Genomic DNA, 115343 nt, shown 5'->3' with positions numbered 1-115343 from the left:
TGATTGATCTGAGGTCAGTGGTCGCCAGTTGATCCACGGTAATTGTCTTATCCATTGCGCTGTACCTTACCAATGATTGGTTACAGGTAGACTTACAGGCACAGCGGGTGTTCCCAACGTCGGCGGTTCAACCGCGCCAAGCCAAGGAGTGGCGAACCTCATAAAAAAGTGGACAGTATTTCCAGTAAATAAATCTACCCCCTTCATTGCCGCCCCCTTTCATTGCCAACAGACCGCTATGGTCGAAAGCGGTCAGCGGCGAACGGCAGCTAACGACCCAGAGTGTGTAAAAAGCGCGTCAGCAAATTCTCAAAGCGTGAAGAAATTCGATGGGTTTATTTTCCGAGTTTCGAACATCTGCTTTGGGTCAATTGCTACCAGCTATGACAGGCAGGAATCGGCCAGAAGCAGCCGCCTGAAGGTGTCGACGAAAATTCGGGCGACTCAGCTTTCTATTGGTTGACGCGCTTTCTTGATAAGGTCGCATTCAATGAGCCCTGTCGTTCGCCAAGGCTTTTGCGCTTTTCGTGAGTAAGGTCAGGACACTACCTTGGAGCAGGCATACCAGTCCCGTCCCGCACCTGCATCAGCGCAAATCCCAGCAGATTCAAGCCTTTCCACAGATTCGGATTGTTCGCATCCGCGCTGTCCTGTGCGAGCCCTATACCCCAGATATTATCAACCGGGCTGGCTTCGACAATAACCCGCGAACCGGTTTGTAGAAGATAATCGTTCAACTGCGGATTCTGGGAGAACTTGGCCTGGTTCGCTCGAACGACGATTTCGTATCGGTGTTGCAGCCAAACCTTATCATTGAATCCGCGCACGTTGCGGCCAAGCGCTTTGGCGGCATTTGGAGTAGGCGTGTGGAGCACCTGCGCACGAATATCCTGATCGTCGAACAAGGCCGCTTTCTCGGCCATCATGTAGTGTTCGGCTGTCGGGTAATGTTGCCCGTCGACAATGAACCCGGCCTCGAACCATTGGCTGAAGCACGAAGCCGTGACGCCAGTTTTACTACGCTGGTGCCCCCAGAAAAACGTGAAGCTCAGACATTCTCCAGAGTTGAAACGAGCGCACAGTTGTTTCAGATGTTCAGAGTCGTCCAATGACATATCCTCGCTGATTGAAGATCAAAGCTACAGCTATTGTGCTGACCGAGGCAACTACGAAGCTTGGGAGATCGAACGTCCATAGATTGAGGCATAATTGCACCTCTCCAACCTGATCAAGATCAACCGATGCCAAACACTTTGCGAACTTTGGCTTGCTTACCGATGCTTTGGGCCACATTAGCCAGTGCAACTTCGCCATGTACGGGTGATGGGTGCATTGGCGAAGCATCGGCTTCCTTTATTGCACCACTTGATTTTATGGAGGCCAAGTGCTCTTCAGTGAACCCTGGTATGCGGGAGCGATACTCTGCGGTGACCGCTCACTTCCTACAAGATGCGGATGCAAATCTCCTTAAAAAGCTGCGAGCTTCGGAATCCTACGCTCGCGTGTTCGCCGAGATTGAATCGAAGGCAAACTCCTTAAGCTCAGATGAACTTGGCAACGCTTGTGAGCAGTTTTCGAAAGGCCCGCTAGCTTCAAGCCATGATCGGTAATTCGATGAGGTTGGGACGGCCTGAGCGAATGCCATCCTCGACCGCTTCAGCGATATCGCCGGCGCGCTCGACCCTGCGCGAAGCAACCCCCAGGGAGGAGGCGAGGGCCAGGAAGTCGATGGCCGGGTCCCGGATGTCCATGCCGATGAACTGGTTCGTACCGGCACTTCGGTAGTGCGCCTGGCTACGCGCGTAATTTTTCAGAATGTTGTATTCGCCATTGTTCATGACCACAAAGGTGACGGGCAAACGCTCGTGTGCCGCTGTCCAAAGCGCTTGGGGTGAATACATCGCCGAGCCATCGCCGACCAGGCAGACCACCGGGGTGCGGTCCAGGCCAAGGGATGTACCGACAGCCGCCGGCATGCCCCAGCCGAGGATGGCGCTCCGCGTAAACAGGTACTGGCGGGCCGAATGCGAATCCAGGCAAGCACGCACATGAGCGATGGTGACCGGCGCTTCGTCGACGATCCACACGTCAGGGCCGATTGCGCGGACAGCTTCATGGGCTGCAACGAAAGGCGTTGTCACGGGCGTATGGAATTCGCGCTTCGCGCGCTCGGCCACTTCGATTCGGCGGGTACTGCGCTCGTGCGTAGCGACATTTCGCAGCGTCGCGATGGCCTGGCTGTGTGGGGCCAGTATCCGATCCAGTAACGGCAGCAACAACTGCAAGGACAGCTTGATGTCGCCTATCAATCCCAGTGCCGTTCCATGCACTCTGCCCAGTTGGTGGCCATCGCCGGTCAATTGAATGAGACGGCAATGGGGGGGAATCGCCGGGCCTTGCGAGTATTGGTAACTGATCAGCGAATGGCCGCCGAGAAGCAAGACCGCATCGAAATCAGCGAACGTTTCGCGGATATCGGTAGCCTTGGGCGACAAGGCTCCTCGCCATTGAGGATGAGCGGTGGGGAAGGGGATATGCCCGGGCCAGGATGGCCCGAAGACCGGCGCGCCGAGTGCTTCGGCGAGTCTCACCGCTTCCACTTGCGCATTCGACTGGAAGACCTCCTCCCCGACGATAATCGCCAGACGGCCGGGGGTAACCGTCGCTAAGGCGTCAGCCAACGGGGCAATCGCCGCAGTCGCCGCACCTCGTTCGATTCGCGACGGCTGGCCAGCATCGGCATCGGTGTGCTGCTCCATCACGTTGATCGGTAGCGAAAGGAAAACCGGGCCGGTCGGCCCTGTGCGGCAGTCCTGAAGCGCGCGACGCAGCAGCATCGGGATATGTTCGGGGTGCTGGATTTCCTCCGCCCATTTGACGCTCGGTCGGGCCAGGCTGACCAGATCACCATGAAGCAGCGGGTCGGTCACGCCATGGCGGGTATCCTGTTGGCCCGCGGTGATCACCAGCGGCGTGTTCGCCATCTTCGCGTTCAGGATAGCGCCCATCGCATTGCCAAGGCCTCCTGCAGTATGGAGGTTGACCAAACCGGGGCGGCCGGATGCCTGGGCATAACCGTCGGCCATCGCCACGACGGAGGCCTCCTGAAGGCCGAGCACGTAGTGAATGTCGCAGACGCCCGAGAGCGCATCGAGCAACGGCAGCTCCGTTGTTCCCGGGTTGCCGAAGACATGGCGAACGCCTTCGCTGCGCAGTACGTCTACGAGCAGGTCCGCGCCGCGTTGCCCACGGATGCTGGACGGGACACAGGGAGTTGAAGGCATGGCGCGAAACCTCACTTATTTGGAAGAGATAATTTACCCTGCTTTCGTGGCTATCGGATTGCCAAATGGCAGTGCATCACCCGTGCGGCGGCGACGCTGAAAGCCCTGGCGCCGGGTTTGATTTGAAGCCTGTCAGTGACTTAACGTCCGCCCATTCTTTCGAGCGACTGGCTTTTGCGCGGCAAATCGCTGGTACGCTTGTCCGAGGCTTTGCGAATCGCATTGCACAAGGCCCGGACGATGGGTACGTAGCTCAGCTGGCTGGGCTGGCAGGCCTGGAGCGCACCCGTTGGGTTGATCAAATGTACCGCGATGTGCCCTGGCAGCCATGAGACGAGTGGCCAGCGGGGCCGTTGGGCGATCGTCGGGCACAGATCCGCCGCCGTCACACCAAATTCAGCAGATGCCACGAATGCGACCCCCATCAGGCATGCGCCTTCAAGCTGGGCGCGTAGGCGACCGGGGTTTTCTACCGCGCCCAGGTCAGCGACAAATACCGTGTCGTGCACAATCAAGCGCCCCTCGTCGCTCAGCTCGACATCGAGTACCGCGGCCATGCAAGTCTGCGCATCGCAGTGTGCGGCGATGCCCTGGGTTCGGCGACCGGCTGAAGGCTTGCCCCAATGGCTTCTCGTGGCCGCTTCGGTGATGACGCTACGCATTCGCCGGGCATCGAAACCTGAGCGTTGCGCGGCGCTCTCGGCCCGTGTTGATACCGAGTCGATCAGGGAGAGCAGGTAGTCTTGTTGATCGAGCCTGCATGCAGGGTCCTGTGCGGCCATGAATCGCTGTTCGGCGCGCAGGCGAAGCAACAGGTCCTTACGGTCCAGGATACCGTCTGGCGATGGCCAGATGAATTGATCAAGCGCGCTGTCGTGCCCGTCAGGGTGGTTCATTTGCGTTCTCCTTCCGCCTGATGACAAGCTCCAGCAAAAAGCAACCAAGGGTGCGGAATCTCTGGTCAAGCCAGGTTCCTGCGGGAGCGGGCAGGCTCGCTCCCGCAGGTTCACGCTGGCGCCGCAGGAGCAATCCTGGTGTTACTTTAGGCGGAACGATCTGACGTCAGGGTGACAGGAGGCTGACAGGAACATGTCAGGCGATAAAGGGGGCCGGGCAGGTGATGCATACAGTTGAATCTGACCTTCTTCTTGTCGTCGGCTTGCATCACCCACCCACGTTCAAGCCACGATCTGCGCTGCTGCGCGAGCCCAAGGGGTCGCTGTTCTTGCTGGCATCGAAGGAGACAGGCTGCTGACGGTGTCGAGCCGATGAATCTGCTCGGCTGACAGTTCAACCGACAGGGCTGCGAGGTTGTCGGCCAACTGCTCGACCGAGCGCGGGCCGATGATGGGCAACGACCCGTGCGTGCCGGACCAGGCGATGGCGATTTGACCGGGGCTGACGCCCAGTTCGTTGGCGATGGCGATCACCGTGTCGAGGACCTGTGTACGCTGCTCGCTATTCTCCGCCTGGAACACCTTGCCACCGAGGCCCTCGGCGCGTCCTTTCTCGCCCTTGCGGTACTTACCGGTCAGCATGCCTCCACCGAGTGGCGACCAAGTGACGATACCCAATCCCAACGCATGTGAAGCCGGGAACAGATCAACCTCGGGCTCGCGGTGGACCAGGCTATGCTCGAATTGAGCCGCGGCGATCGGCACCGAGTGGGTGAGTTCGGCGAGGGTGACGGCGCGCGATAGCCGCCAGGCAGGAAAGTTGGAGAGGCCGGCATAAAGAATCTTGCCCGCGCGGGCGAGATCCTCGAACCCACGGACAATTTCTTCGATGGGCGTGACATTATCCGGCCAATGCACCCAGTAGAGATCGATGCGATCGGTTCCGAGTCGCTTCAGGCTCGCCTCTACCGAGGCCACCATGGCTTTACGACTATTGCCGGTGACGAGGCGATCGGCATTGGGCTGCGCGCCTTGGGTGTACTTGGTCGCCAGGACGAAACGCTCGCGTCGGCCCTTCAGCAGGGTCCCGAGCAGTTCCTCGGATTGTCCGAACTGGTAGATATCGGCCCCATCGATGAAGTTGCCGCCGGCCTCCGCGTAGGCGTTAAAGATTGCCGTACTGACATCGGGATCCGCGCCGTAGCCCCAGCCTGTGCCAAAGTTGCCTGTCCCGAGCACGACTTGGGACACATTCAGTCCTGTTTTGCCGAAAGATGCATATTTCATGTTTTCACCATTGATCAAGTCGGAACGATATTGTCAGACAGTGTCGGCGCAAAGGCCTGGGCGTCGCAGTGTTTCGCGGGTAACGGGTGTGCCAGGATCGGTCTCAGCCTTGGCCATGAGAGGTCCCCTGTTTGGCTGCGGGATGATCGAAGATCAGGCAGGTGGTCGTCGCGTGCGCATACAGTTTGCCGTCGGGGCCAATGATCCGGCCCTCGGCCGTCGCCACTGTACGCCCCGCATGAATGACCTTGCCCTCGGCACGCACCAACGGGACCTGGTCATTCAGAGGGCGTACCATGTTGACCTTCAGTTCCAGCGTGGTGTAGCCCTTGCCTGCGGGCAAGGTCGAGTGCACGGCACAACCTACTGCCGAGTCGAGCAGCGTAGCGAACCATCCGCCATGGACGGTGCCCAGTGGGTTGTAGTGCCTGCGCTGTGGGCGACCTTGGAAAACGGCAATGCCGGGCTCCATGTGGATCGGCACGAAATCGAGCGTGTCGCCGATGGGGGGGGGAGGCAGTTCTCCAGCAAAGATTGCTTCGAACACTTGCATGCCTGTTCGACCGGCGATCTGATCCTGCAGCGCGGTGTCGGCGACCAGCAAGCGCGCACGAACCGATTTTTCCTCCGCCTCCCAGTGAGCAACGACCTGATCGACTTCCATCGGCGTTTCCTTCTCTCCAGATAATTGCATATGCAAATATTGCAGGTACAATATACCCCATGAAAAATACTATCAAGCCACAGGGCTGTACCAATCTGAAACTCCGCCAGCTCAATCGCATGGTGACGCGTCACTACGACCGCTACGTCGCCGAGTCCGGCCTGAAGAACACGCAGTACGCATTGTTGTCGCATGTGGTCAGGCTGGGGCCTATTCGGCCGAGTGATCTGGCCAGGCAAATGCAGATGGATAATTCGACCTTGACTCGAAACATGCAGTCCCTGACCGCTCAGGGGTGGCTGGAGATTGGTGCAGGAGGCGATGCCCGCAGTCGCCTTGTCGAAGCGACCGAGGCTGGATGCGTAAAGCAAGCCGAAGGCCAGCGGGCCTGGAAGGAGGCACAGCGCGCACTCAATGGTCTACTCGGCGTGGAGCGCGTGGCGGTATTGCACGAATTGCTCGACGCATGCATTGCGAGCCTTGATGACGATCTTGATGAGGCCCCATCAGAATGACTCGCCAGCCGCTTCGCAACGCATGACGTGGGTGGGAAACCAGCGTGCTTGACGGATATCCCATCTCGAGTGTCGGGAGCAAATCACACCGAGTTCAAACCCTCATGAATTTTCTGATTCTCTCGCCGCACTGATCGGCTCGGATCATCCCAGGCGCCGCATCCAGTTTGACCAGGCCGTCCTCCATGAAAACTACCCTGTCGGAAATTGACATGGCGAAGTCCATTTCATGGGTCACGATCAACATGGTCATGCCTTCTTTTGCCAGGTCGCTGATCACCTTGAGTACATCGCCGACCAGTTCCGGGTCAAGGGCTGAAGTAGGCTCATCGAACAGCATGATGTGGGGATCCATCGCCAATGCGCGGGCGATTGCCACGCGTTGTTGCTGGCCGCCCGACAACTGATGCGGATACTTTTGCGCGTGGGCCAGCAGCCCGACCTTGTCCAGCAGGGCGTAGGCGCGCTGCTCGCTGATGGACTTGTCACGGCTGTGATAGCGCGGCGCGAGGGTGACGTTGTCGAGGATGGTGCGATGGGGAAACAGGTTGAAGCTCTGAAACACCATGCCGATGCGCTGCACCCCGTGGCGTACCTGTTGCGTGTTGGTGTTGTCACCGGCGTGGATATAACTTTCGCCGAATAGAATGATCTCGCCCTGGTCGATGCTTTCCAAGGCGTTGACGGTCCGAATCAGCGAGGTTTTTCCCGATCCCGACGGACCGATAATGGAAATCACCTGGCCCACGTTGACCTCAAGGTTGATGCCCTTGAGCACGGCGTGCTGGCCGTAGCGCTTGTGAATGTTCACCAGTCGCAGGGCGGGTGCCGAGCCAGGCCCCGGCGCTGTACGAGCGTCTGCCGGAGAAGGCGCCGCCCGTGACGCGCGTAGACGCCGCAGGCTGATATCATCCAGCGTTTGTGGTTTGCGGTTGTTGAGCTCCAGGTGTTGCTCCAGCCAATGAAACAGCCAGCCGAGCACGGTCACGATCAGCACGTAATACACCGCCACAGCCGACAGGGTTTCCATGACCAGGAAGTTTTGCGCGTAAAGGCGCTGGCCCACGGTCAGCAGTTCGGTCAAGGAAATCACCGAGACCAGCGAGGTCAGTTTCACCACAGTGATGTATTCGTTGATCAGTGTCGGCAGGGAAATGCGGAATGCCTGTGGGATCACGATCAGGCGCTGCAGGCCGATCAGGCCGATGCCCAGTGCGCGGCCGGCTTCTTTCTGGCCTTTGGCAACGGATATCAAGCCGCCCCGATGAATTTCCGCCATGTACGCCGCCTCGGTGACCACCAGTGCCAACAGGCCGGAATAGAAGGGGTTGGACAGTACGCCACGGGTGACCGGGAACATCTGCGGCAGGTTATAGACGAACACCACCAGCACGAGCAGCGGCACGCTGCGAAAGAACCAGATATAAACCGACGCCGGCATGCTGACCCAACGCGTGGCCGAAAGCTTGGCCGACGCCAGCAGGAAGCCCAGCAGCATGCCGATGAACCAGGCCAGCGTGCTGAGTTCCACCACCGTAATGCAGGCTTTCCAGAAGTCCGAGACCGAAAACAGAGAAAAGAAGTAGGGCCATTCAAATTGCATGTGTACCTCCAACTGCTGGCGTCGACGGAGGCTTCACCTATGCCGGGCAGTCAAGCGAACGCCGCCGACTGTGGGAGCGGCCTCGCTCCCACAGGGCTGCACTGAGTCAGTTAGTCGGTTCTTCCAGGTTGTACTTCTTCAACAGGGCGGCGTATTCACCCGACGCTTTCGTCGCATCAAAGGCCTTGAGCAGCGCCTGGTAGAGCGCGTCGTTGTCCTTTTTGACGTAGATACCCAGCGTCTGTTGATAGATCGAGTGCTCGGTGCTGATCACGACCCGGCCTTTGGTGCGTTCTGCGATCATGCCGGCGGCGCCGTCGATCTCCACCTGAGCCTGCACGTTGCCGGAGAGCAGCGCTTGGGTCACTTCAGGGGCGGACGGAAATTCGCTGACCATGATCGCGCCCTTGTTGTTCGGGACGCAGTAATCGGTCGAGAGTTTGTTGAATTGCGTCACCCAAGTGGTGCCTTTTTCCAGGCCGATTTTCAGGCCGCAGAGGTCTTCCGGTACTTTCGGTTTCAGCGGGCTGTCCTTCAGCACCATGATCGCTGCGCCGGTCTTGGCGTATGCGATGGTTTGCGCTTGGGTCTGCCGTTCGGGCGTGATGTACATGCCCGAGATGATCGCGTCATAGTGACCGGCGTTCAGGCTCAGCAGCAGGTTGGAAAATTTGGTGTCAACGAAGTCGGCCTTGAGGTCCAGATGTTTGGCAAGCAATCGCGCCAGTTCGGGGTCGGAGCCGACGACATTCTTTTGTTCGTCGTATGACTCGAAGGGCGGATAGGTGATTTCCATGCCGACCTTGAGGACGCCGGGTGTCACCGTCGTGGCTGCGTGGGCACCTGCCGCACCGAGGATCGCGAAGGCCAGCAGGGACAAGCGGACAGCGATATTCATTGGATTGCGCATCATCGGTGACTCCACGTCGAAAAAGTAGGATTGGACTGGTTTTGAAGCAGGGTTGTTTTGGAACGGGTCGGGGGTTGCATCAGGACGCTTCCTGCGTCTGGTTCTTCAAGTGACCGAAGCTCGATGGCTTGCGCGCGCGCTCGTACAGTTTGAGTTCGCCGCGTTCGACCTTGCGGCGCAGGTATTGATAGGTTTGCAACGCTTGGCCAAACATGTGCTCACCGATGGTGATTTCCTCGTAATCCTTACCACCTTCAAGAAACTGCGGCAGTGGCTTGATTTGCGTATGGAAATCGCACGCATAGAAGAGTGGGAACGAGTAGCGCTCTTCGCTGACGGTTCGCACTCGGTGAGCCGTCGCGACGAATGTGCCTGCGGTCATGACCTCCAGCATGTCGCCGATGTTGACCACAAAAGTACCGTCCATGGGCGGCGCATCAATCCATTGCCCCTGATCGTTCATCACCTCGAGGCCTGGCTTGTCGGCAAGCAAAATGGTGAAGCATTCGTAGTCGGTATGCGCACCAATGCCGGGCGCGTCTTGAGCCGCCAGGTCAAATGGGTAGTGGATCAGGCGCAGCTTCGACGGTGGGCGAGTCACCATTGCCTCGAAATAGTCCTCCTCCAGGCCCAAAGCGAGGGCGAAGCCCTTGAACAAGCGCCGACCTAATGCAAACACCGCGGCGTAGTAGGCTTCGACGGCGGGACGGAAACCCGGCAGGTCCGGCCATTCGTTGGCCCCGATCAGTGGTGTGCCGGCAATCACCAGCGGATCGTCTTCGCTCACTTCGAAACCGATATCGAAAGCTTCCTTGTGATCCGGTTTGCCTTTGGCATAGACCTCTTCACCTTCAGGCACAAAACCCTTGTGGCTGCGCGAGGTACCGATGTAATGCTGCATTTTGTACTCAAGCGATTGTGCGAACAGGTCCTTCGCCGCTTGACGCAATCCGTCGATCAGTGACGACTCGATGCCGTGGTTCTTGATGTACAGGAAACCGACCGCGCGGGCGGCGTTACCCAGTTCTGCGGCCACTGCCTGGCGCTGGGTGAGGTCGTCGCTGTACAGCCCGGCGATATCCACCACCGGAATGCGATTGAAGTTGGCGGCCGTGGGCGTTTTGTCAGGCATGAGGGAGCACTCCTTATCGGGTTGAGGTGCAGGCGAAACGCCGAAAATGCTCGCGCTCGGTGTTTGCCATCCACACGTTCAGCGACCACAGATCAGCCACCGGCACGTTGGTGAAGGGCAGGTGATGCAGATAGCCGTCGGCGCCGAACTCCGGTGTCAGCGTGCTGACCTGATACCCGCGTTTTTCCTGGGAGCGCCAGATGGCCTCCCAATGTTGTTGATGGAAGGCAAGTGCCTGGCTGTACTCGGGGGCGGCGGGGTGGGGAACCTGCGGTCCCTGGTCATAACCGACTCGGGCCTGGATATGGTGAACACGCTCGACGAAAGCGCTGAGGTCGTCTTCCGGATCGTTGAGCAGGCGCTCGCAGGTGACGATCCAATGACTGATGTCGCTGGTGAAGCGCAGGTCGGGCAGTTGACGAATCAACTCGAGGGTGACCCAGGGGTTGAATAACGAGCGAGCGCGATGGGTCTCGAAGGCGCACACCTGGCCATGCTTGCGCGCGAGGTCCATCGCTCGGCCAAAGAAGTCGACTTGCTGTGCCAGTGGCCAGCGGTCGTTGCCAGCTAGCAGATTGATGAAGCGCGGCGCCAACTCAGCCGCCCAGCCGAGTTTCTTGTCGAGGTCCAGAAGGTGTTCGTCGACGGTTGCCGACTGTTCCGGCAGAACGTCGTAGGCGCTGAAGACGGTGCTGATATAGCTGACTTTGTTGATGCGTAGAAAGGCTGCGAACTCGGCACGTTCACTGGCGGTCATGGGCAGGCGGGCTTCCATGCCATCGAACCCGGCTTCAAGCAGCTCGTCGAGCGCTTGTGCCTTGCTCGCGGTGTAGCCCCACAACGTTCGGAATATTTCCAACTTCATCGATCTGCTCCAAAGGTTCCTTCGCATGATTGACACGGCGACGTTGCGGCGCGAACCGAAACGCACAACGAACGGCAGTGACAATCAGAAAAAGCAATCTTCGGGCCGCATCTCTATGGAAAGGCTCCTTTGTTGCCGTCAATAGTAGGGAGGGGCGGTTGGCGGGAAGAATAGGGAAGCGCAAAAAGATAGTTCAGAGATTTCTAAACTATTGATCACTGGTTGCGGCCGTGATCGACAGTTATCGATCCGGTGCTTTGGAACCTGGCGCGTTGACCACGCCGCCGAGGCATCTTGCAGCAAGGATGCCGTTCCATGAATTACTTCCGCACCACCGCCACCCGACGCCCGCTCATGAAACACAGCAGCCCACCCATCGCAGTCAAGGCGCTCAAGGCATAGAACATCGTCGGTGCCGGGGTTTGTATCAGCAGGTACCCGCAGATCACCGGGCTCAGGGCGCCGCCGAGGGCGGCCAGGTTTTGGGCGCCGTAGTAGCTGCCGCGCAGTTCTTCCGGGGCCAGGGTATCGACGAAGAGAAATTCGGCCGGGTAGATGATCATTTCACCGAGCGTGAAAATGAACATCGCCACGCACCAACTCAGCATGTCGTCCGCCAGGCTGAATCCGATCAGGCCAAGAATGAACAGGCTGGTGCCCGCAGCGATCCAGTAGCGCAGCTTCTCGCGATCGAGGAACCGGCCGATCTGGTATTGCAGCAGGATGACAGTGATGGCGTTGCAGGCGAGCAGGGCGGCCATGATCTCCAGTGCACGCTTGGGGTCGTGGGTGACCAGCAGGTATTGCGACAGATACAGCGTGAAACGCCCGTGCACCACGGTGCTGAGCAGGCAGCCGCAGGTGAACATGATCAGGGTACGGTCGTTTTTCAGGGTCTTCAGGGTCTTGAGAAAACTGGGCGGTGGGCCCATGGCCGCTGTCGGCGTTCCATCGCCGGGGATTCCCGTCATCAGAAAGATGCTGGAGAACGCGATGCCTGCGGCGATCAGGAATGGCGCGATCGGGTAGACCCCCGCAATCACCACGCCGAGCATGGGGCCGGTGGCGTAGCCGATGTTGGTCAGGGTGTAGCGCAGGGAAAACGCTTTGGCGCGCTGGCCGATGGGCAGGTTTTCGCTGAGGATCGCTTTGGAACCGATCAGAAACAGGGCCGACGCGGTCTCGGTGATCACCACGGTCAGGGTGGTCAGGTAGAGGTTTTCGGCAAAGGTCAGCAGGACGAAACCCACGGCGCTGGAGAGCATCGCCAGGATCAGCAGCCGGCGCTTTTCCAGGCGATCGATGATGTAGCCGCCGTACAAGGCCAGCAGGGTGGCGATGAACACCGCGATGCCCAGCAGCAAGCCGACATCTTGTTGATTGAGGCCCAGCTTGTTGCTCAGGAACAGCGTGAGCAATGGGCTGGTAATGGCGCGGCTGACCACGATGGTCAGCGAAACGATCATCAAACGTCGAATAACGAGAGAGTAAGTGGCCACGGGGGGCAAATGTCCTTATTCAGATTGTTGGCGTACACCGCGATGACGCCCGAGCCGTCAATACCTGATCAACCCAGCCACCGTTCCAGCGTACGTATCGATTCCAGGTCTTCCATGCGTCGCAGTTGCTTCAGCAGTTCCGCAGCCCGTTCCTGCGGCATGACCCGCGTCGTCAAACTGAAGAACTTCTCATCCAGGGCCTCATCGGCAAGTGGATTGCCCGGCGCTCCCAAGGGCACTTCCACACACAGGCTTGCCTGCCGGCCGTCCAAGGTCCGCAGGGTCACCACAGGCTCGCCATCCTCATCCAGTCGCGGGTCCACTTCAAGCTGGATGCGCGACATGCACTGAATCAGCAGCGGATCGTTGCGTTGCCGGTCATCATAAGCGTGCAGTCGGCAATGCCCATGCACCAACCGCGCGGCGAGGGCATACGGCAGGCTCATTTGCGCGGCTGCGAGGCGGGTGATATCCCGGCCGCCACACATGCCGTGAAGAAAACCGCTCAGCCGAACGTGCACGTTTTCGACCTGGTCGACGGGTACCTTCAACTGCTCCAACAGCTGGCCGAGGGCATCGATGGCCGAATGGGTGCCACGACAGGAGGCGTGGGGTTTGATCGAGCAGCGAGCGAGCTTCCAGTTCACGCCGAGCTCCGCATCCAGCGCTTCGGGCCTCGAAGTCGCTGGGGCGAGGGTGTTCAGGAAGCCACCCCAGACGTCATCGAATAATTGCATCGGCCCGCTGATGCCCTGTTGGGAGAACCGCGCAGCCAACAGCCCCCCTTCTGCGGCGCGCCCGCTGTGCAGTTTCTTGCTGTGCGAGCCGTCGTGAATGAAGGCCCACAGGCCACCGCTGAAGCTGCCGGCAATGCCCAGTGTCGCCAGGGTTTGCCGGGTATCCAGGCCCAGGATGCGCGCGCTGGCGGCGGCTGCGCCGAACACCCCACAGGTCGCGGTGGAGTGCCAACCGGCACCATTGTGGGCGCTATAGCCGCCGCAGGCTTCGAGCACTCGGCGACCAACCTCATAGCCGATCACGACGGCGCTGATGAATTCACGACCACTCACGGGCCGTGCGCGCAGCGAAACCGCCGCCATCGCCGCTGGCAGCACGACGGCCCCGGAGTGATCGCAACCGCCGGTGTCGTCCAGCTCCAGCGCATGGGCGGCGATACCGTTCAGCATCGCTGCCGGGCCCGCGCCGACCTGCAGATCGGTTCCCCACACCGGTACCTCGCCCGCTTCAGCGGCGAACACCTTGTGTGCCTGCTTGGCGATATCGCTCTCGGCGCCGGCCAACGTTGCGCCGAACGTATCGAGAATGTGTCGCTTGGCTTGGGCTACCAACGCAGGCGATAGATCTTCAAACCGCAGATCGACACAGAATTGCGCCAACCGTTGCAAACGTTCGCTCATGAGACGTAATCCCGGTAATGGCGCTCGTACACCGATGCGGGATGATCCTCGGCCACCGGCGCCGCGCTGTCTGCCCACCATTGCGCGACCTCGGCGCCGGTGGCGATCCACACGTCATCGTGCTGTTGAATGCCCTCGATCAGCTCGCGCAACACGCCTATCCGTCCCGGCGTGGCGATGATTTCCGGGTGCAGGCGAAGCACGTAGCACAGGCCGAATCGGTGAAACCCGGCGAAATCCATTTGCAGGTTGCCCAGGGTGTGGCTGTAGGAGGCGATCCGTGATTGTGCCGGTGGCACCGCCGGGCTCAAGTTGAAGGCGAAGTAAGGCTCGTCTTCCAGCTCATAATGCAGCGGCACTTCAATGACAGCGGGCGCCGTCGGGTGAGCGAATGGCAAGTCATCGCCACGCCATGACGAGGACCAGCGGATGCCTTGGTCCTTCAATGCGCCGATGAATCCCGGCGCGCCATTGCCCGCCGGGATTCGAAAGCCGAGCGGGCGCTTGCCGGTCAGCCTGCCCAGGGTCTCGCAGCCTTTGGCGACATCATCGATCTGGGCGACCAGGTCTAGCGCGTCGTAATCTTGATGACGGTAGCCGGCGCAGGCGATCTCATGACCGTCGTCCTGGATCGCCTGGATGAGCGCTGGGTTTTCCTCGGCAACGATGCCGGGGACGAACCAACTGCTGCAGACCCCGAGTTCCTTGAACAGGCCGAGCAAGCGTGCCACGCCGCGTTGGGTACCGTAGCGCCATACCGACAAGGTTTTGTCACGCCCGGCAACTTCCGGGGCTTGCGTGAGGATGCCATGGATGTCGTTGTAATCGATGGTCAGTACCACAGCGCAGCGATAGCCTTCCGGCCAGATGGAGGAATCAGCCATGGTGGTGCTCCTTCAACCAGAAGTGGGCGACGTCGCGGCAGGTGGCGAACCACACGTCATCGCGCCGACGCATGTGTTCGAAAAGCTGTTCCAGCAGCAGGATGCGTCCCGGCTTACCAATGATCTTTGGGTGGAAGAGGGTGGTCAGGCACAACCCTTCGTCCATCGCGCCGTCATATTCGCGGCACCAGTTGTCCAGGGTCAGCGCGTAACTGGCCGTACGGTCCAACCCGGAAGGAAAGTTCGGCGCGCGGGTGTAGGCGAGGGAGGCGTAATCGTCCATTTCCCATCGGCCTGGGATTTCCACCAGCGGCGTATCGAAACCCGCTACGTCCACCAGGTACGGTCGGTCATCGCCGCGCATGCTGCTGGAATAGGTCACGCCGGCTTCCACCAGCATGGCCGGGGTTTCGGCGCGCCAGTCGCCGGACGGCGTGCGAAAGCCTTCGGCGCGGATGTGCAGGTGATTCCAGAACACCTCGCGGGAGATCTGCATCACCTCCTTTTGCCGATCCAGTGTCAGGGCATAAAAGGATTCGTGTTTGTAGCCGTGATACGCCACTTCATGCCCACGCTCGACAATCGCCTGGCATTGTCTCGGCCAGTTCTCCACGACCCAGGCGGGAACGAAGAATGTCGTCGGGATCCGGAACTCTTCGAGCAGATCGAGCAGGCGCGGCAGGGCCCGGTAAGGGCCATAGCCGCCGAACCCGAAGTATTCGGGTTTGCGCCAGATCGAGCCGTTGAGCATGGCGTCACCGGTCGGGCCATCGAGATCGAAGGCGAGGGCCAGGCAAGCCTTGTGCGGCGCGGGCCAGGTAGGTGAGGAGGGCATCGGTAGTGCTCCATCTTTATTCGTGGACACCAGACCTTTTGTGGACGCGGGCTTGCTCGCGATGGCATCGAGTCAGGCAACATTGACGTTGAACCACTCGCGAGCAAGCCCGTTGCCACATCGGAATCAAATGGCCTGTGGGATCACTTTCCGGCGTTGATGGTCGCGGTCTTGAGTGCCCCCAGTTCCAGATCCCATTTCTTCAGGATCGCCTGGTAGCTGCCGTCATCGATCATGCTTTGCAGCGCGACCTTCACCGCTTCACTGAGCTCAGGCTTCTTCTTGCTCACGCCCATGCCGGTGTACTGCTCGGAGATCGGCAGGCCCACGGTCTTGTACATGTCCTTTTCCTGGGTCTTGAGGTAAGGCAGGGTTTCGCTGCCCTGCATGGCTGCATCGATGCGGCTCTGGCGCAGTTGCGCCCGGGCATCGGCCGAGCCTTCGGTGCCGACCACGTTGATCCCCGGCTTGCCGGCGGCTTCACAGTTGGCCTTGCTCCACTCGGCGATTTCCGTTGGAAAGTTGGTGCGGCGGCTGGTGCCGACTTTCTTGCCGCAAAGGTCGAGAGTCTCGTTGATGTCCTTGTTTTTCTGCAGGGTGTAGAACTGCGGACCACTGGTGAAGTAGTCGATGAAGGTCACGCTGGCCTGGCGTTCGACAGTGTCGGTCATGCCCGACAGCACCATGTCCACGCGGTCGGTGGTCAGGGCGTTGATCATTTGTTCGAAGCCGGTTTCCTGCCATTTGATCTTCACACCCAGGCGCTCGGCCAGGGCATTGCCCAGGTCATAGTCAAAGCCGGTGAGGGTGTTGGTGGCCGGGTCCTTGAAGTCCATCGGCGGGTAGTTCGGCATGATCGCCACGACGATTTCGCCCTTGGCCTTGATGCTTGCCGGCAGTTCGGCCGCGAAGGTGAGGCTGGATGCCATGACGCTTGCGAGTACTGCGGGAATAAAAAAGTTCTTCATGGTCGTTCTCTTATGAGTGTTGTGAGCGTCAACGGACGCTTAGGTTCGAACGGCAGAAATGAAGCTTTGGGTGCGAGGGTTTTGCGGACTTATTAGTATTTCTTCGGGGCTTCCAGCCTCCACGATCTGCCCGCCGTCCATGAACACCATGCGATTGGAAACTTCGCGAGCGAAGCCCAGTTCATGGGTGACGACGATCATGGTCATGCCGGTCTGCGCAAGATCGCGCATCACCGACAGCACCTCACCGACCAGTTCCGGGTCGAGTGCCGAAGTGGGTTCATCGAACAGCATCAGCTTGGGGCGCATGGCCAATGCACGAGCGATGGCCACGCGTTGCTGCTGGCCGCCCGAAAGCTCGATCGGGTAGCTGTTGCACTTGTCCGCCAGGCCAACACGGGCGAGCAGTTCCAGGGCCTCCTCATTCGCCTCTTTGGGGGAGCGCTTGAGCACCTGGCACGGTCCTTCGATGATGTTCTGCAACACGGTCATGTGGGGGAACAGGTTGAACCGTTGAAACACCATGCCGGTGGACAGCCGCTGGCGGGCGATCTGGGTTTCGTTGAGTTCGTGCAGCTTGTTGCCGACGATCCGGTAACCCACCAGTTCGCCGTCGACCCACAGGCCGCCCTTGTCGATTTTTTCCAACTGGTTGACGCAGCGCAGCAAGGTGCTTTTTCCCGAGCCGGACGGGCCGATGATGCACAGCACTTCGCCTTGCTCGACTTCGATGTTGATGTCCTTGAGCGCGTGGAACTGGTCGTAATATTTATTCAGGCTCACGGCCTTGACGATGCTTCTCATGGGGAACTCCTCAGGAACGCTTGCCGGCGCCGCGGGCGAAACGACGCTCCAGGCGACTCTGACCAAAGGACAGGACGGTGACGGTGGCCAGGTACCAGATGCCGGCGACGATCAGCAGCTCCATCACGCGGGCGTTGGCGTAGTAGATGTTCTGGGCGTTGTAGAGCAATTCCGAGTATTGGATGACGCTCGCCAGCGAGGTCATCTTCACCATGCCGATGAACTCGTTGCCGACCGGCGGAATAATGATCCGCATGGCCTGGGGCAGGATGATCCGGCGCAGCGCTTGCAGGCGTGGCATGCCGATGGATTTGGCAGCCTCGTATTGCCCGGTGTCCACCGAGAGCAGGCCGGCGCGCACCACTTCGGCGGTGTAGGCGCCCTGGTTGATGCTCAAGCCCAGCAAGGCCGCCGCGAACGGGGTCATCAGGCTCACGGTGTCCATTTCGAACAGGCCGGGAATGCCGATGGTGGGGAAGATCAGCGCCAGGTTGAACCACAGGAGCAGTTGCAGAATCAGCGGCGTGCCGCGAAACAGCCAAGTATAGGTCACGGCCACATAGCGCAGGATCGGGTTGGCCGACATGCGCATGATCGCGGTGATCACGCCGAACACGATGCCCAGCGCCATGGCCAATACGGCCATGACGATGGTGTTGAGCAAGCCCCACATGATCGCCTCGGAGGTCAGGAACTGGCCGATGTACGACCATTCGATCTTGCCTTCGGCGAAGGCGCGCACCAGGCCAACAAGGGCGATGACGATCAGCGTGGCGAAGAAGATCCGCCCGTAGTAGCGCCGAGGCACATGATCGTACTGGGTAATGTCAAACTGGTTTTCCGCCAGCTTGCGCTCCGCCTGGAGTCGTTCTGCCTGTGTCTGGCTCATGTTGTTTCTCCGTACTCGGTTTCGGCGCTATCGCTGTGGGAGCAAGCTCGCTCCCGCAGTTCGGTGTGTTGCTCAGAGGCGAAAGCCCTGATAGTCCTCGGTCCATTGCTGCTGGGCGGCGAGGGCGGTTTTCAAGCGTCCGATCTGTTCGCGTACCTGTTGTGGCGCCGTCCCGCCCCAGCCATTGCGTGCAGCGATGGCGGCTTCGAGGGTCAGGCTTTCGCGTACTTCTGGGATGAGGCGCGGGTCGATTTCCGCCAGCAGAGCGGGGGAGGCCTCCCACAGTTCGAGGTCGTGTTTCTCGCACGCCTGGACCAACGCACCGGTGATTTCGTGAGCTTCCTTGAACGGCACGCCGCGCATCGCCAGCCAATCGGCAACTTCGGTGGCGAGGGTGAAGCCCAGCGGTGCCTGGCGGCGCAATTCCTCGACGTTGACTTTCATGGTTGCCACCATGCCCGCCATGGCGGGCAGCACCAGTAGCAGCGTGTCGACGCTGTCGAGCACACCGTGCTTGTCTTCGCTCAAGTCACGGTTGTAGGACAGTGGCAAGGATTTAAGCGTGGAGAGCAGGCCGGTCAGGTTGCCGATCAGGCGACCGGCCTTGCCTCGCGCCAGTTCGGCGATGTCCGGATTCTTCTTCTGCGGCATGATCGAGCTGCCGGTGGCGTAGGCATCGTCCAGTTCGACCCAGCGAAATTGCCGCGACGACCACAGGCAGAACTCTTCGGCAAGGCGCGAGATATTGATGCCGAGCATGCTGGCGATGAACAGAAACTCGGCGACGTGATCGCGGCTGGCCACGGCGTCGATGGAGTTTTCGCAGACGCCGCTGTAGCCCATTTCCTTTGCCGACTGCTGAGGTAGGCGAGCGATCGCCGAGCCCGCCATGGCCGCCGCACCGAGTGGTGACAGCGACGTGCGTGCGTCCCAGTCCACCAACCGCTGTACGTCGCGCAGCATCGACTGGGCGTGGGCCAGCAGGTGGTGAGCGAACACGATCGGTTGCGCCTGCTGCAGATGGGTGAAGCCGGGGCAGATGCTGTCGATGTGTTGCTCGGCCTGTTCCACCAGCGCCTGCTGCAGGCCCAACACTTCAACGGCCACGGTGCGTACGTGGTCACGCAGGAACAGCCGCAGATCGTTGGCGGTCTGGTCGTTGCGCGAACGGCCGGCCCGCAGCTTGCCACCCAGAGCGCCAAGCCGTTCGGTCAGCAGGCGCTCGATGAACGTGTGGACGTCTTCATCATCCAGGGTCGGGGCGATGCTGCCGGCACGATAGTCCGCGCCGATGCGTTCCAGGGCGTCGAGCATGGTCTGGGCTTCTTGTTCGGTCAGCAGTCCGGCGCGCTGCAATTCCCGGGCATGGGCCTTGGAGCCGGCGAGGTCGTACGGGGTGAGCCGGAAGTAGCGCTCAGGGCAACGGGACAGGGCCGCCAAGGCTTCGGAAGGGCCGCATTTGAAGCGAGCACCCCAGAGTCGGTCGGTGGTTTGAGACATTGTTTTTTCCTCGTCGGTTACGCGAACTGAAACGGGCACTCGAGGCCACGGCGTCGCTACGAAATCAGCGAGCGCAGTCAGGCCAGAGCAGTTTTCAAGAGGGCAGTTGCATCGGTGCGAGTGCTGATCGAACTGTCAGCTTTTGATGTTTCGCGACCAGCGTTTTGGCGCTGATGTTCGGAATTTATTGTCGGTTGCCAAGCTTGGTTTTCTGTGTTCATTATTATTGGGCCAGCTTGTTTTTGTTGTTGGACACAGGTTGTTGAATAGAGCGCCAGAGGTAAATAAGCATTATGGAAACCCCACTTTCCAATTCCGGAAACCCGCCGCCGAGAACCCCGCAAAGGGCACCGTTGGCCCTCAGCGGGCTGGACTTCAAATTGCTCAAAGTGTTCAAGGCCGTGGTCGAGGCGGGAGGCTTTAGTGCCGCACAGAATGAACTGAATGTGGGGCTGGCGGCCATCAGCAAACAGATTTCCGACTTGGAAATCCGTATCGGGATGCGCCTTTGCACGCGCGGGCGCGAGGGCTTTCATCTGACGGAAGAAGGGCGCCTGGTGTATCAGGCGTCGATAGACTTATTTGCCTCGGTCGATAACTTTCGTGATCGCCTTAGTTCAGCGCAGAACGAACTTGTAGGTGATCTTGGTGTGGGGGTTATTGATAATACTATTTCGGATGATAATTCCCCGTTAGTTGCTGCGCTCAGGCAAATTAATGAACAGTCGCCCAAGGTCAGGTTTCAACTTCAGGCTTCGCAACTCGATGAAGTCGAAAGAGGTGTCGTCGAAGGGCGGTTGGTGGCGGGGATCGTACCGATTTATCAAAAACGCGAAGAGTTCGATTACTACGAACTCTATGAAGAACGTTCGCAGGTCTATTGCGGACTCGGTCATCCGCTGTTCTCCATGGCGGACGCGGACATGGGGGAACATGTGCTCAAGGAGTATGAGTGCGTCAACCATCGCTACGCGATTCATCGCGACAAACTGAAATTTGCGCACTACGACCGCTTCTCCGCCTCAGCCACCCAGGTGGAAGCTGTGGCGTTGCTGATCAAGACGGGGCGTTTCCTCGGGTTCCTGCCTCAGCATTACGCCGCATCGATGGTGGCGCGGGGAGAGTTTCGCGCAGTGTGTCCGGACCTGATCAATATCGTCACGCCATTCAGTCTGATACTGCGTCACAACACTGTGCGCAGCCCCTTGGTCAAGGCCTTTGCCCAGGCGTTGGGGGTGGATCTGAAGGCTCCGCTTTGATGTTTATGGGGTCGTCACTCACGAACCTTGGCGGTAACCGGAGTGATAGGTAAGTTGCACCATCAAACCGTTGGCGCTGTTTTCGTTCAAACACCGCGACCTGTTCCGGCGTGTTCCGTTGGAAAGGCACTCAGTTGAACTATCCGAGGGTTCAATCACCCCGTCCAGTATGCGCAGTCCCACCCTCTAAGTGACGGCGGTAATAATTGGATTTGTGCAAGGGAAACGGTGGCTGTTCATGGGATCAATCTGCTAAAGGGTTCGTATTGACGAGCGAATCGCCCGTGCACATTCGATCACCGCAGGCGCCAGCTTGCGCTCGGCTTCCTCCATGCTCCAGCGACTCGTGGGCACCACCACATGGACGGCTGCGACCGGCAGGCCCTGGCTGCCAATGATCGGCGCGGCAATGGACATGTCGCCCAGGAACAACTCTTCCTTGTTCGTGGCGTAGCCCCTGTGCCGAGTGGTCTCGATCTGCTCGATGATGTCGTCGACCGCGGTCAGGGTGTACTGGGTATGGCGTGTGCGCTCGCTGGCTTGCAGTGCGGCAACGAGTTCGTCGTCGGGCAGGGCGCTCAGGAACGCCCGCCCGGAACCGGTGCAGTACATCGGGATCCGGCTGCCGATGGGCATGTGGATAGGGATGAATTTCGGCGCCACGAAGCGTGCCACGTACACCATGTCCAGCCCGTCGGGTTCGGTCAGGTTGGTCGTCTCCCCGGTAGCCTGTGCCAACTCGGCAAGGAACGGGTTGGCCACGTCCACCAGTGTGTCGGCGGCCAGGTAGTTGTAGCCGATCTCCATGACCTTCGGGGTCAACTGGAAGCGCTTGGTCTGTGGATGCTTGCGCACATAACCCAGCTCTTCGAGGGTATGGATCATACGTTGCGCCGAGCTTTTATTGATCTCTGCGGCTTGCGCGATATCCGCCAGGTTCATGGTGCGCCGGGCTGCGTTGAACGCCCGCAGCACCGCCAGGCCTTTTTCCAATGACTGATTGAACAGCGGATGAGGGGTATCGCTCATGGAAAATCCTTATATTCCGTGCTTTAAATATCGATATCCGATACTTATAAATCTCTTTACGATTTTTGTAAATCGCTTTACAGTCATTTTGAGCCTCCTGCCATCCATATGGGGCAACCCTTACCGGACTTAAGACAATAAAAGCGTCCAATGGGAGATACGCCATGCTTACTCGCTTTCGTGCACTCACGTTCGTTGTTGCCCTGGCTGCTGGCATCGCTTCAGCCAACGCCGTCGCCGAGCCTGTCTACAAGGTCGGTGCAACCGCAACGGGGATTCCCTTCACCTTTCTCGACGTCAAGAGCCAGAGTATCCAGGGCATGATGATCGACGCCGCGCAGGCGGTGGCCAAGGCGGGTGGCTTCGAGGTGGAGATCCAGCAGACCACCTTCGCTTCGCTGATCCCGTCACTGACGTCAAACAAGATCGACCTGATTTCTGCCGCCATGCTCCGGACGCCGGCGCGGGAAAAGGTGGTGCAGTATTCCGATCCGGTCTTCACCTATGGCGAGGGGCTGATCGTCAAGTCCGATGACCCGACCGCGTACACCCGCATGGAGGATTTTGCCGGCGAAGTTGTCGGCGCCCAGGTCGGCACCGTGTTCATCGATGAGTTGAACAAGCGTGGTGTCTTCAAGGAAGTCCGTGGCTATGACTCGATCCCCGATCTGATGCGCGACCTGGCCCTCGGCCGTATCAAGGCGGGTTTCGCCGATCGCCCGATCGTCGCCTATCAATTGGCCCAGGGCACCCAGAACAAGGTGCACCTGGTACAGAGCTATCAGCCGGTGGTGATGGGGGACGTTTGCCTGATCGTGCGCAAGGGCGACAACGCAACACTGGAGCAGGTCAACAAAGGCATCGCTGCGATCAAGGCTGATGGTTCCCTCGAACGGATCATCGAGAAGTGGAAGCTCAACTGATGGTTTTGTCGACCGCCTGCGGTGGCGGGCGGGTCCACTCATTGTTCCGTGGGTAGATTTTTATGATTCTCCAGAATGCTTTGGACTTCCTCCCTATCTTGCTCAAAGGGGCGGTGGTCACTCTCCAAGTGACGGCCGGGTCGTTTGTACTCAGCTCGCTGATCGGCCTGCTCCTGGCCCTGATGATGGTCTCGAAAATACGTGCGGTTGCGTTGTTCGCCATCAGTGTGGTGAACATCATCCGGGGGCTGCCGATCATTGTGCAGCTGTTTTATATCTATTTCGTCCTGCCGGAATTCGGCATTCAACTGACGGCCATGCAGGCTGGTGTCATTGGCCTGGGAATCGCTTATTCGGCCTATCAGGCGGAGAACTTCCGGGCCGGTATCCAGGCGATCCAGCAAGGGCAGATCGAGGCGGCGGAATCCTTGGGTATGCGCGGTGCGATGGTGATGCGGCGCGTGGTGCTGCCCCAGGCATTCCGCATCGCCTTGCCGCCTTACGGCAACACCCTGGTCATGATGCTCAAGGACTCGTCGCTGGTCTCCACCATCACCGTGGCCGAGATGACTCGCGCGGGGCAACTGATCGCCTCTTCGACCTTCGAGAACATGACGGTCTACACCCTGGTGGCATTGCTCTACCTGGCGATGAGCCTGCCGCTGTCCTTTGCGCTGCGTCGTCTGGAAGCACGCTTCAGCACCCGGAGAACGTCATGATCGAGATCAAGGGCATTCACAAGCGTTACGGCAGCGTGCCGGTCCTCGAAGGCATCGATTTGCAGGTCAAGAGCGGTGAAGTGGTGTGCCTGATTGGCCCTTCGGGGTCGGGGAAGTCCACGTTGCTGCGCTGTATCAATGGCTTGGAAAGTTATGACCAGGGCGAGGTCCTGGTCGGCGATGAACGTGTCGACCGTAATGCCAGGAACATCCACGACATTCGCACTCGGGTGGCGATGGTCTTTCAGCGCTTCAATCTGTTCCCGCACCGCACGGCCCTGGAAAATGTCATGGAAGGGCCGATCTACGTAAAGAAGGAGAACCCTCAGGCGGCGCGCAGGAATGCCGAGGCGCTGATGGAAAAGGTCGGCTTGTCCCATCGGATGAATGCCTACCCGGACGAACTGTCAGGGGGGCAGCAGCAACGTGTCGCCATTGCCCGGGCGTTGGCGATGAACCCCCAGGCGATCCTCTTCGACGAACCGACCTCGGCGCTCGATCCGGAGTTGGTCGGCGAAGTGTTGGCGGTGATGCGCAATCTGGCCAACGAGGGCATGACCATGATCGTGGTGACCCACGAAATGGCCTTCGCTCGAGACGTCGCCGACAAGGTCTGTTTTCTTCACAGCGGCAAGATCGTCGAGTCAGGACCCGCCGGGGAAGTACTGAGTACGCCGACGCATCCTCGCACACAGGACTTTCTTCGCCGGTTGCTCAACCACAGCGGGGAGGTGCCGGCATGAATGCACCTTTCGCCCCGCAACTGCCGGCCTCACTCTGGGCCGCGACGGCTACACCGGCGGTGCAAACGCCGGCCTTGGCCGAAGACAAGCAAGTGGAGGTGGCCATCGTGGGGGCTGGCTATACCGGTTTGGTGACGGCTTTACGCTTGGCCGAAGCGGGTGTCAGCGTCTGTGTGCTGGATACGGGGGAGCCAGGCTGGGGGGCCTCGGGGCGCAACGGCGGGCAGGTGATTCCCGGGCTGAAGTTCGACCCGGATCAATTGCTCGCCAAGTTCGGCCCGGCCCGTGCCGAAGCGATGATCGAGGCGGCCGGGTCAGCCGCTGACGAAGTGTTCGCGCTGATTCGCCAGTACGGGATCGAGTGTGATGCCACCCGCAAAGGCTGGATTCAACCGGCCTGTTCGACGACTGCGATGAAGACCATCGAGCAGCGCGCCGCGCAATGGCAACGCCGGGGCGTCAAGGTGGAGCTGTTGGACCGGGCGGCGGTCAGCCAACGTATCGGTACCGAGAATTACCTGGGGGGGTGGGTCGATCCTCGGGCCGGCAGCTTGCATCCATTGAGTTACGCCCGTGGCCTGGCGAAGGCCGCCGTGGGGCAGGGCGCAATGATCCACGGCCACAGCCGCGTCACGGGGCTGCAGCGGCATCGATCAGGCTGGCTGTTATCCACCGCGCAAGGCTTCAAGGTCAGTGCGCAACGGGTGTTATTGGCCACCGATGGCTATACCGACGACCTGTGGCCCGGGTTGCGCCAGACCGTCGTCGCGGCCAACAGCTTCATCATCGCGACCCGTCCGCTCCCGCCGGCGATCCGCAAGACCATCCTGCCCGGTGGTGAGGTCTGTTCGGACTCACGCCGTTTGCTGCTCTACTTCAAGCAGGATGCCCAGGGGCGTTTGCTTCTGGGAGGGCGGGGGCCGTTCTCGGAGCCTTCCCGGCAGCGGGACTGGGCGCACCTGGAGCGTTCGCTGGGGGCGCTGTTTCCGCAAGTGGCGGATGTGCCTGTCGAGTACCGCTGGAGTGGTCGGGTCGCCCTGACGCAAAGCTTTCTTCCCCATGTGCATGATCCGGCACCGGGGCTGTCAGTCTTGCTCGGCTACAACGGCCGCGGCATCGCCCTGTCCACGGCGTTGGGCAAGCATCTGGCCGCGAAGCTCTCAGGGGCGACGCAGGACTTCCCGTTCCCGGCCATGCCACTGCGGCGAATTCCGTTTCATGCGTTGCAGCGGCTTTATCTCGCTGCCGGGATCAGCTATTACCGGGTATTGGATGCCTTGTTTTGAGCGCTCATTGAAAAAACTGCGGGCACCGGTCGGGCGTTGTCGGTGGCGTCTTATCGGCCCAAGGCGAGCGCCCGCCAAGCCAAATTTCCATTCAACCTGAATGGCTCCGAAGTGGAAATGGCGTTAGCATCCCCTCCATTGGGCTTAAACAGCCTGTTTTTTCAGATCAGGGTCGCATTGTGGAAAAGCTAAAACGCCTTCAAAGCGGAATCGAAGGACTCGACGCGCTGCTCCAGGGAGGGCTGGTCGCGGGTGCTTCATACATAATCCAAGGACGCCCAGGTTCAGGCAAGACTATCCTCGCGAACCAACTTGGATTCCATCATGCCCGCAGTGGCGGTCGTGTTTTAGTCGCCACGCTGCTGGCCGAATCACATGATCGACTTTTCCAGTTTCTTTCTACGCTGAGCTTTTTCGACTCAGCCAAAGTCGGTGCCGAAATCCAATTTGTCAGCGCATTCGACACATTGGAAAACGAAGGCCTGGATGAAGTCGTGAAACTGCTTCGACGCGAGATCAGTCGGCAAAAGGCTACCGTGATGGTTGTCGATGGTCTGCTCAATGCGCGCTCCAAGGCCGACTCGCCCATCGACACCAAGAAATTCATCTCGGAGCTGCAGGGACACGCCGCTTTCGCCGGTTGCACCGTGTTGTTCCTCACCAGTTCGCGGCTCGACGACGGTAGCCCTGAGCACACGATGGTGGACGGTGTCATCGAAATGGGTGAAGAACTGTTCGGGACGCGTTCGGTTCGGCGCATTCAACTGCGCAAGACACGCGGCAGCGGTGCGTTGACCGGTCTTCACGAATGTGAAATCAACGACGACGGTTTGGTTGTCTATCCGCGCCTGGAAAGCCTCTACAGCCGTCCTTCCGCCCCCGACAGTGCCGACATGACGCGTATAGCCAGCGGGATTGAATCCCTGGATGACATATTGGGCGGAGGCTTGCACAGCTCCAGCGTGTCACTGGTCATCGGTCCTTCCGGGATTGGTAAAACGACGCTGGGTCTCAAATTCCTCGCCAAGTCGACGGCAGATGCCCCTGGCTTGCATTTCGGATTCTATGAAAGCCCGCAGCGACTGCGCCTCAAAGGTCTCTCCCTGGGCATCGATATCGAAGGCATGGAAAAAAGCGGTGCGTTGAGCATTGCCTGGCAGCCCACCACCGAAGGCTTGCTGGATGGACTCGGCGCACGGCTGCTGGACATCGTCAGGGAAAAGGGTATCAAGCGCCTGTTCATCGATAGCCTGAGCGGCATGACACGGACTTCGACGAATCCCGCGCGGATTACCGATTTCTACAGTGCGCTGATGAACGAGCTGCGATCCCGGGGCGTTACGGTGTTCGCCTCCTGGGAGATGCGAGATCTATTCGGTTCCGAGGTCAGTTCACCGAACTCGGACCTGTCCAGCATCGTCGATAACCTGATGCTCATGCGTTTCCTTGAAGATCGCTCTGAACTAAGAAGGACGCTCTCCATTCTTAAGGTACGAGACAGCGCTTATGACCCCTCGCGATTCGAGGTGGTCATCCGGGATCAAGATGTTTTCCTTGAAAAGGCTTTGAAAAATGAACCTTCAGCCGCAGCTGAGTCATTGCCTGGTTCAATTTCATAAGTCTTTGAGCGGGTTGAATTAACATGACCACCATCCTGGTCGTCGACGACGAGTATTTGATCGCTGACATCCTCGGTTTTGCGCTAGAGGACGAGGGCTTCATGGTCGTAAAAGCCAGCAATGGTCAAAAAGGACTCGAAGTGCTGGAAAGAGAGCGTCCAGCCTTGATCATCACTGACTTCATGATGCCGGTCATGGATGGTCTTGAATTCGCCACGGCCGTGCGAGCCTTACCGTCCGTCAAGGGGTTGCCGATCATCTTGATGAGCGGTGCCCAGGCTCACGTGGGGATGAAGCGATCGGATTTGTTTGATGCCGTGCTGCCCAAGCCATTCGACATAGATTCGATTGTCGCCGAGGTGAAGAGGCTCTTGGTTGCAGAGTGATACGGCGTCGAGAGCCGCCGAGCCACAAGACGGCCGACATGCGGATCGTGAAATCGCTTGCGCGGTGATAAGAAGGTTGCAGTGGCGTCCACGGTCCTCGGGAGCACCTCCTCGAACGTTCAGTCCACCAAGTCCGCAGCGAGTTCGTCCTCTCCGCGGATTGTCTCCATAAGAGACTTCCACAGACCGGTGGACGATGACGGGTCAACGATCCCCAATTTGTTGCTGATGGCTTCGAAGGTTTCCATGGTCATGTCGTCGCCCGAGTAATGCTTCTTGAGTCCACGGTTCAACTGACGCCGCATATCCGTCGAGACTTCGGTGTACTCATTGAAGTCTGGCTTGGTGGCCCGTCTTGCGTCCATGGTTCGTGAGTAGATGGTGTCGCCGTTCAGCATGACCCTGAACCAGATGGATTCTGCCAGGTGTTTCCAGCCGTATGCCAGCTTGGCTTCGACTTTCAACATCATTTTCTCCATTCGGTAGTCATGCAGGACGGTTTCGAGAATCAGCTGTTCCGAGTTCTGGAACGTGGTTGCAGCTACGATGTTGCCCGCAATGTCTTTGCCAAGCAGCCCATGGCCTACCAGATGGCACCAGTCGTACCGAATCGCTGAATGTCCCTTGTTGAAGGTGAACACCCCGCCCTTGCGGGCGTACTGCGTCGCGGATAGTTCCTCGCCCACTTCTTCCAATGTCGCAGCTTTCATTTTTTTAGTGTGTATGCGTTTGCCGACGAAGCCATGCATCAGATCGTGCATCTGCGGTTGTTTCTTGCCCTCGTAGGGCACAAGCCAGGCCCAGGAACCTTGCAGCAGCACGAAGTTCATCAGCCCGTGATTGACGGCTCGAAACCTGCGTTTGGTGATTTTTTCGGGTGAGGCATTCTTGTAGTTGGAAAAGCGTCCGTAGGTCGGGGCGCGGCCCGTCTTGGGGATGACACGCACGATCGACCGGTCATTTTCCAGCAAGATTTCTTCGTACGGATCGATGGGCGAGCCATCGCTAAGCTCCCGGGTTCCGTACCTTGCTTGCACGGTCCAGCGATTACCTTTCAAGTCGCGAATGTAGTAGGTACCGTCTCGGCAATAGACTGAGTACTCGTTGGACATGGGAACCTCTTCCATCTGCCGTGGTGCTATAGCCAGGACTCGACGCCACCATGACGTGAACACGTCCCGCTGTGCCGACTGGAAACCACGAAAGCACCGCCCTTGCTTACCCTGTAACCAGGTTTCGGTGATTCACGGTCACAATGAGGCTAGCAGAATTTTTCGCGTTGAAATGCCCAAGTTTCCTATCAGTCATCCGTCTCGCCCGGTGACACCAGCGCTTACATCCGGTGATGTTCCAGCAGGAAATCCACGAACACCCGCACCCGTGCCGGCATTGCCGAGCCCCCTACGAACACCGCATGAATCGGTTCCCGGTCGCCTGGGTTCCAGGCTTCCAATAGCGGTATCAGGTCACCGCGCTGCAGGTCCTCGCTCACGCTGAACTCGCCGATACGGGCAATGCCGGCACCCACTCGTGCGAGTTGTGCCAGTGCTTCACCGCTGCTGCATTCGATATTGCCGCTGACTTTCAGGGAAAACTCCCTTGCGTCACGGATGAACGGCCAGTTGGGTTCGGCACGCCGGAAGTTGAAGCGTAGGCAGTTGTGTCGTAGCAGGTCTTCCGGCTCCTGGGGGATGCCGTGGCGCTGCAGGTACTCGGGCGATGCCACCACGACCTGGCCAGTGTCGCCGATCCTGCGCGCGGTCAGCGGGCTGTCCGGCAGATGGCCGAAGCGTATCGCCACGTCGGCCTGGCCGCCGAGAATGTCGACGACTTCATCGCCCAGGGTGAGGTCGACGACGATGTTCGGGTAGCGGGCGCTGAATGCCGCCACCAAAGGAACGATGGCCAGCCGTCCATGGCCAAGGGCGGCACTGACCCGCAATCGGCCCCTGGGCACGCCCTGGTCGGCGATGGCTTCTTCGACTTCGTCCATGTCGGCCAGGATACGCCGGGCACCGCGCAGGAAAGCTTCGCCCTCGGCGGTGAAGGTGATAGCCCGGGTGGTGCGTAACAGCAGGCGGGTACCCAGGCGTTGTTCGGTACGCGCGATGATCCGACTGACCGCCGAGGGTGTCAGCCCCAATGCACGCGCGGCGGCTGACAGGCTGCCTTCCTGCGCAACGGTGGCGAACACGCTCATTTCACCTGACCTGCCGTTGAAGTCCATTTGTGCCTCTTGCGCAAAGGTGATTGCCAAAAATGCTATCTACCGCCTGAAAAGACTGAATCGTAGCATTGGCGGCATAGATAAGGAGCCTACCATGCGTATCAATCCACCACTTGTCGCACTCGCCATAGGTGCCTTTGGCATCGGCGTTACCGAGTTCGCCCCCATGGGCATGTTGCCGGGCATCGCTGCGGATCTCGGCGTTTCCATTCCCGCCGCCGGTCTGTTGGTCAGTGCCTACGCCCTGGGCGTACTGCTCGGCGCGCCGCTGATGACCCTGACCACCGGCAGGATCCCCCGGCGCTATCTGCTGATCGGGCTCATGGCGATTTTTACCCTGGGTAATCTGATGTCGGCCCTGGCGACTGATTACTACAGCCTCATGGTCGCCAGGGTGGTGACCTCACTGAACCACGGTGCGTTCTTTGGCGTTGGCTCCATCGTCGCCGCCAGCGTGGTCGCCCCGGACAAACGTGCCGGGGCGGTTGCGGCCATGTTCATGGGCCTGACCCTGGCGACCATCGGCGGTGTGCCGCTGGCCGCCTGGTTCGGCGAACTGTTCGGCTGGCGCACGGCATTCTGGGGCATCACCGGCCTCGGCGGGGTGACCATGGCCGCGCTGTGGTTCGCCTTGCCCAACCTGAAAATGTCGCAAGGCGTCGGTGTGCTGGCTGAAATTCGGGTGCTGGGCCGTGGCCCGGTGCTGGGGGCGTTGGCCCTGACCGTCGTCGGCTCGGGTGCAATGTTTACCGTCTTCACTTACATCGCGCCGATCCTCAGCAACGAGACCCACGGGTCCACCGCTTACATCACCGCCATGCTGGTGTTGTTCGGTGTGGGGTTGACGCTGGGCAACATGTGGGGCGGCAAGGCCGCCGACCGCTCGATAGACCGCACCCTGATCGTTTCGCTGAGCGTGCTGATTCTCGTCTTGCTGGCGTTCACCGTCCTGATGCGTTGGCCACTGCCGGCCGCCGTGGCCATCCTGATATGGGGCATCGCCAGCTTCGCCCTGGTGCCGCCGCTACAGATGCGCGTCATGGAAGCCGCCAAGGACGCGCCCAATCTGGCCTCGGCGGTGAACATCGGTGCCTTCAATCTCGGCAACGCGATAGGGGCGGCGCTGGGCGGAGCGGTGATCAATGCCGGGCTGGGTTATCCGGCGATTTCCCTGGCCGGAGCGGCCATGGCGGGTCTGGGGCTGCTGATGGTGCTGGCTTTTGCCTGGCGTTCCAGAGCGGCTGCAACGGCGGTTGCGTGACGATGATGTGGATATCACTTGCCCCCGGCTCATTGCCGTAGCGTGGTATTGCGCAGATAACGTGCCGGTGAGGTGCCCAAGGTCTTGCGAAACATCGTGATGAACGAGCTGACTGACTCGTAGCCGAGCGCTTCAGCGGTTCTCTGCACCGACTGCCCCTCGGCCAGGTTTTGCAACGCGACGATGATCTGCCATTGCTTGCGCCATTGACCGAAGGTAAGCCCGGTTTCGCTTTTTATCAGGCGGGCCAGCGAGCGTTCGCTCATGGCCACATGCCGTGCCCAACTGGCCATGGTGGCGCGGTTGGACGGCTCTTGCGCCAGCGCCCGGGCGATTGTGCGAAGCTGGTTCGAGGCGGGCAAAGGCAGGTAAAGCTGTTCCGTGGGCGCCAGTTCGAGTTCTTCGAGCAGCACGTTGGCCAGCCGTGCCAGGCGCGAATCGGTGGGGTAATCCTGGACCTGGCCACTCAGGTGAAGGATGAGTTCCAGGATCAGTGGCGATAGCGCCAGCGTACAGCAGCGATCGGGAAGCGACGCGGCGCCGGGTTCCACGAATAAAAAACAGACCTGCCCGTTGGCCGTGACGCGGTTGCTATGGGCGACCCCTCCCGGAATCCAGACGCCGAACCCTGACGGGACCATCCACACGCCATCTTCCACCGTACACACAATGCCGCCGCAATAAGCCACGACCAGTTGCCCCTTGCGATGTTTGTGTTCGGCGGACTCACTGTCGTTGCGCTGGGTTTCCAGCATCAGTGCTACGGCAGGTTGCGACAGGTTGTCGTACTCGAATCGATCGACGTGGAAACGGTGGATTTCGGCCATGGCGTGTCGTCGGCGTTTGTCTGAATTTGATTATATTTTGGCAGTGTACTCAATATCGGCAGCGGTGGTCGTCCCTTAGCATCATCACCAGGCCCCCTTCAGTACGTGGGCGAATCCTAGACCCCCTCCGAATCCTGGTGCTTGCCATGCTTAGCGAAATCTCCATTGCCAACCTCTACGTCCCCCCCTTGTTGATCTACCTGGGGGCATCGGTCTTGGCCTACAAGCTCATCGAGCGCCTGGCCCGGCGTTGGCTGGACGAGGCGTGGCACCCGACGCTGGCGCGTTTTTTTGTCTCGCTTATCGTCGTGTCGGCGATGGTCGTCAATTGCTGAGTGAGGCCGGCCATGTCTATCGTCAAAATCCTCAAACCTGCCGCCACCCTGGGACTTGGCGTGCTGGCCCTGGTGTTCTGCCTGCAACTTTGGCGGGCTTATGTCTTGGCGCCCTGGACGCGGGACGGACGGGTGAGCGCGCAGGTCATCCGTATCGCACCAGAGGTCTCCGGCCAAATCGATCAGTTGCTGGTCAGCGACAACCAATGGGTCGCCAAGGGCGATCTGCTGTATCGCATCGATGCGCGTGCTTATCGATTCGAACTGCAACAGCGTGCGGCGGAGTTCGCTGAAGCGCGCAGTGTGTTCGAGCAGCGCAGTGCACAATTGAAGCGGCGATCCCAATTGGCCGACGCCATCGCCCGGGAAGAGATCGACAATGCGGCGCGTGACTTGGCTGTGGCCCAGGCACGCCTGGACGCGGCACGCAGCCAGTTAGCCCATGCGCAGCTCGACCTGGACCGCACGACGATACGTTCGCCGGTGGACGGCTACGTCACTCAACTGCGGCTGCAGCCCGGTGACTACGCGGAGGCTGGCCATACCAACCTGTTCGTGGTCGATGGCCATAGTTTCTGGATCACGGGTTATTTTGAAGAGACCAAACTGCCCGGTGTGCGCATCGGCGCGCCGGTGTCGATCAAGCTGATGGGGTTTGCCCCGCTGCTGGAAGGGCATGTGGCAAGCATGGGCAGAGGCATCGCCGATGCCAATGAATTGCGCAACGACAGCGGTTTGCCTCAGGTGAGCCCGACCTTCAGTTGGATTCGGTTGGCACAGCGCGTACCCGTGCGCATCGAGTTGGACAGGGTCCCGGACGGGGTGGAGTTGGCGGCGGGCATGACCGCCAGTGTCGAAGTGACGCCGCCGAACGCCGCGCCACGCTGGCGACTCACCCAATGGCTGCAGGCATTCCTGTGATGACTCGCCTGGCGACACGCCTGTTCGCGGCCATCCCCTTGCCCTGGACACCTGCCAGTTTCTTCTACGTGGTGCGCAGTATCTTGGCGGCGGGGCTGGCGCTGTGGCTCGGCTTCCAACTGCATCTGGAATCGCCGTTCTCAGGGGCGTCCACTGTGTTGCTGCTGGTGCAGCCCATCCAAGGGGCAGTGCTGGGAAAAGGCTTCTACCGGATGTTGGGAACCCTGGTAGGCCTGGTCGCGGCTTTCGTGCTGACAGGGTTGTTCGCTCAACAGATGCTGCTGTTCATACTCGGCATCGGTATATGGCTGGGGCTGTGCGTCAGTGCAATGAGCGTCTTGCGCCATTACCAAGCTACGGCGGCAGTGGTGGCGGGTTATACGGTCTGCCTGGCACTGGGGCCTGCCATCGTCGCGCCTGAACAGGGCTTCGATCACATCATCACACGCGGCACGGCGGTGGTGCTCGGGGTGCTGAGCTTGAGTCTGGTGGCAACGCTGTTCAGTTCCAAGACGATGGAGAAGAAGCTCCGAAGCTCGCTGGTCGATGTCTGTGTTCGCAGTGCTCGGCTGCTCGCAGCGAGGCTCTCGGGCGAGCAGTCCGCGGAGCTGGCGACGCAACACCACCCGCTCGCCATGGATATCGGTAAGGTGGACGACCAATTGGGAATAGGGCGGGGCGAATCGTCGCGGATTCGCTCCCGGCAGCTGGCGATTCAGGCCGGGCTGGCGCATTTGCAATTCGCTGTTCTCGATGTGCACAGCGACGATCCATACCCCGGGATCGACCCCACGTTGCTCGCGCGGATAAGCACGGCGTTGCGGCAACTGGGTGAACGGATGAGCGATAGCCGCTGCGACTTTCTCGCCGCCGCCGATACGGTGGGGCAACTGCGTAGCCTTGCGAATGATTTCGCTGACTCAAACCACCCCTCGCGGTTGCTCAGCGAACGCTTGGACGAACAACTGACGGATCTGGGCGAGGCCTTGCTGAACTTCGCCAGCCTCGATCACGCTCGCCGCGAGCAGGTACGTGCCGTGGTGTATCCGCGCAATTACGCTGATGCGGCGCGAAACGGCATCAGGGCACTGCTCGCCACGTTGGCCGCGGGTGCGGTCTGGTATCTCAGCGGTTGGGACCAAGGGCCCGCGCTACTGGCGGTACTGGGCCCTTGCTGCACACTGCTGGCGCCGGCCCCCGCGCCTGCCCAAGGCCTCGCCAGCTTTATTCGGGGCACGTTCTACGCCATTCTGGCGGCAGCACTGTGCAAATTCCTGCTGATGCCACAGATCAACGGCTTCCCATTGTTATTCCTGTTACTGGCTGCGTTCTGGTCGTTCGGGATTCATGCGACGAGCCAACCGCGCTACGCCCTGCAAGGGATTGCCTACCTGATCGGGTTCAATACCTTGGTGAGCACCGGCGATACCGCCTTCTACAATTTCGTCGATTTCGCGAACCAAGCGCTGGCCTGGATCGTTGCAATGCTTGTCTGTCTATTAGCGTTCCAGGTTTTGCCGAAGGATCCCGCTAAACATGTCCGGGCATTGAAACACTCGCTCCACAAGGACACACGCCGACTACTTCGCCGTGGAAGCCATATCAATCACCCAAAATGGCAAGCGAAACAACAATCCAGGCTAGTCGCGTTGAAAAGTTTGCCAGGCGCTGATAGCCCGCAGGATTACCAGGCGGGTTATTTGTCGCTGCAACTGAGTAAACAATTGAACCGGCTACAGCGTAACGCCAGCGGTATCGATCCTGAATCGCCCGTCGCCCAATGCGCACAAACCGGAGCCCGGCGGATCGCTCGATATGCTCACCATCCGGCAATCGGTGCCGCCCATGCCCTGCGCACATCAAGGTCGATGAGCAGACTCGGGGCACATCATCTAGCGATCTGTTACCGGGACTTGGCTGGGCTGTTGGAGCAATACGCTAGCGTTGCGCGTTCCCCTTTATTGAGTCAGAACCGCAATCGGAAGGCGGAACGCGCGAAGTAAATGAAAAAAAGAGGCCTTGGCCTCTTTTTTCATTTCGCGATTTCAGTGCATTGATCCAATGCTGGATGAATTCTTACCACCTGAAGTTAACGGAAGTCACCAACTCGCGCTCGTCACCGTAGCGGCAGATGGCAAATTCACAATAGGTGTACTTTTTGTTGGTCACGTTGTTTGCGTTGAGGGCAACGTCCCAGTTCTTGTCGATCTGGTAGCTGGCCATGGCATCGAACAGGGTATAGGCCGGCATCTGCGAATCGATACCCGAAGCCTGGGTCGTTCCCTTATAGCGAGCACCACCACCGACCTTCAACTGCGGCAAACCGAGCAGGGCGAAGTTGTAGTCTGCCCATAGGGCGGCTTGATGGTAGGGCGTGTCTTCGCTGCGCTGGCCTACTTCGCTCTGGATCACGCTTTTGGTAATGCGCGCATCGGTGTAGGCATAGGTCGCAATGACAGTCAGTTGAGGCGTGACGTCCGTCTTGGCTTCCAGTTCCAGGCCGCGGGAGCGTTGTTCGCCAATCTGCTGGGGATTTTGGCCCGCCAGGTCGCGCCTCACTACGTTCTCTTGCGTAAGCTCATAAACCGCTGCGCTCAACAGGGTGTTGCTGCCAGGGGGCTGGTAGCGGATACCGATTTCGTACTGCTTGCCTTCGGTGGGGTCGAAGGTCTGGCCAGGTGCTTCGGACACCGCGACGGGGAAGAACGACTCGCTGTAGCTGATGTACGGCGCCAGGCCGTTATCCGCTTGGTACACAAGGCCCGCACGCCAGGTGGTGGCTTCGTTGCTTTGATGAATCGGGTCCTGACCAGGAGCAAAGGCTTTTTGATCCTGGTTGGCCCAGTCATGTCGGCCACCGAGCAACAGCAACCAGTGGTCGTCGAACTTGATCTGGTCTTGCAGATAAATGCCTGTCTGCAGGGTGTCGATCTGCGAACCGCGATCACGGTTTGGGCTCTTGTCCACCACTACGGGTTGTCCGTAGTTGTAATCACCGATATTGATAGAAGACGTGTTGGCCCGGAAGTTATGCGAATCGTACGAGGCATCGTACGTATCGGCGCCCACCAGGAAAGTGTTCTCCACACCCCCGATGTTCCAGCGCGTTTCGACATTGGTGTCGCTGGCCAGGGCCCTGGAGCGTTCACGCCGATCGCTGTATTGCCGGCGCAGGATACCGGTAGTGGCGGCGGCATTGATGGCCGCGGTGCTGGTCTGGGCCTGCAGGTATTTCCATTTCACATCCGCTTCGTAATAACGCAGTTTGTTGCTGATGCGGGTGTGCTCGTCGAAACGGTGTTCGAACTCGTAGCCGATGGCGGACATCTCGCCATTCATATCGTCGTAGTCAGGCTCGCCGATGAAGTCGTGGCGACCGATGGTGAACGGCCCGTTGCCGACACCCTTGACCAGTTGGTAGGGCAGAGGGGCGGAGAAGCGGGTGTCACTTTTTTGATAGAAGGACAGCAAGGTCAGCGACGTATCCTCGTCGGGGCGCCAGGTCAGGGCCGGGGCGATGTAGGTCTTGTCGTCGTTGATGTAGTCCTGTTGGGTGTCGCTGTCACGCTGGAGCAGGGTCAGGCGATAGCTGAGGGTCTCGCTGTCGCCCAGGGGGCCGCTGAAGTCCGCAGTCAGTTGCTTGCGATCGTGATTGCCATATTGCAGGCCCAACTCGTGCAGCGGTGTTTCGGTCGGGCGCTTGCTGACGCCGTTGACGAAGCCACCCGGTGAAAGCTGCCCGTACAGGACCGAGGCCGCGCCGCGAATCACTTCTACGCGCTCCATGCCGTAGGGTTCCTGGACGCCGTCGTAGGAGTTGTTTTGCAGGCGCAGGCCGTCGCGCAGCGAGCCGCCGGTTGCCGATTCCACGTCGAAACCACGAATGCGGAACCGGTCGGACGTGCGGTTGAAGCTGCTTGGCTGGCTGGTGAAACCCGGTGTGTAGCTCAGGGCGTCAGCCATGGTGTCCGATTTGCGATCGCGCATTTCATCGGCGGTCACCACGGACAACGACTGTGGTGTTTCAGTAATGGCCGCGTTGGTTTTGGTCGCACTGGTATTGCGCAAGGCGACTTTGCCGGTGAGTGGGCCTGTCGGGTTTTCAACGGCGGCGGCATTGATGTTGATTTCGCCCAGTTGAACCGCTGTGCCCTTGTCGGAGTTCTCATCCTGTGCGGCAATCGACTGCGCGGAAAAAATGCTCCCCAAAGCCAGCGCGAGGGTGCTCAAGTGAAAGGCTGGATGACGTGCGCCGTAACGTTTTTCGCTGCCAACTGTTGTTTTTTTTCCGAGCATCGAGGAAGTCCTTGAGTTTACATTGTGCTCTTGGGGAGCTGTATGCCCTGATTCTGTTCTACCAGGCAGACCTTCAGGGTAGGTGTCTACTGGCCACATGTTAGCTGTAAATGATAAGGGTTTGCATTAGTATTGTCAGGCTTGTAGGCAATTATTTTAGTTTCGACATATCCTGTCGCCCACTTAATGGCCCCCTGGCTGAGGTCCTGTCGCGTCACAGGACGAAAAATGCCGCGGGGGCATCCTCGATAACCCATTCGGTCAGGCCTTTTTGGGCATGGAGGGACAATCATGCTGAAAGCCACCGATGTGCGGCTGAGCTATGGCGAACAGCAGATTCTCAATGGTGTCAGCCTGGATATTCCTGAAGGTTGTTTCACCGCGTTGATCGGAGCCAATGGCTGCGGCAAGACCACGTTATTGAACGTGCTGGCACACATGCTGCGACCGAGCGCTGGCAGTGTGCAGCTGTCGGGAAAACCCTTGGGGCAATATTCGCGTCGAGCGCTGGCACAACAAATGGCGTTGTTACCCCAGCGCACCACATCGCCTGCCGGCATGAGTGTGCGAGAGCTGGTGATGCAGGGCCGCTTTCCCTGGCAGAGCTGGTGGCGCCAATGGTCGGAGCAGGATCAACAGGCCATTGACCGCGCCATTGACCTGGCGGGTATCGGTCCTTTGCTGGATCGTTCGTTGGCCACCTTGTCGGGTGGACAGTTGCAGCGCTGCTGGATCGCCATGACCCTGGCCCAGGATACCCCGGTGATCCTACTGGATGAGCCAACGACGTTTCTCGACATTGCCCACCAGATCACACTGCTTGAATTGCTGGTGGATCTGCGTGACCAAGGCAAAACCATCGTGGCGGTCCTTCACGATCTGAACCAGGCCGCGCGTTACGCCGACCATCTGGTGATGATGCGCGAAGGGCGTTTGCTCGCCCAGGGTGCGCCGGCCGCAGTCTTCACGCGGGAAAACCTCAAGGCAGTGTTCGACCTGGATGCGCATATCATCACCGACCCTTATTCCGGTGATCCGTTGTGCGTGCCCCAGACGAATCGAAGCCAGCCGCTGGCCGTACGGGAGGCGATGTGAATCACGGTTTGCGATTGCCGGTCTGGTTGGGTTTGTTGGTGGCGATTGCCCTGACGTCGCTGCTTCATCTGGCCGTCGGCGCAAAGGACATACCCTGGCAGGAGGCTTGGCAGGCCTTGGTCGCCTATGCGCCAGGCAATCCCGACCAGAGTGTCATTCGTGGCAGCCGCTTGCCACGCCTGCTGGTCGCGATGCTGGTAGGCGCCAGCCTGGGGCTCGCCGGGGTGATCATGCAGGCGGTGGGCGATAACCCGCTGGCCGATCCGGGCATTCTCGGTATCAACAGCGGTGCGGCGTTGTTCGTCGTGTTCGGCTTGCTGGTAGTGCCGGGCAACGATATGTCGATGATTCCCTTGTTCGCGTTCGCGGGCGCATTGGTGGCCTCCATCGGTGTCCTGATGTTGGCGGGGAGGGGGCACAACCCGATTCGACTGACATTGTCCGGGGCGATGATCGCGGCGCTGTTCAGCGCGATCACCTCGATCCTGCTGCTGCTCGATCAGCAGGGGCTCGACAGTCTGCGTCGCTGGCTGACCGGCTCCATCGGCGTGACCGGGGGCTCGATGCAGGCCTGGGTCTGGCCCTACGTCCTGCTGGGCATGTGCCTGTGCCTGGTGAACGTCCGCGCTTTGAATGCCCATCGCCTGGGGCCTCAGGCGGCGGCCGGCATGGGTGTCAACCTGTTGAAGATGCGTGTGCTCGGCCTGGCCTCGGTGGTGCTGCTGTCCGGGGGCGCAGTGGCCTTGGCCGGGCCCATTGGGTTCGTCGGCCTGGTGGTGCCGCATGCGGCGCGGTTGTTGTTTGGCGATGACTACCGCCGCCTGTTATTGGCCGCCCCTCTGCTGGGGGCGTTGCTGCTGATTCTGGCGGATATCGCGGCAAGGACCGTGGTGCGCCCATTCGAGCTCAACACCGGCATCGTGACCGCTCTGATCGGCGGCCCCATTTTTGTCGTGCTGGTCTTGAGGAAGGTCCGATGATGCGAGCTGGATTGACCTTGCCCCGGACCTATCCGTTGCTGCCCTGGGTGGCTCGACCAATCGACTTGATCTCGGTGCTGGTGCTGATGGCTGCCGTTATTGCATTAGCGTCGTATGCATTGACCGTCGGCAGTTATTCATTGGACGTTGCCCAGGCATGGCAAGCGTTGCTGGCGCCTGAACAGGTCAGTTCGACGACGCGCAATCTGCTCTGGGAGCTGCGGTTGCCCCGTGTCTTGCTGGCGATCCTGGCTGGCGCCGCCATGTCCCTGGCCGGTCTGTTGATGCAGTCGTTGACTCGTAACCCCCTGGCAGCGCCGGGCCTGGTGGGCGTGGAGTCGGGCGCGAGTGTCACCATGTTGCTGATCATCGTGCTCTGGCCGACGCTTCTTCCCCTGGAGTTCTACCCATTGGCGGCGCTCGCCGGCGGGTTGGCGGTGGCTTTCTTCGTCGCGCTGCTGTCCTGGCGCCAGGGTATCTCGCCGTTGCGCCTGATCCTGGTGGGCGTGGGGCTCACCGCCATGCTCAGCGCGGTGGCCGATCTGCTGATCACGTACGGCAACATCGATCAGGTAGAGTCGGCCCTGATGTGGCTTGGCGGCAGTCTGCACCGGGCCGGCTGGGCCCAGGTCCATAGCCTGGGCGTTTGGCTGGTGCTGGCGGGAGGGCCGTTGCTGTTTTGTCATCGCCAGTTGAACCTGTTGCAGTTGGGCGAAAAAGTCGCCCTCAGCCGTGGTCTGAATGTCACAGGGGTCATGATTTCCTTGCTGCTGTGCAGTGTCATGTTGACGGCGGCCGCGGTGGCCAATGTGGGCACCATGACCTTTGTCGGGCTGGTGGCGCCCCACCTGGCGCGACAAATGGCCGGTGACCGCCACGGCGCGCTGATCCCCTTGTCGGCGTTGGTGGGCGCATTGTTGGTGCTGGCCGGCGACACCCTGGGGAGGGGGCTTTTCCCGCCTTTGCAGTTGCCTGCGGGGCTGGTTGTCGCAATCATCGGCGCGCCTTATCTGATTGTTTTGTTGGCGCGTCAGCGTAGTCGCTGAAAACACGGCGACGTTCATTGAATTGTCTGGAGGTAAACGCGTGCGGGAACGGGTGAAGGGTTTTTTTCGAGGTGTGGCCGGCATGCTGTGCGTGCCGTTGGCATTGCTGGCTGCGCAGGCCAGCGCCGCTGAAACCAAGGTGTTCGAGAACAGTTTTGGTCGAGTCGAGGTTCCCGTAGCCCCGCACTGCATCGTGTCTTTGCATGACTTCAGTCTGACGGCCCAATTGCTCGAGCTGGGGGTCAAGCCTTGTGGTTCGACGGGGAGAAAGAAGCTGTTCTCGGATGTGCTGTTTCGTGGAACGCAGGAGCGATTCAATGTGGCGGGTATCCAGTACATCGGTTCGCACCAGTCACCCGACCTGGAGGCTATCGCGGCCTTGAAGCCTGACTTGATCGTGGGGTTGTCGTATCACGCCGACATCAAGGAAAAGCTCAGCAAGATCGCCCCGGTCGTGCTGCTGCCTGCCCGGGAAAGCGACATCAAGACCTACGCCAAGGAGCTCGCCGAGCTGGTTGGCAAGCAGCAGCGCTATGAAGAGATGCTCAACGAGTATCAATGGGTCGTCAGTGAGTTCAAGAAGCGTGTGAAAGATCCTTCGCGCATTACCGTCACGACGTTGGAAGTCTACAGCGATGGCTTTCAGCTGATCGGCCGCGGCGGCATGGACGACGTCATTGCCGATTTTGGCCTGGGGCGTGTCGCCGCGTATCGCGAGGCGCGGCAGAACGTGCCTTACAGCCTGGAACGAATCGGCGACTTCGACAGTGATTTCATTATCGATACCTATGAAGAGCTGCTCGACTCAGAAGCCAGCACAGCGGCGTTTCGCCAGTCTCCCCAGTGGCAGAATCTGTTTGCAGTGAAGAACCGCCAGTTCCTGTACCTCAACCGCAGCCGCTATGCCGATACGATGCAGGGTCTGCTGGGTTCTGCCTATTTGCTGATGTCCCATGTCGCTGAGCGGGAGAGCGTGCTGCAAGGCAAATGAACGTACCATTTGCGATACAATCGATACTAATGACAATGATTCTCTATTGCAGTTGTTAGTCGTTTGTATTAGTTTGTGCTCTCGAAAAATACGCTGATTGGAATGGCGGGAGGGCTTTTATGGAAAGCGGTTTGGTGCGTGCACAGGTTCAATCCATGGATGATGTACCGGGTAACGAGCAGAACCTGCCGTTCATATTCCAGGCTCCGCTTGTCGGCGATGCCTGGCAAGCCAGCCGAGCGCAGATCCTGCAGGCAGTGGAATCCGAGTTGCCTCGTGCCGGTGGTATCTTGTTTCGCGGTTTCGCATTCAAGGATGAAGCGGACTTCGAAGCGTTTGCCCGCAGCTTCGGTCACGAGCTGCTGACCTACGACTATGCCTCCACCCCGCGTACCAAGCTCAACAACCGGGTATACACCTCCACCGAGTACCCGGCCCATCAGGTCATCCCGCTGCACAACGAGCAGTCCTATTCGCTGAATTGGCCGATGAAGATCTGGTTTCATTGTGTGCAGGCCTCACCGGTCGGCGGTGAGACACCCATCGCCGATAGCCGCCTTGTTTACCGACAAATCGACCCCGCTATCCGTCAGCGCTTTGCCGAGAAGCGCCTGATGTATGTGCGCAATTATGGCAATGGCCTGGACTTGCCTTGGCAGCAGGCTTTCAGCACCGAGGACCGTTCGCAGGTCGAGCGCTTCTGCCGCGCCAGCAATATCGAATTCCAGTGGAAGGACGACGGTGAGCTTTCCACTCGCCAGGTCTGCCAGGCCGTGGCCCAGCACCCGGTGACCGGGGAGTGGGTGTGGTTCAATCAAGCGCATCTGTTCCATATCTCCAATCTTGCAGCGCCGGTACGCGAGACCTTGATCTCCATCGTCGGGGAGCAGGGCGTGCCGCGTAACGTGTTTTATGGCGACGGCTCGCCGATTGAACTGCAAGCGCTGGAGCACATCCGCGAAGTGCTCCAGCGCTGTCAGGTGACCTTTCCCTGGCAGGCGGGTGATGTGTTGATGCTCGACAACATGCTGGTCGCTCACGGTCGGTCCACCTTCCAGGGGACGCGCAAGGTCGTGGTCGCCATGGCGGAGCCTGCCTCGGCAAGCTGATCGCCTCCGCCTTTCAGAAGGCCGCCGCAATGGGCGGCCTGTTTCGAACAAGCACAATGAAGGACATTAAATGCTCGATCGCCTGATGCATCGCTGCTGGTTGCGTGGAGTTCGCCTATCGATAGCCGAAGGTGGCGTAATCGTTACCCACGGATCGCCAGGCGCGCTGGATGAGGAACTCAGTGCCCAGCTCCACGCACGCAACGCCGAAGTGCTGCAATGGCTGCAACGGCACCCCGACTATTTCGACGCCCGGCCACTGACGGATAACGAACAGGCCCTCTGGTTTCTTCAGCGCCTGGAGCCTGACAGCTGCGCCTACAACATTGCCTATGCCGGACGGATCAAGCCACGCTTGGTTACCCAAGACCTGCCCCAGCGCCTGCAAGACGCCTGGACGACGGTGCAACAGCGCTATCCGTTGTTGTGCACGCCCTACGCCGAGCGCAACGGTGAGTTGCTGCAGTGGAGTCATCGCGAGCGTGTCCAACCGTTGCAGTGTGTGGCATTGCAAGACGCGGATGCGCAGACGTTGCAGCAACGTATCACTGAGTCGGCCGATCGTCCCTTCAGATTGGAAGACGGCGACGTCAGCCGGGTCGTCCTGTTGAGCAACGCACGTGACGGCCATGTCGAGCACACCGTGCTGCTGGTGATCCATCACATCGCGGCGGATCTGGCCACGTTCTACATCGTGCTCAATGAGCTGTTCGCGCTGATCCACGATCAGCCGCTGCCCGCCGTGAATCCCGACGCCTATCGCGACTATTGCAGTGACTTGCATATGCGTAGCGAAGCGGCCGAGCCGGTGGAGCTGGCATGGTGGCAGGCACAGTTGGCCGACGCGCCGGCCTTGGAGCTACCTACGGATTTCCCCTATGGCAGCACCCAGGCATTCAAGGGTGGGGAGTTGTCGGTGCGCTTCGATCCGTCCACAACGGCACGGTTTCGTGCCGTTGCCCGAGAGTGGGGGGTGACGCCGTATGTGCTGTGGTTCTCGCTGTTCCAGCAATTTCTCGGGGTGCTCTCGGGCCAGGACGACTTCGTCCTGGGAACGCCCAGTGGTTGGCGCTTGCGGCGCGAACACGTCAACCTGCCGGGGTACCTGGTCAACCCGCTGCCCATCCGCTGCCGGCTGCGTCGGGATCTGTCCAGCGGCGAATGGGCAAGGCAGGTAGACGTTACCGTCAAGCAGGCCCTGCAACACCGCCATTATCCGTTCTCGCGCCTGGTCAAGCAGTTGGACCTACCGCGGCAAGCGGGCAGGGCGCCGCTGTTCCAGCACATGTTTACGCTGAACAAGGAACGCATCGCGCCGTTCGAGCAGTACGTCGACCGCTTGCTCTCGGAGCAGCGAGGCGCGGCCCACGAGTTGAACATGGTGATCATCGACGAAGAAGAAGGATTTCTTTGCCGGTGGCGTTACAGCAAGGCGTTGTATCGCCATGAAACGATCGAACGCTATCGGGACCAGTTCGTCGCCTTGGCCCTTGCGGCGATCGAACAGCCCCAGGTGCCGTTTGCCGAACTCGATTGGTTGGCGCCCGAGCAGCAGTCCTTCCTGAAAGGGGAGGATGTGCCGGTTGCCGTGAGCAACGCCTGGCAGGCGTTCACTGGACAGTGTGGGCTCAAGCCCCAGTCGATTGCCCTTCAGGATGAGCAGGGTACGCTCAGCTATGCCGAACTGGGACGTGCAGTGGTCGCCCGTGGCGAACGTTTGCAGGAGAACTCGAGTCTTGCCGGCGAGCGCATCGCCCTGTGCCTGCCGCGCAGTCGTGAGCTGGTGATGCACATGCTCGCCACGTGGCAGTGTGGCGCGACCTACCTGGCGCTGGATCCGCAGTGGCCGTCGTCACGTTTGCAGGACATCTGTCAGGACGCCATGCCCAAGGTGTGGATCAGTGAGGGCGAGCGTCCCGAATGGCTGCCCGAGCGGGTCCGGTGGTTGGCGTTGCCGCCTGCACCCTTGTTCAGCGAATCACCTTTGCGCGCGCCCCTGGCGGCCGATCTTGCGGCTTACGTGGTGTACACCTCAGGCTCCAGTGGCCGGCCCAAGGGCGTGAAAGTCAGCCAGGGCAACCTGATTCATTACGTGACCGGCTGCCTTGAACGCCTGGACCTGCCGGCCGATGCGAGCCTGGCCAGCCTGGCCAGTTGTGCGACGGACCTGGGGCATACCGCCCTGTTCGGCGCACTGCTGAGCGGCCGCTGTCTGCGCCTGCTGGCCGAGGATTTGGCCTTCGATGCCGAAGAACTGGCTGCCGTACTGGCGCGCCAACCCGTTGACCTGCTGAAAATCGTGCCGTCGCACCTCAACGCCTTGTTGATCGCCAAGGACCCGCAGCGGTTGTTGCCACGTCGATGCCTGGTTGTCGGTGGCGAAGCCCTGAGTCACGACCTGGTGACACGCTTGCGCGCATTGAAAGCCGACTTGCGCATCGTCAACCACTATGGCCCCAGCGAAACCACTGTCGGGGTGTTGACCCATGAGGTCGATGCCAGTGGCGCAGCACCGTTGGGACGGCCACTGGCCAATGTCCAGGTCAGCGTGCGCGGCCCTGACGGTGCCCTGTTGCCAACAGGCGTCAGCGGCGAACTGTACATCCAGGGGGCGACGGTGGCGCTGGGTTATCTCAGTGCCAGCGACGCCGACCACGCACGCTTTGGTGAGCACGGTTATCGCAGCGGTGACCGGGTACGGCTCAATCACCAGGGGCAGATGGAGTTTCTCGGTCGCCTCGATGAGCAGGTCAAGATCAGGGGCTACCGGGTAGAACCCGCCGAGGTCGCGGCACAATTGCGCGCCATGCCGCAGGTCAGCGACGTCAGGGTGCTGAACTGCCCCACACCGTTGTCGGGCAATCGGCTGGTCGCCTTCCTGGTCACGCCGCCGGCCGCGCTGGCCGACATCCAGGCCGCCTTGCAACTGCAATTGCCGGATTACATGCAACCGGCGCTATGGCATTGTCTCGACGCCTTTGCCCTGTTGCCCAACGGCAAGGTCGATCGTCAGGCGTTGTTGCGCCTGGCTGAGCAAGCGACGGCGCCATCCCATGGGGCAGGGCAGTCGAATGAGCGGCCCTTGAGCGACGTGGAAGCCGCCTTGCTGGACATCTGGCGGACGATGCTCGGCAATCCCGAGGTGGGACCCGATGACAACTTCTTCGCCTTGGGCGGCGATTCCATTCTCGGCTTGCAAATCATCGCCCTGGCGCGTCAGCAACAGATTCTGATGACGCCCAAGCAACTGTTCGCCGAGCAAAATGTGCGGGCCTTGGCCCGTGTGGTGCAGACCCCACAGCGCAGCGTCGAACGGCGCCTGCTCGACATCGCCCGGGAGATTCTCAATAACCCGGACCTGCGAGTCGATGACAATTTCTTCGCGGTCGGCGGCGACTCGATTCTGAGTCTGCAGATCATCGCCCGGGCCAAACAGCAGGGCCTGCAGCTCAAGCCCAAACAGATCTTCGAATCTCCCACCGTGCGTGGTTGGGCCGAGCAGGCGGTGGACCTTGGCGCGGCGAATGAGCGGCCCGCCAGCGACAGGCCCGAGCCCACCGCGGCGTTTGCCTTGACGCCCATCCAGGATTGGTTTTTTGCCCAGCGACAGAACCTGGCCGAACACTGGAACCAGTCATTGTTACTGGCCCTGGACGAGCCATTGGATCAGGAACGGTTTAGCCGGGCCCTGGCCGCGTTACTGGAGCGTCATGCCAGCTTGCGCCTGACCTTTGAAGCGTCCTCGCAAGGCTGGCAGCAACGCTATCAAGGCTTTTCCCAGGACCAGGTCAACGCGCTGTTCCGGGTGGAGGAAGCCCCCTTGACCGAAACCCTGCTGCAACGTTCGCAGCAGGGTTGGAACCTGGCCCAGGCACCCTTGATCCGCTGGGTGTATTTCACCCAAAGCCGAGAGCTGCTCTGCACGGCCCATCACCTGTTGATCGATGCGGTGTCCTGGCAGGTTCTGCTGCACGAGCTGGAAAGCCTGTATGTGCAACCGGACGCGGTGTTGCCCGCCGTCACGGCAGGTTTCCATGTGTGGAGCGAGGCTTTGCAGCGCCACCGTAGTGAACCTGAGGTGCTGGCCCAGGTGGATTACTGGCGCGACCAACTGGCCGCCGAGGGCAGCGTGCCTGAACAGGTCAGTGTGTACGGTGAGAGCCGGACGCTGGAGGCGCAACTGTCGGTCGAGCAGACCCGGTTGTTGTTGGGCGATTGCCACGCGGCCTACGGCACTCAAGTTCAGGACCTGTTGGTGGCAGCCTTGGCCGGGACCATTGGACAGTGGCAGGGACGCGAACGCGTCACCCTGGAACTGGAAAGCCACGGTCGCAGCGGCTGGGAACAAGGTCCCGATCTGTCCCGTTCGATCGGTTGGCACACCAGCCGCTATCCATTGGCCATCGACACCTCATGGGATCTTGAGCACTCGATCATCGCGGCCAAGGAGGCCCTGCGCCGCCTACCTGAACAAGGCCTGGGTTATGGATTGCTGCGTCTTGACCCGGCCAACGGCCTGGGAGCGGCCTCGCTGTTGACCTTCAACTACCTGGGGCGCGTTGACCAGTGGCTCGAGGCCTCCAGTCTGTGGCGATTGGCCCGGCCGATCTGCCCAGGCATGCGCGCCGACAGCACCCGCCGCACGCATCTGCTGGATGTCACCGCGCTGGTGAACGAAGGGCGGCTGCACATCGAATGGCGCTACGACCCGCGGATCCACGAGCCCGCGTTGGTCGGCGAGTTGGTCCGGCAGTTCCAGCAGCGCATCGCTGCCTTGCTGGAGCACTGCCTGGCGCCCACGGTGGGTCGCGCCACGGCTTCGGACTTCGCTGACTCCGGCTTGTCCGACGATGAATTCCTGGGGCTGCTCGAACAACTCGAGCAGTGATTAACCCTGCGTCCCCATACATACAGGTTCGGATACCGTCAGCATGAACGACAAGGTCAAAGCACTTTCGCGCAATATCGAAGCGATTTATCCGCTGGCTCCCATGCAGCAGGGCCTGCTGTTCCACAGCCTGCTGCACCCGGGCAAGGGTATGTACCTGTTGCAATACCGTCATGTCATGGTCATGCCGAATCTCGATCTGGCGGCTTTCCGTCAGGCCTGGGCGCAGGTGGTGGAGCGCCATGAGCTGCTGCGCACCTCCTTTGTCTGGAAGCAGCAGAAGCGCCCGATGCAGGTCGTGCACAAACAGGTCGAACTGCCGATTACCTACGAAGACTGGTCGCATCTAGGCGAAGGCGAGCAACAGGAACGCCTGGAGGCCTTGCTCAGTGAAGAACGGGCCCAGGGACTGGATTTCACCAAGGCGCCCCTGATGCGGGTCAGACTGTACAAGCTGGCGCCCGACACCTACCAGTTCGTGCGCAGCTATCACCACATCCTGATGGACGCCTGGTGCTTCTCGATCATCATGATGGACTTCCTCAACGGCTACCGGGCCGCCCAGGAAGGTCGTCGCCTGAACCTGCCGGCGCCGCGCCCGTACCGCGATTTCATTCGCTGGCTGGAAACCCAGAAGCCGGAGGACCACCAGGCGTTCTGGCAACAGCGCCTGGCGGGGTTCGACACCCCCAACGAGTTTGGCTTCGGTCATGTCGGCCGGATCCAGGGGGCTGCGGAGCCCGTTGAAGACTGCGTCGAACATCTGGAGCTTGAGCAGACCCGGGCACTACAAAACGCGGCAGCCCAACACGGCATCACCTTGAACACCCTGGTGCAGGGGGCCTGGGCCTTGCTGCTGGCGCGTTACAGCGGCGATCGCGACCTGGTGTTCGGTATTACGGTGGCCGGTCGGCCGGTTCACCTGCAAGGCATGGAAAGCATCGTCGGTCTGTTCATCAACAGCCTGCCGCTGCGCTGGACCTGGCGCCCGGATGATGCGCTGGCCCTATGGCTGAAGGCCTTGCAGACCGAGAACCTGAGCCTGCGCGAACACGAAAGTGTGTCCCTGGCCGACATCCAGCGCTGGAGCGAAGTGCAGCGCCAGGACCTGTTCCAGAGTTTGTTCGTGTTCGAGAACGCGCCCATTGCCGCCGACTTGCGTCAAGGGCAGCTGGACTACCTGATCAGCGACATGGCCAACCGCACCCACACCAACTATCCCATCACGGTGGTGATCGTTCCGGGTGAGCGTCTGCATTTGCAATTGACCTACCAGACCGACTGGTTCCTGCGCGAAGAAATCGAGCAGATGTTGCGCCACTTCCGCACGTTGCTGCTGAACATCGGCGCCGCCCTGCACAGCAATCCAGGGACACCGTTGCACCACTTGGCGATGCTCGACGAGCGTGAAATCGCGCACCAGCATCAGGTCTGGGCCGGTGGCGGCCTGGCAGCCGACGAACAGCTGCTGCAACCCTTGTACATCGAGCGATTGCAGCAACAGGTTCGCCAGACGCCCGAGCGCATCGCCATGGTGCACGGCGAGAACAGCCTGACCTTCGATCAGTTGAACCGCGCCGCCAACCGTCTGGCCCGGCATCTGCGCGCGCAAGGTGTCAACGCCGACGACTTGATCGCGGTGTTCGACGAGCGTGGCCTGGACCTGGTCGTGATGATCGTCGCCACCCTCAAGGCCGGTGCCGGTTGGCTACCCCTTGACCCGCGCAACCCGCCTCAGCGGCTGGCCCAGGTCCTGCGCCAGAGCCGGACGCCGTTGCTGGTGCACAGTGCGGGGCAGGGTGAGCTGGCGATGGAGGCGGTGGACCTGCTCGAACAGCGTCCCAAGTCCGTACGCTATGATCCTGCGCTATTGAGCCGTTACAGCGATGAGGACCTGAACCTCCCGGTTCACGACCGTTCGTTGGCCTATTGCATCTTCACCTCCGGTTCCACCGGCACCCCCAAGGGGGCCATGGTGGCGCACGCCGGCATGCTCAACAACATCCTCGGCAAACTGCCGGGGCTGGGGCTCGATGCGAGCGATGTCATTGCCCAGACCGCGCCGCAATGCTTCGACATTTCTGTCTGGCAGACCCTCGCCGGCCTGGTGCTGGGGGCACGCACCGTGATCCTTGGCGATTGCATCGTGCAGGACCCCGATGCGCTGGCGTCGGCCATTGAACGGCACAACATCAGTATCCTCGAAGCCGTGCCATCGTTGATGCAGAGCCTGCTCGATGCAGGGCTCGAGCGTTCGCGCCTGCGCTGGGTGCTGGCCACCGGCGAGGCGCTGCCACCGGCCTTGGCGCGTCGCTGGTTCGACCGCTATCCCGCCATCCCGTTGATGAACGCCTACGGGCCAGCCGAGTGTTCCGATGATGTCGCCTTCCATCCGTTGCTCGAACGTCTGCCGGAACAGCGCATCAACGTGCCCATCGGTCGCGCTACGCTGAACAATCGCTTGTACCTGCTCAATGCCGACCTGCAACCCATACCGGCCGGCGCAGTGGGGGAGATTTTCGTTGCCGGTGTCGGCGTCGGCCGCGGCTACATGGCAGACCCGGCGCGCACGGCGGCGGTGTTCCTGCCGGACCCGATCGCCAACGATGGTTCCCGGCTCTATCGCACCGGTGACCTGGCGCGCTTCCTGCCCAATGGCGACCTTGAATACGTGGGCCGGACCGACCATCAGGTCAAGATCCGTGGACACCGCATCGAACTGGACGAAATCGAAGCCTGCCTGAGCCGTTACCCCGGCGTCCGGGAAGCGGTGGTCGTCGCCCGTGATGATCAGCAACGTTCCAAGGTGCTGGTGGCCTATGTGGTGGGGGAGGCACAAGCGAGCATCGAGGCCTTGCGCGAGCATGTCCTGGGCAACCTTCCGCCCTACATGACGCCAGGCGCATTTGTGTTCCTGGAGCGCTTCCCCCTCAATGGCAACGGCAAGATCGATCGCAAATCCTTGCCCGCCCCGGATTTCGCCGCCCAGAGCCAGGCCCGCTACGTTGCGCCAAGCAGCGAGTTGCAAGGCCAGATGGTCGAGGCGTGGCAAAGCGTGCTGGGGCTCGGCCAGGTGGGGGTCGAGGACAACTTTTTCGAGCTGGGCGGTCACTCGCTGCTGGCCACGCAACTGATTGGCCTGATCGGCAAACTCACGGGCAAGGATGTGCCGCTGCGTGTGGTGTTCGAGCGCCCGACCATCGCCGCCATGGCCGATTGGCTGGAAAACCAGGCCGGCACCGTGAAGGCAGCGCCCACGTTGTTGCCGCGTCCTGAGACGCTGCCGCTGTCGTTTGCCCAGCAACGGCTTTGGTTCCTGCAACAACTGGATCCCCACAGCCCTGCCTATAACCTGGCGGGCGCCGTTCGCTTGACCGGCCAGTTGCACATCGCCGATCTGCAGGCTGCGTTGCAGGCTGTGGTCGATCAGCATGAAGTGTTGCGCACCGGTTTCATCAACGAAGCTCAAGGGCCGAGCCAGGTGATCCTGGCCCGCACCGAGCTCGATTTGCCGTTGATCGACGTGCCGAGCGAAGAGGCGCTGCACGATTTGCTGCGTCAGGATGCGATGACACCGTTCGTGCTGGAAACGGCTCCGTTGCTGCGCGCCAGACTCTATCGCCTGGCACCGGATGCTTTTGTCCTGTCGTTGAACTGCCATCACATCGTGGCCGATGGCTGGTCGTTGCAGCTGATCATCGATGCGGTGTGCAAGCAGTACCGCGACCTGCGGCAAGGGCTGTCGACCGCGCTGCCGGCCCTGTCGATGCAGTACGCCGACTACGCGCTCTGGCAACACCAATGGATGAACAGCAAGGCGTGCGAGCAGGAACTGGCCTTCTGGCGCGAGCAGTTGGCTGGCGAGTTGCCGGTGCTGGAGCTGGCGGCCGACTTTCCTCGTCCTGCCCAGGCGAGCCAGGCCGGTGGGCGTGTTGAACGGCGCCTGCCCGACGCCCTGGCGGCACGCTTGCGCGCCTTCAGCGCCCGCCATGGCTGGAGCAACTTCATCCCGATGCTGGCCGCGTTCCAGCTGCTGTTGCGCAGCCGTGGCGGCGCAGACGACATTCTGGTCGGCGTTCCCGTGGCCAACCGGCACCATGGGGTGCTGCAACCCCTGGTCGGTTGCTTCGTCAACACGCTGGTGTATCGCAAGAAACTGTCGGGTGAACGCAGCCTGCTGCAACTGATGAGCGAACTGCAAGCGTTGTCCGTGTCGGTTCAATCCCATCAGGATTTGCCGTTCGACTACTTGATCGAGCAACTCGGCGTGGTTCGGCAGGTGAGCTACAACCCGCTGTTCCAGGCCATGTTCAACTACTTCCCGGGCAATGCCCTGGAGCGTTTCGAACTGACCGATGTGATCGCCGAGCCGTTGGACAATCGTCCGGACAGCGCCTTGTGTGACCTGCATCTGGACGTGCGTGACAGCGAACACGGCATCAGCCTGAGCCTTCAATACAGCAGCGACCTGTTCCGCGAACAGACCGCCCAAGCGATGGCCGAGCAGTACCTGGCCTTGCTCGATGCGCTGCTGGAGCAGCCGGGGCGAGCCTTGGGCGAGCTGGCGTGGCAATCGAGCGAAACCTCCCCGGCCCGCATCGAGAGCCCTGGCGTCACGGGCCATCAGGATATTCTCCAGGCCTTTGCGCTTCAGGTAGCCCGTCAACCCGAAGCGCTGGCCGTGCTGGCTGGTGATGAGCGCCTGAGCTACGCCCAGCTGGACCGGGCTGCCGAGCGACTGGCGGCAACCTTGCAGGCCCATGGCGTTGGCATCGAGGATCGAGTGGCCCTCAGTCTGCCCCGTGACGCCCGCTTGCCCATGGCGATGCTGGCGATTCTCAAGGCCGGTGCCGCCTACGTGCCATTGGCCGAAGATACGCCGCCGGAACGTGGCCGTTACATCCTTGAGGCGGCGCGACCCACGCTGTGCCTGGGAACTGCCGCGAGCCTGGCGGTGTTGGCGCAATGGAACAGCGGCGTGGCGCTGCTGGACATCGATGCCGCGAGCGCGACCGATCGCTACAAGGCGCCGGTATCGACGGCGGAGCAGCTCGCTTACGTGTTGTATACCTCCGGTTCCACCGGGCAGCCCAAGGGTGTGGCAATCAGCCGTGGCAACCTGATGAACCTGATGCTCGCGGTGGAGCAGGCCCTGCCAATGACGACCCGGGACCGGGTCCTGGCCTTGACCACCGCGACCTTCGATATTGCCATTGTCGAATTGCTGCTGCCGTTGGCACAGGGCGCCAGCATCCTGATGGCCGATCGCGAGCAGGCGCGTGATCCGCAAGCGATCGATCAACTGCTGATGGCCGGGCAGCCAACGATCATGCAGGCCACGCCAGCGACCTGGCGGATGCTGGTGGCGCATACCTCGCGCAGTTGGCAAGGCGTGCGGGCCGTTTCCGGCGGAGAGGCCTTGCCGTGCGCACTGGCCGAAGCCATGGAGGGCCGGGGTGCCAGGGTCATCAACGGTTACGGGCCGACAGAAGCGACGGTCTACAGCACCTTTGAACTGCGCAGTGGCGATGAGGGGGGCGTGGAGGTGCCGATCGGGCGTCCGGTGGCCAATACCGCCGCGTATGTCCTCGATGCCGATTTGCAGCCGGTGGCCGCTGGGGTGCCCGGTGAACTGTACCTGGCCGGGGCCAACCTCGGTCGGGGTTACTTCGCCGCGCCACGCCTGACCGCGGCGGCTTTCCTGCCGGATCCGTTCGTGCCCGGTGCGCGCATGTACCGCACCGGCGACCGGGTCCGCCGCAACAGCCAAGGCAGTCTGGACTACCTGGGACGTCTGGACTTCCAGGTCAAGCTGCGCGGTTTCCGGATCGAACTGGGTGAAATCGAAGCGCTGCTGGCCCGTATTCCCGGGGTCCGCGAAGCGGCTGTCGTGCTGCTGGGCAGCGGTGAAACAGCGAGCCTGGTGGGTTACTACGCCGGCGATGCGCTGGATGAAACAGTGCTGCGCAAGGCACTCGGTGCGCAATTGCCGGACTACATGTTGCCGAGCCAGTTCGTTCGCCTGGACACCCTGCCGCTAAGCCCGAGCGGCAAGGTAGACCGCAAGGCATTGCCGGCGCCGCAACAACGCGACGGCCAGCGCGGCACGTTGTCGAGCGAATGGGAGCAGGAGGTGGCCAGACTCTGGGAGGAACTGCTGGGATGCACCGACATCGGTGCGCACGACAACTTCTTCGCCCTGGGCGGTCATTCGTTGCTGGCGGCGCGTCTGGTGGCACGCATTGCCGAGCAGCATGGCCGGCGCCTGCCCTTGCGCACGCTGTTCGAGCAGCCCGTCCTGCGCGATTTTGCGGCGCAGGTGGCGGCCAAGGACGTTGAAGCCGAGGGCATCCTGCGTCCTTTCAAGGAATCCCTGGCGCCGCTGCATTTCACCCAGCAGCGCTTGTGGTTCCTCGATCGCCTGCAGGGGGATACCCAGGCTTATCACTTGTCTCTCGCCTTGCGTCTGGAAGGTCACCTGCAACCGGCGTTGCTGGAGCAGGCGCTGACCCAACTGAGCAGCCGCCAGCACAGTCTGCGGACGGTGTTCAGCGACACGGCCGATGGGGCGCGGCAGTCTGTCGAAGCACACTCGACCGTGCCGTTGAGCTTCGAGGCGCTGGAAACAGACGAACATTCGCCCGTCTTCGCGCTGAAACTGAGTCAGGAAGCACAACGTCCCTTTGACCTGACGGCGCCACCGCTGTGGCGGGTTCGTGTGTATCAGGGCCAGAACCTGAGCGTGCTGCAGGTCACCTTGCACCACATCATTGCCGATGCCCGTTCGCTGGAAGTTTTCTTCGACGAGCTGCAGCTGATTTACCAGGCCCTGCTGGAAGAGCGCAGTCCTTGCCTGCCGTCGCTGCCGCTGCAGTTCCCGGACATCGCAGCCAGTTGGCAAAGCCCGGCCGGGCAGGCGCGTATCGAAGCGCAGCTTGAATACTGGCGGCAGACCCTGGAAGGGGAGCCGCCGGTGCTGAACCTGCCGACCGACAAGCCACGGCCCGCCGAGCAAGGTTACAACGGCCAGCGCCTGCGCTTCAGCCTGCCGGCACCGTTGGTCAGGCGTCTGCGCGAGACTGCGCAACACCATGGGCTGACCGCGTTCGCGCCGTTGCTGGCCGCTTGGAAAATCCTCCTGGCCAGGCACTCGGGCCAACGTGAAATCTGGGTCGGCCTGCCAGTCGCCCATCGCCACCAGGCCCACACCGATCACCTGATCGGCTACTTCGCGACCACCCAAGTGTTGCGCAGCCACATCGATGCCCGGCAGCCGGTCGAACAGTTCTGGCAGCAGCTGCAAGCCACTCACCTGGCTGCCCAGCAGCATGCGGACGTGCCGTTCGAACGCTTGGTGGAAGCGTTGAACGTGCGCCGCGACCTCAGCCACACCCCGCTGTTCCAGGCGTTGTTCAACCTGATCCAGCGCGATACCGCGAAGGGCGAGGAGCGTTTCGCCGGCTTGTCTGCGCAGCGGCTGGCTGTGGAAAGCGACAGCGCCCTGGTGGATATCGGCCTGCACATCGAGCAATACGGTGATGACTGGCAATGCGTGCTGGAATACAACACAGACCTGTTCCTGGCCCGGACGGCCCAACGCTATGCAGACGAATACCTGCACCTGCTCGAAGGCATGCTGGAAAATGCCCAGGCGCGCCTCTGGGACATCGACCTGGCCAATACCGATCATGCCCTGGCCCTGCGCCCATGGAACCAGACGGCCGAGGCCTTGCCCCGCGAAGCGGACCTGATTGCCCGTTTCGAACGTCAAGTGGCGCTGACGCCCCAGGCGTTGGCGGTCGATTGTCAGGATCAGCAATTGAGCTATGCCCAGCTCAACGCCCTTACTAATCGCCTGGCCCATTGGTTGCGTACACGCGGCGTCGGCACGGATGACCTGGTTGCGGTGTGCCTGACGCGAGGCCCATGGTTGCTGCCAACCCTGCTGGCCATTCACAAAGCCGGTGCGGCGTACCTGCCGCTGGACCCACAGCACCCGGCGGATCGCCTGCGCTTCATCATCGAGCATGCACGTCCGGCCCTGGTGCTCAGCGAAAGCCTGTGTGGCGATGTGTTGGGCAGCGTCGACAATATCTGGCTCGATCAGTTGTCGCTGGAGGCGTGCAGTCCCGACAATCCGGTGCAGGCGATCCATCCCGCGCAGCGCGCCTATGTGATCTACACCTCGGGCTCGACCGGCACCCCGAAAGGCGTGCAGGTCACACGGGAGAACCTGAGCAACCTGTTGGCCGGTCTCGATCGGCAATTACCCCTTGGCACCGCGGATGTCTGGCTGGCCAGCACGACTTACGCGTTCGATATGTGCAAGCCGGAGCTGTTCCTGCCGCTGGTCAATGGCGCGGCCATACTGTTGGCTCGTCGCGAGCAGGTCGTCGATGGTTACCAACTGTTTGCCTTGCTGCGCCGCGCGACCGTGTTCCAGGCGACTCCCGCCGGCTGGCAGATCCTGTTGGAAACCGCCCAGGCCGACTGGCCGCCGGTACGCGGGCTGATCGGTGGTGAGGCGGTTCCCGCTGAGCTGGTGACCGAGCTGCGCAGTCGGGGCGTGGTGTTGATCAACGCCTACGGCCCGACCGAAACCACCGTCTGGTCGACCACCCAGGCGCTGCAAGAGGTGCCGTCCGGTGTGGCCGACATTGGCTCGCCACTGCTCAATACCCGCTGCTATGTGCTTGATGAAAGGCTGCGTCCGGTTCCGCTGGGCACCACCGGCGAACTGTATATCGCCGGCGCGGGGGTGACCCGTGGTTATCAGCACGCCGCTGCGACCACGGCAGCGGTCTACCTGCCCGACCCCTATGCCAGCGAGCCTGGCAGCCGCATGTATCGCACTGGCGACCTGGTACGCCGGCGCGATGACGGTCGACTGGCCTATGTCGGTCGCAGCGATTTCCAGGTCAAGGTGCGCGGGTTCCGCATCGAGCCCGGCGAGATCGAATCGCTGCTGCGTCGTTACCCGGGTGTGGAGGAGGCGGTGGTGATGATCGAGCCGCGCAGCCAAAGCCTGTTCGCCTGGCTGCAAGCACCGAGCGCCGTTGACCAGGCGGAACTGCGTCGGTATCTGGAAGGCCTGTTGCCAGGCTATATGATTCCGGCGGGTTTCATCACGCAGCAGCGCCTGGCCCTCAATGCCAACGGCAAGATCGACCGCAAGGCTTTGCCGGCGCCGCAGCCAGTCACGGTACAGGGGGTGGCGCCGCGCACCGAGCTGGAGCAGCAACTGGCCGAAATCTGGCAGGACCTGCTCGAATTGCCGCAAGTGGGGGTGTTCAACAGCTTCTTCGAACTGGGCGGGCATTCGTTGTTGGCGATGCGCTTGATGACCCAGGTCGAGAGTCGTTTCGGGATCAGGATCGAGCTGCGCAGCCTGTTCCACAACCCGACGATTGCCGGTCTCGCCGAGCAGATCGAGAAACCCCAAGGGCCCACGACCGACCAGGCCCTGGACGAAATGCAGCGCCTGTTATTAGAGATGGAAGAGTAAGGATGAGTGCGATGACGCAACAAGCTTTCCTGGAGATTGCGCAGCGGCTGGCTTCCTTGCCCGCGGACAAGAAAAAGATCTTTCGCCAGCGCCTGGCCGAGAAGGGCATCGATAGCTGGCGCCTGCCGATCGTTCCCGCCATGCTCGCCGAAGATGGGCGCTTGCCGTTGGCCCAGGCGCAGCGGCGTTTCCTGTCGGCGGAGGCTCTGAGCAGTCGTGCTCTTTACAACTTGTGCTCTGTACTGCGTTTCGACGGCCGCCTCGATGGCGAACGTTTGCAACAGGCCATGCAACAGTTGACCGACCGTCACCAGATATTGCGTACCCGTTACACGACCGACGCGCAAGGACAGTTGCAGTCTCATTGCGAGGCGCAACAAGTACCACGGCCCAGCGTCGAACCGCTGGCCCTGGCGGCTTGCGAATATGAACAGTGGTGCGCCGATGAGTACGCCCGGCAACTGGCCGAGCCTTTTGATCTCAGCCAGTCGGCGCCTTGGCGCTGGCAGGCGTTCAGCGATGCGCAGGAACAATCGACCTGGTTGTTCTTCACCATTCACCATGTGGCCTACGATGCCTGGTCAGCTCAACAACTGACCCTTGAACTGGCCGAGGCTTACCGGGCGCTGGCAGTGGATGAGCCTGCCCGGCAACCCGAACTGAGCATCCAATACGCCGACTATGCCGCTTGGGAACAGGAGTGGCTGGACAGCGAAAGCTGCCGACAGCACATCGATTTCTGGTGCGCACAGCTGGCCGATGCGCCAGCGCCGCTGGCATTGCCCCTGGACCGCCCACGTCCGGCGCCAGCTCAACGCCGCCACAGCGGCGCAGTGCTTGCCCGGACGCTGTCGCCGCAACTGGCGACAGCGGTCGAGGCGGCTATTCGTAACCATGGGGTGACGCTGTACATTTACGGTCTGACGGCTTTCAGTTGCCTGCTGTCGCGCTACAGCGGCGAGACTGACCTGTGCCTGGGCACTTCGGCCGCTCAACGCGATCGTCCAGAGCTGGTGCCGTTGATCGGCCCGCTGCTCAATACCCTGGTGATCCGTCAGCGCTTGCACGACAACCCGGACTTCGCCACCGCGCTGCTGCGCACCCGCGACACCGTCGCCGCCGCCTTCGATCATCAGTTACTGCCGTTTGAAAAGGTGCTCGAAAATATCGAGCGCCCACGTTCGAGTCCGCTGTTTCAGGTCATGTTCGTCCAGGTGGACTTGCCCGAGAGCCGCACCCTGACATTGCCGGGTGTCGCGGTTGAAGTCCTTGATCCACCGCAGCGTCATGCACGTTTCGACCTCACGCTGCGCCTGGTGCGTAGCGCCGATTCGGGCCTGCGTTGTGAGATGGAATACAGCGATGAAGTGTTCGAGGCGGCGACGGTCGAGCAGATGCTGGACGACTTGTTGGCGATTCTCCAAGAGGCGTCAAGTCATCCCCAGTGCCGTCTGGCCGAGCTTCAGTTGGCTTCGCCGCCGAGCGAGGTGTGGGGGCCCGCGTTGGGCGCGATCCCCTTGCCATTGGACCAGCAGGTGCTTCATTGGGCAGCGCACACGCCGACCGCTGCGGCCTTGCGCAGCGTCGAGGGAAGCGTCGACTATGCCAGCCTCGGTGCCGCAAGCCGCGCCTTGGCTTCGCGATTGGCCGGCCAGGGCGTTGGGCCGGGGCAGGTGGTTGCGCTGTGCATGCCGCGTTGCGCGGAACAACTGCTGGCGACGCTGGCGTGTTGGCAGCGTGGAGCGGTCTGTCTGTTTCTCGACCCGGCACAGCCGCCACAGCGACTTGCGCAGCTCTTGCAGGACAGTGGCGCGAGCCTGTGGGTGACATTGGCCGATGCCCCTGAGACCGGTGTCCACATGGCGCGCCTGGTGCTCGGCGCCGCCGACTTGTCCGCCGTGGCCACCGAGGGGCCGGGTGAGAGCCTCAGCCAGCCACACCTGCCGGCCTACCTCATTTATACCTCGGGTTCTACCGGCCAGCCCAAAGGCGTCCTGGTCACTCACGGCAACCTGGCGCATTACGCGAGCGCGGTGGGTCAACGCCTGCAAGCGAAGCCGGGCAGCCGCTGGGCGACGTTGGCGACCGTGGCCGCGGACCTGGGGCTGACGTGCGTGTTCGCTGCGCTGAGCGCCGGCGATCCGCTGATTCTGCCGCCTGCGTCGTTGACCTTCGATCCGCCCGGCTGGGCCGACTTTCTTGACGAGCATCCCGTGGATTGCCTGAAGATCGCGCCTTCTCACTTGCGCGGTCTGTTGGCCCTGGACGATGCCCGACGGGTCTTGCCCAGGGATCTGTTGATCCTGGGCGGTGAGGGTTTCGACCCCACCTTGTTCGCACGGGTGCGCGAATTGGCGCCGCAACTGCGCATCTTCAACCACTACGGGCCTTCGGAAACCACGGTGGGGGTGATTTGTGGCGAAATCCTCGCGCCCGACTCGCTGGACTCGGGGCGGTATCTGCCCTTGGGACAGCCGTTATCGGACTGCCAGCTGCGCATCGTCGACGGCAACGATGTCTCCGTGCCGCTGGGTGTCGCCGGTGAGTTGCTGATCGGTGGTCCTCAGGTTGCCCAGGGCTATCTCGGTCAACCGGAGCTGACCGCCCAGGTTTTCGGTTCCACACCCCAGGGGCAACGCTTTTATCGCAGCGGTGACAGGGTTCGCCTGGATCGCCACGGGCGGTTGGTGTTCCTGGGGCGTCAGGACGACCAAGTCAAGATCCGTGGTTTTCGCGTTGAGCCGGGCGAAGTCAGCGCCTGGCTCAATGCTCAGCCTCAGGTGCGCGAAGGGGTGGTACTGGCCTGTGAAGTGAAGGGGCGCACGCAACTGGTGGCGTACCTCAGTCCGTCCTTGGCAGCCGAAGTCTTGGCGAGCCTGCAAGCCGAGGCCAGGCGTCAATTGCCGGAGCACATGGTGCCCAGCCATTGGTCGGTGCTGGATGCATTGCCGCTGACGGCCAATGGCAAGCTGGATCGACGTGCATTGCCTGAACCGGCTGAGCAAGCGTCGTCCGCTGTCTCCGCTCGGCCACCCAGTGGCGCCACGGAACAGCGCCTGGCGCAGTTGTGGTGCCAGATCCTCGGCTGCACCCAGGTCGGGCGCGAAGATGATTTCTTTGCCCTCGGCGGCGATTCGATTCTGAGCCTGCAATTGATCGGCCTGGCTTCGCGCGAAGGGCTCAAGCTACAACCGCGCGATGTCCTGCAACATCCCACCCTGGCGGCCATGGCCCTGTGCATCGATGGGCGGTTGGACCCCGTGGTGCTGACCGTCCTCACGGCCTTTCGCGAACTGCTTGGGCAGCCCGGCCTGGGGCCGGACGCTGACTTCTTTGCCGAGGGCGGGGATTCGATCCTCAGCCTGCAATTGATCGCGCGCCTGCGTCAGGCCGAACTGCGCCTGATGCCCCGGCAACTGCTGGAAAACCCCACCGCCCGGCAACTGGCCGGGGTACTGACTGCCTCAGTGTCACCGGTCGTTGCACCACCGCCGGCAACCGAAGCCTTGGCGTCGCCGCGTGCACTGTCCCACGCCCAGCAACGGGTGTGGTTCATGCAACAGCTCGATCCGACTGCGACGGCCTACAACGTGACGCAATTGCTGGCCTTGCGTGGTGACGTGGACGTGCCTCGACTGCAACGCACCTGCCAGACCCTGGTCGCGCGGCATGACGCCTTGCGCTGCCGGTTCTTTGAAGCACAAGGGCAGGTCTGGCAGCGCCTGGATGAGACGGCCTGTGCGATCTTCAACGTGCATGACCTCCATGGCCTGGATGAGTCGCAACAGGTCGCGGCCATCGCCACGGCCGCCCAGCGCGTTTTCGATCTGGTCCAGGGACCGTTGCTGGCAATCGACTTGTTTTGTGTGGCGCCGGGTGACTACCGGTTGCTCTTCAATGTGCACCACATTGCCGTGGACGGCTGGTCCATGGGCTTGTTGGTTGAGGATTTTGCGTTGATCTACCAGGACCAGGCCGCACCCGCGACCACCGGGTTGCTGGCGCTGATCGAAGCTCAGCGGCGCGAGCTGGAAGGCGCGCAGGGCAGCCAGTTGCTGGCGTATTGGCAACAACGCTTGCAAGGCCTGAGCAACGAGCCGCTGGAGTTGCCGGACCACTGCGCGCGTCCGGCACTGCAGGCGTACGCCGGTGCCCGTAGCGAGTTTGTCTTGCCTGGCCCGTTGAGCGCGGCTATCGATGCCCGGGCCAGGGCATTGGGGGTTACGCCCTTCGTGCTGTATTTCGCCGCCTATCAACTGCTGCTCTGGCGTCATGGCGGGCGCAAGGACTTCGCCATTGGCTTGCCAGTGGCGGGGCGCGAATCGGCCGAGAGCCAGGCATTGGTCGGCTTGTTCGTCAACACGTTGGCGCACCGGGTACAGATCGATGCCCGGCAAAGCCTGCAAGCCTTTATCCACGACCTGAACGGGCGATTGGCCAGTGACCTGGCCCATCAGGCGCTGCCGTTCGAGCAATTGTTGGACATGCTGGATGTCGAGCGTAGCCTGGACCGCACGCCGGTGTTTCAGGCGATGTTCAACTATCAGGCTGACCACCGCGATGCGCGCAGCCTCAGCCTGCCCGGCATCAGCGTGGCGTCACTGGCGTTGCCGGATGGCGTGGTGAGTGCCAAGTTCGACCTGACGTTCAATGTGTTCAGCCAAGGCCGTGGGGCCGACGCCCGCACCGGTTTGATCGTCGAGTACGCCACCGCGTTGGTGCGCCCTGGCACCAGCCAACGACTGGCGGAGGATTACCAGGGATTGCTCGCCAGCCTGGCCAACGTCGATCTTCAGCAGCGCTTGCTGGAAGTGCCCCTGGGTTCAGTCGCCAGCCTGGCTACGGCGGGCACGTCCTGGCTTTTGAATGGCGAAGCGGATTTCGTCACGCGCTTCGAAGTACAGGCCGCCGTTCATCCTGATCGTATCGCGGTGTGCTGCGCCGATCGCCGCTTGAGCTACGCCGAACTGGATGCCCAAGCCAACCGCCTGGCCCACTGGTTGCTGGCGCAGGGCATCGGCCAGGAATCGACGATTGCCTTCTGCCTGCCTCGAGACGAACGGCTGCTGGTCTGCCTGTTGGGGATCCAGAAAGCCGGTGCCGGCTACCTGCCGCTCGACCCGGCTCACCCACCGGCACGCCAGGCGCAGATTCTCACCCGGGCGCGGCCGCAATTGCTGCTCTGCGATACGCTGTCCGCAGACTTGCCCGGGCACCTGCGCAGTTGCCTGTGGGCGGACCTGCCGTTGGCGCAGTGTTCCGCTCAAGCCCCGGCCTTGCCGACAACGCTTGAGCAGTTGGCTTATACGCTCTACACCTCGGGGTCGACCGGGCAGCCCAAGGGCGTGCAGATCAGTCGCGGCAGTTTCGCCAACTTCCTGCTGGCCATGGAGGAGGCGCTGCCATTGGAACACGTGCAGCGCTACCTGGCCCTGACCACCGTGACCTTCGACATTTGCGGCCTGGAGCTGTGCCTGCCGTTGGTACGCGGTGGCACGGTGGTGCTGGCCGACGATGAAGAGCGACAGGACCCGGTGTTGCTCGCGCGCCTGATCCAGCACCAGGCCGTGGATCTGATCCAGGCCACGCCGGCCACCTGGGCGATGCTGTTGCAAGGCGATCGCCGGGCACTGGCCGGGCGTGTGGCCCTGGCCGGCGGTGAGGCGCTGGCGGCGGAGATGGCGAGCGAACTCAGGCAATGCGTGGCGCACCTGGTCAATGTCTACGGCCCGACAGAAACCACGGTGTGGTCCACCCAGACGCCGATCGATGCCCTGCAATCGCCCGTCGCACCGATTGGCCGGCCGCTGCTCAACACCCGTTGCCACGTCCTTGATGAGCACCTGTGCGAAGTGCCTCCCGGCTGTGTGGGTGAGCTTTATATCGCCGGTGACGGCCTGGCCCGCGGTTATGCCGGGCAGCCGGGGTTGACCGCCGAACGCTTCATTGCCGATCCGTTCGGCCGCGAGGGCGGGCGGTTGTACCGCACGGGCGATCTGGCGCGTTGGCAGCCCGATGGGCAGCTGTATTACCTCGGTCGCACCGATGATCAGATCAAGTTGCGCGGTTATCGCATCGAACTGGGGGAGATCGAAGCCGTGCTGCTCAGCCACCCCGAGCTGCTGCAGGCGGTCGTGACCGTGCAAGGCGAGCACCTGGCCGCCTTCTGGGTCGCCAGTCCCGACAACCCGCCTGACGAAGCCACGATCCGCAACTACTTGCAGACGCGTTTGCCGGCCTACATGTTACCGACGCATTTGCAGGCACTGGAGCAGTTGCCCCTCAATACCAATGGCAAAGTGGATCGCAAACGACTGCCACAGGTGCAGTTGGACGTCGGCGGTGTGGGTGTCGTCCAGCGTGCGCTGACGGCCAGCGAGGCACAACTGGCCGAGGTCTGGGCGGCGGTGTTGAACCGACCGCAGATTCCTGCCGACGGGCATTTTTTCCAGTTGGGCGGGCATTCGCTGATGGCGGCCCAGGTGCGTGCGCGCTTGCGCGAACAGGGCCTTGAAGTGCCGTTGCGCTGGTTGTTCGAAACGCCGGTGCTGGCGGACCTGGCGCAGCGCATCGAAGGCCTTGCGCCTCACCTAGGCCTGGCTTCGTTGCAGATTCCTCATGTCGACCGACAGATCGATCAACCCTTGTCCTCGGCGCAGCAGCGGGTCTGGCTGATGCAACAGTTGGATCTGGCTGACAGCAGCTTCAACATGAGCAGCAACGTACGCTTGCGCGGCCAGCTGGACAGCCACGCCCTGGAGCGATCGTTGCATCGGCTGGTGGAACGCCATGCCATCTTGCGCACCACGTATCACCAGCGCGGCGGCGAGTTGTACCAGCGGATTCACGAACACCTGTCGGTGGCGTTGCAAGTGATTGCATCGAGCGCGACGCAGTGGCCGGCTGATGCCCGCGACATTGCGCTGCGACCGTTCGACCTCGGTGGCGAGGCACCGCTGCGGGCGGTCCTGTACCGCCTCGGTGAGCAGGACCATGTGCTGCAACTGGTCATGCACCACATTGCCTCCGACGGCTGGTCCGGCGCAGTGCTGGTCGATGAGCTGATCCAAGGTTACGAGGCGTACAGCGCGGGTGTTCTGCCGCCACAAGACGAACTGGCGATCCAATACGTCGACTACGCGGCATGGCAAGGTTCTGCGGCGGTACAGCGGCGTCAGCGTGAAGGCCTGGATTTCTGGCGACAGGCTCTGGCCGGCATTCCCGCGCAAGTGCCATTGCCTTTCGATTTCCCACGTCCGGAGCGAGACAACGGCGCCGGGGCGGCCTTGGACTTTCAATTGCCGGCGGCCACGGTTGGCCGGTTGAAGGCCTTCGCGCAAGACAGCGCAACGTCGCCGTTCATGGTGCTGCTGACCTGTTATGCCGCCGTGCTGCAGCGCGAAACCCAAGGACGCGACCTGGTCATCGGTACGGATGTGGCCAACCGCGAGCATCCTGCCACGGAGTCTCTGATCGGCTTCTTCGTCAATCTGCTGGCCTTGCGTATCCGCCTGCAACCGGAGTTGAGTTTCCGTGAGCAAGCGCAGCAGGTCCGGGAGGTTTGCCTGCAAGCGTTCGCCTGGCAGGACACGCCGTTCGAACGTGTCGTCGAATGCCTGGAACTGCCACGGGTGGCGAATGTGCATCCGCTGTTGCAAACGTTGTTCGTGCTCGACAACACGCCGCGGCAACAACGCCAACTTGGCCACTTGCAGGTCGAGCCACTGACGGGCGAGCAGCACCATTCCAAGTTCGACATGGCCCTGTTCGCCAGCGAAGACGGCGATGGGATCAGCCTGCGCTGGGTGTATCGCACCAGCCTGTTTCGCCGGGGCACGGTTGAACGCTTGCGTGATGCCTTCCAATCGCTGCTGGACCTGGCCCTCGGTGCGCCAGACAACCCAATCGATACCTTGATTCTGACTCCAGGAGGAGTTGTCGCAATGTCCACGGACAATCCGTTGCAACGCAAAATGAGCAAATTGGGCAAGATGCGCCAGAGCGGGTCGCCTGTCACCCGCGAGCCCTTCGAAGCCCGACCGCTGCGCGAAGGCTCGAAGTTCCCCTTGTCGATTCGGCTGCGTGACCGTGAACTGGCGCCGGCCATCTGGGCTGAAGCCAACCGTGAAAAGGTCGAAAACTGGCTGCTCGAACACGGTGGCATTGTCTTCCGTGGCTTTGATTTGCCGACGCCGGCGGCGTTCGAAGCTTTTTGCCAGGCCTTGTGTCCTCAGTTGTATGGTCAGTACGGTGACCTGCCAAAGGAGGAGGGTGGCAAGAACATCTACAAGTCCACGCCCTATCCCAAGGACCGGATGATCCTGTTTCACAACGAGAGTGCTCATCAGCATCGCTGGCCGCGCCGGCAATGGTTCTACTGCCAGACGCCGGCCACGTCCGGTGGCGCGACCCCGATTGTCGACAGCCGCCAGGTCTACCGAGAACTGCCGGCCTGGCTGCAAGTGAACCTGCGACGCAAGCAACTGATGTACGTGCGTAATTTCAGCGCCAGCCTGGACGTCAGTTGGCAGCATTTCTTCCAGACCCAGGAGCGTGCCGACGTCGAACGGATCTGCCGTGAGAGCAATATCGAGTTCCAGTGGCGCGGCGCCAACGATCTGCACACCCGGCAGGTGTGTCCCGCGGTCATCCTGCACCCGTTGACGGGAGAGGAGAGCTTCTTCAATCAGATTCAGCTGTATCACCCGGCCTTTCTCGATGCCGATGTGCGCGAGCAGTTTCTACGCGACGGTGAAGCCTCGATGCCCAGGCAGGTGTTTTACGGTGACGGTTCCGAACTCGAGCCCGAGGCCATCGAGGCCATCAACACGGCCTATGACCGTTGTGCCGTGCGTTTCGACTGGCAACAGGGGGATGTGGTCATGCTCGATAACATGATGGCGGCACACGCCCGGGACCCGTTCGAAGGCGAGCGCAAAATCGTCGTGGCCATGGGGGAAATCTATGGCCGTGACCAAGTGATGGCTGCGCCGGCGCAGACCGAAGAGACACAGGTAGAGTGGAAACCATGATGGACCTTGGACTCACGCTTTCACCCCAGCAAAAACAACTGGCCCAGGCCAATCCGCACGCCTGGCGCTGGGTTCGCATGCAGCTGGCGGGCGTGCCCGGAGGCATCGTCGAACAGCGCCTGCGCGACGGCTTGCAGCAGCATCAGGCGTTGCGCCTGCGCTACCAGCGTCCGGTCGGCGCCACCGGCCTGCGTCAACGGGTGGTCGAGCCAGGCGACCTGCGCCTGAACTGGCGTCAGGGGCGCTCGGGTGACGGGCACGATGAGCAAACATGGCTGAGCGATGCCCAGCAACGTTGCCTGGCCGAACAACCCGATGTATTGGCCTGGTTGCTCGACGATTGGTTGCTCTTGGCGGTCCCGGTGTATTCGCTGGACCCGCGCAGCCTGATCCAGTTGCAGGAGCAGTTGCTGGGTCGCGCCGCGCCCTTGGACGCCGACCCCATGCAGTACGGTGAATACGTCGAATGGATCAATGGCCTGCAACTGGACGAAGATGCCGAGCAGGGCGCGCAGTTCTGGCGCAACCAAGCCCTGCAGGAAGTGCCGGGCATGCGCCTGATCGAACGCTATGGCATCGCCAGCGGCAGCCATGCCGTCGTCCGGCTAGCGCTTGCGCAGACACTGCCGGCGGCCTTGACGGCCCTGGCCGAGCGCGAAGGTGTGGCTGTCGAGCCACTGGTCCTGGCTGCCTGGGGGGCATTGCTGGGCAGGCTCAATGGGCAGCAGCACGGCCAGTTGGGTTTGCAGCACGATCCTCGTGATGACTACGAGGAGCTATCGGGCGCCTTCGGGCTGTTCGAGCAGACCCTGCCGATGATGGTGCAGTTGTCCGAGCACAGCACCTTGGTCAACCTGGCGCGGTCATTGGCGCGGCAACTGGAAAACGCCGTGGCCTGGCAGGAATATGTCGGCCAGGCCCAGTTGCTGCCAGAGTGGCGCGCCAGTTTCCAGACCGGGCTGCGTGTCGTGCATGCACCGTCGCTGCATGGCTTGCAGGTCCTGTCCTTCGATACACCGGTCGAGCTGCAATTGCAGCTGACGCTCGATGCCCAGGGCAGCGCAGAGCTGGCACTGGTCTACGATTGTGGCCTGTACCGTGAAGTCCAGGTGCAGATGGTGCTCAAGCGCTTCGCCCATTGGCTTGAACAATTGCTGCAGTCGCCCAACGCTCCCATCCATGGCGTCGATGCCCATTTGCCCGAGGAACTGTCGGCGTTGCCGACCCGTCCCGCCCTGGCACCGGATCTCGATATCGTCGCCACCGTGCGCGAACACGCCCGGACACAACCGGACCGGCCAGCGCTGCGCTATGGGGAGCAAATATTCTCTTACGCCGAACTCGATGCCCTGAGCGATCGGGTTGCCGGCAGCCTGCGTCAGGCCGGTGTCGGCCGTGAGCAAGTGGTCGGCCTGTACCTGCCGCGTGGGGCGCAGATGCTGATCGCGATGCTGGCCTGCTTCAAGGTCGGTGCTGCCTATCTGCCCCTGGACCCTCAACAACCCCCCCTGCGTCTGGCCGGCATCATCGATGATGCTCGACCTGCGTTGTTGCTGCACGCAGAGGGGCTAGCGCCCGATACCTCGGTGAACACGCTGTGCTGGTCGCAGGCATGCACCGGGCCGGTGTTCGATTCGCCGGTGCAGGGCACGGCGCAAGACCTGGCCTACGTGCTCTATACCTCAGGGACCAGCGGCAAGCCTAAAGGTGTGCAGATCGAACAAGGTCAATTGCGCCACTACGTCACGCAGGTGACTCGCGCGCTCCAGTTGCCCGAGGCCGGGCACTATGGCCTGGTGTCCTCGCTGCTGGCGGATCTTGGCAATACCGTACTGTTTCCTGCCTGGTTGCAGGGCGGCTGCGTGCATGTGCTGGAGCAGTCCACCGTGACGGATGCCCGGGCGTTCGCCGAAGCGCTTCAGCGCTACCCGTTGGACGTGCTCAAGATCGTCCCTTCGCACCTCGAAGCGCTGATGGGCGAACACGCGACCCAGGCAGTGCTTCCGCGCCGGGTCCTGGTGCTGGGCGGCGAGCCGATCGGTGAGCCTCTGCTGAACCGTTTGGCCCAAGCGAAACCCACCTGTCGCCTGTACAACCATTACGGTCCGACGGAGACCACCGTAGGGGTGTTGTGGCGGGCGATCGATATCGACCAGGGCGTGAGTGGCAGCGCCTTGAATCAGGTCTTGGGCGATAACCGCATCCACTTGCTCGATGACCAGCAACGACCGGTCCCGCCCGGCCAGGCCGGGGAGCTTTGCATCAGCGGCGCCAGTGTCGGGCGCGGCTATGTGGGCGGTGTCGGTGGCAGCGCCTTTGGTGTCGATCCGCTCAGCGGCAGCCGCTTGTATCGCACCGGTGATCTCGCCTTGCGCCAGGCCGATGGCGCACTGCGCATGCTTGGACGCAATGATCAACAGGTAAAAATCCGCGGGTTTCGCCTGGAACTGGCGGAAGTCGAGCAGGCGTTGTTGGCCCAGCCAGGCGTATTGCAGGCCGCTGTCCTGCTGGACGGCGAAGGCGATCATGCACGCTTGCTGGCTTTCGTGGTCAGGGACGAGACCGGGGGGCAGACCACCGAACAGCTGTGTGCCGCCCTGGCTCGCCAGTTGCCGGACTACATGCTGCCCAGCGCTGTCCTTGCGCTCAAGACGCTGCCACTCAACAGCAATGGCAAGTTGGATCGCAAGAACCTGCTCGAACGTGCCCGGCAACGCTTGCAGAGCACCCGCGTGGCACCTGTCGGCGAGCTGGAAACTGCCATCTTGGCCATCTGGTGCGAGGTGCTTGGCGTTGACGACCTGGGGGTGACCGACCACTTCTTCAACGTTGGCGGGCACTCGCTGGCGGCGATCAAAGTGGTCTCGCTGATTCGCGAGCGCCTGTCGCTCGAATTGCCAACCAACCTGCTGTTCGAACGGCATACCGTGCGCGAACTGGTCCACGGCCTGGGCAGCGACGACGGCGGTGGCCCTTGGAAAGTCTTGCATGACGCGGATGAGCAGTCGCCGGCCTTGCTGCTGGTACACGGCGCGCAAGGGCACCTGCAGGCGTATCAGCCTCTGGTGGACAATCTGAGGGGCAAAGCCGCTGTCTTTGGCCTGGCCGCCCTGGAAAATGGCTGGGGTGAGGGCGACATGGACGCGTTGTTGCAGCAATACGTGGCAAGCATCCCCGCGCAGTTGAAACAGCGTCCGTTGGTGCTGCTGGGCTGGAGCCTGGCGTCGCGCCTGGCGTTGGCGCTGATCCCCCATCTGCAAGCCAACGGCTTTACCGTCGAAGGGCTTGCAGTACTCGACCATGATGCGCAGCGCAGCCTGGCCGGCGAGGGCGATGAGGCGGGCCAGTTGATTGCCGATGTCGCCTTCTATTGCCGCAGCCACGCCCAGCCCATGGGCGAGTCGCTGCGCGAGCGCTTGACGGGGCTGCTGGCCGGCCTTGACTACGCCGAGGGCGTTGCCCGGTTGCTCGACGATGCCCAGGTGCGTGCGCATCTGCGATGGGAAGCCGCCGATGCTGATTTGCTCGCACTATTGGCGCAGTATCGGGCAATCAAGCTGCGTTTGTACGAATATGCCTTGCCCACCGTCGATGTACCGCTGTGGCTCTGGCGCGGCAATGCCCATGCCGACTTGCGCGCCCAGTGGCAAGCGCATACCCGCCAGGCTGTCCACCAGTGGACGCTGGACGTGGGCCATCACGAGATACTGGGGGAGCCGCGCTTGGTCGAAAACCTGTTGCCTTTACTGTTGGAAACCTCTGCCAAGGTGGTGTCGGCCTCATGATCCTATTGAAAGAACTGCTGCATGACGCTCGATGGCGCATTCTGCTGGCGATCCTGAGCAGCGCCTTGAGTGCAGCCACCAGCATCGGCCTGATCGGCTACATCAACCGCAGCCTGGATCATGGTCTCGATGATATGGGCCGGGGCTTGTTGCTGTTCGGCGGTTTGCTGATCCTGTTGTTCATCAGCGGTGTCATCTCGCAATGGTTGCTGGTGCAGATCGGCCATCGCCTGGTCTACCAACTGCGCCTGCGGCTGGTGGGCAAGGTATTGGGCACTGCACTCGAACGCATCGAGCGGTTGGGCAGCCCGCGTATCTACAACGCGCTGACCAAGGACGTGACCACCGTCGCCACGGCGTTCAAGCAGCTGCCGATCTCCTTGTACAACGGCCTACTGTTGTTGGCAGGGTTGGCCTATATGGCCTGGCTGAGCCTGCCGTTCTTCTTTCTGACCCTCGGGGTGATCGCGTTCGGAGTAGGGCTTGATGTATTGCTCGGGCGCAAGGTCAAGACCCTGATGCAGGCCGTACGACGGCAGGATGATCAACTGACCGAACAATTCGAGGCCGCCATCCAGGGTCGTTGCGAGTTGGGCCTGAGCCGGGAACGCCGCCACTTGCTCTATGAACACAGGCTCGAACCCATCGCGCGGGCCTCGTTGGACGCGTCGGTACGGGCCGACACTTTGTGGGCGGTGAACCTGAACTGGACGACACTGCTGGTGTTCGTACTCATTGGCACGCTGTTCTTTCTCGGCCAGGGGCTAGGGTTGCTCAGCCAACAGGTGGTGGTGGGCTACGTGCTGGCGATCATGTTTCTGCGCACGCCGATCTCGATGATCCTCGACGCCATTCCCGCGGTCATTCGCGGCCATGTCGCCTTGCAAGCCATCGATGCCCTGGCGCTGGGTGAGACGGTGCAGTTCACGACGCCTGCGCAAGCGGCACAACCGTTCGGCGAGTTGCGCCTGTCAAACGTGCGCTATCGCTATCCGGGGCAGCGTGACGAGTTCGCGTTCGAACTAGGGCCGATCGATCTGTCGATTCGTCGCGGTGAGTTGATTTTCATTGTCGGTGGCAATGGCAGCGGTAAATCGACCCTGGCCAAGCTGCTGACAGGGCTCTACGTGCCCACTTCGGGGCAGGTTTCGCTCAATGGCGTGGAACTCGATGCCAGCACCAGTGAGTGGCATCGCGAGCATTTCGCCGCCATTTTTGCCGACTTCTACCTGTTCGCTGATGTGCTGGGCGAGGCTGGCAACCATGAAGGGCTCGAGGCGCGGGTGGATCACTATCTCGACCGCCTGGGGCTGGCTCATAAGGTTGAATTCGCGGCCGGGCGCCTGTCGACCACGGCGCTGTCCCAGGGCCAGCGCAAGCGCCTGGCGCTGTTGCTGCTCATGATGGAAGGCCGGGAAGTGTTCCTGCTGGACGAATGGGCGGCCGATCAGGATCCGGTGTTCCGTCATGTGTTCTACAACGAACTGCTACCCGAGCTGAAGGCGGCCGGCAAGACCGTGATTGCAATCACCCATGACGACCGTTATTTCGATGTCGCCGACCGGGTCTATCGTCTCGACTACGGCCATCTCGTGGACTATGACCGAACGGCGGAAAACCCGTTTCAACTGGCGAAATAGCGTTGCCATCAGGCGGGCTGTTCCTGCCGTTTGCACTCATCGAGGGGGCAACTGCTGCAATAGCCGACGCCGGGAAGGCGGTAGCGAATGCAGCAGATGCGCCTCAGGCGCTGCGGCTCGTCTTCGCCGACATCCTGGTAATGCACGGGGGCGAACAACGGATTGCGCTGACCATTGGGGCGCAGGCGGCTGGTCAGGATTTCTCTGGCCGGTGCGGTGCTGTCTGCGTTGGCGAGCGGGTGAAGGTCGATCCGGCTGGTGACGAACTCGAAGGTATTGCCGGCATTGCTCCAGAACAACCGGGGCGACGCCCGGGAGGCACTGACCAGGGTTTCGATGACGGGCTCCAGGTGGCCCTCGATCAGGGTATGGAATCGTTCGAAGGCCGTGCAGGGGGGCAAGGGGCGGCCCGCATGGGCCAGGTGCAACGCTTGTGGCCTGGCGTCATGGCCCAGTTGTATCCCCGTGTCGGCCAGGGCAAGCGGCAGATCGCATTGCTGGAGCAGATTGGCCGCCATCACCGGTGCCAGGAATGTGCTGAAGTACCATTTGGACCACAGCGAGACCAGGGCCAGGCGCTCATCGGTTTTGTACCGTGCCTGCAGGTCGTCGACGAACGCGTTGAAATGCCCGGGCTCGAAGAACCTGTCTCCCGGTACGTCCGTACGAGGATGGCTGCGCAGTTGCAGCTTTTCACCATGGTCGGCGAGCGGACCGGTGAACAGCGGGGCAAGGCTGGGGATCATCGACTCATCCGTGGACCGCGAATTGAGAGAGGTTATCGTTCAGAAGGGCTCGAAGTATAAACAGGGTATTGCCGCGATGCGACTGTTCGACGTCGAAATGAAATTTTGAGAAACAAGCATAAATTTTGAGATATTAATGAGAATCGATACTATTAGTATTGTATCGTAGGGTCCTTCCCGTCATACCCGTCAAGGAGCAAGCAATGAGTTTGGACAGTCCGGATACGCGCTTTCTGGTGGTCGTCAATGATCAAGAGCAGTACTCAATCTGGCCGGATTATCGAAGTGTGCCCAACGGCTGGCGCACGCTCGACGTGAGCGGCAGCAAGCAAGAGTGCCTGGACTATATCGATAAGGTCTGGACCGATATGCGCCCGCTAAGCTTGCGCCAGGCCATGCAGGAACAAGGACAGGGCTGATCGCCCGCGACAGAGTTTCTTCACCTCAGGGATTCAATATGGAAAGCGTCCAGCCCCGTCTACCCTCCAGCGCAACCTTCACGCTGGAACAGTTTCGTCAGCAAGCGCCGCGTGAACTGAATACCAACCCGTATCTGCAACGCCAGGCCGCCCGTGAGTCGAATGCCCGGTCTTATCCGCGGCGTATTCCATTGGCGCTGCAGGAAGCCCATGGCCTTTATGTCCGCGACACCCAGGGGCAACTGTTCATGGATTGCCTGGCGGGGGCGGGGACTCTGGCGTTGGGGCATAATCACCCGGTAGCCATTGCGGCCATGCGACAAACGCTCGACTCGGGCTTGCCCTTGCATACCCTGGATCTCACGACACCGGTCAAGGATCGTTTCGTCGAAGACCTGTTCAACGCGCTGCCGGAAAACTTTGCCCGCCATGCGCGCATCCAGTTTTGCGGTCCGACCGGTGCCGACGGCATCGAGGCGGCCTTGAAACTTGCCAGGACGGCCACCGGACGCAAACCGATCCTGTCGTTCTCTGGCGGCTATCACGGCATGACGCTGGGAACATTGAGCCTGATGGGCAACCTGGGGCCCAAACAGGCCCTGGGTTCGCTGATGGCTGACGTGCAGTTCCTGCCATACCCTTATGACTACCGTTGCCCGTTCGGCATTGGCGGCGAAGCCGGGATCGATGCAGGCCTGCATTTTATCGAACAACTGCTCAGCGACCCGGAATCGGGCGTCTTGCCACCTGCGGCCGTGGTGGTCGAAATCGTACAGGGCGAGGGTGGGGTGATCCCGGCACCGATCCGGTGGCTCCAGGGCCTGCGCCAGTTGACGCGCAAGTTTGGCGTGGCGCTGATCGTCGATGAAGTACAGACCGGGTTGGGCCGTACCGGCAAACTGTTTGCATTCGAACATGCGGATATCGAGCCGGACATCCTCGTGCTCTCCAAAGCCATCGGCGGCGGCCTGCCGCTGGCCGTGATGGTGTACCGCGAAGAACTCGATACCTGGAAACCAGGCGCCCATGCCGGCACTTTCCGCGGCAATCAGATGGCGATGGCGGCGGGGGCTGCAACGTTGCGCCACATCATCGGCGAAGACTTGCCTGGGCACGCCGAGGTCATGGGGCAACGATTGATGGGGCATCTGCGTCGGCTGCAAAGCGATTATGCGTGTCTGGGTCAGGTCCGCGGCCGAGGATTGATGGTTGGGGTGGAGATCGTCAGCGATACGCCGAGCGATAACCGTGTACCGGCAGCGGACACGGCCCTGGCCCAGGCCATCCAGCGCCAATGCCTGCGCCTGGGTGTCATTCTGGAGCTTGGCGGGCGCCATGGAGCCGTTGTGCGTTTCCTGCCGCCGTTGATTATCCAGCCTGAAGAAGTCGACGTGTTGGTTGAACTCTTCCACGTCGCTTTGGCCAATGCGCTGGCAGAGGTCAAGGGAAGGGCGCTGCACATCGCGTAAAAACCTGGCAGTGACGCTTGAAACAATGCCCCGATTTATCGGGCATTGCTTTTTGGGCGCGCTCGGCGGCGGGAGTGAGGCGGTATTCAGCCGTAAACCTTCGGCATCCTTTGAGGATTCAGGGGGTTCAGCGGCAAGATCAGGCCCGTCAAGGACTGAGTAGAGCTGGCCGATTGCACTTCGCAGGCTTTCTCCTGATTCGATGCAACGAATGTCGCGTGGTGGCCTCCTATGAAAACGAGCGGCGCTTCGGTTGGAGAGGGGCGACTGCGGTTTTTTCCATGACGGAGGTGATTGTGTCCATGACGGCAGCCGAGAAAAATCATGTCGACTGGCTGGTCGAACAATCGATGCTCAATGCTGCGAGGAAGCGCGCCAAGCTCTACTCGGGCCAGGGACGGATGTGGCAGCAGCCCTATGCGCATACTCGGCCTCGCGACGCCTCGGCATTGGCTTCGGTGTGGTTCACCGCGTATCCGGCCTCCATCGTTACCCGCGAAAATGGCACTGTGCTTGAAGCGCTGGGGGATGAAACCTTATGGCATGCGCTGTCGAGAATCGGTATCCAGGGCATTCACAATGGCCCCTTGAAAAGGTCCGGTGGCCTTTCGGGCGGTGACTACACCCCTACGATTGACGGCAATTTCGACCGCATCAGTTTCGACATCGACCCGCAATTGGGCACCGAGGCGCAATTGCAAGCGTTGACCCGAATGGCCGCCGCGCACAATGCGGTCGTCATCGAGGATGTCATCCCGTCTCATACCGGCAAAGGTGCGGATTTTCGTTTGGCCGAGATGGCGTATGAAGATTATCCGGGCCTCTACCACATGGTGGAAATCCGCGAGGAGGATTGGCCGCTGCTGCCCGACATTGCCGAGGGGCGCGATGCGCAGAACCTCACCCCGCAGCAGGTCGACGTGCTGCGGGACAAGCATTACATCGTCGGACAGTTGCAACGGGTGATCTTCTTCGAACCAGGCGTCAAGGAAACCGACTGGAGTGCGACGCCGGTGGCGATGGGCGTTGACGGCAAGCCGCGCCGTTGGGTCTATCTGCATTACTTCAAGGAAGGGCAACCTTCGCTGAACTGGCTGGACCCGACCTTTGCCGCTCAACAGATGATCATTGGGGACGCACTGCATGCCATCGATGTCTCGGGGGCGAAAATCCTGCGTCTGGACGCCAACGGATTTCTCGGCGTCGAGCGCAAGCTCGAAGGTACCGCCTGGTCCGAAAGCCATCCGCTATCGATCACTGCAAACCAGTTGCTCGCTGGAGCGATTCGCAAGGCCGGCGGCTTCAGTTTCCAGGAACTGAACCTGACCGTAGACGATATCGCCGCCATGTCCCACGGAGGGGCTGATCTCTCCTACGACTTCATCACCCGACCCGCCTACCAGCACGCCTTGCTGATGGGCGATGCCGAATTCCTGCGCTTGATGCTGCGGCAGATGCACACCCTTGGCATCGATCCGGGTTCGCTGATCCATGCGTTGCAGAATCATGATGAATTGACCCTGGAGTTGGTGCACTTCTGGACCCTGCACGCCCACGATACTTACCTCTATCAGGGCCAGACCTTTCCCGGCAGCATCCTGCGCGAGCACATCCGCGAGCAGATGTACGAGCGCCTCACTGGCGAGCATGCGCCCTATAATCTGAAATTCGTCACCAACGGCGTGTCCTGTACCACTGCGAGCATCATCACCGCAGCGCTGGGGATTCGCGATCTCGAGGCCATTACGACGGCGGATATCCAGCAGATTCGCCAGGTTCATCTGCTGTTGGTGATGTACAACGCGATGCAACCTGGCGTGTTCGCATTGTCTGGCTGGGACCTGGTCGGCGCGTTGCCATTGCCGGCCGAACAGGTCGAGCATCTGATGGGCGACGGCGACACACGCTGGATTCATCGCGGTGCCTACGATCTGGTAGACCTCAACCCTGACGCGGCATTGTCGGCCGGCCAGATGCCGCGTCCGAAGACCCTGTACGGCAGCTTGCCAAGCCAGTTGAAAGATCCGGATTCGTTCGTCTCGCAGTTGCGCAAGATCCTCGCTGCGCGCCGTGCCTATGACATCGCCGCCAGTCGCCAGATACTGATTCCGGACGTCGAGCATCCGGGGCTGCTGATCATGGTTCACGAATTGCCGGCTGGCAAAGGTACGCAAATCACCGCGCTGAACTTCGGTTCGACGCCGATCACTGAAACCCTGCACCTGCCCAATATCGCACCGGGGCCGGTGGTCGACATCATCAATGAACGGGTCGAAGGCGACCTTACGCCCGAGGGCGAATTCACCATTACGCTGGATGCGTTCGAAGGGTTGGCGCTACGGGTGGTGAGCAGCTCACCGATGATCTAGGGCTTGGGAAAACGAGGTGGTTGATCGCTCGACCACCCACCCATGCCATAGGTTCTAGTCAAGGCGTTGTCTATGTTCTGCTCCGTCACCCGTGGGGAAGAGCAGGCCTGGATAATCTGCAGCCTTGAGCCATCCGCTACGCTGATCGGAGCTGAGCTTCGATCGCTGCCTTATCGATGACCGACCAGACCTCGCGGATCCTGCCGTCCTCGAATGCGTAGAAGACGTTTTCGGCGAAGGCGATGCGTATCCCATTCACCGCCAGGCCCAGGAATTCCCCAACCGGCGTGCAATTGAAGGCCAGGCGAGCCGCCAACTTCGGTGGGTCGATCACCAGGAATTCAATGGCAAAGCGCAAGTCGGGGATAGCCCGATAATCCGCTTCCAGCATGCTTCGATAGCCGTGCAACCCTAGTGGTCTGGCGTTGTGAACCACATCCGGGTGCACGAAATGGCCCAGGTTTCCCCAGTCCTGCGCATTCAGGCAGGCGATGTAGTCGCTATAAAGATCGGCAAGGTTCGAGGTCATGGGGCTGTTTCTCCTCTCTTTGTCCCTGGTCATACAGGCGTTGCGACGGCGATCGGAGAAAGAGGGCCCACCGCTTCTGAGGCGGCTTTCGTTCTCCTCTTTCTATGACCAACTACGAGGCTACGCGGTTTTTCCCGCCGCGCTTGGCCTTATACAGTGCCGCGTCCGCTGCTTGTATCAATAGGGTTTGATCGGTCCCGTTACGCGTCGTCGAGGCCACGCCAAAGGATGCGGTAACGCTGAACGTCTGCACTCCATCCGTAGGGCTCATGCTTTCCAGCGAATCCCGGATGGATTCGGCTCGCAGGAGAGCGTCTTCAATGGAGCAATCCGGCAATATGACGATCAGCTCTTCTCCACCAAAGCGGCAGGCGACATCGGTGGCTCTGATTGACTTCATGATCAAGGATGCCGTGCTTCGCAACACCGCGTCACCTGCAGAATGACCGTGGATGTCGTTCAGTTTCTTGAAGTTGTCCAGATCGAGCATGATGACGCTCAGGTCCACTGCGTCTCGAGTGGCTTTGGAGAGTTCGCGCTTGAGCGTTTCCTCCATGAAGCGACGGTTATACAGGCCGGTCAGCGGGTCTTTGATCGACTGGACTTGCAGGACCTGGCGCATCCTGCCGTTCGCCAGCGCTAGCGCGGTTTGCTCCGCGGCAGCTTCCGCAAACTGGCGGCTGATTTCCTTATCGCCATTTCCGCCAGCATGCTGGATATGCAAGAGCCCCAGTGTTTCTCCGTAGGCTATCAGCGGCAGGCACCAGTGAATGTCGCCATCGTCGAACTCCGATTTGTCTGAGTAATGGGCGCAGCGCAGCTCATGACGATGTTCAACCACATGGGGATGGCCTCGACGTATGGCCCAACAGTCTTTGGGGCCGATGAGGACATCTGATTGAACCTCGACGTGGCCCCAGCTTGCGGCCGGTTGCAAGGCATCAGCCGAATTGCGGTACAGGTACAGCGTTCCGCTACTGCCCTCCAGCAACTGTTGGCAATAAGTGCTGACCAGTTGGAGCGTTTCCTCTTGGCTCATCTCGGTCTGCAGCAGACGAGCCATTTCTGCGAGCAAGCCTATTTCTGCGTTGCGCCGCTCGAGGTTTTTCAGGCTTTTGCCCAGTTGGGTGCTTGAAGAAAGCGCGCTAGCCGTCGATTCGGCCTGGCGTTTTATGGTCTGACGCATGGACACGTAAATGAAACGCCCCAGCACAAGCGTTAGCAGGAAGCTGGCGATGGAAACGGCGACGGCCCAACGCAAGTTGGCGTTAAGCTGGTTGTCCAGAACAGCCACTTCCTCGACTTCAGCTTGAATCAGCTCGCCTCCCAGGTCGCGGACCTGGTCCATGAGGTGCTTGCCGTTGCCCGTAGCGATTTCGGCCACCGTCGCAGCAGCACCTTGGGTGCTGCGCAGCTTGATCACCATTTCCAGGTGGTCCAGCTTCAGTGCGGACTTCTCGATGAAGTCCTCCACCTTGGCAATTTCAGCGGACGAATCGTTTCGATAGTTTTCACGAAGCAGCTTGATCGCGCCGGGAAGTTGCGACGTGGCGACGTAATAAGGCCGGAGAAATGTTTCCATCCCCGTCAATGCATACCCGCGTTCGCCTGTCTCGGCATCCACGAGCAGACTTTGCACCGTGCGAATGCATTCCAGCTGCTTCTCTACCACGTTGCGGTCGTTACGCGTTTCGTTCGTCCAGAACAGGGTAAACGGACCTACTGCGGCGGTGACGGACATGACCAGCGTGGCAGTGGCTGCTGCGAGGAGAAGTCTGGGTGTGCGATGGGGCATCGTCAGCTCCAATGGGATTCTTATTGTTATCGGCGAGTTAGGTTAACGGTTTAAGTGAATCACTCTAAAACCGCTAGACGGTCAAAAAATCGTACATTCGCTGAGAGGCCGCGCGGCTTTACGCGACCTCACGAATTAGCCTCCGGCGGGGGGTGGAATCTACGCGTTTTAGCCAGTGCCTGATACATGTCGTACCGATCAGGGTGAGCGTCGGGGGGACCGGCCGATAGCGTTTCAGAAATTTCGGCCCGCGCCGATTCAGGTGGTGTCGGCTACAGTTCCTTGTATCCGCAGGGATGTATCAAGACTGCCACGGAATATTAATCATGACGAAACGCCCTCCGTTCCAATCGCTCGGCTGCGCCGAATGTCGCAACCATGAGGCGTTGGGGTTTGATTTCACCATGGCCTTCCAGCCTATTTTCAACGTCCGGACACGCGCTGCGTTTGCTTATGAGGCGTTGGTCAGGGGCATCAATGGCGAATCGGCTGGCTACATCCTGGGGCTCGTGAACGACAGCAACCGCTACCGATTCGACCAGGCTTGCCGGGTGAAGGCCATCGAAGAAGCCGCAAGGCTGGGGTTGCTGGACATTCCCGACTGCTTGCTGAGCATCAATTTCCTGCCCAACGCCGTATACCGGCCAGAGACGTGTATCCGGGCCACCCTGGAAGCGGCGCGTCTGACCCATTTCCCGCCAAAGAGGCTCATGTTCGAAGTGACCGAAGGCGAGAAGGTGGTAGACCCTGAGCACCTCAAATCGATTTTCGTGGAGTATGAGCGTCAGGGGTTCATTACCGCCGTCGACGATTTTGGCGCGGGTTATTCGGGCCTTAACCTGCTGGCCATGTTCCAGCCGCAGGTGTTGAAGATTGACATGGCACTGACCCGAGACATCGATCGAGACTCGGTCAAACAAGCAATCGTCGAAGGCATCATCCTGGTCGCCAGACGCTTGGATATCCTGATCATCGCCGAAGGTGTCGAGACCCGTGAAGAAAGCTCGACGCTGCTAGGCATGGGTATCGAACTGATGCAGGGATATTTGTATGCAAGGCCCGCGGTCGGTCATCTCCCGGCTGGATGCTTCGATGACGGCGTGCTGTAAAGGCGGGCTCGAATCCATAGGTTCGCTACGGCAGGCGTACTTCACGATCCCATTCAGTTATCCAAGAAATCCGTGAGTATGTCTGTGGATAACCGCGCTGATGCCAAGTGGGCAGGGGGTTTGAACGGGCGCTCAAAAAATGTACAGGCAGGTTGGCATCACCTGTTCAGTTGCTTGGTCTCGTCCGAGAAACAGACACACTCTCGCTCGGAGCTGGATCAGCGGCGGGCCAAGTCCGCCAATAACCATTCACGAAACACCTCGGCTGCCGAAACACCGATGCTGGTGGGATTCAGCGCCAGGTAATACCCTCGGCTGGTACGGTACTCATGGGGCAGTACCCGAACGAGGGCGCCGGATTCCAGCAGGTCGTCAATCATCGCGCCCCATCCCAGCGCGATGCCTTCGCCTTCCAATGTCGCTTGAAACAACAACGCAGAGTTGTTGAACGACAGCGCCGGCGTAGGCGGTGCATAGGTGACGCCCATCTGTTGCAGCCAGACAGGCCAGTCCACCACGGGCCAGCGAATCCAGCGCCAGTGTTCACGGTCCAGGTGAAGCAAGCGTTCCTCCAGCAATTGTCGCGGCTCATGCAGTTGGCGATCGCCCAGATAGGAAGGGGAGCAGACAGCAAGTATCGTCTCATCGAAAAGCCGATCCAGCCTGACCCCGGGGCCCTGTCCTTCACTGCCGGTGGTGAACCCGATATCGATGTTTTCGCCCACCAGATCAAAATCGCGATCCAGTGCCAGCAGGCGCACGCCAATGTCCGGATGCGCTCGCTGGAAGGCTTGAAGGCGAGGGCGTAGCCAGTACGTCGAAAAGCCGATGGTTGCCGCGAAGGTAATGACTCCGGAAACGCCGTTGCGCAGATCGTGCACGGTGTCGGCAATGCGCTCCAGGCTTTGGTCCACGGTGGCATAGAGACGTCGGCCGGCCGAGGTCAGGCTGATATTGCGGTGGCCGCGCACGAACAGCGGCTGCCCCAATGATTCCTCCAGTACCCGGATCTGCCGGCTCACTGCGGCCTGGGTCACACACATTTCCCGCGCGGCCGAAGTGAAACTCAGCAGGCGTGCGGCCGCTTCGAAAATCACCAGGGCAGTCAGCGGAGGCAGGCGACGACGTAGTTTTTCCATGGAGAGCGGCCCTTGCGGCTGTTACCGAATGACTCGGCATTCACATTACAAAAGGTTATCCAGCAACCTGACTTTAAATCGTTTGAGCGGCTTGACGTCGTCTGGCTTGATTGAAGCGTACCGATCAGGCCCGCCAAGCCTTCAGGGCTTGGCCTATTCGTCAACCTTGCAAAACCGATACCGTCAGAGGTCACTATGAACGCACTGATGAAAGGACTTACGCACGGCCTGAAAGTAATGGCAATCGCAGGCTCTCTGCTAGGCGGCACCGCCTGGTCAGCCGAGCCGCAACCGATCCGTATTGGCTGGGTGGCCTGGCCCGATGCCGAGATCAGCGCCAAGCTCGCGGCTTACGCCATCGAACAGCAATTGCAACGCCCTGTGAAGCTGGTGATGGCCGATATCGGAATCCAATTCAAGGCCATGGAAAGTGGCGCCATCGATTTCATTCCAATGGTATGGCTGCCCACCACCCACAAGGGATATTGGGACAAATACCAGGACAAGCTGGAAGATCTCGGTGTGCTCTATGAGGGGCGCATAGGATGGACCATTCCTGATTCCATTCCCCGCGAAACCCTGAGCAGCATGGCCGACCTGAACAAGCCGCAAGTGCGTGAGAAATTGCGCGGTACGATTCTCGGGCCGGAACCAGGCACAGGCCAATCCACGTTGTCGCAAAAGGCCATGGAGGTCTATGGCATCACTGGCTACAAGCTGGTGTCGTCGTCCGGTGCAGCGGAAGTGGCGCAGTTCGCCCGGGAAATCGAGCGTGGGCGTTGGAGTCTGCTCAATGGCTGGAACCCACATTGGATGTTCGCCAAATGGAAGCTGCGTTATCTGGATGACCCCAAAGGCGTTTTTGGCAGCACCGAGCAGGTGCACGTCATCGGTCGCCCTGGTTTTCGCGAAGCGGAACCGGCCGTCGCAGCCTTCCTGAACAACTACAAATTACCGCTGCCGCAGCTTGAAGCGCTGTTATTGCAAGCCAAGGACAGCTCGGCCGACGCCGCGGTAAAAGCCTATTACGCGGCCAATAAGCCGACGTTCGATGCGATGTTTTCATCCCAGGCGACGGCCGCCGCCCAGTGATTGCCTGACGGCGCCTTCGTCTACAAGCCCAAGCCTTAAGGCTTCGTCTATCTCGGATTCCCGTGCGAGCACCGCCATGTCCAGTAATGATCCGTTGCTGCAACCCTTCGCCATCAAGCATCTGCAGTTGCGCAATCGCGTCGTCAGCACGTCACATGAACCTGCGTATACCGACCAGGGCATGCCACGGCAGCGCTATCGGCTTTATCACGAAGAGAAGGCCAAGGGCGGTGTCGCACTGACCATGATTGGCGGCTCCTCCATCGTGGCGCCGGACAGTCCACCGGCCTTCGGCAACCTTGAGATGTACCGCGACGAAATCGTGCCCTGGTTGCGCGAGCTCAGTGATGGCGTGCATCAGCATGGCAGCGCGGTCATGTGCCAGCTCACCCATCTTGGCTGGCGAGGCAGTAATTTTCACGCTGACTGGCTGCCGCTGGTGTGGCCTGGCCATGGACGCGAACCGACCCACCGCAGCTTCACCAAAAAAGCCGAAGACTGGGACCTGGCGCGAATCATTCAGCATTACGCCGACGCCGCCGAACGCTGCAAGGCGGGGGGATTGGACGGCATCGAACTGGAAGCCTACGGCCATTTGATGGATTCGTTCTGGCTTCCGGCAAACCAACGTGACGACGGGTGGGGGGGCAGCCTGGAAGGGCGTATGCATTTCTCGCTGGAGGTGTTGCGGGCGATCCGCAAGGTCGTGGGCACTGAGTTCATCGTCGGCATTCGCATGGTGGTCGAGGATGATATGCCCGGCGGGCTGTGCCGTGAGGAGGGCCTGGCCATCGCGCAGACCCTGGTCGATCACGGCATCGATTTCATCAGCGTTATCAAGGGGCGTATCGACAACGATGTCGGCATCGCCAAGGTGATTCCCGGGATGGGCACCCCTGCCGGACCGCACCTGGAATTGGCAGGTGCCGTGAGGCGTGCGGTGTCGGTGCCGGTGATGCAGGCGGCACGGATCAGCGATGTCGCCACGGCCCGTCACGCCCTGCGTGAAGGGCTGGTGGATATGGTGGGGCTAACCCGTCCGCAGATCGCCGACCCGCACTTGATTGCCAAGGTCCTGGCCGGCCAGGAAGAGAGGATTCGTCCCTGCGTAGGTGCCAGTTACTGCATGGACCAGATCTATATCTCCGGCCAGGCTCACTGCCTGCATAACCCGGCTATTGGGCGAGAGAGCAAGTTGCCTCATGAGATCACCTCGTCGGGCGGCCCCGTTCGCAAGGTCCTGATCGTCGGTGCCGGTCCTGCCGGACTGGAGGCGGCACGGGTATCTGCCGAGCGCGGACATCAGGTGACAGTGATCGAGGCCAACAGCCAGGCGGGCGGGCAGGTCCGTTTGGCATCCGTGCCATTGCGCCGTCGCGAATTGATCGGCGTGGTGGACTGGCGCGTCAGTGAATGTGAGCGCTTGGGCGTGCAATTTCGCTACAACTGCTATGCCGGGAAAGAGGAGGTGTTGGCGCTGTCACCGGACGTAGTGATCATTGCCACCGGAGGATTGCCGAACACCGAGGTTCTTGAGTACGGCAACGAATGGGTCGTCAGTACCTGGGATATCCTTGCTGGCGACGTCAAGCCGGCAGAATCGGCACTGGTGTTTGACTATAACGGCGGTCATCAGGCGCTGACCGCTGCGGAGTTCATGCTCGATCATTGCCGCGAACTGGAAATCGTCACGCCCGAACGCATGCTCGGCCCGGACATCGGTGGTTTGAACACGCCGCCTTATCTGAAGGCCTTTGCCGAACATGGCGTGCAACAGACCTTGAGCCATCAACTGACGGGGGTGCGGCGTGAAAACGGCAGATTGGTGGCGACCTTGCGCAACAGGTACGCGGATATCACCAGCGAACGAGTGGTGGACCAAGTCGTGGTTGAGCACGGCATCCTGCCGCTGGACGATGTGTATTTCGAACTCAAGGCGCTGTCGCGCAATCGTGGAGAGCTGGACCATCAAGCCTTTATCGACATAAGACCCCAATTGCTGGGGGAGGGCGGTCCTGGGTTTCAGCTGTTCAGGATTGGCGACGCGGTGAACAGCCGGGATATTCACGCCGCGATTTATGACGGGATGAGGTTGTCCATGGCGCTTTAGCTTGAGTCACGCCGTGACCATGGACAACCAGCGGCGATCCTTGCTGCGATCAAATACGAGCAGGCCCCGCAAAGTGCGGAGACTGTCCGAATGACTCGATCAGCAGCTCTGTGAGCATCCGTATCTTCCGTGCCGGATGCTGGCCTGGCGGACGGACCACGTATACACCCGCCGGGGGTGGTGGATAGCGGGTCATGATCGGCACGAGCGCCCCTGAGTTCACATGCTCATAAGTCAGGCAATCCGGCAGGTACGCGATGCCGAGTCCCGCGGTTGCGGCAGCCACGAGCGCTATGCCGTTGTCCGCCTTGAAGCGGCCCTGCGGACGAACCGTGATGACCTTGTCACCCTCCATGAATTGCCACGCTTCGGTACCCTGCAGCAGAGCCTCATGGGCAATGAGCTCGTCCGGTGTCTCTGGTGCCCCATGCGCTTTTATGTAGCCTGGGCTCGCGACGAGCTTCGTGTAGATCGGGCCGATTTTCCTCGCGATCAAATTGGAATCGGGGAGGTACCCGACGCGTATCGCACAATCGAACCCCTCGGCAATGAGATCGACGAAGCGATCGCTGTAGCAGGTCTGGATATGAAGCTCGGGGTGACGGTGTGCCATTTGCGCGAGCATGGGCGCGAAATGGGTAGGGCCAAAAGACAGAGGCGCCGCGACGCGTAAGCGACCGCGAAGGGCGCCTGTCGGCAGGATCGTTTCCCTGGCTGCCTCGATTTCGGCGCAGACCCTCGCCGCGTAATCTCGGAACGTGGCCCCGGCTTCAGTGAGGGCGGCCCCGCGCGTGGTTCGTGCAAGCAACTGGATGCCAAGTTCCGCCTCAAGCCGGGCGAGCCTGCGGCTGACGATCGACTTGGATACGCCAAGCCGGAGCGCCGCAGGCGAAACGCCCCCTGCGTCAGCCACTTCCACGAATGTTTGCAGCTCTTCTATATCCAAGTCAGCGTTCCTCTTTGTGCGACACAGCTAGCCTCGTGTTGCGACTACTGCGTCGAAAATGGGAACAGCATAATCCTTGCTTCCGGGCAATGTCGCCAGTGGCGCAGGTTGCCTGGAAACCCAAATCCACTGACAACATCAGTAGACACTTCGTCAGGGCCATGCCCGTCCATACGAGTGCGCGCTGGCTCTCTGGCACCGTGTATTACAACTGAGAACAGGACCAGACAATGACAAGCGAGACGATTCGCAACCCCCATACCGACCACCTCTTGTCGCCTGAGAATTGCGCGCTGATCATCATCGATTATCAGCCGATCCAGGTCTCCTCGATTCGCTCGATGCCCCGAGACGAGCTCGTGTTCAACATCACGAGCGTTGCCAAGGCGGCCGTCAACTACAACCTTCCTGTCATTCATTCGACGGTCAACGTCGCGACCGGCCGCAACAAACCGCCGATTCAGGCGTTGCAGGACGTGCTCGGCCATCTACCGACTTATGACCGCACTTCGATCAATAGCTGGGAGGACACTGAGTTCAAGCAGGCGGTCAAGGGCATCGGCCGCCGCAAGCTCATCATGACCGCGCTCTGGACCGAAGCTTGCCTGACTTTCCCTGTACTGGACGCGATCCAGGAGGGCTATGAAGTGTATGTGCCGGTCGATGCGGTCGGTGGCACGTCAGTCGCCGCGCACGAGGCCGCCCTTCGTCGAATCGAACAGGCGGGCGCGAAACTCATCAGCCGTGTGCAGATGTACTGCGAGCTCCAGCGCGACTGGGCACGGGAGTCGACTGTCCCGGGCTTTATGGGGGTCTTCGAAAACTTCGACGGTTTTAACGCCGAGAAAGCGCTCTAGAAGGCGCCCCGGCACCACTCAAGAAGCTGCAAACAGGATGGGGGTGGCGCTTGCGAAAGTCGCCACCCTCATACCGCTCCATCCCAGATAGGGCAACCCTGAGGACGCAGGGTTTTTTAGGTCGGACATTCAATCCGGCTGAAACGGCGATGCGCTGAGCACCACGCCAGTTTCGTCGACGTACTGCTGCCAGTGGCCAATCAAAGTGGCCAGTCTGTCCGGCTGACTCAACGCCAGGTCATGGATTTCGCCCGGGTCCTGGCCCAGGTCATACAGCTGCCAGGTCGCCGGGCCCACGGGGCCGGGGATGTACACGGCTTTCCACTGGCCCTGGCGAATCGCGCGGCGGCCAAACAGCTCCCAGCCGGTGACCGTGTGTTCGTCGTGCACCTCGCAGGTCTCGCCCGACAGGAAGCCCAGCCATGATTTGCCGCGCAATGGCGCCACGGGCTTGCCGCGCCATTGGGTGCCGGGGTGGCGTACGCCGGCCAGGTCCAGAATGGTCGGTGCAATGTCCATCACTGTGCCGAACCCATGGCTGATGCGCCCCTTGAGCGACAGCTGGGGGTAATGCACCAGCGCCGGCACACGAATCCCACCCTCGGTGGTAAATGCCTTGAACAGCCGCGACGGCGCCGTTGCCACCTGGGCCCACGACGGCCCGTACCAAACGTAGGAGTTGGCGCGGCCGATGTTGTCCAGGCTGTTGTCGTAATGCTGGTTGAGGTAGGTCAGCAACTGCGGTCCGAACTTGGGGAAGGCCTCCAGCAAGGCACCTTCGGCACCGTTATCGGACATGAACACAATGAACGTATTGTCCAATTGCCCTTGCTGGCGCAGGTACTCCACCACCCGACCGATGTTCCAGTCCATGCGCTCGACCATCGCCGCATACACTTCCATGGCACGGGCCGACACCTGGCGCTGTTCATCGGTCAAGGCGGCCCACTGGGTGTTCAATTCGATCAGCGGGTGGGGCTCGACATCGGCGTCGATCAACCCCAGGGCCTTGAGTTTTGCCAGGCGCTCCAGGCGCAATACTTCGGGGCCGGCGTCGTAGCGGCCACGGTATTTTTCAACGATGTCGGCGGGTGCCTGTAACGGCCAGTGCGGTGCGGAAAACGGCAGGTAGGCAAAGAATGGCCGGGCCTGGTCGCGCTCCTTGAGGTACTGCAGCAGTTTGTCGCCAAAGGCATCGGAGGAATAGAAGTCCTTGGGCAGTCGCTCGACGAAGGTGTCGTCCTCGATATACAGCGCCGGCGTGGATTTGAGCAGGCCCGGCGTGTGTTCGTCATAGGTCGGTTCGAAGCCGTAGTGGTTGGCCGCCCCTGGCAACAACGAGAACGAACGCTCGAAACCACGTGCGTGAGGCGCCAGTTCGGCGGTCAGGCCCAGGTGCCATTTGCCGCTCATCAGCGTCTGGTAACCGGCTTCGCGCAGCAGCTCCGGCAGCGCCACCACCTTATCGTTCAGGTAGCCTTCGTAGCCGGGCTTGCCGATCAGCTCGGGGGTGAGCGCCTCGGCCATGGTGCCGATGCCGGCGATATGGTGGTCGGTGCCGGTGAGCAGCATCGAGCGCGTTGGCGAACAGGTGGGCGCGGTATGGAAATCGGTCAGGCGCAGGCCATTCAGCGCCAGGGCGTCCAGGTGCGGCGTGGCGATTTCCCCACCAAACGCACCCAGGTCGGAGAAACCCATGTCATCGGCCAGGATCACTAGAAAATTGGGACGTTGCGACATCAAGGCGCTCCTCGTTGGCAGGCAGTCTTTCAGCAGGCGATAAAGGCCAGGGGCAGGTCGCGGATCTGTTCGCGCACCGGCGGCTGGTAATGGTCATCACTGGTCAACTCGTGCAGCAGCTCTTCACGCAACTGGTGGAATTCGAAGCTGCTGCGTTGGCGTGGATGGGGCAGGGCAATGTCGACGACTTGCTTGATTCGCCCGGGCCTCGGCTCCATCACCACCACACGGTCGGCGAGAAAAATCGCTTCTTCCACATCGTGGGTCACCAGCACTGTAGTGATCTTGGCGCGGTCACGGATCGCCAGGAGTTCGTCCTGCATCTGTTGGCGGGTCAGGGCGTCGAGGGCGCCGAAGGGTTCGTCCAGCAGCAGGATGCGCGGGCTGGCCACCAGGCCCCGGGCAATCGCCACCCGTTGCGCCATGCCGCCGGATAACTGGTGAGGATAGGCACGGGTGAAGTCGCTGAGGCCCACCAGCTCGATAAAATCGCTGATGCGCCGGTTACGTTCAGCTTCGCCGAGGGGCTCGTTGACCAGCCCCAGGCCGATGTTTTGCGCGACGGTCAGCCAAGGGAACAAGCGATGCTCCTGGAACACGATGCCGCGCTCGCCGCCGATGCCGCTGACCGTTTGGCCGTCGACGCGAATCTCGCCGCGAAACTGGGTGTCGAGCCCCACCAGCAGGCGCAACAGGGTTGATTTGCCGCAGCCGCTGGAGCCGACGATCGCGACGAATTCGCCTTCGGCAATGTCCAGGTTGAATTCACGAATGGCCTCCAACTCGAAGCCGTCGACGTCGAAGGACTTGCCCACATGGTTGAAGCTGACAATCGGTGCGTTCATGCGTGTCTCCAACGGGTAGCACGGGTTTCGATGCGTTGGCCGATCCAGTTGAGGGCTGCGCCGGTGAGGCCGACCAGGAGCATGCCGCTCATGATCAGGTCCATGCGCAGCAGTTGTTGGGCGCCGATCATCAGGCTGCCGATACCGCCGTTGGACGGCATGAAATATTCCGCACCGATGGTACCCAGCCAGGCGTAGATGAGGCTCAGACGCAGGCCGGCGAAAATCCCTGCGGCAGCGCCTGGCAAGATCAGCCGGCGCAACCGCTGGGGCAGGCTCAGGCGCAGCACTTGAGCGGCCTCGCTGAGCTGTGGCGAGAGGTTCAGCACGCTGCGTTGAGTGGCGATAAACAGCGGGAAGAACGCCGCGAGGGCGATGAATACCCACTTGGCCAATTCACCCAGACCAAACCAGGCGGTGAGCAGCGGTACCCAGGCGAAAATCGCGATCTGGCGCAGGGCTGCCAGGGTCGGTCCCAGCACCCGTTCGCTGCGTCGCGACAGCCCAAGCCACAGGCCCATGGCAAAGCCCAGGCCGCCGCCGAGCAGCAACCCGCCCAGGGTGCGCTTCAGGCTTGTGCTCAAGGCGCCGCTCAGGCTGCCGTCCAGTGCGCCGGCGACGGTGGTGTGCAGCACGATCCAGGGGCTGACCAGAATATTTGCGTCTACCCAAGCCTGTTGCGTCGCCACCTGCCACAGACTCAACAGCAGCAGGGGCAGCAGCCACGGTTGCAGGCGCTGCCAGCCTTGATAGCGCGAGCCGCGTCGAATCTGCGCGGTGGCCGGGTGCGGCCAGTGCACCCATTTACGGTCAAGCCAGCCAATGCTGTGGTCCATCACCACGCCGAATACGCCGATGATCACGATGCACACGAAGACGATATCGAGCATGAACAGTTGGCGCGCCCAGACCATCAGGTAGCCGATGCCTTCGCTGGAGGCCAGCAACTCCACCGCCAGCAGTGAGGTCCAGCCGGCCGCCAGGGCCAGGCGCACGCCGGCCATGAAGGCTGGCAGTGCGGCGGGCAGGATCAGGCGGCGGATCAACAGATGGGTGGGCAGGCGCAATACGCGGGCGGCTTCACGTAAATGGGGTTGGGCGTCGCGTACGCCCACCAGGGTATGCAGGGTCACGGGCACCACGATCGCCTTCACCAGCACCACCAGTTTCAGGGTCTCGCCGATGCCGAAAAACACCATGAACAACGGGATCCAGGCCAGCGTCGGCACTTGCGACAACGCGCTGAACGTCGGAAATACCAGGCGCTCGGTGCGCGCACTGAAGCCTAGCAGTGCCCCCAACAACGCCCCACTGCCAATACCCGCCAGCAGCCCCCAGAACAGGCGTTGCAAGCTGATTGCCAGATGGCTCCACAGCTCGCCGCCGGCCAGTTCCACCGCGCTGCTCCAGACCAGCGACGGCGGTGGCAGAATCTGTTCGCTCATCCAGTGATGGCGGCTGCCCAGCCACCACAGCGCGCAAAGCGCCAGAGGCAGCAGCCATGGCAGCAGACGTTCATTGAGTACCGGCCCGTGCGGCGTGGCGCTGGAAGCCGCGAGCGGTAGGCTCAGAAGTGAGATTCGGGCCATGGAAGACCTCCGTTGTCGCCAATGGCGTTATGTGATTCTGATCTTACAAACACGCAATCAAGATGATTGAGGGATAAGAAAAATCATTTAAAGCCTCTGTCCTGCACGCATCCAATGCATTCGAAGAATATTTTCGATGCTGTTTATGCATAGTCCTCTGGGGCCGGCGTTTTAACTTCTATAGGTCTAAAAGCTATTAAAGTGTGAATTTATAGTATTTAAAGTTTTGCCCAGCGTATGCCTACTTTCTGCTCCCCAGGCGACCCTCGCCCACAAGGAGCTGCGCTTATGAAATTGCCTTTTAAACGTCTGATCACTCTGTTCGCGGGCACTGCGTTGGCCGGGCTGGTGCATGCTGCCGAACTCAAGGAAATCCGCATTGCCGTGCCCGACCTCAGTGCTGGCAGCCAGCACAGTGGCGGCGGCATCACGGATGTGTTGCGCGAGCAACAGATCTTCGAGAAAGCCTTTGCCGACCAAGGCATCAAGATTCAATGGAATTACTTCAAGGGCGCGGGCCCGGTGATCAACGAAGCCTTTGCCAATGGCCAGGTGGACCTGGCCTACCTGGGCGATCTGGCCGCGATCATCGGTCGCTCCAACGGCCTGGATACCCGCCTGCTCAGTGCCACCGCACGGGACCTCAAGCAGTACCTCGGCGTGGTGCCGGGCTCGGGTATCAAGACCTTGCAAGACCTCAAGGGCAAGCGTGTCGCGGTGTTTCGTGGCACGGCCAGCCAGTTGTCGTTCGACGCCGCGTTGGCCAGCCAGGGCTTGAGTGAAAAGGATCTGAAAGTCATCAACCTGGATTACAACGCAGCCGGTGCCGCCTTGGCCGCCAAGCAGATTGACGCCACCTGGGGCGGCTCGAACCTGAGCGCATTGCAAGCCAAGGGGTTGGCGGAAATACCGTTGACCACCAAGGACCTCGGTGGCGCCGGCAGTGTGCAGGCGGTGCTGGTGGGCAGCAAACAGTTCGTCGACGAGCATCCCGACGCGGTGGCCAAGCTGCTCAAGGCCCAGCAGCAAGCGGTGCAATGGTTGACCGATGACAACAACAAACAGGCCTACATCCAACTGGTGTCGGGGCGGGCCAGTTACCCACCGCTGATCCTGACCAATGACTTGAAAGACCAGGCCCTCAGCGAGATCTTCCCGTCGACCCTGGACCCGGTGTTCCTGGGCAAATTACAGGGGGCGGTCGACCTGGCGTCGAAGGAAAAGCTGATTCGCAGGCCATTCCAGGTGAGTGATTGGGTGGCGCCGAACCTGGCCTCGGCAGGGCTCTGAGTCTGGTGGTGTCCGGGGTATCGCTTTCGCGAGCCAGTCGCACCGTCGCTCCCGAATTCGACCGCGTTTCGTCAGGGTGAATGCAATCGAATGTGGGAGCGAGCGTGCTCGCGAAGAGGCCGGTCAGACCGCCACGCTGATGGCCTGCTGATCCACCTCCAGCAACGTCTCGATCATCGCCTTCGCCGCTGGCGACAAGCGTGAACCGGTGCGGCTGACGATGCCGCAGCGGGCGCTCAGGGTGTCCATGTTCTGTGGCAGGTTGCGCCAGTGCAGCAGCACCAGCGTGCCTTGGGCGATGTCGTCGGCGAAGGCTTCCTCCGTGCCCACGCCGATGGCATTGGACTGCAGCACGATCTTGACCAGCGCCGGGAAATGTTCGGTCTGGATGCTCGGTGAGAAATCCATGCGCCCGCTGAGGTTCGCCAGCAGTTTGCGAATGCCCTGGGAGATCAGCGGTGCCGCCAGCGGGTAATCGAACATGTCGTTGGTCGACAGACTGTCCTTGGCCAACAGCGGGTGCCCAGGCCGGCAGAAGAACACCCCACGCTTGGGCGTCAGCGCGCGGGTCTGGAAATTCGGGTCGGTTTCGAACTGACGAATGTCGGCGATAAAAAATTCGATCTCTTCGCGGCTCAGGGCGCGGCTGAGTTTTTCCCAGTTATCCACCTGGAAACCGGTGCGGATTTTCGGGTGGGCGGTGATAAAGCGCGCCACGGCGTCGGGCACCAGTTTCACGGCGGGTGCCGGGCCACAGCCGAAGCGCAGGTCGCCGGCGTCGAGCTTGGTCATGCGTGTCACTTCACTGCTGAGCAAGGCTGCGCCATGCACCAGCGTCAGTGCGTGTTGCAGCACCACCTGGCCCTCGGGGGTGGGGCGCAGATCCTTGTGGCCACGGTCCACCAGTACGCAGCCGAATTCCTGTTCCAGCCCTTGGATGCTGCGGCTGAACGCCGGCTGGGTGATGCCCATGGCGTCGGCTGCGCGTACGAAACTGCGGTGTTCGTTAAGGGCGATGAAATAGCGCAGTTGGCGAAGATCCATATGCTTTCCCTGCATTTTAAAAATAGGTCGAAGGCATTTGCGACCAAGGGAGCTGAGGTTTTAAATGCAAGCTCTTATTCCGTCAACGATGCATTGGTTAATCTGATAGATCAAAATCGCATATTAATAGAGCGTCGCCGGAAAAGCGTTCCCACCATCAGCAGGCACATGAGGGTCACTACAATGAGCAACGCCGCATTAGCTGTTCAACCCATTGCCCAGGCACTGGACATTCACCCGGTCGCTGGCCGCATCGGTGCCGAGATCCGGGGCATCAGATTGTCCGGCGACTTGGATGCCGCCACCGTCGAAGCCATCCAGCAGGCGCTGGTGCAGTACAAGGTGATCTTCTTCCGCGACCAGACCCACCTCGACGACCAGAGCCAGGAAGCCTTCGCCCATCTGCTCGGCGAGCCGATTGCCCACCCGACGGTGCCGGTACGCGACGGTACGCGGTTCCTGATGGAGCTGGACGGTACGCGCGGCCAGCGCGCCAATTCCTGGCACACCGACGTGACCTTCGTCGACGCCTACCCAAAAGCCTCGGTGCTGCGTTCGGTGCTGGCGCCCAAGTCCGGTGGTGACACCGTGTGGGCCAACACCGCCAGTGCCTATAACGACCTCAGCACGGAGTTGCGCGCACTGGCCGATACCCTGTGGGCGGTGCACAGCAACGAATACGACTACGCCGCGATCAAGCCGGATGTGTCCGTAGAGCGGCTTGAGGAATACCGCAAGGTGTTCACGTCGACGGTGTACGAAACCGAACACCCGGTGGTGCGCGTGCACCCGGTCAGTGGCGAGAAAACCCTGTTGCTGGGGCATTTCGTCAAACGCCTCAAAGGGTATTCGCAGGCGGATTCGACCCAACTGTTCAACCTGTTGCAAAGCCACGTCACGCGCCTGGAAAACACCGTGCGCTGGCGCTGGAAGAGCGGTGACGTGGCGATCTGGGACAACCGCGCCACCCAGCATTACGCCGTGGACGACTACGGCACCCAGGAGCGTATCGTGCGCCGGGTCACCCTCAAGGGCGAGGTGCCGGTGGGCGTGCAAGGGCAGTCGAGCAAGACCATCAAGGGTTTCTAAGCCGGCGCAGACGCGAATGTGTGGGTCATGTGGCCCTCGCCACAGGAATCTCTCCCCATTGATTCGCGTCGTTTACCAGACGCCGATTTGCACCACTTTCTCCGCCTCCGGCTCACCATAACGAAACCGTTGGCCACGCAGGTCGATCTCTGTGTGGCTGATGGTGGTGCGCCGCTTCAGCCCGCGCAGCCACTCGAACAGATACCCCAGATGGCTTTCGCGGACCTCGGCATAGGCCGGGTCGCTGCCCAGGTCGTGGAGTTCCTGTGGGTCGTTTTCCAGGTCGAACAGCTGTGGACGAAAGCCGTCATAGGCCAGGTACTTCCAGCGTTCGCTGCGCACCATGGTCATGCGGCAGCGGTCGATGGGCCGTGCCAGGCGCTCGCGGGCCGGGGCCTGGAAGGCATAGTCGTATTCGGCGATGGCGTAGCGGCGCCAAGTGATGTCTTGAGCGTGCAGCAGCGGGATCAGCGAACGGCCTTCCAGGCGGTGGTCGGCAGCGGGTAGGCCCAAGGCGTCGAGGAACGTCGGCAGGGCGTCGATGGTTTCGACCAGGCGTGCGTCCACCGTGCCACGGCTGATATCGGCGGCGGCCCGCGGGTCACGCACGATCAGCGGCACGCCCACCGCAGGCTCCAGCAAAAATTCTTTCTCGCCCAGGAAGTGATCGCCGAGGAAGTCGCCATGGTCGCTGGTGAACACGATCAACGTGTCCTCCCAGCGGCCATTGCTTTGCAGAAAATCGAACAAGCGCCCGAGTTGATCGTCGATCTGTCTGATCAGCCCCATGTAGGTGGGAATCACCGTGAGCCGCACCTCGTCACGGGAAAAATTCAGGCTTTCCTGATGCTGACGGAACGCTTGATACACCGGGTGATCGCTGGTTTGCCCAGGCTGTATGGGCGTCTGGATATGCTCGGCACCGTACAACGCGTGATACGGCGCCGGGGCGATGTAGGGCCAGTGCGGCTTGATGTAGGACAGGTGCAGGCACCACGGTCGCTCGGCTTGCTCGTGGATAAAGTCGATGGCGCGGTCGGTGGTGTAGACGGTTTCCGAGTGCTGCTCGGCGACTCGCGCGGGTCGCCCGGCGTTGCGCATGTGCCAGCCGCTGAGCACCTCGCCGTTTTCACCTTCTGCCGCGTTCGCCCATTCGTGCCATGGGTTGGTGCCGTTGTAGCCCTGCTCGCGCAGGTAATGGGTATAGGGCGCGGACTCGCGTTTGTCTTCGAACAGCGGGCTGTCGGGGTAAATGCCATCGTGACGAAAGTAGGCGTCGAAACCGACTTCATTCAGCGGCTCGGCCTGCGCGCTGTCCGGGTCGATGTCCAGCCGCTGCAAGGCCTCCAGGTTGGGCGTGGCGTGGGTCTTGCCCACCAGCGCCGTGCGGATGCCATGGGGGCGCAGGTAGTCGCCGATGGTCAGTTCTTCCAGGGGCAACGGTACCGCGTTCCACGCCACCTGATGGCTGCTGACGTAGCGCCCGGTATAGGCCGACATGCGCGAGGGGCCGCAGATGGTGCCCTGGGTATAGGCGCGGCTGAAACGCACACCGGCGGCGGCCAGGCGGTCGATGTTCGGTGTATGCAGATGGGCGTGACCGTAGCACGACAGGTAATCGCGGCGCAGTTGGTCGCACATGATGTACAGCACGTTGCGGACGGTTTGGGGGGCAGGCATGAGGCTTCACCAAGTGGAGGACAGGTGAGTTTTTTCGCCGTTCGGAGGGTAGGCTGGCAAGTGCATTTGGGGACTGGGTTTGATGCAGTCAATGCATCGGTGTTGCTGCCAGCGCTTTCGCGAGCAAGCTCGCTCCCACAATTGTACGCATTCCAAATGTGGGAGCGAGCTTGCTCGCGAAAGCGCCACTTCAGACAGCGACGTTCTCCAGTGCGCACACCTCCTCATCCAGCTCATCGATCTGCTTGATTTGCTCGATCATCGCCTCCGCCAACGGCGACAAGCGATACCCCGCACGACTGACGATGCCATAGCGGGTGTAACGCTCCTCCAGGTCTTCGGCCAGGCCATCGATCGTCAGGCACACCAATTCGCCGCGAGCCATGTGCAGTACATCACTGTTGGCGCTGACGATGCCGATGGCGTCGGAACGCAGCACCACGCCCATCAGGCTGTAGCCGTTCTCGCATTCGACGTTGGGCAGGTAATCGGGCCGCCCACTGAGATCGACGATGACCTTGCGCAGGTTCGGCGGGCGGATGGTCACGGCCAGTGGGTAACTCATCAGTTGCACGGCCGTCACGCTGGGTTGCTGTGCCAGCGGGTGGCCGGCGCGGCAGCAGAAATACCATTTGCGCGGCCGCAGGCGGTAGGTGTGGTAGTCCGGGTGGGCTTCGAAGTGGCGGGTGTCGGCGACGAAGAATTCGAATTCTTCGCTGAGCAGGCGCTTGCCCAGGCTTTGCCAGTCATCCACCTGGAACTGCACGCGGGCCTTGGGGTAGCGCCCGATAAAACTGCCAATGGCCCGTGGTATCAACCCCGCCGCCGGCGCCGGACCGCAACCGAAGCGCAATTCGCCGGCTTCCAGACCATTGAATTGGCTGATCTCGTTGGCCAGTTGCTGCGCGCCACTGACCAGGCGCCGGGCATGTTCAAGCAATACCTGGCCTTGCTTGGTGGGCGCCAGGTCTTTGCGGCCGCGATCCACCAGTTGACATCCGGCGCTGTGTTCCAGGGCCTGGATACTGCGACTGAACGCCGACTGCGACAGGTTCACTGCCAATGCTGCCGCGACAAAACTGCGTTGTTCGGCAAGGGCGATGAAGTGGCGAAGTTGGCGCAGATCGATATGCATTTTTCACATCAAAAATATCGGGGAAATGCATTGGCTATGCATCAGGTCGACTCCTTATAAAGGCTATCTCTTATGCAGTAAATGTTCGTAAAAACATAAATAAATAACCTTATGGAATATCTGATGGTGGATATTTCCGGGTTCCGGAGCCGCTTATGAGTCTGTTGAAGCCCGCTGTACCTTGCTCTCCCTGGAAGCTCAAACGCCTGCCCCTGGCCATGTTGCTGGCCGGCAGTGCCAGTTGGACACCCAGCCATGCAGCCGAACCGGCACCCTCGGGTGAAAGCGCCAGCGGCCAACTGGAAACCGTCACGGTGACCGCCCGGCGGCGTACGGAAAGCGCCCAGGAGGTGCCCACGCCGATGAGCGTGATCGGCGGCCAGGCGCTGGAAAGCCAGCGGGTCTATCGGATTCAGGATTTGCAGCAACTGGTGCCCAGCGTCAACGTGGCCTACATGCATGCGCGCCAGTCCAGCGTGTCGATTCGCGGCCTGGGCAACAACCCGGCCAGCGACGGGCTGGAAGGCAGCGTGGGCTTGTATATCGACAACGTGTACCTCGGCCGGCCGGGTATGGCGGTGTTCGACCTGATGGACATCGAACAGCTCGAGGTGTTGCGTGGTCCCCAGGGCACGTTGTTCGGCAAGAACACCACGGCCGGGGTGATCAATATCAGCACCCGTGCGCCGAGTTTCACTCCGGAGCGCAGCATCGAAACGTCGCTGGGCGAGGACGGTTATTTCCAGACCAAGGGCACGATCTCCGGCTCGCTGACCGATGAACTGGCGGGGCGTTTCTCGGCCTATCGCACGCGCAGCGACGGCGACATCAAGAACGAATACGATGGCCATGACCTCAACGGTGGCTCGCGCCAGGGCTTTCGCGGGCAACTGCTGTACAAGCCCAGCGAAACGTTCAACCTGCGCTGGATCGGTGACTACAACGAAGAGGACTCCAGCGCCGGCACCCGTGTGTTGTACAGCACCGGGCCGACCATCAATGGCACCAACCTCTACCAGTCGCGGGCGGCCGCTGCGGGGGCCACCCTGGTCGACGGCACCCATCGCAAGGTCAACCTGGACAGCGACCAGCGCGTCACCGTGTTCCAGGGCGGCACCTCGCTGGAAGCCAACTGGACGTTGCCCAGCGATTTCACCCTGACCTCGGTCAGTTCCTATCGCTTCTGGAATTTCACCCCGCGCAACGATGATGGCCTTGACGTGCCGGCGTCCTATAACGGCGGCGTATCGGTGGAAGACAAACAGTGGTCCCAGGAATTTCGCCTGGCATCGCCCACGGGTGGCTTCTTCGACTACGTGCTGGGCGCCTATTATTTCGGCAACTCGCTGGACAACAAATCCTTCGTCTCTTACGGGCCCCAGGCGGATATCTGGAACGGCACGCCAGCAGGCGCGCTGGCCAACGTCAGTACCGTGGGCAACGGGCACATCCGCACCGACAGTTTCGCCCTGTTCGCCCAAGGCACCTGGCACCTTACCGAGCGCCTGGATTTCACCGCAGGCTTGCGCGGTACTTATGAAGAAAAAAGCGCCTGGGTGACGCGTAACAGCCCAGTGGGCGGTGCGGCCGTCACGGGCGCTGCCGCGACGGCTCGCCGTAACCGTACCGGCGCCTATGACTCCGGCGACCTCACGCAATACAGCGCCAGCCCTTCGGGCTTGCTCAACCTGAGCTACCGCTTGAACGACAACCTGCTGGGCTACGCGACCTTGTCCCACGGCGAGAAGTCCGGTGGGGTCAACCTCGTGGTCGGCTCCGCACCGACTGCCGGGGCGGACTCGCTGCTGGTCGGCACCGAGCGGGCCAACAACGCCGAGCTGGGTTTCAAAAGCACGTTGTGGGATCGGCGCCTGCAGCTCAATGCCAACCTGTTCTGGACCCAGGTCAACGGCTACCAGACCAACGCCTATGACCAGGACAATCGCGTGCAGTACCTGACCAACGCAGGTTCCGTGCGCTCGCGCGGCGTGGAAGTGGAAAGTACCTGGGTGCCGATCAAGGGCCTGACGCTGAACCTCAACGGCTCGTTCAACGATGTGCGTTACCTGAGCTACAAGGATGCGCCGTGCCCACCGGAAGTCAGTCTGCGCCCAGGAGCGCCGGCTTCCTGCGACCTGAGCGGGCACCCAGTGGTAGGGGCTTCGAAGTGGATCGCCAATGCCAACGGCGAGTACAAGTGGAATCTGGACAGTGGCTTCGAGCCCTACGTCACCGGCAGCTATGCCTTTCGCTCCAAGGCCGTGGGCACGGTGGAGGATTCCGACTACGGACAGATTCCTGCCTATGCGGTGGTCAACCTGTCCACCGGCTTGCGCGGCAATTATGAGCAGGGACAGTGGGACGTGTCGTTGTGGCTGAAAAACGCCTTCGACAAAACCTACTACACCACCCTGTGGACCGGCGGTAACGGCGGTTACGAAGGCCTGTTGGGGAGCCCGCGCACGCTAGGGGTGACCGGGCGCTACGACTTCTAGCCCATGGGATAGGTGGCCGGGTTCAACACCCGTGCCACCCGCAGCATGGTCAGCGCCGTCACTCGTGTGCGCAAACAACCTGTCGAGCCATGCCTTTAATGAATATTTTGCATGCCTGAAAAAGCATCGAAAAATTGTGTCTCGGCGCCAGGCCACGCGGGCCGCGGCTTTAGCGTGTGCGTGAGTTTCAATTATTCATTTTGGGTATATGTATAACTTTAAAGATTACTTTAAGAGATAAGCGGCTAGCCCCGATCATTTAGCCCTCGACGGCCTTCCACGCAGGCCTGTCGATTTCTGTTTCAAAAACCGTAGGGAGTGAATCAATGGGCAATGTCCAGGCCACCGCCAGTGCACACGAGGCGCAATGGCGCCAGGCACCGGGTGGTGAGTTGGTCGACCTTGGCCGGCCGCACCGTGCGCCGTTGGGGCAACTGCGCTTGCAGCGTCCCCCCAAGCGCTTTTCGAGTCGGCGCGAAGGGATTCTGCTGGGGTTGCTGGTAGTGGCCCTGCATGGTGCGGTGATTTATTGGGTGAGTCAGAAGCCCACCCCGGTACTGCCGATTGTGCCACCGGAAATCCCACCGATGACCATCGAATTTTCCCAGCCCGCGCCGCCGGTGGTCGAACCGCCGCCGCCCGTGCCGCCACCACCGCCGCCACCTGTGGTCGAGCCACCGCCGCCAGTCGTGGATGAGTTGGCCGCCAAGCCGGCGCCGAAAAAGATTCCGAAACCCAAGCCGGTACCCAAGCCTGTGCCTAAGCCGGTCGCCAAACCGGTGGAGCAACCGCCTGCGCCTCCCACGCCTGCGCCACCGGTTCCCGCGCCAGTCGCAGCCCCTGCACCGGCTCCGGTAACCCCCGCTTCGGCCAACGCCGCGTACCTGAAGAACCCGGCGCCCGAATACCCATCATTGGCCCAGCGCCGGGGTTGGGAAGGCACGGTGTTGTTGCGGGTGCAGGTACTGGCCAGCGGCAAACCGGGTGAGATCCAGATCCAGAAAAGCAGCGGTCGCCAGCAACTGGACGACGCCGCGCTGGCCGCCGTGAAGCGTTGGAGCTTTGTGCCGGCCAAGCAGGGCGATGTGGCCCAGAACGGCTGGGTCAGCGTACCCATCGATTTCAAGATTCACTAACTATTGCTGCGGTGTGTTGCACACGCCGCGATCTGTTCAGAGGGAAAACATCATGGCATTAGCATCTCCACTTGAATCCATCGAAAGCGCGGTGATCTGGCTGCTGGTGGCCTTTTCGGTCGCAACCTGGGGCCTGGCGTTGCTCAAAGGCGTGCAGTTCGGTCGCCTCAAGGCCCAGGATCGCAAGTTCCACAAACAGTTCTGGGCGGCGTCGAGCCTCGAGTCGGCCGCTGAACTGGCCGAAACCCAACCCGGCGCCGCTGCCCGTGTGGCCCAGGCCGGTTATGCCGCGATCCAGGTCGGTGATGCCCCCCACGCCGCCGACCTGAGCCAGGCCATCAACCACCAGGACCGCCTCGAACGCGCCCTGCGCCAACAGATCGTCCGGGAGCGCCGCTCCCTGGAAACCGGCCTGGCCGTGGTCGCCAGTATCGGCAGCACCTCGCCGTTCATAGGCCTGTTCGGCACCGTTTGGGGGATCATGGAAGCGCTCAAGGGCATCAGCGCTGCCGGTTCCGCCAGTCTGGAAACCGTAGCAGGGCCGATTGGTGCGGCGCTGGTCGCCACGGGCGTGGGTATCGCCGTCGCGGTTCCCGCGGTGTTGGTCTACAACTATTTCCTGCGTCGCCTGAAGCTCACGGCCGCCGACCTCGACGACTTTGCCCACGACTTCTACAGCCTCGCGCAGAAAAATTCATTCCGCGTGCTGCTGCACCCAACGCTGAACAAAGCCCGTGCCGGCAACCCGCAGAAAGTGAAGGAGGCATCCTGAGATGGCTTTCTCCACACAAGACAATGATGAGGTGCTGAGCGAGATCAACGTCACGCCACTGGTGGACGTGATGCTGGTGCTACTGGTGGTGTTTATCGTCACCGCGCCGCTGCTGACCAACGCCATTCCCATCAATTTGCCAAAGACCGAGTCAGTGGCACCTGTGGAACAGAAAGACCCGCTGGTGGTGAGCATCGATGACAAGGGCAAGGTGTTCATCAACAAGGACGAGATCCAGGCGGATCTGCTGGAGTCGAACCTGCAAGCCGCCAAGGCGAAAAACCCGGATGTACGCGTACAACTGCAGGCGGACAACGGGGTGAACTATGGCGAGGTTGCCCGGGCCATGGCGTCCATCGAGCGTGCGGGGATCAGCAAGTTGTCGGTGATAACGGCGAAATAGGATCGGGTGCTGGTCTTGGGTTTCTGGTGTACATCACTCGAACGACGGGCGACACAGAACGTTTGACCGAACGCCAAGTGGCTAACTAGAGTGGATAACCGTACGGCCGCCGACTGCCCTGGACATCCAAATGAGCGATTTATCCCTGCTGCTTGCCTTCATCGCTGCTGCGTCAGTGCTCACCGTGACCCCCGGCGTGGACACCGCCATGGTGCTTCGCGCTACAGCGACCGGCGGTCGACGTTCGGCGGCGATGGCTGCTATCGGTATCGTGCTCGGATGTCTGGTGTGGGGAGCCGCGGTGTCACTGGGGCTCGGTGCCCTGTTGCAAGCTTCGGAGTGGGCTTACCTCGCGCTGAAAATTGTCGGTGCCGCGTATCTCGTCTGGCTGGGTGTAAAACTGCTGTTGCGACCCAGGACGACGCTGCAAGGGCAGGGGAACGAGAACATGACGGCCTCTGCGCGTGGCGCCTTTGTTCGCGGTTTACTGACGAACCTGCTGAACCCCAAGATAGGTGTCTTCTACATCACGTTCCTCCCCCAGTTTGTTCCGAGTGGCGCGAGCGTGGCCAGCTACTCCTTCTTCCTTGCGGTGCTACACGTGCTGTTGACGCTGGCCTGGTTCGGCATTCTGGTAGCGGCGACGGTGCCACTGAGCAATTTCCTGAAGCGCCCGGCGGCCCTGAAGGCGCTCGACCGGCTCACGGGCGGTGTTTTTGTCGCGTTTGGGCTCAAGTTGGCTGTTTCCAATCCGGCTTGAGCCCAATGCCGCACTGCATGTCGATGGACGCTTGAATGTCATCGACGGCTTGGGCGCGGGAAGAGACCCGCCATGGTGGAAGAGCCCCTTCGAAAAGTGAAAAGGCTCGATGCAGGAAACCGTTGAAGCGAGCGGCATCACGCCGCAGCCCTGCCTGTTGACCGCCAATCAGGCACAGATGGGCCACTTGACCAATCACTTCCGCTTCGCCTGGCATAGGGATCCAGCGGCGGCACGTCCGTATCGCGAAGTCCAGTCGTCTTGTGTCAACACGCTGCTGAAACTCGCTTACCAACGGATCGTGCAGCGACCAGGCCCGGATGGAAACCTCCCGCCCAGGTTGTTTCTCCGCGGCAATGCTCAAATAGCGTTTCAAGATTTCGCCCGCGCTGCGACCCTGGGCGGCATAAGCGAGCATGCGTTCCGTGTAGTCTTCTTCCCAAGCGGCCAGCAAGGTGCGAACAAAATCTTCGCGATTGCGGAAATGGTGATAGAACGATCCGCGGGTCACACCCAATCGGCGCGATAGACTCTCGGCCGAAACGCCAACATGCCCTATTTGGTCGAGGGCCTCAAAACCCGCCGCGAGCCAATGGTGACGAGTTAGTTTTTTCACCGGTTATTTCGCTCCAGAGTGAGTGCCATACAGACTGTGTATGGTGCGCAACCGATTGATACGCTGCGAACACCCGCAAAGATGGCCGTTGCGTTTTGCACGCCAGCACTTTTCATGGAGCTCGCCTTGAAGAAAATCGTTCTGGTTGCTTTCGACCAATTCACGGATATCGACCTGTTCCTGATGTGGGACATTCTAGGCCGCAACACTGAGGACTGGCACGTCCGAATATTGGCTTCCAGTGCTGTCGTGCATTCGGCGCACGGTCTGCCTGTTTCGGTGCACGGTCCGCTTTCCGAGGCCAATAGTGCCGACGCGGTATTGTTCGTCAGTGGCAAGGAAGGGGTACCCGCTGCACTTGCCGATCCAGATTTCCTGCCGTCGTTTGAACTTGACGCCAGGCGCCAGCGAATCGGCTCCCTATGCGCCGGTGCTTTCATTCTCGAACGGCTTGGGTTGCTCAATGGCCAGGCAACTACACACCCGGATGCACGAGCGGGCTTGCAAGCGCTGGGACTCGAGCCCGTGGACCTGCCTCTTGTATGCCAGGGAAACGTTGCAACCGCGGGCGGATGCCTTTCGGCACTCTATCTGGTGGGATGGTTGGTTGAATCTTGGTTCGATGTCGACAAGCGCCGTGCGACATTGTGCCCCGTTCTGCCCGCTGGGCAGCAAGCGCTCTATGATGCCTTGATCGAGCTCAGTATCCGGCAAGGAAAAGTGGGCGCCTCAACAACATCCAGCCATTTCTGAACCTGACACACACCCACCGGGCGACAAGGAGCGTTTTACGACAAACCATCGCAACCAGAAACGCGACATGGCATGTCGTCCAATCAGTCGTTAGACCCAGGAGAGATCCCCGATGCCCCGAGAATTTGAGCTCATTGTGTCAGTACCGGTCCCCTTGAGGTCCGGCGTCACCCACCTTTACACGTCGATGGACCTGGCGGACGCTTTTGCGATTCGGCTCCCGGCGGGCACATCCCGCGATCCGGACTTGCTGGCTCGCTTCATTCTTTCTCACCAGCCATCCTGGATCGGATGGCTCATGAGCGTCCGAGACGCTATCGTTGCCTGTTTTGGTCTCAAGACAGCCAGACACCTGGCATCACTTGCTCATCGGATTGGACCCTTCAAGGTCTACAGCACCAACCAGACTGAAATCGTGTTGGGAGAGGACGACAAGCACCTCGACTTCCGGCTATCGATCCTATGTGCCGGAGAGACAGGGCCAGAAGGCAGTCGCCAACTGGTTTTTTCAACCGTGGTCCAGTGCCACAACCGACTAGGCCGGGCCTACATCTTCGTTATTGCCCCATTTCACCGCTTGGTTGTCAGGGCCAGCCTGCTGCGTGCAGCGCGCGTCGGTTGGCCTCTGGCGACCTGCCCCTGAGGCGGATCAACGCCTATTCTTTGGGAAGCTATCCGAAATCAAGCTGGATGCCGCGCTCGCCCATCCAGGTGTTGTAGCCGGTGTGACCTTGTGGGGCGCTCGGTTGGCTGAAATCCTCCACGGCCACGAGCGAAGCGGGCACGTTGCGACTATGCTCATTGCCACTGCAGGCAATGTATGGGTTTCAGTGATCGGCCGCCAAGGGAAGGAGTCTGTATGTGTCTGGTTCTACATGTCCGGTTCTATCGTTGGAATGACCGAATGAGCAATCTGGTAACAGATGTCCATCGGCGCATTTTGATCCCTGGGCGACCTATCGTCAGTTCGTGAGCACCCATTCACAGGGACGACGATCTCCAATCGGCAGTCCGATTTCTCCAAACCAGATCAAGCAGTCGATCCAGGCTGTCGACAGGTGCAAGTGGATGACTTTTGGTAAATCCCAAGGACGATGGAGAACAATATGAACACCAAACCGATCCACAAAATCTTGTGGCACTTCGCTGGCTGCGTGACCGGACTGGCGATGGTTGCTGCCAATCCAGCCCACGCTGCCGACAGCGGCATCGCCCGCGCCCCTACCGCAAGCCATAGCATTGCTTTCAGCAACTCCTACGCAGGCAGCGATTTCCGCAAGGTGATGGTGCGCAACTGGCAGGAGATTGCGGCCCAGGCGCAGAAGGATGGCTTGATCCGCGAGGCTCCGGTGGTCAGCGCGAACAACTCGGCGTCGGAACAAGCGGCCCATATCCAGGACCTGGTCGTCAAGGGCGTGAACGCCATCGTCATCCTGGCCGCGTCCGACACGGCCCTCAACGGGGTGATCCGCGACGCCTGCGACGCTGGCATCGTGGTGGTGGTCATGGCCAGCCTCGTCACCGAAAGCTGCGCCTATACCGTGGATTACAACTGGTCCGCCATGGGCCGCGTGGAAATGGATTATATCGCCGAGCGCCTCAAGGGGAGCGGAACGCTGCTGGAGATCCGCGGCATTGCTGGCGATGCCACCGATAAAAACATCAGCGACGGCATTCGCAAGGCCGCCAGCGACTATCCGGGCCTGAAGTTCGCCAAGACCGTCTACGGCAACTGGACCGCTTCCGTCGCACGCAAGGAGGTGGCGCTGGCGTTGCCGTCGCTGCCCAACATCGATGCCGTCGCGACTCAAGGGGGCGACGGTTATGGCGCGGCCATGGCGTTCAAGGCGGCAGGACGCCCTTTGCCGATCATCGTGATGGGAAATCGCCAGGACGAACTGGCCCTGTGGAAACAGGAGCGCGATGCCAATGGCTACGAGACCGTCTCGGTCTCCGCCTCCCCAAGCGTCTCCCAGGTGGGGTTCTGGGTGGCTCAGCAGATTCTGGCGGGCAAGCAGGTGCCGAAGTTCGTCGAAGTGCCGCTGGTGCGTATCGATGGAAAAGACCTGGACGCCTGGCTCGCTACTATGCCGGTGGGCGGCGCCGCCAATCCTTCTTATGACCAGGCCTCCGTGGTGGCGATGATCGACGCGGCCATCAACCATACGGCGCCGCCGACGCCTTTGCCGGAGGTGACGAAACCGTAGTGGCGGACGGGGGGCGCGGCGCCATGTCGACATTCAGACCCGCCACGGACAGGCCCATTGCCGTCAGGATTGGCCTGGCGGTCGCCGCGCTGGTGTTCCTGATGCTGGCGGTGTCGCTGGTGAACCTCTACGGCCTGCGCGGCATGGTACGTGCGGTGGATTCCGCCAGCCATTCCGCGGAAATTCTCGCCTCGGTCAACGGTGCCACCGGGCGGGTGGAGAACTTCATCGCCACCCGCGACCAGGAAAGCCTGTCCCAGGCCGAAGGCATGGTGGCGACGGCGATCGCCGGCCTCTCGGCCATTGCGGTGGCAGAGGCGCAATCGCTCAAGGGCAGTCTGGAAAGGCTCGCGACGGCGATCGCCGCCTTGCGGGCCGCGAGCCTGGCCATGGATGGCGAAACGGAGAACATGACCGCCCACTACAGCCGGATGCGAGAGGCGACGATCCTCGTCGAACAGGGCATCGCCGATGGGTTGAAGGGGCTTGAGTCCCGCACCGCTGAGCACGAGGCGCGGGTGAGCGACATCGAAAGCGCCCATCGCATCCTGGATATCCTGCGCAACGGCGAACGGATCATCACCGCCAATGTGGCCAGGATGCTGGTGACCGGTGACGGGGCGGCCGCCACTGCTGCGCGCAACGCCAGCGCGGCACTCCGGCCCGTGGTCGAACAATTGCGCGAGTTGATGGGGACACCGCAGCAGAGAGAGGCCCTGGACCAGTTGGCCGCCGCGCTCGACGCGGCCAGCGTGGCGCTCGGGAATCTTGGCGAGGCGCCCAAGCTCCGGGGAGGCGAGGCCTTGCGGTATCTCGCCGCCATCGGGGAGACGGCCGAGCGCCTCGAGACAATGTTGGAGGAAGTGGAAGGGCACGTTGTCCATGACGCCAGCGACATTCAGGCAGCAACCGGTTTGCTGCAAAATGCCGCCGCATTGTCCAAGCGTTTCGCCGAGCGTGTTGCCACCCTGGAGGCGCAGACCTTGTCGTTTCGCCTGTCACCGTCGGCCGAGGTCGCCGACGCTGTCGACCACATCCTGGACGAGCTCTCCCGGCTCTCTCGGGTTCTCCCGGCATCCGTAGGACTGCAGGCCAAGGCAACGCCCCTGACGGTCAGCGATCAGATCGCCGGCTACCGGGCGGCATTCGCCAGGTTCCATCAGGCGAGCAACGCCTTGAGCGACGCGCGCGACCAGGTTCGCAACGAGGCACGGAGCGCCGGCCTGCTGGTGGCGCGTTTCGCCGGTCAAGCGCGCTCCGACGCCTTGGTCCACAACGATCGCGGCATGCTTGCGACGATCGTCGCAGGGACCGTCGCCATCCTGTTGGCCGGCGCCATCGCCTGGAGCACGTCGCGATTTGTCGCTCAACCCATCGTGGCCCTGGCCTCGGTCATGCGCCGGCTTGCGGCTGGCGACCTGAACGCCGAGATCGCCAGCGCCGGACGCGGCGACGAGATTGGAATCATGACCCGCGCCGTACGGGTGTTCCAGGAAAATGCCCTGCGCATCCGGGTGTTGGAGGCCGAAGCCGAGGCCGAGCGACAGCAAGTCCAGGCCTCTTTGGAAAGAATGGTCGCCGAACGGACCGACACGCTGCACCACCAGACCGAGGTGCTGGAGGCACAGGCCATCGAACTCATTCAGGCGCGCAACCAGGCCGAGGCGGCTAACCAGGCAAAGAGCGATTTCGTGGCCACGGTCAGCCACGAACTGCGCACCCCCCTGACCCTCATTCTCGCCCCGCTGGAACAGCTCTCGGCGGCGACCACCCCGCCAACGGACTGGCATGTGCAAATCGACCGCGCCCAACGCAACGCGTTGCGCCTGATGAACCGGGTGAACGACATCCTCGATTTCTCCAAGGCTGAAGCAGGCAAGTTCGAGTTGTGCCCAACGCCCATTGACTTGAACAAGGTGGTGGGCGTGCTGGCCGAAGACGCCGCCATGGTTGCCGAGGGCAAGGGCTGCACCTTGACTTGCAGCATCGATCCCACGCTCGGCACGGTGTTCCTAGATCCCCAACACTTCGAGAAGATTCTTCTCAACCTGGTGAGCAATGCCATCAAGTTCACACCGGCCGGCGGCACGGTGCACCTGGCTGTCACGCCGCTCGATGGCGAGCGATTTGAACTCGCGGTGCAGGACTCGGGGATTGGCATTGCGCCTGACAAACTGCCGCTGCTGTTCCAGCGTTTTTCCCAGATCGACAATTCCGCCACGCGGCACTACAGCGGCACAGGCATCGGTCTCGCCCTGGTCAAGGATCTGGTCGAATTGATGGGGGGGGAAGTCGGTGTCAACAGCGAGCCCGGACGGGGTTCGTGCTTCTTTGTTCGACTTCCGCTGGGGACCGAGCCCAACACCGTACCGACGGAAGCCAGCACGATGCACGAGCGATCGTCATCGAGCACGACAAGCACTACCGAGCAGCGTCATCTGCGTTTCGATGACGGTCGCCTTGGCAGTCGCGACGACCGGGCTTCGATCCAAGGCGCAGACGATGAGCAGCCTCCGGAACATGCCTCGCGATCCAGAGTGCTGGTGGTCGACGACAGCCCGGAGATGCTGGCCTATCTCCGCGAGCTTTTGCGAGACGATTACCTCGTCACCACCGCAACCGATGGCGAGCAGGCCTGGGCGCTGCTGCAGCTTCGACCCTTCGATGTCGTGGTTTCGGATGTGATGATGCCGCAGCTCGACGGTTTCGGCTTGACAGCCAGGATCAAAGCCAGCGCCGGTTTTGCTCATTTACCCGTGATCTTGGTGACCGCCCGTGGCGGTAGCGAGGCCTGCGTCTCCGGGCTGGAGAGTGGTGCCGATGACTATATCGCCAAACCCTTTTCGCCGCTGGAGCTCAAGGCTCGCGTACGCGCGGCGCTGCGCATGGGCCAGGTGCAAACCGAACTGCACGCAAAATCCCGTCAGGCGGGCATGGCCGAAATCGCGACGACGGTGCTGCACAACGTCGGCAACGTCCTCAACAGCGTGAACGTGTCGGCAGAGCTGGTCAGCAGCCAGATGCGCACCTCCAAGGCCCAGGGGCTGGGCAAGGTGGCTCAACTGATGAACGAACACGTCCATGACCTGAGCGATTTTCTCACCAAAGACCACAAGGGAAAGATGCTGCCCGACTACCTGCTCAAGTTGGCGGAGGTCGTGGCGGTAGAGCAACAGAGCATCATCGAAGAACTCGGGCAACTCACCAAGGGCATTGACCACATCAAGACCATTGTCGCCGCCCAGCAGTCCTATGCTGTTGCCGTCAGTATTGTCGAGACCGTGCCGGTCGTGGAGTTGATCGACGATGCCTTGCGCATGAGTGCTGGATTGCTGGCGCGCCAGGAGGTGGCGATGGTCAAGGACATTGCCGACTTGCCCCTGCTGCCGTTGGACCGGCACCGGGTTCTGCTGATACTGGTGAACCTGATCGGCAATGCCAAGCAGGCGTTGGACGGCGTGATCGATCGCAGCCCATGCGTCACGTTCAGCGCGTTCCTCGTTGACGGGGCCGTATTGCGCATCACGGTGGCCGACAACGGCAATGGGATTGCGCCTGAGCACCTGAAACGTATTTTTTCCCACGGTTTCACGACGCGCAAAGACGGTCACGGTTTTGGCCTGCACAGCTGCGCGCTGGCCGCGCAGGAAATGGGTGGCAGCTTGACCGTGCACAGCGACGGGGTTGGGCAGGGCGCAACCTTTACCCTTGATATTCCCCTTGATGCTTCGCTGAGCAAGCGATGAATACCGAACCGATGCCTGCCCGGTCTGGTTGGAGCCTCAAAGGGGAATGTGGGTGGTCGACAAGACCTGGCGCAACCCCATGAATGAGCGAATCTGGCGAACGCCGGGCAGGTAAAGCAGTTGCTCCGCGTGGAGCCGGTTGAAGCTGTTGCTGTCCTTGGTTCGTATCAACATGAAGTAGTCGAATTCTCCCGTCACCACATGGCATTCCATGCAGCCGGACACTTTTTGTGCGGCCGCCTCGAATGCGGCGAAGGATTCCGGTGTGGAACGGTCCAGCACCACGCCGATCAAGACCACCATCCCCGCATCCAGCGCTTCATTGTCCAGCAGTGCGACGATGTCCTTGATCAGGCCGACCTGCTTGAGTCGTTCGACACGCCTGAGGCAAGCCGGGGCACTCAGTTTCACCTTCTCTGCAAGCGCCACGTTGGAGATCGAGGCATCTCGTTGCAGGACCTTGAGAATCGCGCGGTCGGTTCGATCCAGTGGATGCGGCACCGGGGCCGAAGCAGTCGGCTTCTTGTGAGTATTTGTTGCTTTCATATTGAATTCCGAGCATTAAAAATAGGTTTTATGTGCTTTAGTAGAAATTATGTTTTTATAAATGGCAGAAACTTGCAACACATATTTTTCGAATTCTTCTTAATATTGAACTCATCGAAGCCCCTCCTGAAAGAGCCTGGAATGTGGCCTTTTCACTTTCGGTCTGGCGCTTGGATATCCAATATCGAGGAGCAGAGTCATGAACCTGAATCGTTTCAAACGTTATCCATTGACCTTCGGTCCTTCTCCCATCACGCCCTTGAAGCGTCTCAGTGAACATCTGGGTGGCAAGGTCGAGCTGTATGCCAAGCGTGAAGACTGCAACAGTGGCCTGGCCTTCGGCGGGAACAAGACACGCAAGCTCGAATACCTGATTCCCGAAGCGATCGAGCAAGGCTGCGATACCCTGGTCTCTATCGGTGGCATCCAGTCGAACCAGACCCGCCAGGTCGCTGCGGTCGCTGCCCACTTGGGCATGAAGTGCGTGCTGGTGCAGGAAAACTGGGTGAACTATTCCGACGCGGTGTATGACCGGGTGGGCAACATCGAGATGTCGCGCATCATGGGGGCGGACGTGCGGCTTGATGCGGCAGGTTTCGATATTGGTATCCGGCCAAGTTGGGAAAAGGCCATGAGCGATGTCGTGGAGCAGGGTGGCAAGCCGTTCCCGATCCCGGCGGGTTGTTCCGAGCATCCCTATGGCGGCCTCGGGTTCGTCGGCTTTGCCGAGGAAGTGCGGGAGCAGGAAAAACAGCTGGGTTTCAAGTTCGACTACATCGTGGTCTGTTCCGTGACCGGCAGTACCCAGGCCGGCATGGTCGTCGGTTTCGCCGCGGACGGCCGTTCGAAGAACGTGATCGGTATCGATGCCTCGGCCAAGCCAGAGAAAACCAAGGCACAGATCCTGCGTATCGCCCGGCATACCGCGGAACTGGTGGAGTTGGGCCGCGAAATCACCGAAGAGGACGTGGTGCTCGATACGCGGTTCGCCTATCCGGAATACGGTTTGCCTAACGACGGTACGCTAGAAGCCATTCGCCTGTGCGGCAGCCTGGAAGGTGTGCTGACCGATCCGGTGTACGAAGGAAAATCCATGCACGGGATGATTGAAATGGTCCGCCGTGGCGAGTTCCCCGAAGGCTCGAAAGTGCTTTACGCGCACTTGGGCGGGGCGCCGGCACTGAATGCCTACAGCTTCCTGTTCCGCAACGGCTGACTCACGCCAATGAGCTGTAGGCGAGCGCTTGCTCACGAAGCGGTGGGGCAGTTGGCATTCATGTTGAATGTCACGGCCTCATCGTCGGATCGCCGCTCGGAGCGAGCCGCTGCAACCCAACCGCCGGGAGTACCGCCATGCATGCGATATCGCAATCCGCAGTCTGGATCAAGGAACCTTCGGCGGATGCCGGGGTGGTCATCGTGACCAGCGCCGCGCTGCCCAAGTACATGATCGACAAGCTGCACGTGACGATAGATGACTGGGACCAGGTGGCTTATCTGGCCGTCAAGCAATCCGAGGCGTTGCTGGTCGACTGGTTGCGGGTCGGGTCCAGCCCGGAGCCGTCCGCCGGGCGCGACGCGTGTTATGCCAGCCAGCTGTTGCGCACCGTCCCCCACGGCAGCTTTTTACTGGAAGTCGGCACGGTGCCTGGCCTGACCTGGCTGGGATCCGTCTGCGGCCACCCGCTGCGCGTCGTCGAACTGGGAACGATAGCCTCATCCACTGCGGCGATGGATCGACAGGTGGAAGAGGTGCTATCGGCGACCCGGAGTCTGGCTAAAAGCGTGCTGCAGGCGCGCGGCGTCATTTAACCCAGTCCTCGTCAATTCGCCCGTAGAAACCAGAAAGGCAACGCTTATGAGCCGAACCGCCGAGGGGCGTACCCACGCAATGAGGTGGATGCGCGAGCCTTCCAGTTGTACGCGTATCGTGGTCATCGTGAGCGGACTCGATAGCGATCATATCGATTTGATCCATCAGGGGTTCAGCTGTTTCGACAATGTCGCGCTGATCCATGTCGATACGATGAGCACCGCGACGGGCAAGCTCGTTGGCGTGCAAATGGCCAACAGTGACTACAGTTTTGTGGTGCTCGGTGAACTGGATGAGCGCTTCTTGCACGACCTTTCCATTGACCAACCCTGCCTCTACCCGGTCGCACCGGACGAAGCGGCCGAACGCTCCGTCATTGCCGCGGTGGAGCAGGTAAAACGCCTCGCCCGAGGCAGCCACTCGCGCCACCTTGAAGTGATACCCGACATCTGCAGGAGTTGCCTATGAACCTGTCCGATCTCCACGCCCAATGGCCGGGCCCGGCTGCCGAGGACGAAGAAATGGCCGAGTGGCGTGAGGCTTTGCTCTCTGTCGCGGCCCATGGCGGCACGGGCCGGGCAAGACAGATCCTCGACATGCTGCTGGCTGTGGCAAGCACTTCGGATATCGGCTGGCGGCCGCGCCATGGCACCCCTTACATCAATACCATCAGCGTTGAGCGGCAACCGGTGTTTCCCGGGGACCTGGCCATCGAAGAGCGTCTGGCATCGATCATGCGCTGGAATGCCCTGGCGATGGTCGCCCGGGCCAATCACGCCTATGGGGAGTTGGGCGGACACATCGCCAGTTACGCCAGCGCGGCGGATCTGTTTGAAGTGGGCTTCAATCACTTCTTCAAGGCGCGCACCCCAACCGGCGGCGGCGATCTGGTGTTCTACCAACCCCACTCGGCGCCAGGCGTCTATGCCCGGGCGTTCCTCGAGGGACGCCTGGAGGAAAAGGATCTGCAGCACTATCGGCAGGAGATCGGCGCGCGCGCCAATGGCGCCCGGGGGTTGTCGAGTTATCCGCATCCCTGGTTGATGCCGGACTTCTGGCAGTTCCCGACGGGCTCCATGGGGATCGGTCCGATCAGCTCGATCTACCAGGCGCGTTTCATGCGTTACCTGGAACACCGCGGCCTGCAAAAGACCTCGGGGCGGACCGTCTGGGGCGTGTTTGGCGACGGTGAAATGGATGAGCCGGAAAGCATGTCGGCGTTGACCCTGGCGGCGCGCGAAGGGCTGGATAACCTGGTCTGGGTGGTCAACTGCAACCTCCAGCGCCTGGACGGCCCGGTGCGTGGCAACGGTCGCATCATCGACGAGCTCGAGGCGTTGTTCGGCGGCGCGGGCTGGAACGTGATCAAACTGGTATGGGGTTCCGACTGGGACAGATTGTTTGCCCAGGATAAAGACGGCGCGTTGGTCAGGGCATTGTCGACCACGGTCGATGGCCAGTTCCAGACGTTCGCGGCCAAGGATGGGCGCTTCAACCGTGAGCATTTCTTCGGCCAGGACGAAGCCCTGGCGCATTTGGCCCAAGGCCTGACGGACGAGCAGATCGACCGCCTCAAGCGCGGTGGTCATGACCTGGTGAAGATCTTTGCCGCGTATCAAAGTGCGATGCTCGAGGGCAAGAGACCTACGGTCATCCTGGCCCAGACCAAGAAGGGCTTCGGCATGGGCGACGCCGGGCAAGGCAAGATGACCGTGCACCAGCAGAAGAAACTCGACAGTGAGGCGTTGATCGCGTTTCGCAACCGTTTCAACCTGCCGTTGACCGATGAGCAGGCCATCTCCCTGAGCTTCTTCAAGCCGAGTGACGACAGCGCGGAAATGCGCTACCTGCATGCACGCCGCCAGGCGTTGGGCGGCTACATGCCGGCGCGACCTTCGGCCAGCGAGTCATTGCCCGTACCTGATGTAAATAGCTATGCCGGGTTTGCCATCGCCGCCCAAGGCAAGGAAATGTCCACCACCATGGCCTTCGTGCGGATGCTCAGCGGTTTGCTCCGGGACAAGCAACTGGGCCCGCGCATCGTGCCGATCGTGGCGGATGAAGCGCGCACGTTCGGCATGGCCAGCCTGTTCAAGCAGATCGGCATCTACTCCAGCGTGGGGCAGCGTTACGAGCCGGAGGACATTGGTTCGATCCTCAGTTATCGGGAAGCCCTGGACGGGCAGATTCTCGAAGAGGGCATCAGCGAGGCGGGGGCGATCAGTTCCTGGGTTGCTGCCGCGACCAGCTATTCGGTGCATGGTTTGCCGATGCTGCCGTTCTACATCTATTACTCGATGTTCGGCTTCCAGCGCATCGGCGACTTGATCTGGGCGGCGGCGGATCAGCGGGCCCGCGGTTTTCTGCTCGGTGCCACCGCAGGCCGCACGACATTGGGTGGCGAAGGTCTGCAGCATCAGGACGGCAACAGTCATCTGATGGCGGCGATGGTCCCCAATTGTCGGGCTTACGATCCGGCATTCGCCGGCGAGTTCGCGGTGATCCTGGATCACGGCATGCGCCAGATGCTGGAGCGCCAGGTCGACGAGTTTTACTACGTCACCTTGATGAACGAGAACTACCCGCAGCCCAACCTTCCTGAAGGTGTCGAACAGGCCATTATCCAGGGCATGTATCTGTTCGCCCGGCATGAAGTCGAGGATGCCCGTGGACGTGTTCAGTTGTTGGGTTCCGGCGCCATCCTGCGCGAAGTGATAGCCGCCGCCGAATTGCTGGCGAGCGATTGGGGGATCGACAGTCAGGTCTGGAGCGTTACCAGCTTCACCGAATTGGCACGTGATGCTCGTGAAGTGGAGCGCTGGAATCGGCTGCATCCCGGACAACCTGCCAAGCGCAGTCATGTTCAAGAATGCCTCCACGACTCGGCGTCCATCATTGCCTGTACCGATTACGTACGCGCCTTGCCCCAGTTGATTGCCAGCTATCTTGATGGCCATTACACGGTGCTCGGCACCGACGGGTTTGGCCGCAGCGATACCCGCAGCCAACTGCGCAGGTTCTTCGAGGTGGACCGCCACCAGATCGTCCTGAGTGCGCTGACCTCCCTGGTGCATGAGGGGCGTCTGGACGCCAGTGTCTGTGCCGAGGCCATTGCGCGCTACGCCATTGACGTTGACGTCGTGGCCCCTTGGGACGCTTGAGGCCGGCTTCAACCTGTGGGAGCGCGCCTGCTCGCGATAGCGGTGGTTCAGTCGCAGGGATGTTGGGCTTGCTGGCCTCATCGCGAGC

The 115343-nt window shown here is 61.1% G+C and carries 80 protein-coding genes and 2 pseudogenes (1 of these 82 cut by a window edge); 46 read left to right on the top strand and 36 right to left on the bottom strand.

All coding sequences use genetic code 11. The annotated features are described in order from the left end of the window. The 6 genes from BLU85_RS13800 to BLU85_RS13775 form a co-directional block, all read right to left on the bottom strand. Positions 1-55, bottom strand: the 5' end (the start) of a protein-coding gene (locus tag BLU85_RS13800; protein WP_092202911.1) for a hypothetical protein. The gene continues 245 nt to the left of window position 1, outside the view; 55 of the gene's 300 nt are visible here — the first part of the coding sequence; its start codon is at positions 53-55; its stop codon lies beyond the left edge, outside the window. A gap of 490 nt (positions 56-545) precedes the next feature. Beyond that, the gene (locus BLU85_RS13795; protein ID WP_092202913.1) at positions 546-1109 is read right to left on the bottom strand and encodes an NADAR family protein; all 564 of its coding nucleotides are present in this window, start codon (positions 1107-1109) and stop codon (positions 546-548) included. A gap of 483 nt (positions 1110-1592) precedes the next feature. After that, the gene (locus BLU85_RS13790; RefSeq protein ID WP_092202915.1) at positions 1593-3284 is read right to left on the bottom strand and encodes a thiamine pyrophosphate-binding protein; all 1692 of its coding nucleotides are present in this window, start codon (positions 3282-3284) and stop codon (positions 1593-1595) included. Between the two features lie 140 nt (positions 3285-3424). Further along, entirely contained in the window at positions 3425-4180 is a 756-nt protein-coding gene (locus BLU85_RS13785) for an aldehyde dehydrogenase (RefSeq protein WP_092202917.1), read from the bottom strand. Between the two features lie 282 nt (positions 4181-4462). Then, positions 4463-5467, bottom strand: coding sequence for an aldo/keto reductase (locus tag BLU85_RS13780; protein WP_092202919.1), 1005 nt, complete (start codon positions 5465-5467; stop codon positions 4463-4465). A gap of 103 nt (positions 5468-5570) precedes the next feature. Next, positions 5571-6131 carry a PaaI family thioesterase gene (locus BLU85_RS13775; protein ID WP_092202921.1) on the bottom strand — a complete coding sequence of 187 codons (561 nt, stop codon included), beginning with the start codon at positions 6129-6131 and terminating at the stop codon, positions 5571-5573. A 59-nt stretch (positions 6132-6190) separates the two neighbouring features. Here BLU85_RS13775 and BLU85_RS13770 point away from each other — a divergent pair, with 59 nt between their 5' ends. Then, positions 6191-6646, top strand: a complete 456-nt coding sequence (locus BLU85_RS13770; RefSeq protein WP_092202923.1) for a MarR family winged helix-turn-helix transcriptional regulator — start codon at positions 6191-6193, stop codon at positions 6644-6646. 94 nt (positions 6647-6740) lie between these two features. Here the strand turns inward: BLU85_RS13770 and BLU85_RS31560 are convergent, their stop codons facing one another. The 12 genes from BLU85_RS31560 to argH all read right to left on the bottom strand — a co-directional run bounded on the left by BLU85_RS31560 (position 6741) and on the right by argH (position 19953). Further along, positions 6741-8249 carry an amino acid ABC transporter permease/ATP-binding protein gene (locus tag BLU85_RS31560; RefSeq protein ID WP_092202925.1) on the bottom strand — a complete coding sequence of 503 codons (1509 nt, stop codon included), beginning with the start codon at positions 8247-8249 and terminating at the stop codon, positions 6741-6743. 106 nt (positions 8250-8355) lie between these two features. Next, positions 8356-9159 (bottom strand): ABC transporter substrate-binding protein, encoded by an 804-nt coding sequence (locus BLU85_RS13760; protein ID WP_092203059.1) that lies wholly within the window; start codon positions 9157-9159, stop codon positions 8356-8358. A gap of 79 nt (positions 9160-9238) precedes the next feature. After that, a complete protein-coding gene (locus tag BLU85_RS13755) occupies positions 9239-10291 on the bottom strand; it encodes an isopenicillin N synthase family dioxygenase (RefSeq protein ID WP_092202927.1) in 1053 nt (350 codons plus the stop codon). A gap of 13 nt (positions 10292-10304) precedes the next feature. Next, a complete protein-coding gene (locus BLU85_RS13750; RefSeq protein ID WP_092202929.1) occupies positions 10305-11156 on the bottom strand; it encodes a sugar phosphate isomerase/epimerase family protein in 852 nt (283 codons plus the stop codon). A gap of 320 nt (positions 11157-11476) precedes the next feature. Then, complete coding sequence (locus BLU85_RS13745; protein WP_092202931.1) at positions 11477-12655, bottom strand: MFS transporter; 1179 nt, start codon at positions 12653-12655, stop codon at positions 11477-11479. 68 nt (positions 12656-12723) lie between these two features. Then, the gene (locus BLU85_RS13740; RefSeq protein ID WP_092202933.1) at positions 12724-14073 is read right to left on the bottom strand and encodes an MmgE/PrpD family protein; all 1350 of its coding nucleotides are present in this window, start codon (positions 14071-14073) and stop codon (positions 12724-12726) included. Then, positions 14070-14957, bottom strand: coding sequence for a polysaccharide deacetylase family protein (locus tag BLU85_RS13735; RefSeq protein WP_092202935.1), 888 nt, complete (start codon positions 14955-14957; stop codon positions 14070-14072). Before BLU85_RS13735 ends, BLU85_RS13740 begins: the two co-directional genes overlap by 4 nt. Further along, complete coding sequence (locus tag BLU85_RS13730) at positions 14950-15792, bottom strand: polysaccharide deacetylase family protein (RefSeq protein WP_092202937.1); 843 nt, start codon at positions 15790-15792, stop codon at positions 14950-14952. The genes BLU85_RS13735 and BLU85_RS13730 overlap by 8 nt, the downstream gene beginning before the upstream one ends. Before the next feature lie 143 nt (positions 15793-15935). Continuing rightward, entirely contained in the window at positions 15936-16760 is an 825-nt protein-coding gene (locus BLU85_RS13725) for an ABC transporter substrate-binding protein (RefSeq protein WP_092202939.1), read from the bottom strand. Between the two features lie 39 nt (positions 16761-16799). After that, on the bottom strand, positions 16800-17564 hold the full coding sequence (locus BLU85_RS13720; RefSeq protein ID WP_072394591.1) for an amino acid ABC transporter ATP-binding protein: 765 nt from the start codon (positions 17562-17564) through the stop codon (positions 16800-16802). A 10-nt stretch (positions 17565-17574) separates the two neighbouring features. Next, entirely contained in the window at positions 17575-18453 is an 879-nt protein-coding gene (locus tag BLU85_RS13715; protein ID WP_060742901.1) for an amino acid ABC transporter permease, read from the bottom strand. 72 nt (positions 18454-18525) lie between these two features. Next, a complete protein-coding gene (argH, locus tag BLU85_RS13710; RefSeq protein WP_092202941.1) occupies positions 18526-19953 on the bottom strand; it encodes an argininosuccinate lyase in 1428 nt (475 codons plus the stop codon). 293 nt (positions 19954-20246) lie between these two features. Here argH and BLU85_RS13705 point away from each other — a divergent pair, with 293 nt between their 5' ends. After that, a complete protein-coding gene (locus tag BLU85_RS13705; protein ID WP_092202943.1) occupies positions 20247-21212 on the top strand; it encodes a LysR family transcriptional regulator in 966 nt (321 codons plus the stop codon). Between the two features lie 252 nt (positions 21213-21464). Here BLU85_RS13705 and BLU85_RS13700 read toward each other — a convergent pair whose 3' ends face one another. After that, positions 21465-22241 (bottom strand): IclR family transcriptional regulator, encoded by a 777-nt coding sequence (locus BLU85_RS13700; RefSeq protein ID WP_092202945.1) that lies wholly within the window; start codon positions 22239-22241, stop codon positions 21465-21467. A 164-nt stretch (positions 22242-22405) separates the two neighbouring features. Here BLU85_RS13700 and BLU85_RS13695 point away from each other — a divergent pair, with 164 nt between their 5' ends. From BLU85_RS13695 to BLU85_RS13670, 6 genes are all read left to right on the top strand, one after another. Beyond that, entirely contained in the window at positions 22406-23164 is a 759-nt protein-coding gene (locus BLU85_RS13695; protein ID WP_092202947.1) for an ABC transporter substrate-binding protein, read from the top strand. Between the two features lie 62 nt (positions 23165-23226). Then, the gene (locus BLU85_RS13690; RefSeq protein WP_060742896.1) at positions 23227-23883 is read left to right on the top strand and encodes an amino acid ABC transporter permease; all 657 of its coding nucleotides are present in this window, start codon (positions 23227-23229) and stop codon (positions 23881-23883) included. Next, a complete protein-coding gene (locus tag BLU85_RS13685) occupies positions 23880-24626 on the top strand; it encodes an amino acid ABC transporter ATP-binding protein (RefSeq protein ID WP_092202949.1) in 747 nt (248 codons plus the stop codon). The genes BLU85_RS13690 and BLU85_RS13685 overlap by 4 nt, the downstream gene beginning before the upstream one ends. Further along, positions 24623-25912, top strand: a complete 1290-nt coding sequence (locus BLU85_RS13680; RefSeq protein WP_092202951.1) for an NAD(P)/FAD-dependent oxidoreductase — start codon at positions 24623-24625, stop codon at positions 25910-25912. The genes BLU85_RS13685 and BLU85_RS13680 overlap by 4 nt, the downstream gene beginning before the upstream one ends. 179 nt (positions 25913-26091) lie before the next feature. Continuing rightward, a complete protein-coding gene (locus BLU85_RS13675; protein ID WP_092202953.1) occupies positions 26092-27531 on the top strand; it encodes an ATPase domain-containing protein in 1440 nt (479 codons plus the stop codon). A gap of 23 nt (positions 27532-27554) precedes the next feature. Further along, positions 27555-27917: a response regulator gene (locus tag BLU85_RS13670; protein ID WP_092202955.1), complete on the top strand. Its 363-nt coding sequence runs from the start codon at positions 27555-27557 to the stop codon at positions 27915-27917. A 119-nt stretch (positions 27918-28036) separates the two neighbouring features. Here the strand turns inward: BLU85_RS13670 and BLU85_RS13665 are convergent, their stop codons facing one another. Beyond that, on the bottom strand, positions 28037-29029 hold the full coding sequence (locus BLU85_RS13665; RefSeq protein ID WP_092202957.1) for a hypothetical protein: 993 nt from the start codon (positions 29027-29029) through the stop codon (positions 28037-28039). A gap of 221 nt (positions 29030-29250) precedes the next feature. Beyond that, positions 29251-30144 (bottom strand): LysR family transcriptional regulator, encoded by an 894-nt coding sequence (locus BLU85_RS13655; protein ID WP_092202959.1) that lies wholly within the window; start codon positions 30142-30144, stop codon positions 29251-29253. A gap of 94 nt (positions 30145-30238) precedes the next feature. On the opposite strand from BLU85_RS13655, the gene BLU85_RS13650 reads away from it, so the two are divergent. Further along, positions 30239-31405 carry an MFS transporter gene (locus BLU85_RS13650; RefSeq protein ID WP_092202961.1) on the top strand — a complete coding sequence of 389 codons (1167 nt, stop codon included), beginning with the start codon at positions 30239-30241 and terminating at the stop codon, positions 31403-31405. Positions 31406-31434: 29 nt separating this feature from the next. Here BLU85_RS13650 and BLU85_RS13645 read toward each other — a convergent pair whose 3' ends face one another. Then, on the bottom strand, positions 31435-32232 hold the full coding sequence (locus BLU85_RS13645) for an AraC family transcriptional regulator (protein WP_092202963.1): 798 nt from the start codon (positions 32230-32232) through the stop codon (positions 31435-31437). 146 nt (positions 32233-32378) lie between these two features. Between BLU85_RS13645 and BLU85_RS13640 the strand changes: the two genes are divergently transcribed. From BLU85_RS13640 to BLU85_RS13630, 3 genes are read left to right on the top strand one after another with little or no spacing between them, the layout of a single operon-like run. Beyond that, positions 32379-32567, top strand: a complete 189-nt coding sequence (locus BLU85_RS13640) for a DUF1656 domain-containing protein (protein WP_092202965.1) — start codon at positions 32379-32381, stop codon at positions 32565-32567. Positions 32568-32579: 12 nt separating this feature from the next. Beyond that, positions 32580-33488: an efflux RND transporter periplasmic adaptor subunit gene (locus BLU85_RS13635; protein WP_092202967.1), complete on the top strand. Its 909-nt coding sequence runs from the start codon at positions 32580-32582 to the stop codon at positions 33486-33488. Beyond that, a complete protein-coding gene (locus BLU85_RS13630) occupies positions 33488-35491 on the top strand; it encodes an FUSC family protein (RefSeq protein ID WP_092202969.1) in 2004 nt (667 codons plus the stop codon). Before BLU85_RS13635 ends, BLU85_RS13630 begins: the two co-directional genes overlap by 1 nt. Before the next feature lie 73 nt (positions 35492-35564). Here the strand turns inward: BLU85_RS13630 and BLU85_RS13625 are convergent, their stop codons facing one another. Next, positions 35565-37784 carry a TonB-dependent siderophore receptor gene (locus BLU85_RS13625; RefSeq protein ID WP_092202971.1) on the bottom strand — a complete coding sequence of 740 codons (2220 nt, stop codon included), beginning with the start codon at positions 37782-37784 and terminating at the stop codon, positions 35565-35567. Between the two features lie 291 nt (positions 37785-38075). On the opposite strand from BLU85_RS13625, the gene BLU85_RS13620 reads away from it, so the two are divergent. The 10 genes from BLU85_RS13620 to BLU85_RS13575 all read left to right on the top strand — a co-directional run bounded on the left by BLU85_RS13620 (position 38076) and on the right by BLU85_RS13575 (position 71855). Then, positions 38076-38879: an ABC transporter ATP-binding protein gene (locus BLU85_RS13620; protein ID WP_092202973.1), complete on the top strand. Its 804-nt coding sequence runs from the start codon at positions 38076-38078 to the stop codon at positions 38877-38879. Beyond that, the gene (locus BLU85_RS13615) at positions 38876-39859 is read left to right on the top strand and encodes a FecCD family ABC transporter permease (RefSeq protein ID WP_092202975.1); all 984 of its coding nucleotides are present in this window, start codon (positions 38876-38878) and stop codon (positions 39857-39859) included. Before BLU85_RS13620 ends, BLU85_RS13615 begins: the two co-directional genes overlap by 4 nt. Then, positions 39856-40905: a FecCD family ABC transporter permease gene (locus BLU85_RS13610; RefSeq protein ID WP_092202977.1), complete on the top strand. Its 1050-nt coding sequence runs from the start codon at positions 39856-39858 to the stop codon at positions 40903-40905. The genes BLU85_RS13615 and BLU85_RS13610 overlap by 4 nt, the downstream gene beginning before the upstream one ends. A gap of 40 nt (positions 40906-40945) precedes the next feature. Beyond that, positions 40946-41896, top strand: coding sequence for an ABC transporter substrate-binding protein (locus BLU85_RS13605; RefSeq protein WP_256572869.1), 951 nt, complete (start codon positions 40946-40948; stop codon positions 41894-41896). A gap of 155 nt (positions 41897-42051) precedes the next feature. Then, positions 42052-43005 (top strand): TauD/TfdA family dioxygenase, encoded by a 954-nt coding sequence (locus BLU85_RS13600; protein ID WP_371128536.1) that lies wholly within the window; start codon positions 42052-42054, stop codon positions 43003-43005. Between the two features lie 70 nt (positions 43006-43075). Beyond that, positions 43076-47893, top strand: coding sequence for a non-ribosomal peptide synthetase (locus BLU85_RS13595; protein ID WP_092202981.1), 4818 nt, complete (start codon positions 43076-43078; stop codon positions 47891-47893). Positions 47894-47936: 43 nt separating this feature from the next. Next, on the top strand, positions 47937-57398 hold the full coding sequence (locus tag BLU85_RS13590) for a non-ribosomal peptide synthetase (protein ID WP_092202984.1): 9462 nt from the start codon (positions 47937-47939) through the stop codon (positions 57396-57398). A gap of 11 nt (positions 57399-57409) precedes the next feature. Next, positions 57410-66430 carry a non-ribosomal peptide synthetase gene (locus tag BLU85_RS13585; protein ID WP_170847610.1) on the top strand — a complete coding sequence of 3007 codons (9021 nt, stop codon included), beginning with the start codon at positions 57410-57412 and terminating at the stop codon, positions 66428-66430. After that, the gene (locus BLU85_RS13580; RefSeq protein WP_256326582.1) at positions 66430-70215 is read left to right on the top strand and encodes a non-ribosomal peptide synthetase; all 3786 of its coding nucleotides are present in this window, start codon (positions 66430-66432) and stop codon (positions 70213-70215) included. The genes BLU85_RS13585 and BLU85_RS13580 overlap by 1 nt, the downstream gene beginning before the upstream one ends. Further along, positions 70212-71855, top strand: a complete 1644-nt coding sequence (locus tag BLU85_RS13575; protein ID WP_092202990.1) for a cyclic peptide export ABC transporter — start codon at positions 70212-70214, stop codon at positions 71853-71855. The genes BLU85_RS13580 and BLU85_RS13575 overlap by 4 nt, the downstream gene beginning before the upstream one ends. 8 nt (positions 71856-71863) lie before the next feature. On the opposite strand, the gene fhuF is transcribed toward BLU85_RS13575, so the two are convergent. Continuing rightward, positions 71864-72601 (bottom strand): siderophore-iron reductase FhuF, encoded by a 738-nt coding sequence (gene fhuF, locus BLU85_RS13570; protein ID WP_092202992.1) that lies wholly within the window; start codon positions 72599-72601, stop codon positions 71864-71866. Positions 72602-72804: 203 nt separating this feature from the next. Between fhuF and BLU85_RS13565 the strand changes: the two genes are divergently transcribed. From BLU85_RS13565 to treS, 3 genes are all read left to right on the top strand, one after another. Next, entirely contained in the window at positions 72805-73020 is a 216-nt protein-coding gene (locus tag BLU85_RS13565) for an MbtH family protein (RefSeq protein WP_092202994.1), read from the top strand. Positions 73021-73058: 38 nt separating this feature from the next. Then, on the top strand, positions 73059-74489 hold the full coding sequence (locus BLU85_RS13560) for a diaminobutyrate--2-oxoglutarate transaminase (protein WP_092202996.1): 1431 nt from the start codon (positions 73059-73061) through the stop codon (positions 74487-74489). A gap of 302 nt (positions 74490-74791) precedes the next feature. Further along, complete coding sequence (treS, locus tag BLU85_RS13555; protein WP_092203065.1) at positions 74792-76858, top strand: maltose alpha-D-glucosyltransferase; 2067 nt, start codon at positions 74792-74794, stop codon at positions 76856-76858. A 136-nt stretch (positions 76859-76994) separates the two neighbouring features. Here treS and BLU85_RS13550 read toward each other — a convergent pair whose 3' ends face one another. Both BLU85_RS13550 and BLU85_RS13545 read right to left on the bottom strand, forming a co-directional pair. Continuing rightward, a complete protein-coding gene (locus BLU85_RS13550; protein WP_092202998.1) occupies positions 76995-77387 on the bottom strand; it encodes an ester cyclase in 393 nt (130 codons plus the stop codon). A 112-nt stretch (positions 77388-77499) separates the two neighbouring features. Beyond that, positions 77500-79182 carry a diguanylate cyclase gene (locus BLU85_RS13545; protein WP_092203000.1) on the bottom strand — a complete coding sequence of 561 codons (1683 nt, stop codon included), beginning with the start codon at positions 79180-79182 and terminating at the stop codon, positions 77500-77502. Between the two features lie 326 nt (positions 79183-79508). Here BLU85_RS13545 and BLU85_RS13540 point away from each other — a divergent pair, with 326 nt between their 5' ends. After that, a complete protein-coding gene (locus tag BLU85_RS13540; protein WP_092203002.1) occupies positions 79509-80291 on the top strand; it encodes an EAL domain-containing protein in 783 nt (260 codons plus the stop codon). 218 nt (positions 80292-80509) lie between these two features. Here the strand turns inward: BLU85_RS13540 and BLU85_RS13535 are convergent, their stop codons facing one another. After that, positions 80510-81430: a LysR substrate-binding domain-containing protein gene (locus BLU85_RS13535; protein WP_092203004.1), complete on the bottom strand. Its 921-nt coding sequence runs from the start codon at positions 81428-81430 to the stop codon at positions 80510-80512. Positions 81431-81637: 207 nt separating this feature from the next. Between BLU85_RS13535 and BLU85_RS13530 the strand changes: the two genes are divergently transcribed. Together BLU85_RS13530 and BLU85_RS13525 are read left to right on the top strand one after the other, a co-directional pair. After that, positions 81638-82522, top strand: a complete 885-nt coding sequence (locus BLU85_RS13530) for a glycine betaine ABC transporter substrate-binding protein (RefSeq protein WP_256572870.1) — start codon at positions 81638-81640, stop codon at positions 82520-82522. A 76-nt stretch (positions 82523-82598) separates the two neighbouring features. After that, on the top strand, positions 82599-84632 hold the full coding sequence (locus BLU85_RS13525; RefSeq protein WP_092203008.1) for an NADH:flavin oxidoreductase: 2034 nt from the start codon (positions 82599-82601) through the stop codon (positions 84630-84632). Between the two features lie 49 nt (positions 84633-84681). On the opposite strand, the gene BLU85_RS13520 is transcribed toward BLU85_RS13525, so the two are convergent. After that, complete coding sequence (locus tag BLU85_RS13520) at positions 84682-85578, bottom strand: LysR family transcriptional regulator (RefSeq protein WP_092203010.1); 897 nt, start codon at positions 85576-85578, stop codon at positions 84682-84684. A gap of 230 nt (positions 85579-85808) precedes the next feature. On the opposite strand from BLU85_RS13520, the gene BLU85_RS13515 reads away from it, so the two are divergent. Next, on the top strand, positions 85809-86435 hold the full coding sequence (locus BLU85_RS13515) for a hydrolase (RefSeq protein ID WP_060742882.1): 627 nt from the start codon (positions 85809-85811) through the stop codon (positions 86433-86435). Positions 86436-86564: 129 nt separating this feature from the next. Here the strand turns inward: BLU85_RS13515 and BLU85_RS13510 are convergent, their stop codons facing one another. The 3 genes from BLU85_RS13510 to BLU85_RS13500 are packed head-to-tail and all read right to left on the bottom strand — an operon-like array spanning position 86565 to position 90609. Then, a complete protein-coding gene (locus BLU85_RS13510; protein ID WP_092203012.1) occupies positions 86565-88175 on the bottom strand; it encodes an arylsulfatase in 1611 nt (536 codons plus the stop codon). 29 nt (positions 88176-88204) lie between these two features. Further along, positions 88205-89020, bottom strand: coding sequence for an ABC transporter ATP-binding protein (locus tag BLU85_RS13505; protein ID WP_092203014.1), 816 nt, complete (start codon positions 89018-89020; stop codon positions 88205-88207). Continuing rightward, positions 89017-90609, bottom strand: a complete 1593-nt coding sequence (locus BLU85_RS13500) for an ABC transporter permease (RefSeq protein ID WP_092203016.1) — start codon at positions 90607-90609, stop codon at positions 89017-89019. Before BLU85_RS13500 ends, BLU85_RS13505 begins: the two co-directional genes overlap by 4 nt. A 288-nt stretch (positions 90610-90897) precedes the next feature. Here BLU85_RS13500 and BLU85_RS13495 point away from each other — a divergent pair, with 288 nt between their 5' ends. Beyond that, positions 90898-91899, top strand: a complete 1002-nt coding sequence (locus BLU85_RS13495) for an ABC transporter substrate-binding protein (protein ID WP_092203018.1) — start codon at positions 90898-90900, stop codon at positions 91897-91899. A gap of 123 nt (positions 91900-92022) precedes the next feature. Here BLU85_RS13495 and BLU85_RS13490 read toward each other — a convergent pair whose 3' ends face one another. Next, positions 92023-92943 carry a LysR family transcriptional regulator gene (locus BLU85_RS13490; RefSeq protein ID WP_092203020.1) on the bottom strand — a complete coding sequence of 307 codons (921 nt, stop codon included), beginning with the start codon at positions 92941-92943 and terminating at the stop codon, positions 92023-92025. 183 nt (positions 92944-93126) lie between these two features. Here BLU85_RS13490 and BLU85_RS13485 point away from each other — a divergent pair, with 183 nt between their 5' ends. Next, positions 93127-94032 carry a TauD/TfdA dioxygenase family protein gene (locus BLU85_RS13485; protein WP_092203022.1) on the top strand — a complete coding sequence of 302 codons (906 nt, stop codon included), beginning with the start codon at positions 93127-93129 and terminating at the stop codon, positions 94030-94032. Positions 94033-94104: 72 nt separating this feature from the next. Here BLU85_RS13485 and BLU85_RS13480 read toward each other — a convergent pair whose 3' ends face one another. Further along, positions 94105-95712: an alkaline phosphatase family protein gene (locus BLU85_RS13480; protein ID WP_092203024.1), complete on the bottom strand. Its 1608-nt coding sequence runs from the start codon at positions 95710-95712 to the stop codon at positions 94105-94107. A gap of 190 nt (positions 95713-95902) precedes the next feature. Then, a complete protein-coding gene (locus BLU85_RS13475; RefSeq protein ID WP_092203026.1) occupies positions 95903-96847 on the bottom strand; it encodes a LysR family transcriptional regulator in 945 nt (314 codons plus the stop codon). A gap of 155 nt (positions 96848-97002) precedes the next feature. Between BLU85_RS13475 and BLU85_RS13470 the strand changes: the two genes are divergently transcribed. From BLU85_RS13470 to BLU85_RS13450, 5 genes are all read left to right on the top strand, one after another. Then, positions 97003-99342 (top strand): TonB-dependent receptor, encoded by a 2340-nt coding sequence (locus BLU85_RS13470; protein ID WP_092203028.1) that lies wholly within the window; start codon positions 97003-97005, stop codon positions 99340-99342. Positions 99343-99668: 326 nt separating this feature from the next. Next, positions 99669-100478: an energy transducer TonB gene (locus BLU85_RS13465; RefSeq protein WP_092203030.1), complete on the top strand. Its 810-nt coding sequence runs from the start codon at positions 99669-99671 to the stop codon at positions 100476-100478. A gap of 52 nt (positions 100479-100530) precedes the next feature. Further along, positions 100531-101250, top strand: coding sequence for a MotA/TolQ/ExbB proton channel family protein (locus tag BLU85_RS13460; protein ID WP_371128535.1), 720 nt, complete (start codon positions 100531-100533; stop codon positions 101248-101250). Between the two features lies 1 nt (position 101251). After that, positions 101252-101653, top strand: a complete 402-nt coding sequence (locus tag BLU85_RS13455) for an ExbD/TolR family protein (RefSeq protein WP_092203032.1) — start codon at positions 101252-101254, stop codon at positions 101651-101653. A gap of 130 nt (positions 101654-101783) precedes the next feature. Then, positions 101784-102413 carry a LysE family translocator gene (locus tag BLU85_RS13450; RefSeq protein ID WP_092203034.1) on the top strand — a complete coding sequence of 210 codons (630 nt, stop codon included), beginning with the start codon at positions 101784-101786 and terminating at the stop codon, positions 102411-102413. On the opposite strand, the gene BLU85_RS13445 is transcribed toward BLU85_RS13450, so the two are convergent. Continuing rightward, positions 102385-103029: a TetR/AcrR family transcriptional regulator gene (locus BLU85_RS13445; protein ID WP_256572871.1), complete on the bottom strand. Its 645-nt coding sequence runs from the start codon at positions 103027-103029 to the stop codon at positions 102385-102387. The genes BLU85_RS13450 and BLU85_RS13445 overlap by 29 nt on opposite strands. A 126-nt stretch (positions 103030-103155) precedes the next feature. On the opposite strand from BLU85_RS13445, the gene BLU85_RS13440 reads away from it, so the two are divergent. From BLU85_RS13440 to BLU85_RS31710, 6 genes and pseudogenes are all read left to right on the top strand, one after another. Further along, entirely contained in the window at positions 103156-103782 is a 627-nt protein-coding gene (locus tag BLU85_RS13440; RefSeq protein ID WP_092203072.1) for a DJ-1/PfpI family protein, read from the top strand. 112 nt (positions 103783-103894) lie between these two features. Next, positions 103895-104425, top strand: coding sequence for a DUF2867 domain-containing protein (locus tag BLU85_RS13435; protein ID WP_092203036.1), 531 nt, complete (start codon positions 103895-103897; stop codon positions 104423-104425). A 463-nt stretch (positions 104426-104888) separates the two neighbouring features. Continuing rightward, positions 104889-105989: an ABC transporter substrate-binding protein gene (locus tag BLU85_RS13430; RefSeq protein WP_092203038.1), complete on the top strand. Its 1101-nt coding sequence runs from the start codon at positions 104889-104891 to the stop codon at positions 105987-105989. Between the two features lie 23 nt (positions 105990-106012). Continuing rightward, a pseudogene (locus BLU85_RS31720) lies at positions 106013-108328 on the top strand (ATP-binding protein); the annotation flags it as partial. Positions 108329-108376: 48 nt separating this feature from the next. After that, a pseudogene (locus tag BLU85_RS31715) lies at positions 108377-108874 on the top strand (response regulator transcription factor); the annotation flags it as partial. Further along, the gene (locus BLU85_RS31710) at positions 108875-109735 is read left to right on the top strand and encodes a sensor histidine kinase (protein WP_371914239.1); all 861 of its coding nucleotides are present in this window, start codon (positions 108875-108877) and stop codon (positions 109733-109735) included. A 36-nt stretch (positions 109736-109771) separates the two neighbouring features. Here BLU85_RS31710 and BLU85_RS13420 read toward each other — a convergent pair whose 3' ends face one another. Continuing rightward, entirely contained in the window at positions 109772-110281 is a 510-nt protein-coding gene (locus BLU85_RS13420) for an Lrp/AsnC family transcriptional regulator (RefSeq protein ID WP_092203040.1), read from the bottom strand. 199 nt (positions 110282-110480) lie between these two features. Here BLU85_RS13420 and BLU85_RS13415 point away from each other — a divergent pair, with 199 nt between their 5' ends. From BLU85_RS13415 to mdeB, 4 genes are all read left to right on the top strand, one after another. Next, positions 110481-111497: a 1-aminocyclopropane-1-carboxylate deaminase gene (locus tag BLU85_RS13415; RefSeq protein WP_060742854.1), complete on the top strand. Its 1017-nt coding sequence runs from the start codon at positions 110481-110483 to the stop codon at positions 111495-111497. 137 nt (positions 111498-111634) lie between these two features. Then, positions 111635-112093, top strand: a complete 459-nt coding sequence (locus BLU85_RS13410; RefSeq protein WP_092203042.1) for a transketolase — start codon at positions 111635-111637, stop codon at positions 112091-112093. 46 nt (positions 112094-112139) lie between these two features. Then, positions 112140-112562: a hypothetical protein gene (locus tag BLU85_RS13405; RefSeq protein WP_092203044.1), complete on the top strand. Its 423-nt coding sequence runs from the start codon at positions 112140-112142 to the stop codon at positions 112560-112562. After that, positions 112559-115255, top strand: coding sequence for an alpha-ketoglutarate dehydrogenase (gene mdeB, locus BLU85_RS13400; protein WP_092203046.1), 2697 nt, complete (start codon positions 112559-112561; stop codon positions 115253-115255). The genes BLU85_RS13405 and mdeB overlap by 4 nt, the downstream gene beginning before the upstream one ends. Positions 115256-115343: the final 88 nt, after the last annotated feature.

It is taken from the genome of Pseudomonas sp. NFACC14 (assembly GCF_900106885.1).
Lineage (GTDB): Bacteria > Pseudomonadota > Gammaproteobacteria > Pseudomonadales > Pseudomonadaceae > Aquipseudomonas > Aquipseudomonas fluorescens_AA.
Note: the sequence above shows the minus strand (reverse complement) of the source record. Positions and strands in the feature narration are given on the sequence as shown.

Excerpts from the sequence above, each read along its gene's own strand:
- BLU85_RS13790 (WP_092202915.1), bottom strand. The coding sequence starts at position 3,284 with ATGCCTTCAACTCCCTGTGTCCCGTCCAGCATCCGTGGGCAACGCGGC.
- BLU85_RS13785 (WP_092202917.1), bottom strand. The coding sequence starts at position 4,180 with ATGAACCACCCTGACGGGCACGACAGCGCGCTTGATCAATTCATCTGG.
- BLU85_RS13780 (WP_092202919.1), bottom strand. The coding sequence starts at position 5,467 with ATGAAATATGCATCTTTCGGCAAAACAGGACTGAATGTGTCCCAAGTC.
- BLU85_RS13775 (WP_092202921.1), bottom strand. The coding sequence starts at position 6,131 with ATGGAAGTCGATCAGGTCGTTGCTCACTGGGAGGCGGAGGAAAAATCG.
- BLU85_RS13770 (WP_092202923.1), top strand. The coding sequence starts at position 6,191 with ATGAAAAATACTATCAAGCCACAGGGCTGTACCAATCTGAAACTCCGC.
- BLU85_RS31560 (WP_092202925.1), bottom strand. The coding sequence starts at position 8,249 with ATGCAATTTGAATGGCCCTACTTCTTTTCTCTGTTTTCGGTCTCGGAC.
- BLU85_RS13760 (WP_092203059.1), bottom strand. The coding sequence starts at position 9,159 with ATGCGCAATCCAATGAATATCGCTGTCCGCTTGTCCCTGCTGGCCTTC.
- BLU85_RS13755 (WP_092202927.1), bottom strand. The coding sequence starts at position 10,291 with ATGCCTGACAAAACGCCCACGGCCGCCAACTTCAATCGCATTCCGGTG.
- BLU85_RS13750 (WP_092202929.1), bottom strand. The coding sequence starts at position 11,156 with ATGAAGTTGGAAATATTCCGAACGTTGTGGGGCTACACCGCGAGCAAG.
- BLU85_RS13740 (WP_092202933.1), bottom strand. The coding sequence starts at position 14,073 with ATGAGCGAACGTTTGCAACGGTTGGCGCAATTCTGTGTCGATCTGCGG.
- BLU85_RS13735 (WP_092202935.1), bottom strand. The coding sequence starts at position 14,957 with ATGGCTGATTCCTCCATCTGGCCGGAAGGCTATCGCTGCGCTGTGGTA.
- BLU85_RS13730 (WP_092202937.1), bottom strand. The coding sequence starts at position 15,792 with ATGCCCTCCTCACCTACCTGGCCCGCGCCGCACAAGGCTTGCCTGGCC.
- BLU85_RS13725 (WP_092202939.1), bottom strand. The coding sequence starts at position 16,760 with ATGAAGAACTTTTTTATTCCCGCAGTACTCGCAAGCGTCATGGCATCC.
- BLU85_RS13720 (WP_072394591.1), bottom strand. The coding sequence starts at position 17,564 with ATGAGAAGCATCGTCAAGGCCGTGAGCCTGAATAAATATTACGACCAG.
- BLU85_RS13715 (WP_060742901.1), bottom strand. The coding sequence starts at position 18,453 with ATGAGCCAGACACAGGCAGAACGACTCCAGGCGGAGCGCAAGCTGGCG.
- argH (WP_092202941.1), bottom strand. The coding sequence starts at position 19,953 with ATGTCTCAAACCACCGACCGACTCTGGGGTGCTCGCTTCAAATGCGGC.
- BLU85_RS13705 (WP_092202943.1), top strand. The coding sequence starts at position 20,247 with ATGGAAACCCCACTTTCCAATTCCGGAAACCCGCCGCCGAGAACCCCG.
- BLU85_RS13700 (WP_092202945.1), bottom strand. The coding sequence starts at position 22,241 with ATGAGCGATACCCCTCATCCGCTGTTCAATCAGTCATTGGAAAAAGGC.
- BLU85_RS13695 (WP_092202947.1), top strand. The coding sequence starts at position 22,406 with ATGCTTACTCGCTTTCGTGCACTCACGTTCGTTGTTGCCCTGGCTGCT.
- BLU85_RS13690 (WP_060742896.1), top strand. The coding sequence starts at position 23,227 with ATGATTCTCCAGAATGCTTTGGACTTCCTCCCTATCTTGCTCAAAGGG.
- BLU85_RS13685 (WP_092202949.1), top strand. The coding sequence starts at position 23,880 with ATGATCGAGATCAAGGGCATTCACAAGCGTTACGGCAGCGTGCCGGTC.
- BLU85_RS13680 (WP_092202951.1), top strand. The coding sequence starts at position 24,623 with ATGAATGCACCTTTCGCCCCGCAACTGCCGGCCTCACTCTGGGCCGCG.
- BLU85_RS13670 (WP_092202955.1), top strand. The coding sequence starts at position 27,555 with ATGACCACCATCCTGGTCGTCGACGACGAGTATTTGATCGCTGACATC.
- BLU85_RS13665 (WP_092202957.1), bottom strand. The coding sequence starts at position 29,029 with ATGTCCAACGAGTACTCAGTCTATTGCCGAGACGGTACCTACTACATT.
- BLU85_RS13655 (WP_092202959.1), bottom strand. The coding sequence starts at position 30,144 with ATGGACTTCAACGGCAGGTCAGGTGAAATGAGCGTGTTCGCCACCGTT.
- BLU85_RS13650 (WP_092202961.1), top strand. The coding sequence starts at position 30,239 with ATGCGTATCAATCCACCACTTGTCGCACTCGCCATAGGTGCCTTTGGC.
- BLU85_RS13645 (WP_092202963.1), bottom strand. The coding sequence starts at position 32,232 with ATGGCCGAAATCCACCGTTTCCACGTCGATCGATTCGAGTACGACAAC.
- BLU85_RS13640 (WP_092202965.1), top strand. The coding sequence starts at position 32,379 with ATGCTTAGCGAAATCTCCATTGCCAACCTCTACGTCCCCCCCTTGTTG.
- BLU85_RS13635 (WP_092202967.1), top strand. The coding sequence starts at position 32,580 with ATGTCTATCGTCAAAATCCTCAAACCTGCCGCCACCCTGGGACTTGGC.
- BLU85_RS13630 (WP_092202969.1), top strand. The coding sequence starts at position 33,488 with ATGACTCGCCTGGCGACACGCCTGTTCGCGGCCATCCCCTTGCCCTGG.
- BLU85_RS13625 (WP_092202971.1), bottom strand. The coding sequence starts at position 37,784 with ATGCTCGGAAAAAAAACAACAGTTGGCAGCGAAAAACGTTACGGCGCA.
- BLU85_RS13620 (WP_092202973.1), top strand. The coding sequence starts at position 38,076 with ATGCTGAAAGCCACCGATGTGCGGCTGAGCTATGGCGAACAGCAGATT.
- BLU85_RS13610 (WP_092202977.1), top strand. The coding sequence starts at position 39,856 with ATGATGCGAGCTGGATTGACCTTGCCCCGGACCTATCCGTTGCTGCCC.
- BLU85_RS13600 (WP_371128536.1), top strand. The coding sequence starts at position 42,052 with ATGGATGATGTACCGGGTAACGAGCAGAACCTGCCGTTCATATTCCAG.
- BLU85_RS13595 (WP_092202981.1), top strand. The coding sequence starts at position 43,076 with ATGCTCGATCGCCTGATGCATCGCTGCTGGTTGCGTGGAGTTCGCCTA.
- BLU85_RS13590 (WP_092202984.1), top strand. The coding sequence starts at position 47,937 with ATGAACGACAAGGTCAAAGCACTTTCGCGCAATATCGAAGCGATTTAT.
- BLU85_RS13585 (WP_170847610.1), top strand. The coding sequence starts at position 57,410 with ATGACGCAACAAGCTTTCCTGGAGATTGCGCAGCGGCTGGCTTCCTTG.
- BLU85_RS13580 (WP_256326582.1), top strand. The coding sequence starts at position 66,430 with ATGGACCTTGGACTCACGCTTTCACCCCAGCAAAAACAACTGGCCCAG.
- BLU85_RS13575 (WP_092202990.1), top strand. The coding sequence starts at position 70,212 with ATGATCCTATTGAAAGAACTGCTGCATGACGCTCGATGGCGCATTCTG.
- fhuF (WP_092202992.1), bottom strand. The coding sequence starts at position 72,601 with ATGATCCCCAGCCTTGCCCCGCTGTTCACCGGTCCGCTCGCCGACCAT.
- BLU85_RS13565 (WP_092202994.1), top strand. The coding sequence starts at position 72,805 with ATGAGTTTGGACAGTCCGGATACGCGCTTTCTGGTGGTCGTCAATGAT.
- BLU85_RS13560 (WP_092202996.1), top strand. The coding sequence starts at position 73,059 with ATGGAAAGCGTCCAGCCCCGTCTACCCTCCAGCGCAACCTTCACGCTG.
- treS (WP_092203065.1), top strand. The coding sequence starts at position 74,792 with ATGACGGCAGCCGAGAAAAATCATGTCGACTGGCTGGTCGAACAATCG.
- BLU85_RS13550 (WP_092202998.1), bottom strand. The coding sequence starts at position 77,387 with ATGACCTCGAACCTTGCCGATCTTTATAGCGACTACATCGCCTGCCTG.
- BLU85_RS13545 (WP_092203000.1), bottom strand. The coding sequence starts at position 79,182 with ATGCCCCATCGCACACCCAGACTTCTCCTCGCAGCAGCCACTGCCACG.
- BLU85_RS13540 (WP_092203002.1), top strand. The coding sequence starts at position 79,509 with ATGACGAAACGCCCTCCGTTCCAATCGCTCGGCTGCGCCGAATGTCGC.
- BLU85_RS13535 (WP_092203004.1), bottom strand. The coding sequence starts at position 81,430 with ATGGAAAAACTACGTCGTCGCCTGCCTCCGCTGACTGCCCTGGTGATT.
- BLU85_RS13530 (WP_256572870.1), top strand. The coding sequence starts at position 81,638 with ATGAAAGGACTTACGCACGGCCTGAAAGTAATGGCAATCGCAGGCTCT.
- BLU85_RS13525 (WP_092203008.1), top strand. The coding sequence starts at position 82,599 with ATGTCCAGTAATGATCCGTTGCTGCAACCCTTCGCCATCAAGCATCTG.
- BLU85_RS13515 (WP_060742882.1), top strand. The coding sequence starts at position 85,809 with ATGACAAGCGAGACGATTCGCAACCCCCATACCGACCACCTCTTGTCG.
- BLU85_RS13510 (WP_092203012.1), bottom strand. The coding sequence starts at position 88,175 with ATGTCGCAACGTCCCAATTTTCTAGTGATCCTGGCCGATGACATGGGT.
- BLU85_RS13505 (WP_092203014.1), bottom strand. The coding sequence starts at position 89,020 with ATGAACGCACCGATTGTCAGCTTCAACCATGTGGGCAAGTCCTTCGAC.
- BLU85_RS13500 (WP_092203016.1), bottom strand. The coding sequence starts at position 90,609 with ATGGCCCGAATCTCACTTCTGAGCCTACCGCTCGCGGCTTCCAGCGCC.
- BLU85_RS13495 (WP_092203018.1), top strand. The coding sequence starts at position 90,898 with ATGAAATTGCCTTTTAAACGTCTGATCACTCTGTTCGCGGGCACTGCG.
- BLU85_RS13490 (WP_092203020.1), bottom strand. The coding sequence starts at position 92,943 with ATGGATCTTCGCCAACTGCGCTATTTCATCGCCCTTAACGAACACCGC.
- BLU85_RS13485 (WP_092203022.1), top strand. The coding sequence starts at position 93,127 with ATGAGCAACGCCGCATTAGCTGTTCAACCCATTGCCCAGGCACTGGAC.
- BLU85_RS13480 (WP_092203024.1), bottom strand. The coding sequence starts at position 95,712 with ATGCCTGCCCCCCAAACCGTCCGCAACGTGCTGTACATCATGTGCGAC.
- BLU85_RS13475 (WP_092203026.1), bottom strand. The coding sequence starts at position 96,847 with ATGCATATCGATCTGCGCCAACTTCGCCACTTCATCGCCCTTGCCGAA.
- BLU85_RS13470 (WP_092203028.1), top strand. The coding sequence starts at position 97,003 with ATGAGTCTGTTGAAGCCCGCTGTACCTTGCTCTCCCTGGAAGCTCAAA.
- BLU85_RS13465 (WP_092203030.1), top strand. The coding sequence starts at position 99,669 with ATGGGCAATGTCCAGGCCACCGCCAGTGCACACGAGGCGCAATGGCGC.
- BLU85_RS13460 (WP_371128535.1), top strand. The coding sequence starts at position 100,531 with ATGGCATTAGCATCTCCACTTGAATCCATCGAAAGCGCGGTGATCTGG.
- BLU85_RS13455 (WP_092203032.1), top strand. The coding sequence starts at position 101,252 with ATGGCTTTCTCCACACAAGACAATGATGAGGTGCTGAGCGAGATCAAC.
- BLU85_RS13450 (WP_092203034.1), top strand. The coding sequence starts at position 101,784 with ATGAGCGATTTATCCCTGCTGCTTGCCTTCATCGCTGCTGCGTCAGTG.
- BLU85_RS13435 (WP_092203036.1), top strand. The coding sequence starts at position 103,895 with ATGCCCCGAGAATTTGAGCTCATTGTGTCAGTACCGGTCCCCTTGAGG.
- BLU85_RS13430 (WP_092203038.1), top strand. The coding sequence starts at position 104,889 with ATGAACACCAAACCGATCCACAAAATCTTGTGGCACTTCGCTGGCTGC.
- BLU85_RS31710 (WP_371914239.1), top strand. The coding sequence starts at position 108,875 with ATGGGCCAGGTGCAAACCGAACTGCACGCAAAATCCCGTCAGGCGGGC.
- BLU85_RS13420 (WP_092203040.1), bottom strand. The coding sequence starts at position 110,281 with ATGAAAGCAACAAATACTCACAAGAAGCCGACTGCTTCGGCCCCGGTG.
- BLU85_RS13415 (WP_060742854.1), top strand. The coding sequence starts at position 110,481 with ATGAACCTGAATCGTTTCAAACGTTATCCATTGACCTTCGGTCCTTCT.
- BLU85_RS13410 (WP_092203042.1), top strand. The coding sequence starts at position 111,635 with ATGCATGCGATATCGCAATCCGCAGTCTGGATCAAGGAACCTTCGGCG.
- BLU85_RS13405 (WP_092203044.1), top strand. The coding sequence starts at position 112,140 with ATGAGCCGAACCGCCGAGGGGCGTACCCACGCAATGAGGTGGATGCGC.
- mdeB (WP_092203046.1), top strand. The coding sequence starts at position 112,559 with ATGAACCTGTCCGATCTCCACGCCCAATGGCCGGGCCCGGCTGCCGAG.